Origin of the sequence: Mycobacterium sp. (assembly GCF_002863225.1) — a bacterium.
Taxonomy (GTDB): Bacteria; Actinomycetota; Actinomycetes; order Mycobacteriales; family Mycobacteriaceae; genus Mycobacterium.
Window position 1 is genome coordinate 1 of the sequence record NZ_PKEK01000039.1, and the last position, 114,102, is coordinate 114,102.

The 114,102-nt window shown below is 63.7% G+C and carries 109 protein-coding genes and 8 pseudogenes (1 of these 117 only partly in view); 59 read left to right on the forward strand and 58 right to left on the reverse strand.

From position 1 onward, the window contains the following. Window positions 1–735 precede the first annotated feature (735 nt). Window positions 736–1,098: an STAS domain-containing protein gene (locus tag CYU59_RS09045; protein WP_292988393.1), complete on the forward strand. Its 363-nt coding sequence runs from the start codon at window positions 736–738 to the stop codon at window positions 1,096–1,098. Window positions 1,099–1,134: 36 nt separating this feature from the next. After that, window positions 1,135–1,452 carry a hypothetical protein gene (locus CYU59_RS09050; protein WP_292988395.1) on the forward strand — a complete coding sequence of 106 codons (318 nt, stop codon included), beginning with the start codon at window positions 1,135–1,137 and terminating at the stop codon, window positions 1,450–1,452. A 690-nt stretch (window positions 1,453–2,142) separates the two neighbouring features. Here CYU59_RS09050 and CYU59_RS09055 read toward each other — a convergent pair. Beyond that, window positions 2,143–2,382: an MMPL family transporter gene (locus tag CYU59_RS09055; protein ID WP_292988397.1), complete on the reverse strand. Its 240-nt coding sequence runs from the start codon at window positions 2,380–2,382 to the stop codon at window positions 2,143–2,145. A gap of 470 nt (window positions 2,383–2,852) precedes the next feature. On the opposite strand from CYU59_RS09055, the pseudogene CYU59_RS09060 reads away from it, so the two are divergent. Beyond that, a pseudogene (locus tag CYU59_RS09060) lies at window positions 2,853–3,269 on the forward strand (PPOX class F420-dependent oxidoreductase). A gap of 133 nt (window positions 3,270–3,402) precedes the next feature. On the opposite strand, the gene CYU59_RS09065 reads toward CYU59_RS09060, so the two are convergent. Further along, entirely contained in the window at window positions 3,403–3,531 is a 129-nt protein-coding gene (locus CYU59_RS09065; protein ID WP_292988399.1) for a hypothetical protein, read from the reverse strand. A gap of 566 nt (window positions 3,532–4,097) precedes the next feature. Here CYU59_RS09065 and CYU59_RS09070 point away from each other — a divergent pair. From CYU59_RS09070 to CYU59_RS09080, 3 genes are read left to right on the forward strand one after another with little or no spacing between them, the layout of a single operon-like run. Further along, window positions 4,098–4,877 carry a hypothetical protein gene (locus CYU59_RS09070; RefSeq protein WP_292988401.1) on the forward strand — a complete coding sequence of 260 codons (780 nt, stop codon included), beginning with the start codon at window positions 4,098–4,100 and terminating at the stop codon, window positions 4,875–4,877. 36 nt (window positions 4,878–4,913) lie between these two features. Further along, window positions 4,914–5,702 carry a hypothetical protein gene (locus CYU59_RS09075; RefSeq protein ID WP_292988403.1) on the forward strand — a complete coding sequence of 263 codons (789 nt, stop codon included), beginning with the start codon at window positions 4,914–4,916 and terminating at the stop codon, window positions 5,700–5,702. Window positions 5,703–5,748: 46 nt separating this feature from the next. Next, window positions 5,749–7,482, forward strand: a complete 1,734-nt coding sequence (locus CYU59_RS09080; protein WP_292988405.1) for a PQQ-binding-like beta-propeller repeat protein — start codon at window positions 5,749–5,751, stop codon at window positions 7,480–7,482. 256 nt (window positions 7,483–7,738) lie between these two features. Here the strand turns inward: CYU59_RS09080 and CYU59_RS09085 are convergent, their stop codons facing one another. Together CYU59_RS09085 and CYU59_RS09090 are read right to left on the reverse strand one after the other, a co-directional pair. After that, the gene (locus CYU59_RS09085; RefSeq protein ID WP_292989082.1) at window positions 7,739–7,942 is read right to left on the reverse strand and encodes a hypothetical protein; all 204 of its coding nucleotides are present in this window, start codon (window positions 7,940–7,942) and stop codon (window positions 7,739–7,741) included. A gap of 149 nt (window positions 7,943–8,091) precedes the next feature. Next, window positions 8,092–8,391: pseudogene (locus CYU59_RS09090) on the reverse strand (MerR family transcriptional regulator); the annotation flags it as partial. Here CYU59_RS09090 and CYU59_RS09095 point away from each other — a divergent pair. From CYU59_RS09095 to CYU59_RS09105, 3 genes and pseudogenes are all read left to right on the forward strand, one after another. Further along, entirely contained in the window at window positions 8,360–8,536 is a 177-nt protein-coding gene (locus CYU59_RS09095) for a hypothetical protein (RefSeq protein WP_292988407.1), read from the forward strand. The pseudogene CYU59_RS09090 and the gene CYU59_RS09095 sit on opposite strands and share 32 nt — an antisense overlap. Continuing rightward, on the forward strand, window positions 8,524–8,760 hold the full coding sequence (locus tag CYU59_RS09100; protein ID WP_292988409.1) for a hypothetical protein: 237 nt from the start codon (window positions 8,524–8,526) through the stop codon (window positions 8,758–8,760). Before CYU59_RS09095 ends, CYU59_RS09100 begins: the two co-directional genes overlap by 13 nt. Window positions 8,761–8,815: 55 nt before the next feature. Next, window positions 8,816–9,016 (forward strand): annotated as a pseudogene (locus tag CYU59_RS09105) (CocE/NonD family hydrolase C-terminal non-catalytic domain-containing protein); the annotation flags it as partial. Between the two features lie 861 nt (window positions 9,017–9,877). On the opposite strand, the gene CYU59_RS09110 reads toward CYU59_RS09105, so the two are convergent. Then, a complete protein-coding gene (locus CYU59_RS09110) occupies window positions 9,878–10,600 on the reverse strand; it encodes a PAS and ANTAR domain-containing protein (RefSeq protein WP_292988411.1) in 723 nt (240 codons plus the stop codon). Between the two features lie 326 nt (window positions 10,601–10,926). Beyond that, window positions 10,927–11,531, reverse strand: a pseudogene (locus tag CYU59_RS09115) (hypothetical protein); the annotation flags it as partial. Window positions 11,532–11,737: 206 nt separating this feature from the next. Here CYU59_RS09115 and CYU59_RS09120 point away from each other — a divergent pair. From CYU59_RS09120 to CYU59_RS09130, 3 genes and pseudogenes are all read left to right on the forward strand, one after another. After that, on the forward strand, window positions 11,738–11,983 hold the full coding sequence (locus CYU59_RS09120; RefSeq protein WP_292988413.1) for a hypothetical protein: 246 nt from the start codon (window positions 11,738–11,740) through the stop codon (window positions 11,981–11,983). Window positions 11,984–12,630: 647 nt separating this feature from the next. Further along, window positions 12,631–12,720, forward strand: a pseudogene (locus CYU59_RS09125) (ATP-binding protein); the annotation flags it as partial. Window positions 12,721–13,177: 457 nt separating this feature from the next. Then, window positions 13,178–16,078 carry a PGRS repeat-containing protein gene (locus CYU59_RS09130; protein WP_292988415.1) on the forward strand — a complete coding sequence of 967 codons (2,901 nt, stop codon included), beginning with the start codon at window positions 13,178–13,180 and terminating at the stop codon, window positions 16,076–16,078. A gap of 865 nt (window positions 16,079–16,943) precedes the next feature. On the opposite strand, the gene CYU59_RS09135 is transcribed toward CYU59_RS09130, so the two are convergent. Then, window positions 16,944–19,880: an MMPL family transporter gene (locus tag CYU59_RS09135; RefSeq protein WP_292988417.1), complete on the reverse strand. Its 2,937-nt coding sequence runs from the start codon at window positions 19,878–19,880 to the stop codon at window positions 16,944–16,946. 378 nt (window positions 19,881–20,258) lie between these two features. Next, window positions 20,259–21,539, reverse strand: a complete 1,281-nt coding sequence (locus CYU59_RS09140; RefSeq protein WP_292988419.1) for a cytochrome P450 — start codon at window positions 21,537–21,539, stop codon at window positions 20,259–20,261. 248 nt (window positions 21,540–21,787) lie between these two features. On the opposite strand from CYU59_RS09140, the gene CYU59_RS09145 reads away from it, so the two are divergent. Further along, entirely contained in the window at window positions 21,788–22,387 is a 600-nt protein-coding gene (locus tag CYU59_RS09145; RefSeq protein ID WP_292988421.1) for a TetR/AcrR family transcriptional regulator, read from the forward strand. 218 nt (window positions 22,388–22,605) lie between these two features. Here CYU59_RS09145 and CYU59_RS09150 read toward each other — a convergent pair whose 3' ends face one another. After that, entirely contained in the window at window positions 22,606–23,190 is a 585-nt protein-coding gene (locus CYU59_RS09150; protein WP_292989021.1) for a TetR family transcriptional regulator, read from the reverse strand. 107 nt (window positions 23,191–23,297) lie between these two features. Here CYU59_RS09150 and CYU59_RS09155 point away from each other — a divergent pair, with 107 nt between their 5' ends. The 5 genes from CYU59_RS09155 (at window position 23,298) to CYU59_RS09175 (ending at window position 27,850) form a co-directional block, all read left to right on the forward strand. Further along, window positions 23,298–24,128, forward strand: a complete 831-nt coding sequence (locus tag CYU59_RS09155; RefSeq protein ID WP_292988423.1) for a mycofactocin-coupled SDR family oxidoreductase — start codon at window positions 23,298–23,300, stop codon at window positions 24,126–24,128. A gap of 7 nt (window positions 24,129–24,135) precedes the next feature. Next, on the forward strand, window positions 24,136–24,954 hold the full coding sequence (locus CYU59_RS09160) for a mycofactocin-coupled SDR family oxidoreductase (RefSeq protein WP_292988425.1): 819 nt from the start codon (window positions 24,136–24,138) through the stop codon (window positions 24,952–24,954). Between the two features lie 9 nt (window positions 24,955–24,963). After that, complete coding sequence (locus CYU59_RS09165) at window positions 24,964–25,770, forward strand: carboxymuconolactone decarboxylase family protein (protein ID WP_292988427.1); 807 nt, start codon at window positions 24,964–24,966, stop codon at window positions 25,768–25,770. Window positions 25,771–25,793: 23 nt separating this feature from the next. Further along, window positions 25,794–27,257 (forward strand): aldehyde dehydrogenase family protein, encoded by a 1,464-nt coding sequence (locus tag CYU59_RS09170; RefSeq protein WP_292988429.1) that lies wholly within the window; start codon window positions 25,794–25,796, stop codon window positions 27,255–27,257. A gap of 68 nt (window positions 27,258–27,325) precedes the next feature. Beyond that, window positions 27,326–27,850 carry an NAD(P)-binding domain-containing protein gene (locus CYU59_RS09175; protein ID WP_292988431.1) on the forward strand — a complete coding sequence of 175 codons (525 nt, stop codon included), beginning with the start codon at window positions 27,326–27,328 and terminating at the stop codon, window positions 27,848–27,850. A gap of 72 nt (window positions 27,851–27,922) precedes the next feature. Here the strand turns inward: CYU59_RS09175 and CYU59_RS09180 are convergent, their stop codons facing one another. The 3 genes from CYU59_RS09180 to CYU59_RS09190 all read right to left on the reverse strand — a co-directional run bounded on the left by CYU59_RS09180 (window position 27,923) and on the right by CYU59_RS09190 (window position 29,714). Further along, window positions 27,923–28,285: a hypothetical protein gene (locus tag CYU59_RS09180; RefSeq protein ID WP_292988433.1), complete on the reverse strand. Its 363-nt coding sequence runs from the start codon at window positions 28,283–28,285 to the stop codon at window positions 27,923–27,925. Between the two features lie 201 nt (window positions 28,286–28,486). Next, window positions 28,487–28,612, reverse strand: coding sequence for a hypothetical protein (locus CYU59_RS09185; protein WP_292988435.1), 126 nt, complete (start codon window positions 28,610–28,612; stop codon window positions 28,487–28,489). Window positions 28,613–28,754: 142 nt separating this feature from the next. Further along, complete coding sequence (locus CYU59_RS09190; protein ID WP_292988437.1) at window positions 28,755–29,714, reverse strand: helix-turn-helix transcriptional regulator; 960 nt, start codon at window positions 29,712–29,714, stop codon at window positions 28,755–28,757. 150 nt (window positions 29,715–29,864) lie between these two features. On the opposite strand from CYU59_RS09190, the gene CYU59_RS09195 reads away from it, so the two are divergent. Continuing rightward, window positions 29,865–30,701: an oxidoreductase gene (locus CYU59_RS09195; protein ID WP_292988439.1), complete on the forward strand. Its 837-nt coding sequence runs from the start codon at window positions 29,865–29,867 to the stop codon at window positions 30,699–30,701. Between the two features lie 410 nt (window positions 30,702–31,111). On the opposite strand, the gene CYU59_RS09200 is transcribed toward CYU59_RS09195, so the two are convergent. The 4 genes from CYU59_RS09200 to CYU59_RS09215 form a co-directional block, all read right to left on the reverse strand. Then, window positions 31,112–31,948, reverse strand: a complete 837-nt coding sequence (locus CYU59_RS09200; RefSeq protein WP_292988441.1) for a universal stress protein — start codon at window positions 31,946–31,948, stop codon at window positions 31,112–31,114. Window positions 31,949–31,983: 35 nt separating this feature from the next. Then, the gene (locus CYU59_RS09205) at window positions 31,984–32,871 is read right to left on the reverse strand and encodes a universal stress protein (RefSeq protein ID WP_292988443.1); all 888 of its coding nucleotides are present in this window, start codon (window positions 32,869–32,871) and stop codon (window positions 31,984–31,986) included. A gap of 72 nt (window positions 32,872–32,943) precedes the next feature. Beyond that, entirely contained in the window at window positions 32,944–33,819 is an 876-nt protein-coding gene (locus tag CYU59_RS09210; RefSeq protein ID WP_292988445.1) for a universal stress protein, read from the reverse strand. A gap of 218 nt (window positions 33,820–34,037) precedes the next feature. Next, complete coding sequence (locus CYU59_RS09215; RefSeq protein ID WP_292988447.1) at window positions 34,038–35,750, reverse strand: GAF domain-containing protein; 1,713 nt, start codon at window positions 35,748–35,750, stop codon at window positions 34,038–34,040. A 297-nt stretch (window positions 35,751–36,047) separates the two neighbouring features. Here CYU59_RS09215 and CYU59_RS09220 point away from each other — a divergent pair, with 297 nt between their 5' ends. Continuing rightward, window positions 36,048–36,845 carry a universal stress protein gene (locus CYU59_RS09220; RefSeq protein WP_292988449.1) on the forward strand — a complete coding sequence of 266 codons (798 nt, stop codon included), beginning with the start codon at window positions 36,048–36,050 and terminating at the stop codon, window positions 36,843–36,845. Here CYU59_RS09220 and CYU59_RS09225 read toward each other — a convergent pair. After that, the gene (locus CYU59_RS09225) at window positions 36,842–37,771 is read right to left on the reverse strand and encodes a universal stress protein (protein WP_292988451.1); all 930 of its coding nucleotides are present in this window, start codon (window positions 37,769–37,771) and stop codon (window positions 36,842–36,844) included. The genes CYU59_RS09220 and CYU59_RS09225 overlap by 4 nt on opposite strands. Before the next feature lie 34 nt (window positions 37,772–37,805). Next, the gene (locus CYU59_RS09230; protein WP_292988453.1) at window positions 37,806–39,278 is read right to left on the reverse strand and encodes a bifunctional aminoglycoside phosphotransferase/ATP-binding protein; all 1,473 of its coding nucleotides are present in this window, start codon (window positions 39,276–39,278) and stop codon (window positions 37,806–37,808) included. A gap of 191 nt (window positions 39,279–39,469) precedes the next feature. On the opposite strand from CYU59_RS09230, the gene CYU59_RS09235 reads away from it, so the two are divergent. Both CYU59_RS09235 and CYU59_RS09240 read left to right on the forward strand, forming a co-directional pair. Continuing rightward, window positions 39,470–40,453 carry an NAD(P)H nitroreductase gene (locus tag CYU59_RS09235; RefSeq protein WP_292988455.1) on the forward strand — a complete coding sequence of 328 codons (984 nt, stop codon included), beginning with the start codon at window positions 39,470–39,472 and terminating at the stop codon, window positions 40,451–40,453. Between the two features lie 111 nt (window positions 40,454–40,564). Next, complete coding sequence (locus tag CYU59_RS09240; RefSeq protein WP_292988457.1) at window positions 40,565–40,996, forward strand: pyridoxamine 5'-phosphate oxidase family protein; 432 nt, start codon at window positions 40,565–40,567, stop codon at window positions 40,994–40,996. Between the two features lie 36 nt (window positions 40,997–41,032). Here the strand turns inward: CYU59_RS09240 and CYU59_RS09245 are convergent, their stop codons facing one another. Continuing rightward, window positions 41,033–41,896, reverse strand: a complete 864-nt coding sequence (locus tag CYU59_RS09245; RefSeq protein WP_292988459.1) for a universal stress protein — start codon at window positions 41,894–41,896, stop codon at window positions 41,033–41,035. 36 nt (window positions 41,897–41,932) lie between these two features. Further along, window positions 41,933–42,280: a ferredoxin gene (gene fdxA / locus CYU59_RS09250; protein ID WP_292988461.1), complete on the reverse strand. Its 348-nt coding sequence runs from the start codon at window positions 42,278–42,280 to the stop codon at window positions 41,933–41,935. Window positions 42,281–42,704: 424 nt separating this feature from the next. Here fdxA and CYU59_RS09255 point away from each other — a divergent pair, with 424 nt between their 5' ends. The 4 genes from CYU59_RS09255 to CYU59_RS09270 all read left to right on the forward strand — a co-directional run bounded on the left by CYU59_RS09255 (window position 42,705) and on the right by CYU59_RS09270 (window position 47,125). Beyond that, the gene (locus tag CYU59_RS09255; RefSeq protein WP_292989023.1) at window positions 42,705–43,553 is read left to right on the forward strand and encodes a universal stress protein; all 849 of its coding nucleotides are present in this window, start codon (window positions 42,705–42,707) and stop codon (window positions 43,551–43,553) included. A gap of 72 nt (window positions 43,554–43,625) precedes the next feature. After that, window positions 43,626–44,273 carry a response regulator transcription factor gene (locus tag CYU59_RS09260; RefSeq protein ID WP_292989024.1) on the forward strand — a complete coding sequence of 216 codons (648 nt, stop codon included), beginning with the start codon at window positions 43,626–43,628 and terminating at the stop codon, window positions 44,271–44,273. 36 nt (window positions 44,274–44,309) lie between these two features. Further along, complete coding sequence (locus CYU59_RS09265; protein ID WP_292988463.1) at window positions 44,310–46,028, forward strand: GAF domain-containing sensor histidine kinase; 1,719 nt, start codon at window positions 44,310–44,312, stop codon at window positions 46,026–46,028. Window positions 46,029–46,129: 101 nt separating this feature from the next. After that, a complete protein-coding gene (locus CYU59_RS09270; RefSeq protein WP_292988465.1) occupies window positions 46,130–47,125 on the forward strand; it encodes an NAD(P)H nitroreductase in 996 nt (331 codons plus the stop codon). On the opposite strand, the gene CYU59_RS09275 is transcribed toward CYU59_RS09270, so the two are convergent. The 3 genes from CYU59_RS09275 to CYU59_RS09285 are packed head-to-tail and all read right to left on the reverse strand — an operon-like array spanning window position 47,108 to window position 49,536. Further along, complete coding sequence (locus tag CYU59_RS09275; protein ID WP_292988467.1) at window positions 47,108–47,665, reverse strand: GNAT family N-acetyltransferase; 558 nt, start codon at window positions 47,663–47,665, stop codon at window positions 47,108–47,110. The two genes, CYU59_RS09270 and CYU59_RS09275, sit on opposite strands and share 18 nt — an antisense overlap. A gap of 15 nt (window positions 47,666–47,680) precedes the next feature. Beyond that, entirely contained in the window at window positions 47,681–48,535 is an 855-nt protein-coding gene (locus CYU59_RS09280) for a universal stress protein (RefSeq protein ID WP_292988469.1), read from the reverse strand. Further along, the gene (locus tag CYU59_RS09285) at window positions 48,532–49,536 is read right to left on the reverse strand and encodes an NAD(P)H nitroreductase (RefSeq protein ID WP_292988471.1); all 1,005 of its coding nucleotides are present in this window, start codon (window positions 49,534–49,536) and stop codon (window positions 48,532–48,534) included. Before CYU59_RS09285 ends, CYU59_RS09280 begins: the two co-directional genes overlap by 4 nt. A gap of 207 nt (window positions 49,537–49,743) precedes the next feature. Between CYU59_RS09285 and CYU59_RS09290 the strand changes: the two genes are divergently transcribed. Beyond that, window positions 49,744–50,214, forward strand: coding sequence for a hypothetical protein (locus CYU59_RS09290; protein WP_292988473.1), 471 nt, complete (start codon window positions 49,744–49,746; stop codon window positions 50,212–50,214). 111 nt (window positions 50,215–50,325) lie between these two features. After that, window positions 50,326–50,943 carry a hypothetical protein gene (locus CYU59_RS09295; RefSeq protein WP_292988475.1) on the forward strand — a complete coding sequence of 206 codons (618 nt, stop codon included), beginning with the start codon at window positions 50,326–50,328 and terminating at the stop codon, window positions 50,941–50,943. Here the strand turns inward: CYU59_RS09295 and CYU59_RS09300 are convergent. Beyond that, window positions 50,918–51,850: pseudogene (locus tag CYU59_RS09300) on the reverse strand (universal stress protein). The gene CYU59_RS09295 and the pseudogene CYU59_RS09300 overlap by 26 nt on opposite strands. Before the next feature lie 26 nt (window positions 51,851–51,876). Continuing rightward, complete coding sequence (locus CYU59_RS09305; protein WP_292988477.1) at window positions 51,877–52,473, reverse strand: hypothetical protein; 597 nt, start codon at window positions 52,471–52,473, stop codon at window positions 51,877–51,879. A 122-nt stretch (window positions 52,474–52,595) separates the two neighbouring features. On the opposite strand from CYU59_RS09305, the gene CYU59_RS09310 reads away from it, so the two are divergent. Together CYU59_RS09310 and CYU59_RS09315 are read left to right on the forward strand one after the other, a co-directional pair. Next, complete coding sequence (locus tag CYU59_RS09310; protein WP_292988479.1) at window positions 52,596–53,519, forward strand: universal stress protein; 924 nt, start codon at window positions 52,596–52,598, stop codon at window positions 53,517–53,519. Next, window positions 53,516–55,954 (forward strand): phosphoketolase family protein, encoded by a 2,439-nt coding sequence (locus tag CYU59_RS09315; RefSeq protein WP_292988481.1) that lies wholly within the window; start codon window positions 53,516–53,518, stop codon window positions 55,952–55,954. The genes CYU59_RS09310 and CYU59_RS09315 overlap by 4 nt, the downstream gene beginning before the upstream one ends. A 241-nt stretch (window positions 55,955–56,195) precedes the next feature. Here the strand turns inward: CYU59_RS09315 and CYU59_RS09320 are convergent, their stop codons facing one another. Continuing rightward, window positions 56,196–58,574, reverse strand: a complete 2,379-nt coding sequence (locus CYU59_RS09320) for a 3'-5' exonuclease (RefSeq protein WP_292988483.1) — start codon at window positions 58,572–58,574, stop codon at window positions 56,196–56,198. Between the two features lie 102 nt (window positions 58,575–58,676). Continuing rightward, window positions 58,677–58,823 (reverse strand): annotated as a pseudogene (locus tag CYU59_RS28990) (DUF4236 domain-containing protein); the annotation flags it as partial. A 269-nt stretch (window positions 58,824–59,092) separates the two neighbouring features. Here CYU59_RS28990 and CYU59_RS09325 point away from each other — a divergent pair. Beyond that, window positions 59,093–59,347: a hypothetical protein gene (locus CYU59_RS09325; protein ID WP_292988485.1), complete on the forward strand. Its 255-nt coding sequence runs from the start codon at window positions 59,093–59,095 to the stop codon at window positions 59,345–59,347. Next, entirely contained in the window at window positions 59,334–59,708 is a 375-nt protein-coding gene (locus CYU59_RS09330) for an MMPL family transporter (protein ID WP_292988487.1), read from the forward strand. The genes CYU59_RS09325 and CYU59_RS09330 overlap by 14 nt, the downstream gene beginning before the upstream one ends. 81 nt (window positions 59,709–59,789) lie before the next feature. On the opposite strand, the gene CYU59_RS09335 is transcribed toward CYU59_RS09330, so the two are convergent. The 3 genes from CYU59_RS09335 to CYU59_RS09345 form a co-directional block, all read right to left on the reverse strand. Continuing rightward, entirely contained in the window at window positions 59,790–60,158 is a 369-nt protein-coding gene (locus tag CYU59_RS09335) for a hypothetical protein (RefSeq protein ID WP_292988489.1), read from the reverse strand. A gap of 94 nt (window positions 60,159–60,252) precedes the next feature. Beyond that, complete coding sequence (locus tag CYU59_RS09340; protein ID WP_292988490.1) at window positions 60,253–61,092, reverse strand: SDR family NAD(P)-dependent oxidoreductase; 840 nt, start codon at window positions 61,090–61,092, stop codon at window positions 60,253–60,255. Continuing rightward, window positions 61,089–61,430: a nuclear transport factor 2 family protein gene (locus CYU59_RS09345; RefSeq protein WP_292988491.1), complete on the reverse strand. Its 342-nt coding sequence runs from the start codon at window positions 61,428–61,430 to the stop codon at window positions 61,089–61,091. Before CYU59_RS09345 ends, CYU59_RS09340 begins: the two co-directional genes overlap by 4 nt. Window positions 61,431–61,568: 138 nt before the next feature. Between CYU59_RS09345 and CYU59_RS09350 the strand changes: the two are divergent. Continuing rightward, window positions 61,569–62,396, forward strand: a pseudogene (locus CYU59_RS09350) (MerR family transcriptional regulator). A 130-nt stretch (window positions 62,397–62,526) separates the two neighbouring features. Here CYU59_RS09350 and CYU59_RS09355 read toward each other — a convergent pair. Continuing rightward, complete coding sequence (locus CYU59_RS09355) at window positions 62,527–63,441, reverse strand: LLM class F420-dependent oxidoreductase (protein ID WP_292988493.1); 915 nt, start codon at window positions 63,439–63,441, stop codon at window positions 62,527–62,529. Between the two features lie 400 nt (window positions 63,442–63,841). Between CYU59_RS09355 and CYU59_RS09360 the strand changes: the two genes are divergently transcribed. From CYU59_RS09360 to CYU59_RS09385, 6 genes are all read left to right on the forward strand, one after another. Continuing rightward, on the forward strand, window positions 63,842–64,498 hold the full coding sequence (locus tag CYU59_RS09360; RefSeq protein ID WP_292988495.1) for an HAD family hydrolase: 657 nt from the start codon (window positions 63,842–63,844) through the stop codon (window positions 64,496–64,498). Between the two features lie 111 nt (window positions 64,499–64,609). Next, a complete protein-coding gene (locus CYU59_RS09365; RefSeq protein ID WP_292988497.1) occupies window positions 64,610–65,146 on the forward strand; it encodes an Rrf2 family transcriptional regulator in 537 nt (178 codons plus the stop codon). A gap of 258 nt (window positions 65,147–65,404) precedes the next feature. Next, window positions 65,405–66,808 carry an MmgE/PrpD family protein gene (locus CYU59_RS09370; RefSeq protein WP_292988499.1) on the forward strand — a complete coding sequence of 468 codons (1,404 nt, stop codon included), beginning with the start codon at window positions 65,405–65,407 and terminating at the stop codon, window positions 66,806–66,808. Between the two features lie 47 nt (window positions 66,809–66,855). Beyond that, window positions 66,856–67,848, forward strand: a complete 993-nt coding sequence (locus CYU59_RS09375; protein WP_292988501.1) for a nitronate monooxygenase — start codon at window positions 66,856–66,858, stop codon at window positions 67,846–67,848. Between the two features lie 2 nt (window positions 67,849–67,850). Further along, window positions 67,851–68,243 carry a tautomerase family protein gene (locus tag CYU59_RS09380; RefSeq protein WP_292988503.1) on the forward strand — a complete coding sequence of 131 codons (393 nt, stop codon included), beginning with the start codon at window positions 67,851–67,853 and terminating at the stop codon, window positions 68,241–68,243. 208 nt (window positions 68,244–68,451) lie between these two features. Continuing rightward, the gene (locus tag CYU59_RS09385) at window positions 68,452–69,117 is read left to right on the forward strand and encodes an NIPSNAP family protein (protein ID WP_292988505.1); all 666 of its coding nucleotides are present in this window, start codon (window positions 68,452–68,454) and stop codon (window positions 69,115–69,117) included. Between the two features lie 663 nt (window positions 69,118–69,780). Here CYU59_RS09385 and CYU59_RS09390 read toward each other — a convergent pair. Further along, complete coding sequence (locus CYU59_RS09390) at window positions 69,781–70,272, reverse strand: hypothetical protein (protein ID WP_292988507.1); 492 nt, start codon at window positions 70,270–70,272, stop codon at window positions 69,781–69,783. Window positions 70,273–70,424: 152 nt separating this feature from the next. Here CYU59_RS09390 and CYU59_RS09395 point away from each other — a divergent pair, with 152 nt between their 5' ends. Continuing rightward, window positions 70,425–70,913, forward strand: a complete 489-nt coding sequence (locus tag CYU59_RS09395) for an esterase (RefSeq protein ID WP_292988509.1) — start codon at window positions 70,425–70,427, stop codon at window positions 70,911–70,913. 118 nt (window positions 70,914–71,031) lie between these two features. After that, window positions 71,032–71,991, forward strand: a complete 960-nt coding sequence (locus tag CYU59_RS09400; RefSeq protein ID WP_292988511.1) for a MerR family transcriptional regulator — start codon at window positions 71,032–71,034, stop codon at window positions 71,989–71,991. 10 nt (window positions 71,992–72,001) lie between these two features. On the opposite strand, the gene CYU59_RS09405 is transcribed toward CYU59_RS09400, so the two are convergent. Both CYU59_RS09405 and CYU59_RS09410 read right to left on the reverse strand, forming a co-directional pair. Beyond that, complete coding sequence (locus CYU59_RS09405) at window positions 72,002–72,331, reverse strand: Lsr2 family protein (RefSeq protein WP_292988513.1); 330 nt, start codon at window positions 72,329–72,331, stop codon at window positions 72,002–72,004. 91 nt (window positions 72,332–72,422) lie between these two features. Further along, window positions 72,423–72,644: a hypothetical protein gene (locus CYU59_RS09410; RefSeq protein ID WP_292988515.1), complete on the reverse strand. Its 222-nt coding sequence runs from the start codon at window positions 72,642–72,644 to the stop codon at window positions 72,423–72,425. Between CYU59_RS09410 and CYU59_RS09415 the strand changes: the two genes are divergently transcribed. Beyond that, window positions 72,631–72,933 carry a hypothetical protein gene (locus CYU59_RS09415; protein WP_292988517.1) on the forward strand — a complete coding sequence of 101 codons (303 nt, stop codon included), beginning with the start codon at window positions 72,631–72,633 and terminating at the stop codon, window positions 72,931–72,933. The two genes, CYU59_RS09410 and CYU59_RS09415, sit on opposite strands and share 14 nt — an antisense overlap. A gap of 769 nt (window positions 72,934–73,702) precedes the next feature. Here CYU59_RS09415 and CYU59_RS09420 read toward each other — a convergent pair. Continuing rightward, window positions 73,703–74,518, reverse strand: coding sequence for a helix-turn-helix transcriptional regulator (locus CYU59_RS09420; protein WP_292988519.1), 816 nt, complete (start codon window positions 74,516–74,518; stop codon window positions 73,703–73,705). Between the two features lie 183 nt (window positions 74,519–74,701). On the opposite strand from CYU59_RS09420, the gene CYU59_RS09425 reads away from it, so the two are divergent. Then, a complete protein-coding gene (locus tag CYU59_RS09425; protein ID WP_292988521.1) occupies window positions 74,702–75,670 on the forward strand; it encodes an aldo/keto reductase in 969 nt (322 codons plus the stop codon). A gap of 97 nt (window positions 75,671–75,767) precedes the next feature. Continuing rightward, complete coding sequence (locus CYU59_RS09430) at window positions 75,768–76,535, forward strand: SDR family NAD(P)-dependent oxidoreductase (protein ID WP_292988523.1); 768 nt, start codon at window positions 75,768–75,770, stop codon at window positions 76,533–76,535. 12 nt (window positions 76,536–76,547) lie between these two features. Here CYU59_RS09430 and CYU59_RS09435 read toward each other — a convergent pair whose 3' ends face one another. After that, window positions 76,548–77,357 (reverse strand): LLM class F420-dependent oxidoreductase, encoded by an 810-nt coding sequence (locus CYU59_RS09435; protein ID WP_292988525.1) that lies wholly within the window; start codon window positions 77,355–77,357, stop codon window positions 76,548–76,550. A gap of 158 nt (window positions 77,358–77,515) precedes the next feature. Between CYU59_RS09435 and CYU59_RS09440 the strand changes: the two genes are divergently transcribed. Both CYU59_RS09440 and CYU59_RS09445 read left to right on the forward strand, forming a co-directional pair. Then, window positions 77,516–78,289 (forward strand): alpha/beta fold hydrolase, encoded by a 774-nt coding sequence (locus CYU59_RS09440; RefSeq protein ID WP_292988527.1) that lies wholly within the window; start codon window positions 77,516–77,518, stop codon window positions 78,287–78,289. A gap of 102 nt (window positions 78,290–78,391) precedes the next feature. Then, a complete protein-coding gene (locus CYU59_RS09445; RefSeq protein WP_292988529.1) occupies window positions 78,392–79,564 on the forward strand; it encodes a metallophosphoesterase in 1,173 nt (390 codons plus the stop codon). 90 nt (window positions 79,565–79,654) lie between these two features. On the opposite strand, the gene CYU59_RS09450 is transcribed toward CYU59_RS09445, so the two are convergent. The 3 genes from CYU59_RS09450 to CYU59_RS09460 all read right to left on the reverse strand — a co-directional run bounded on the left by CYU59_RS09450 (window position 79,655) and on the right by CYU59_RS09460 (window position 81,883). Next, on the reverse strand, window positions 79,655–80,095 hold the full coding sequence (locus CYU59_RS09450) for a pyridoxamine 5'-phosphate oxidase family protein (RefSeq protein ID WP_292988531.1): 441 nt from the start codon (window positions 80,093–80,095) through the stop codon (window positions 79,655–79,657). Between the two features lie 103 nt (window positions 80,096–80,198). Continuing rightward, window positions 80,199–81,083 carry an alpha/beta hydrolase gene (locus CYU59_RS09455; protein ID WP_292988533.1) on the reverse strand — a complete coding sequence of 295 codons (885 nt, stop codon included), beginning with the start codon at window positions 81,081–81,083 and terminating at the stop codon, window positions 80,199–80,201. 227 nt (window positions 81,084–81,310) lie between these two features. Beyond that, window positions 81,311–81,883: a TetR/AcrR family transcriptional regulator gene (locus CYU59_RS09460; RefSeq protein ID WP_292988535.1), complete on the reverse strand. Its 573-nt coding sequence runs from the start codon at window positions 81,881–81,883 to the stop codon at window positions 81,311–81,313. Window positions 81,884–82,025: 142 nt separating this feature from the next. On the opposite strand from CYU59_RS09460, the gene CYU59_RS09465 reads away from it, so the two are divergent. After that, window positions 82,026–83,726, forward strand: coding sequence for an NAD(P)/FAD-dependent oxidoreductase (locus tag CYU59_RS09465; RefSeq protein WP_292988537.1), 1,701 nt, complete (start codon window positions 82,026–82,028; stop codon window positions 83,724–83,726). Window positions 83,727–83,804: 78 nt separating this feature from the next. On the opposite strand, the gene CYU59_RS09470 is transcribed toward CYU59_RS09465, so the two are convergent. The 3 genes from CYU59_RS09470 to CYU59_RS09480 all read right to left on the reverse strand — a co-directional run bounded on the left by CYU59_RS09470 (window position 83,805) and on the right by CYU59_RS09480 (window position 89,757). Further along, window positions 83,805–85,499 (reverse strand): GMC family oxidoreductase N-terminal domain-containing protein, encoded by a 1,695-nt coding sequence (locus CYU59_RS09470; protein ID WP_292988539.1) that lies wholly within the window; start codon window positions 85,497–85,499, stop codon window positions 83,805–83,807. Window positions 85,500–85,584: 85 nt separating this feature from the next. Next, entirely contained in the window at window positions 85,585–87,714 is a 2,130-nt protein-coding gene (locus CYU59_RS09475) for a DNA gyrase subunit A (RefSeq protein WP_292988541.1), read from the reverse strand. 9 nt (window positions 87,715–87,723) lie between these two features. Further along, complete coding sequence (locus CYU59_RS09480) at window positions 87,724–89,757, reverse strand: toprim domain-containing protein (RefSeq protein WP_292988543.1); 2,034 nt, start codon at window positions 89,755–89,757, stop codon at window positions 87,724–87,726. A 408-nt stretch (window positions 89,758–90,165) separates the two neighbouring features. On the opposite strand from CYU59_RS09480, the gene CYU59_RS09485 reads away from it, so the two are divergent. Next, on the forward strand, window positions 90,166–90,588 hold the full coding sequence (locus CYU59_RS09485; RefSeq protein ID WP_292988545.1) for a thioesterase family protein: 423 nt from the start codon (window positions 90,166–90,168) through the stop codon (window positions 90,586–90,588). A 41-nt stretch (window positions 90,589–90,629) separates the two neighbouring features. On the opposite strand, the gene CYU59_RS09490 is transcribed toward CYU59_RS09485, so the two are convergent. Then, entirely contained in the window at window positions 90,630–92,039 is a 1,410-nt protein-coding gene (locus CYU59_RS09490; RefSeq protein ID WP_292988547.1) for an amidase, read from the reverse strand. A gap of 124 nt (window positions 92,040–92,163) precedes the next feature. Here CYU59_RS09490 and CYU59_RS09495 point away from each other — a divergent pair, with 124 nt between their 5' ends. Then, the gene (locus tag CYU59_RS09495; protein ID WP_292988549.1) at window positions 92,164–93,435 is read left to right on the forward strand and encodes an MFS transporter; all 1,272 of its coding nucleotides are present in this window, start codon (window positions 92,164–92,166) and stop codon (window positions 93,433–93,435) included. Between the two features lie 69 nt (window positions 93,436–93,504). On the opposite strand, the gene CYU59_RS09500 is transcribed toward CYU59_RS09495, so the two are convergent. From CYU59_RS09500 to CYU59_RS09510, 3 genes are read right to left on the reverse strand one after another with little or no spacing between them, the layout of a single operon-like run. Then, the gene (locus tag CYU59_RS09500; RefSeq protein WP_292988551.1) at window positions 93,505–94,785 is read right to left on the reverse strand and encodes a lipase family protein; all 1,281 of its coding nucleotides are present in this window, start codon (window positions 94,783–94,785) and stop codon (window positions 93,505–93,507) included. A 39-nt stretch (window positions 94,786–94,824) separates the two neighbouring features. Further along, entirely contained in the window at window positions 94,825–95,697 is an 873-nt protein-coding gene (locus CYU59_RS09505; protein ID WP_292988553.1) for a L,D-transpeptidase, read from the reverse strand. A gap of 54 nt (window positions 95,698–95,751) precedes the next feature. Next, entirely contained in the window at window positions 95,752–96,732 is a 981-nt protein-coding gene (locus CYU59_RS09510; RefSeq protein WP_292989026.1) for a glycoside hydrolase family 6 protein, read from the reverse strand. Window positions 96,733–96,917: 185 nt separating this feature from the next. Here CYU59_RS09510 and CYU59_RS09515 point away from each other — a divergent pair, with 185 nt between their 5' ends. Both CYU59_RS09515 and CYU59_RS09520 read left to right on the forward strand, forming a co-directional pair. After that, complete coding sequence (locus CYU59_RS09515) at window positions 96,918–97,892, forward strand: alpha/beta hydrolase (protein ID WP_292988555.1); 975 nt, start codon at window positions 96,918–96,920, stop codon at window positions 97,890–97,892. 98 nt (window positions 97,893–97,990) lie between these two features. Continuing rightward, window positions 97,991–98,140, forward strand: a complete 150-nt coding sequence (locus tag CYU59_RS09520; protein WP_292988557.1) for a hypothetical protein — start codon at window positions 97,991–97,993, stop codon at window positions 98,138–98,140. 27 nt (window positions 98,141–98,167) lie between these two features. On the opposite strand, the gene CYU59_RS09525 is transcribed toward CYU59_RS09520, so the two are convergent. From CYU59_RS09525 to CYU59_RS09550, 6 genes are all read right to left on the reverse strand, one after another. Continuing rightward, the gene (locus CYU59_RS09525; protein WP_292988559.1) at window positions 98,168–99,274 is read right to left on the reverse strand and encodes a PDR/VanB family oxidoreductase; all 1,107 of its coding nucleotides are present in this window, start codon (window positions 99,272–99,274) and stop codon (window positions 98,168–98,170) included. Further along, window positions 99,274–100,173 (reverse strand): metal-dependent hydrolase, encoded by a 900-nt coding sequence (locus CYU59_RS09530; RefSeq protein WP_292988561.1) that lies wholly within the window; start codon window positions 100,171–100,173, stop codon window positions 99,274–99,276. The genes CYU59_RS09525 and CYU59_RS09530 overlap by 1 nt, the downstream gene beginning before the upstream one ends. A 230-nt stretch (window positions 100,174–100,403) precedes the next feature. Next, window positions 100,404–101,222 (reverse strand): lysophospholipid acyltransferase family protein, encoded by an 819-nt coding sequence (locus CYU59_RS09535; RefSeq protein ID WP_292988563.1) that lies wholly within the window; start codon window positions 101,220–101,222, stop codon window positions 100,404–100,406. Further along, window positions 101,219–101,860, reverse strand: coding sequence for an NAD(P)H-dependent oxidoreductase (locus tag CYU59_RS09540; protein WP_292988565.1), 642 nt, complete (start codon window positions 101,858–101,860; stop codon window positions 101,219–101,221). The genes CYU59_RS09535 and CYU59_RS09540 overlap by 4 nt, the downstream gene beginning before the upstream one ends. A 127-nt stretch (window positions 101,861–101,987) precedes the next feature. After that, window positions 101,988–102,443, reverse strand: coding sequence for an OsmC family peroxiredoxin (locus CYU59_RS09545; protein WP_292988566.1), 456 nt, complete (start codon window positions 102,441–102,443; stop codon window positions 101,988–101,990). Window positions 102,444–102,478: 35 nt separating this feature from the next. Continuing rightward, a complete protein-coding gene (locus CYU59_RS09550; RefSeq protein WP_292988567.1) occupies window positions 102,479–103,333 on the reverse strand; it encodes an enoyl-CoA hydratase/isomerase family protein in 855 nt (284 codons plus the stop codon). Between the two features lie 431 nt (window positions 103,334–103,764). Here CYU59_RS09550 and CYU59_RS09555 point away from each other — a divergent pair, with 431 nt between their 5' ends. After that, window positions 103,765–104,214 (forward strand): helix-turn-helix domain-containing protein, encoded by a 450-nt coding sequence (locus tag CYU59_RS09555; protein WP_292988568.1) that lies wholly within the window; start codon window positions 103,765–103,767, stop codon window positions 104,212–104,214. Between the two features lie 55 nt (window positions 104,215–104,269). Here the strand turns inward: CYU59_RS09555 and add are convergent, their stop codons facing one another. Continuing rightward, window positions 104,270–105,301, reverse strand: a complete 1,032-nt coding sequence (add, locus tag CYU59_RS09560; protein ID WP_292988569.1) for an adenosine deaminase — start codon at window positions 105,299–105,301, stop codon at window positions 104,270–104,272. A gap of 23 nt (window positions 105,302–105,324) precedes the next feature. Continuing rightward, window positions 105,325–106,182 carry a methyltransferase domain-containing protein gene (locus tag CYU59_RS09565; protein ID WP_292988571.1) on the reverse strand — a complete coding sequence of 286 codons (858 nt, stop codon included), beginning with the start codon at window positions 106,180–106,182 and terminating at the stop codon, window positions 105,325–105,327. A 90-nt stretch (window positions 106,183–106,272) separates the two neighbouring features. Here CYU59_RS09565 and CYU59_RS09570 point away from each other — a divergent pair, with 90 nt between their 5' ends. The 3 genes from CYU59_RS09570 to CYU59_RS09580 are packed head-to-tail and all read left to right on the forward strand — an operon-like array spanning window position 106,273 to window position 108,218. Then, window positions 106,273–107,091, forward strand: a complete 819-nt coding sequence (locus tag CYU59_RS09570) for a class I SAM-dependent methyltransferase (protein ID WP_292988573.1) — start codon at window positions 106,273–106,275, stop codon at window positions 107,089–107,091. Further along, window positions 107,088–108,068 carry a phytanoyl-CoA dioxygenase family protein gene (locus CYU59_RS09575; protein ID WP_292988575.1) on the forward strand — a complete coding sequence of 327 codons (981 nt, stop codon included), beginning with the start codon at window positions 107,088–107,090 and terminating at the stop codon, window positions 108,066–108,068. The genes CYU59_RS09570 and CYU59_RS09575 overlap by 4 nt, the downstream gene beginning before the upstream one ends. A 3-nt stretch (window positions 108,069–108,071) precedes the next feature. Beyond that, the gene (locus tag CYU59_RS09580; protein ID WP_292988577.1) at window positions 108,072–108,218 is read left to right on the forward strand and encodes a DUF2256 domain-containing protein; all 147 of its coding nucleotides are present in this window, start codon (window positions 108,072–108,074) and stop codon (window positions 108,216–108,218) included. A 21-nt stretch (window positions 108,219–108,239) separates the two neighbouring features. On the opposite strand, the gene CYU59_RS09585 is transcribed toward CYU59_RS09580, so the two are convergent. Further along, complete coding sequence (locus CYU59_RS09585) at window positions 108,240–108,731, reverse strand: MarR family winged helix-turn-helix transcriptional regulator (RefSeq protein ID WP_292988579.1); 492 nt, start codon at window positions 108,729–108,731, stop codon at window positions 108,240–108,242. Window positions 108,732–108,769: 38 nt separating this feature from the next. Here CYU59_RS09585 and CYU59_RS09590 point away from each other — a divergent pair, with 38 nt between their 5' ends. The 3 genes from CYU59_RS09590 to CYU59_RS09600 all read left to right on the forward strand — a co-directional run bounded on the left by CYU59_RS09590 (window position 108,770) and on the right by CYU59_RS09600 (window position 110,582). Next, window positions 108,770–109,294 carry a phenolic acid decarboxylase gene (locus tag CYU59_RS09590; protein ID WP_292988581.1) on the forward strand — a complete coding sequence of 175 codons (525 nt, stop codon included), beginning with the start codon at window positions 108,770–108,772 and terminating at the stop codon, window positions 109,292–109,294. Window positions 109,295–109,356: 62 nt separating this feature from the next. Then, window positions 109,357–110,103 carry an alpha/beta hydrolase gene (locus CYU59_RS09595; RefSeq protein ID WP_292989028.1) on the forward strand — a complete coding sequence of 249 codons (747 nt, stop codon included), beginning with the start codon at window positions 109,357–109,359 and terminating at the stop codon, window positions 110,101–110,103. 32 nt (window positions 110,104–110,135) lie between these two features. After that, window positions 110,136–110,582: a DUF3237 family protein gene (locus tag CYU59_RS09600; protein WP_292988583.1), complete on the forward strand. Its 447-nt coding sequence runs from the start codon at window positions 110,136–110,138 to the stop codon at window positions 110,580–110,582. Window positions 110,583–110,619: 37 nt separating this feature from the next. Here CYU59_RS09600 and CYU59_RS09605 read toward each other — a convergent pair whose 3' ends face one another. From CYU59_RS09605 to CYU59_RS09615, 3 genes are all read right to left on the reverse strand, one after another. After that, window positions 110,620–111,531: a fumarylacetoacetate hydrolase family protein gene (locus CYU59_RS09605; protein ID WP_292988585.1), complete on the reverse strand. Its 912-nt coding sequence runs from the start codon at window positions 111,529–111,531 to the stop codon at window positions 110,620–110,622. 56 nt (window positions 111,532–111,587) lie between these two features. After that, on the reverse strand, window positions 111,588–113,051 hold the full coding sequence (locus tag CYU59_RS09610) for an amidase (RefSeq protein WP_292988587.1): 1,464 nt from the start codon (window positions 113,049–113,051) through the stop codon (window positions 111,588–111,590). Between the two features lie 77 nt (window positions 113,052–113,128). Then, entirely contained in the window at window positions 113,129–113,779 is a 651-nt protein-coding gene (locus CYU59_RS09615; RefSeq protein ID WP_292988589.1) for a TetR/AcrR family transcriptional regulator, read from the reverse strand. Window positions 113,780–113,954: 175 nt separating this feature from the next. Here CYU59_RS09615 and CYU59_RS09620 point away from each other — a divergent pair, with 175 nt between their 5' ends. Then, window positions 113,955–114,102: the start of an MmpS family transport accessory protein gene (locus tag CYU59_RS09620; RefSeq protein ID WP_292989030.1), read on the forward strand. The gene runs 278 nt beyond the window's last position; 148 of the gene's 426 nt are visible here — the first part of the coding sequence; the start codon lies at window positions 113,955–113,957; its stop codon lies beyond the right edge, outside the window.

Genomic DNA, 114,102 nt, shown 5'->3' on the forward strand with positions numbered 1-114,102 from the left:
GACTCTTACCGCATCAAAGACCGCGATCTCGGGCGAGTCCCGGGATCGGCCACCGAAGAATGAACACCAAGGGGGTCAATTTTCAACCGTCGAAAGGGGGTCAATTTTCGGCCGTCGTTGACAGTGGCCGCCGACAGCGGTATGTAAAGCGCTTTGGATGCGTTAGTCATCGAAGCCCCTCGTTCGTCAGACACCCTTCGAAAGAGTGCGCGTCCGGGATGTAACAAGTTTGAACAGCACCAATAGCAGCACGGCGCCTAGCAGTGCGCCAAGGAACGAATGCTTGGCGGCCCGGGCGCGTGACCTACCGACGGTTGACGGCAACCTCGAATACCGCGCTGGCGCGATCCCAAACCTAAATGTTGAGAGTCGGTCGGACGCCACACCTTCAAGGTTGTGTGGATGCGCGGGCGCGTTGAACGTAGGACTGCAAGACCGTGAGTCCGCGGTAAGCGAAGCTTTAATGGCGCCGCCCCAGGCCGCGAAGACGGTTAAGGGGTCGTTGGTATCTCAGGCACGCCTGATTGGGCTAAAAGCTGTGCACGGTGTTTGACCGGCGGGGACCGGGGAATTAGGAGTTGCGGGATCGTCGATTCATGAAGGTGGCCGAGGTGTTGTGAGCGAGCGAATCCAGAAACAGGCGCTGCCGACGTTGAGGCCGCCGAGTAGCCGTCCGGTAGGCGTGCTCCGCCCACCACCGCCCGATCGCAGCAGTCCAGAAGGAGCGGTGTTCACATGCGCAATGCACTCCCGCCGACCGGCGGCGACTTCGCCGTAGTACGGCGACAGGACAACGACGTGATCGTGCTGTCGGTCAGCGGCGCTGTCGATGGGGTCACCGCTCCGTCGCTCGCCACCCATCTCGACATAGCCATGACCGATCAGCCCCGGCTACTCGTCGTCGACTTGGAGGCGGTGGAGTTCATGTCGACCTCCGGCATCAACCTATTGGTCGAGCTGCAAAGGCTGGTCGCACCCACGGGTACGACACTGCGCATCGCCGCCGACGGCCCGGCCACCAGCAGACCGATGCGACTACTGAGCATCGATCGTCTGATCGATCTTTACGCCAGCACCGACGAGGCGTTGGCTGGCTGATCAGTTGTGTAACTAAAACGTGAAAGGATAGATGGGATGAGCGGTAGTCACGACAATGTCGCCGGTGACAAAGCGGCTAGGGCGCGAGCCGCACTCGAAGCAGCCGAGGCGGCCCAGAAAGCTGCCGGTGCGTTGGAGACAGCAACGGCGGCACAGCGTCCCGCGGCCGATCACCTCGATAGGTCTGCAGATTCTCAGATCAAAGCAGCCAGGATCTACGACGACAGCGCCGAGCAACGACCCGATCGCCGGCAGGAGTTCCAGGAATGCGCCAGACGTTATCGCCGGTTCGCGCACAACAACCGCGAGGTGGCTGAACACATCCGCGAGATCGCTGACGAGTCAACGCGATAACCGTAGGAGACTTCCTGGAGGCGATGCTCAGGGCGAGAAGCCTCACGCGGGGGTAGCAGTGGCGCGCAGCGCCGACATCGCGCAATGCATTGGGGAGGGCGCATCGGGAAAAGGCTAAGTGAAGCAGCATCTTCGACGAGAATGGGCCCGGTCGGCCCCGTCTGCGCCACGTCCCCTCGCGGAACTCGTGAAGACATGGAAAGTGAGCACAAAGCTGCGTGATCGGCGCGGCTGCAGTGTCCTCGCGTTTCACTCTAGCGCTTTGACGCCTTGAGCGCGCCAGCTTGGTCAACGGTGTCGGAGTCCATCAGGTACGCACACCACTTCGCCTGCGACATCGCACAACGGTTCACCCAAACGCTGGCAGTTTTCGAGATCTTGCTAGACGCGCTGCACGTGACCCCGCGAGTGGAAGCCGATGGCGCACAACATCCGTCGGATTAAGGCGCCCTTGTCCACAGCGCAACCAACACGCCCCGGTGACATAAAGCTGCACTCCGCCCAGAGCGTCACCGTGACGAATCAGTCGGCGGATTCAACGCCCTACCGTCAATGGTCAACGCCGAGCGACCTGACAGAGCGACAGGAGCGAGGCCGAGAAAAATGGACACAAGGTGAGACAACACGCAGGGGAGCAGGTTAGAGCGCCGCGAGTGGACAAAAAGTTTGAGAACCTACATTAGGAGGAGGCTAGTTGCCGGTCTTGAGGCCGGCTCCGATCTCTTTTTTGAGCCGGGCGATCAGCAGGAGGTTGTAGTCGGCGCCGACGGCCAGCAACAGGATGGCCGATAACGCGAGCACGACATAGTACAGCGGGACGCCGAGGACGTGTTGCCAGATCAGGACCGATATTCCGAACGAGGTGCCCAGCGACAGAGTGACGGTGCCGATGATCACCAGCGCGGCGATCAGGCTGCCGGTGATGAACATCGATGGCGTCGTCGGGCAAGGCGGCATTGAAGTGCGCGGACTGACCCCTTCTCCTATCCGCGGGGCGTCGACGCGTCCGCGCACTCGGAGCTGTTTTGGGCCGCCCGCGGGGGCCGCCTGGCGGCCAGCGATCGCAGCCAACCCGGCGACGCGAGTTGCCGGGCAGTAAAAACCACGTCGCGATAATGGTGGCCGACGTGGGTGCGGAAGTTGCCACTTGTTCGACATCTCGGCTTTGCTTTTCCGACAACGAAGCATCTACACAGTGGGGCCCGGTCAACCCCACCGTGTAGCTGTCCGTCCATATCGGCGCACTTGCGCTTTGCTGATTCGGACTCTCTCGCCGGATTAGCGGTGCGTGCGAGGTGCCATTGGCCGAGAATTCGAAGAGTGTGGGCAGTGCTTCGGATTACGCCGCGGCAGCGACGGCGTTGCTCACCATCGCAACCGGCGAGAAGGAGAACACAACGATGTCATCGTAAAAACTTGCGGACGCCGAACGGGCGATGCTGGCCAAGCCCAACCCCTCAGTTATCAGCACGATCCGCAGTGACGGACAGCCAGTTTCCGCCGCGACGTGGTATCTGCTGCGAGAGGACCGCATCCTGGTGAACATGGACACCGGCCGAAAGCGGTTGGGACACATGCGTAAAGATCCGCGAGTATCACTGACTGTGCTCGACGGAGCCGACTGGTACACCCACATCACCCTCATCGGCCGAGTTATCGAGATCTATGACGACGACGGCATGGCCGACATCGATGCGGTGTCCCAGCACTACCGGGGACAGCCCTACCCCCGCCGAGACCGGGCACGCGTCAGCGCTCTCATTGCGATCGATCGCGTACACGGCTGGGGTGCCTATAAGAACAACGATCAGGCGTGAGTCGGGCGGCGATCAGGCCTTGCTGCATTGACGATGAAGGGAAAACTCTTCGCAAATACCGTCGTTGATTCCCGCTTAAGGTCGAAACCGATCCCTACGGTTCCCCACAAGCTTGTCAGAGTCGGACGCAGATTCATTGGGCAGCGTCTTCGGAGTCCTCATCCTCCGTGCCGGCGTCCCCGAGTGCTTCGGCTCCGGGGGTCGCGGGAGCCAGCACATCCTCGGATTTGTCGAGTCCATCTGGTGGTTCGGGCGAAGTCATGCGTGGCCTCCTGGCGCTACTGGGCATCTCGGATGCGGCTGCTCGACGTCGAAAACCGCCTGGGCAGCAACGCATACCTAGTACCCCACACAAGTGCCAGGGAACCCATCCCGGGCCGGCGCACAACGGTACGCGCGGCGGATGTGCGCAAGGCATCCCGCTTGCGTAGCAAAGACAGGTCCGTGCAGGCTGCTGCCGACTGACTACCGACAAGATCCTTGTTCGGCCAGACTCGGGGGTACATCGGGGCGCGTTCCCTAATGGGCTGAATCTCAGGAGTGGGGTCTGAATTCAATGGACGAACAAGTCGTTGATCCCGCCGTCGACGGTCAAGCATGGGCCCAGCGACAAGAAGCTGCATTCCCGGCATGGGTGGCACAGTACGGCGGCGGTGATCCAGGGCGGTGGGACTTTGGGATCGAATCATTGGATCTGTTGTGCTACAGAATTTTTCAGTTATTTCCGACCAGGCAGGCAATCGACGACCCGAATAACGGCGTTTTCACGCAACCGGCGAGTTGGTATCTCGGTGAGATCGTGCGCCGTAGCGACCCCAAAAAGTATCGGTGGTCGCTCCGGACGTGGGGCTCGGAGCGGGTCACTACGTAGTCGAACCGACGGCCAAGACCCAAGCTTGGGCAGCAACTGATCCACAGGGGCATCTCGGCGGCGTTGCAGATCACGGGGATCCGGTGCTGCTGCGCTCCTATTTCGTCGACTACGTGGCACCGTTGTGGACCAAACCGTGGCCGGCAGATACCCACGCCAACGAGACCGGCAGTTGGTTGTGGGATGAGGCTACGCAGCGTTGGTATTCGCAGCGCGATCGATGGCGGTACAGCATCGCGGGTTTTGTCGCGGCGCTGGGCGCCCATTTGCCGGAGACGGCGATGGATTATTCGACAGCTTCGCTGGAGTCGGTCGAAGCTTTTGTGGTGCACGATGCAACGGCGCAGGGCCTCGATCAACGCAGTGCCGTGGTGGCGTATTTGGGCGAATGCCTACTGCGCGCCGGCGGCGGTCGATGGATATGGGACATCCATCCCGATCACCTCACTAATGGTCTGCCGATCGTTAAGCGAGACTGGACCAGTGCATCGCCGTCCCACCTGATCGAGTACGCAAAGGTCCTCCGCGACGGCCAGACCTTCAGCCGGGTCCACCGCGCCTGGCTGACCTCTGCAGGAGAGCAGCAGGAGCACAACAGAACCCCGGCACTGCGCCGGGAACCGACGCCCGGGCTGGATCCGATCGACACCGCAACACCTTTCGCCGACCAGTGGCGCAGCGATGCACAGATGCGCTTTCCCGACTGGGTAGACCGTTACGGCGCCGGGCGCGTGTAGGACTTCTCCGCCGACTCGCTGAACCATCTCGGTCAGGTGCTCCTGACCCAGTGCCCACCGGGCGTCGAACTGCTCAATGCCCAGCTCGACGCGGAATTCGTCGACGGCGTCGTCTACTACTTCGGTGAGACTTTGCACCGGGCCAAGGCGTCACACTGGTCGTTTTCCGCTGAGGTTTCCGCCGCCACCGGGCATCAGCTGGCGGGGTTGTCGATTTCGACCAACCACTCCCTCGATGGCTTTCCGCTGGCCGTGTATCTGGTGCAAGACATCAACGGCGTCGTGAAGCCGATGAGTTGGCGCGACCCGCCCCCTGCGAGCAAACCTGACCGACTCCGCCGCAGTTATGACAGCTGGGTCATCGCGGCCATGCGCACTCGCGTCGAAAACCCCCGAAAGCGTCGCGAGCAAACCAAACGCAAGTCCGGGCGCAAGAAATCGGATGGAGAAGTATTAGCGCGGTGGCTGGCCACGCGCAACGACGAATTCGACTCTTGGGCAGACCGTTTCGGGAACAGCGCGAAATGGGACTTCAGCGTCGGCAGCCTAGACATGCTGGAGGCGTTGATCCGGCAGCAGGCACCGGGACCAGAAGATCTTTTGGAAGACAAAAGCCGCGCCGATTTTCTCGACGGAGCCGCCTGGTATTTGGGCGAGACCGTGCGTCGACTCGACCCCGATCACGCCGAGTGGGCTTACGACCGGGACTACCATCCCGACCCCTATCTGTGGTCGGGCACTCCCACCGACATATTCGGCAAACTCGCCGACGTGTACCTGACAGGGTCTGGCGCGCTGCGAAAGTGGGCACGTACCTCGACCTAACCGGTGTCTTCGATCGGATGGGTCGAACACGCTACGGTGTTGCGCCATGACGACTCGAAGTCAAAGGTGGGTTGGTTCGGCGGTCGCGTTCGGGATGTCGTCGTCGTTGGCGGCCGCGGCGTTGGCAGGGCGGGCGCTAGGGCGCAGCACGTCGTCGGCGGCCTCTGATCTGCAGGCGGACACTACGGCGTTGCTGTGCACGACAATGACCGCGGCTTTCGTGGTGGTGCTGGGTTGCGTCCTGGCGCTGCGGTCCCGGACCGAACCGCCCACCGAGGACATGGACGAGGTGCAACGCGCCCTTGCCGAGCGGCGACCGGCCGCCGGCATCGGTGGACTACTGTCGCTCGCCTCGACGATCGCGCTCGTCATCGTCGCCTGGCGGAGCGGCTTGACAGACCAGCTAGACACCGTCGAAAACCACGCGTTCCCGAACCCTCGGGTTTACGGAGCTGACGGCGCCTGGCTGCTGGCCCTCCTCGCCGCTGTGGCGGCTACGGCTGCACTGCTAAGAAGGGCTGCCCAACGCGGCCGTGTGAGATTGCACTACCTCGGTGCTGTGATCGCCGCTGTGCTGGCAGTGTGCGTCGCGGTGACCGTCGTGGCCCGTTCAAACGATTCGCGCAATGTCGAATCCACGACCGCCTCCGCGGTACCGGTGCCAGCGTTACCCGCCAAGGTGGGCGAGCACCGATTCTCGCTCAGCGTGGACGATCTCGGATCAGCGAGCGTGACGGTGAGCCAGGTCGCCGCCGCGGGAGCGGGATTCGTGGTGCTGGAGTCGCGCGGTCTGCGCGCCTACGACGCCGCCGGGCGCAGCCGGTGGACTTATCTGCGCCGAGATCGCCGCAACATCCGCGCTGCGGAAATGCGAGTTTACGACGAGGGACACACCGTCGTGGTTCGCTTCCGGGACACTGACCACCCGCCTGGCTTTTACGCCGACAAGGTGCTTGCTTTCGACACGATGACCGGCGAGCGGCTCTGGGAAAGCGCCGACTTCGACGGCGCGTTTCTGCTGAGCGGGGACGTGCGCAACCCCATCGACGGAGACTTCATGATGCGCATGGGCGGGGATGGGCGCGTCACGCGCATAGACACCCGCACCGGTCGGCCTGCGTGGACGGTGTCGCTGCCCGGCGGTCAGAGCTGTTCTGGCGCTGGGACGAAAGTCGCCGACGCGATCGTGTATGCCACGGAATGCCGCACCGGCCGCGAGGTGACGTTGCGGGTAGCGTCCATCGATCCCGGCACCGGTCGCACTACCGTCGATACGGAGGTCGAGCGGTTCACCACCACTTGGGCCGGCACGCTGCCCCTCAAGGTGCTCGCGGCCGACGCGAAAGACGTTGGGTTACAAGATGTCCGCCTTGAGTCTGAGCGCAACGGCCTGTGGCGGATCGTGCGGCGTCCCTCCGGACCGTCCTTATGGAGTGGGCGTCCGGCCCGATTCGTGGGAGAACCGGGCACTCGACTGCTGACACGGGAGCGCGAGCTGGCCTACGCCTTGCGCACCGAGCCGGATCTCGACGAGCGATGCCGGATTCCAGCCTCCGGGGCCCTCGAGGACACCGTGTCGTGGCTGCCCAGCGAAGTGATCGTGCCCCGGGACGGATCAACGCTGAGCCTGTTCGACCCGAACAACTGTGCGCTGCGCCGAACACTCGAGGCTGGCGGCGACCGATACGCGCAAGTCGTTCCGGCTCCCGGCGTGCTGTTGACGGTCAAGCGCCACGGTTCGAACCTGATTGTGGACGGATACGCAGGACCGACAACATAGCCCGTCCCGCTGCTCAGCTCGAAACGAGCTGATAACTCCTCGATCTCACGTGGCATGTTGACTCCATAAACCTTTAGCGCACCTGATCGATGGTGACCAGGAAGGCGAGGGTATGGGGATGTCCGTCGAGATCGGTGACATGGGTGCGGATCGCTTGGCGCAAAGACTTGTCCAGGATCCAGGAGGGTGCCCGAGCCTAGCGGTGGGCTGACTCCGATTCGTGTGCCATCCGGCGCATGTTTGTCAATAGTGGTTCTTAGAGCAGGGTTCCGATGATGAGGTGCTCGATCGCAGTCGCGCGGTCAGTGCCGTTCGTGATGGGTTCGACCTCACTGGGCGCGAAGCGGGACAGTGCGTCAGCGTATTGGTCGAGCAGCGCGTCTGGCGCCGGAAAAGCGAGCCGGTCGAGACGGTCGAGGGCCGCGGCCAGCACGCCGCGGTGCGGGCTGTCGGACGCCAATTCCCAGTGGTGCCTGCTAAGGAGCGCATCGACTCTCTCGCGCGAAGCGGAGCTGGTTCTTCTGCGGCAGTAGGGGATAGAAGCCATTGCGCGGTTCCGAGAGCCTGATGCAGCGGGACGGTCTCGTTGGCGACCACCTCAAGCACTCGGTGGACCGCATCCAGCGGCAGGTCTGCGACGTCGATCAGCGCACGAATGAGAGCGATGCGACGCAGGTGGGACTCGTCGTAGTTCGACCAGGTGCTGCTCTGGCGCTCACCGGCGTGTAGAAGGCCGAGCCGCAGGTAGTACTTGATCGTCGTCGCGGGAACGCCGCTACGAGTCGAAAGCTCGGCCAATCGCATGACCCATCTCGACATATCAGCTATTGAGCTATCCAATATTGGAGAGTGGAAATAGCCAATCGAGGAGCGTCCGATGTCTGACATTACGAGGATTCTGGCCGGCATCCTGTTGCTCTCGCTGATGACGGTCGAGACAGGCGGCGTCTATCTCGTGAGACTGGTGCAGGGGGCGGCCCCGGCAACACCCTTCAACTCGGTATCGCTCGCGCAGGACATGCCCACGCTGCGGTACCGCTCGTGTTGTCGTTGACGGCGCTGCCATACGCCGACGCCGCGCACCTGGCCGGCCTGTGGGGCTGGTTAGCCCGGATCGGGTTGCCGGTGGCGGCGCTACTAATGCCAGCGGGTTTCTTCTTTTCCTCGATGGGCAAAGGCCGCACGTCACCCAACGTGCTCATCGCGCTGGTTTACACCGGAGCGATCGTCATGGCCGCTGGCCTCGCAGCACTCGGTTTCGGTCTACTGGTCGCGTAATCGGACGGCAACGTGCTCTCTGATCAGATGAGCCAGCTTCGACCGGGTCGAGTACCTCACCCCCGACGAGGTGGTGGATGTCGAGATTGATTTGTTGCCAATCGGTCTGGTGTTCCATCCCGGTGAGCAGCTTCGGCTGATTGTGAGCGCGCACAATTTGTTCGGCCCGTGGATGCCCGCCCTGCGTGAGTGCGAGCCGCAGAACACCGGCACGCACGTCATTTGCCCGGGCGGGTGCCGCGCGTCGTATCTGTAGCTACCAATTCGTGACGGCTCGATGACTTTTTCAGGAGAGAAGGTGCCGGCGTGACGCCCGAGAAGCGACTCGCGCTGGTGGAAACCGACTACGCACTCAACGCCGCCGGCGACCACGCGGCGGGCAAGAGAATTACTTACCGACGACTGCTTCATCACCATCCCGCCATACATGCCGTTCGCCGGGGTCTACCGAGGCAAGAACACTTTTCGTGAATTACTCCTGTCGGAAACGACTACGCCGTCGAATCGTCGAGTTCACCCTCGCCGACCACGACAGGCCGCCGGTCAAGTCCTCGAGTTGAACAGAATTCGCGGAAAACATTGCGCGATCCGCCCGTTTTACTTCGATCCCGCCCCGATGATCGCTGCCGCAGATAGGCGCAAGCCGACGGGCAGCCAATCATGATCAGACGGGGATGCGCCCATGATCCGTCCCTGACCAAGTCTGGACCTAAACGACTCGGTGACCGCGCAGCTTGACGTATGAAGGAGTCGGGTCCGGGTTCGGTGCCGTCCGCTGGGTATGGCTCACTGCAGCGAGATCGCGATGGCACTGATGTGGGGCGTCGTTGAGTGTCGAAGTTGTTGCGCTGCAGTGGCGTTACAGCGACATCCCCTTTACCGTCCGGTGGCGGCCGCTGTTGCCACGCTGCCAGGTGACGATCGATACGCCTACCAGTCGCATGCATACGCCAGATTGCGTCCGCGGCCCCCGGGGTTGGAGCGGATTTAAGGCAACCGTGAGGCAGATCGTCGAACAGACTCCACCCAATTATTGAGGACTTCCGTCCGAAGCAACGCACGCAAGGCAATTCCGGCGACTGTCCGCTGGTTTGCTAGTTGATGCGGCCGGTCCCTGTCATCCTTTTGTTGGTGGGATGAGGCTCAACAGGTAGTGATCGATGGCAGCACGCGGCACCGGGCGGGCATTCAGGAGGCTGGGTAATTCGGCGACGAGTCTGTCGGCGACGGTGGACAGTTTGATGTTGAGCTCTTGGGATCGCCACACCAGGATTGCGAAAGCAGCATCCGCGCTGAGTTGGTAGATGGCCATCAGCATGCCCTTGGCCTGGTCAATCACCTCGCGGTGAGACACGATGACCTCTAGCTCGTCACTGATCGACTGCTGGAGTTCGGCGTAGACGCTGTCGGTGATGTCGACGTAAAACCCGCGCGTGGCCACGATGGCGCCATCGGCGTCGGTGACGGCGTCACCGACTACGACCACGTTGCGTGTCTCCCCGGTGGTCGTGCGGATTCTGTGCCGACTGCTGAACGGAGCGGCCGACTGCTGCAGGAGACCTTTGACGCGGGCCAGGTCCTCGGGATGCTTGTGACTCAAGACGATTTCGGTGGTGGGTTCGACTGCTCCGGGCTCATAGCCGTGCATCCGTGCGACGGTGTCCGACCACGTCCACTCCCCGCTGTCGTATCGGTATTGAAATCTGCCAACTCTGTGCGGTTCACCGCCCAGGAGTGCCTTATCGATGGCGCGCACCGCCTGGCCGTCAGTGGCGGGGTGATCGTCAACGTTCGGTAGGTGCCGTGTGGTCTGATCACACTGGAGTCTGCTGTCAGCCATTGTTCTGACTTCCCGCTGTGTCGAGTACTACCCGGATAAGGACGCGGCGTGCGGGCGGACCAGGTCGGCAGACAAACCGCGGACGTAGTGTCCGCCCATAGCCTAGATTCCCCGGAAAGCGAAGGTGCATCGAACATCATTCACAATGTCGCAATGTTCCCCGCATTTTCTTCTCAGACTGACGGCAAGAAATAACAATCAGGCTTGAGTGCAGCGCGATGCTCTTCGATGTCACGCCAGGGCCACTCGCGCAGAAGTTATCGCGGTGTCGAATTCCACTGTGCAAGACGGCGACCGCCGCTGAAGTTTGCCCCAAGAGCTTCGACGACGGAGTCGCCGTAACCGGTCAAGCCTCCCGCGGGTTGGGCGATGATCGTGGACGTTGTGATCGCCCATGATGGCATCGAATTCCAGTGATTCGATCAACGGGCGGGCCAGTTTTCGAGGGGGCGGGGGTGATCAGGCCGACTCACCAACCGGCGATCGACGGAGTCAACAGTGGCAGGGCAATGATGGCTCGTTTGCGCAGGCCGGCGATCTGGGCGTAGGTCTGCATGGCCTGGCCGTACTCCAGCACATCCGGTCCGTCTACATCCCAGGTGCGCGATGCCGGAACCCTGGCGTCGGCGGCTTCGGTGAGGTAGTGCAGCACGTCGTTGATCGCGATGGGTTGGATCTTGTTGCGCACCCACCTCGGTGCCGTCATCACCGGTAGTTGATCGCAGAGGTGGAGGATCATCTCGAAGCAGGCCTATACCGCCCCGATGACGATGCCGGCCTGCAGCACCACGGTCTGAATACCGGAGCCAATGAGGATTTCGCCGACAGCGCGGCGTGAGGCCAGATGTGGGGATAGGTGGCCGTCGGGGTGCAAACCCGATAGGTACACAATGCGCTGGACACCGGCGCGCCGGGCCGCGGCAACCACATTCGCGACGAGGTCTGCCGCGACTCCGCGACGCTGCTTGCCAAAGAACTACTCACACCCAAGGCGGTAATAGAGAGCCTCCTCAACGGGCCAATGTCGGACAAGCTGTACGAAATGATCCAGGACGAGATCAAGGCCACAATCGACACCAGTCGGGGATCGCGCGGCCGCTGGTTGCGCTCGCGATCGGCGGCCGCAAATATCAGCAAATGAAGCACCGGATCGCCCAGACGGTGATCGAGAAGATGCCCGAACAGGCGCACCATGTCGAGGAATACGCCACTAAGGCGCTCGACCTCGACAACCTCGCCGCCGAACGGATGAAGTTGCTGAGCGCCGAGGAATACGGAGAACTCATGCGTCCCGTGTTTCGCGACGACGAAAAAACAGTGTTCGCAGTCGGAGCGATCCTCGGTTTCATCGTCGGCGAGCTACAAGCCACACTTCTCTTGTGAGACAACGGCTTCGACGGCGCCCATGAAGCAACATTGCCGCGCAGATATTCGGTCATTCAGAACCGTCGGGTAGGCTTGAGCGTGCTGAAGGCGTTACGTCGCAGCGTAAGCGAGCGCCGTTCTAGCTGGCTGCTCGGCGATGACGTCCGTCTCGCCGCCGCGGGTAGTCGTGATCGGTAGCGACGCGCTTCTCTTCCTCATGACGTTCGCCGTCACAAGTGCTCGCATCGAATCATTTGTTTGTGCAACAGCATCCCTCAGTACGGCATTTCAAAAGACAATGAAACACGAAGCAGCACAACAAGTTTAACTAGACCTAGGCGTTCACTTCGTATATCGGTAGGTATCAGTGATCTACGACGCCGCTTCGCCCCAACGTGTTGCGGTGACGAATTGCTAGGCCACTATGCGGCGCCCCGTTCCCAGCCAAGAGTGACGTGACGCGGGGGCGAGTGAGGTCCGCAAAAAGTGGACACGAATGTTCGAAGTGAGACAAATTGTATCGGTGCAGTTCAGACCGATGCGAGTGGACAGCGGATTTGGGAACCCACAGGAGGCGTGTGAGCAGCGAGCAGCGGCGTCGAGCAGAGCGGCGGCGAGTTGTTGTGCGCTAAGAGATTGCCCTGCAACCACCGCGGCAAGCGATGACCAGCAGCCTGCCGTTCGGGCGTTGGGGTGAGACGCTCTCCGATAACGTCGTCGCCGCGGCGATGATCGACGGCCTCGTACATCCCGCTCGAGGAAGCTGGTGCGTCGCGGTCATTGCAGGAGCGCGGGTAGTTCGGCGGCCCAAAGCGGCGCTGGCCAAGCCTGCGCGGCGCCGGCGCACCGGCTGAAGGCCGGGGCTCCTGTTGTTTATTCGCCGTCAATGACTCGGAAGGACCTGATTCGTACGGCTCCGGATAAGTGCTTCATCCTTTCAATCCGTTTGTCGGGCAACCGTTATCAGGCAACATCGGGCGCCTTCGAGATTCACGGATCAGTAATCCGTTGGTAAGCGCTCTGACCGATGCACTGGCCTCGCTCCCGACGCCGGCGACGGAGAACTTAGCAGACTTTGAGGTTCATTTCGCCCCGCCGTAAACACTCACGGGCTAGCTTGACGAAATCGGAGATGGATAGCCTCGATGGGGAGGTTCAAAGATGGCTGGTCAGCGCAACTGTCGGAACCGCACGAGCCCGTCGAATCGGACCGTGAAGCGCTGGCGTCGTGTGATCGGCTGGGGTAGCTGTGCGGGCGCTGCTCTTTCTTTCGCCATTGGTCCGCTCGCCTGCATTCCCGCGGTTCATGCTGACGGCCTAGATGTCATCGTCGACCCGATCGTCAACGCCGCCTTCGATAACGCCGTGCCAGGTGCGGACATTTTGGCAAGTCTCGACTTCGCTGAGAGCGTGGATCTCGGTGGCCTTGGCGGTAGCGCGTTCGACCAATGGTTTGCGCTGCCAACGGATTCGGTCGCCGATATTGATACGGCCAGCGACCTGGTAGCCAGCGTGGGTGCCGCTTGGGATGCCGGAGCCGGGGCTGGCAACGCGACGGAGGGCGTCGCAGCATCGTCGGATTTTGTCGCATGGTCCGACGCGCTCTTCTTGCAGGCCATTCACACCAGTCAGCAGAACTGGATCAACAGCCCGCTGGGCGAATCTATCAACAACTGGATTAATCAAGCTTTTGGGATGTACCTGATCGGGAACGGCGCCGACGGCATCGATGGTGGCACTCTTGCCGAGGCGACCGGTGGTGACGGTGGAGTGTTGTTCGGCGACGGCGGTAGCGGCGCAACCGACGCGCTGGGTCAGGGGGGTGCAGGCGGGGATGCGGGACTTTTCGGTAACGGCGGCGATGGCGGCATCGGGATTAATGGCGGCACCGGCGGCGACGGCGGTGCCGCCGGATTATTCGGTAATGGCGGAGCAGGAGGTGCCGGCGGCGACGGCGCCAACGCGACACTTGCCGGCGGTAATGGCGCAGCGGGAGGTGCCGGTGGCGCGGGCGGGGCCGGTGGCGTGGTGGCCGGCGATGGCGGCCGCGGGGGCAATGGCGGTGCTGGTGGTGACGGTGGTGCGGTTAGCGGTGGCACCATCAACTCGGGTGACATTGGTGGGGAAGGCGGAGCGGGGGGCGCCGGCGGCACGGCTGCTGGACTCTTCGGTGATGCCGGTGACGGCGGGGACGGTGGCGCTGGTGGTAACGGTGGTGCCGTTAGCGGCGGCAGCACCCTTTACTTCGGAAACATCGGGGGAGACGGCGGCCAGGGGGGCGATGGAGGCGTGGGCAACGGCATCGGCACTGGCGGCAGCGGCGGCCTCGGCGGTCGCGGTGGTGACGCCGGCGCGGTCACCGACAGCACCCTCTACTCAGGCGACCGCGGTGGCGCGGGCGGGGCCGGAGGCGCCGGCAGCCTTACCGCGTTGATCGGCGCCGGCGGCGACGGGGGTAACGGTGGCGCCGGCGGCGCCGCAGGCGCGGTCATCAACAGTGTTGTCGGCTCGGGCGACACCGGCGGGGCCGGGGGTGACGGCGGTGCCGGCGGTTCGGGCGGGGCGATCGGCGACGGCGGCAGCGGCGGACAGGGCGGCGCCGGTGGGGCCGCCGGGGCCGTCACCGACGGCTCACGCATCCTTTACATCGGCGACGTCGGGGGCGACGGCGGGACCGGTGGCAACGGGGCGATCGGCGGCTTCGCCGGTGACGGCGGCAGCGCAGGCGACGGCGGGGCAGGCGGTGTCGGCGGTGCGGTCACCGGCAGCACCGTGGCTGCTGGTGACGAAGGCGGTAACGGCGGTCGCGGCGGGGTCGGCGGGGCAGCAACATATATCGGTGCCGCGGCCACCGGAGGTAACGGCGGGGCCGGCGGTGACAGCGGTGCAGTGTCCGACAGCACCCTGACCACCGGCAGTAACGGCGGTGACGGCGGTGCCGGCGGCGAGGGTGGCAACAACGCCAACGGCCCTGCAGGTGATGGCGGTGACGGCGGTGCCGGCGGCACCAGCGGGACGGTGATCAACAGCTTCATCGGCGCAGGCGATAACGGAGGAGCGGGCGGAGCGGGCGGTAACGTCGGGATTTCCGCCAGTGGCGGCGCAGTAGGCGGGGCGGGCGGCGACGGCGGCAGCGCGGGCAACGTCGTCGCCAGCACGGTCGGCATCGGCGACAACGGCGGAACCGGTGGAGCAGGCGGCGATGGAAGGGCGGCCGGGTATTTCGGCGACGGTGGTGCCGGGGGCGCCGGGGGCAATGGCGGCGACGCCGGGGCCGTGAGCCAATCGAGCACCGTCTCTGTAGGCAATCACGGTGGAGCCGGTGGAGCCGGCGGAGCCGGCCGCGAGGGCGGGGCGATCGCCGGCGCTGGCGGTGCTGGCGGTGCCGGCGGGGCCGGCGGTGACAGCGGTGCAGTGTCCGACAGCACCCTGACCACCGGCAGTAACGGCGGTGACGGCGGTGCCGGGGGCAATGGCGGCAGCGCGTATGTCTTCGGCGTTAGCGGTGCCGGCGGCGGCGGCGGGTCCGGGGGCTCTAGTGGAAGCATCGCCGACAGTATCGTTGGCACGGGCAATGCCGGCGGTGCCGGCGGTGCCGGCGGTGATGGCGGCGATGGCATCGAGGGCTACCAAGGCGGAGCCGGCGGCGCTGGCGGTGTCGGCGGATCAGCTGGGGCCGTCAACGACAGCACACTGATGACCGGCAACGTCGGCGGTGCCGGCGGCGACGGCGGTGCCGGTGGTGATGTCAACTTCGGAAACGGCGGTCCGGGTGGTGCCGGCGGCGCCGGCGGGATGGCTGGAACTGTGACCAGCAGCGACGTCACCGACGGCAACAACGGCGGAAACGGTGGTTACGGTGGCGACGGCGGACAGAGCTTCACCTTCGGAAACGGCGGCGCAGGCGGCACCGGCGGCGCAGGCGGCAACGCCGGAACGCCACACAGCAGCACTCTCACCACCGGTGGATACGGCGGTGACGGCGGAAACGGCGGAAACGGTTCCCCTCCCGGGGTGATCGGCGGTGCCGCCGGCCCCGGCGGCCCCGGCGGCACCGGCGGAACCGGCCCGCTCGCCGACGGCGCCACCGGTCAAACCGGTCAGCCCGGCTAGCGTGAGGGCGGCATTCAAGCCCAGCAACGTCGACCGCGACGCCGGCCTCGTGCGGCGACGTCATCGCGGCTGCGCTGACCCAGTCGGCTTGGCTCGCTCACCAAATGCGTACTTCTGATCTGTGGCGGCTTTTGTCCCTCTAACCTCCCGACACGGACCGCATTTGGCAGTGGGCGTGAGACCGATACGGGTCGAGGCACTACATCTGATGGCTTTACGCGACCAGCGTTTTCGTGTCATTGCCGATCTACTCGACGCTGGTGTCACTGCCGATAGTCGCCTTCGAGAAGTCCGACAGTTACTGCGGGGCAACGGCTCACCGTCGCCGCAACTGCTGTGTCGGCGTGCATCATGATCCTCCCGAGTCGTCGGTGGGCCCAACCGGTAGCAGTGGGGGGTGGACCAGGACGTCAATCCACTGACATCGCTGGAACAGAGCTTCGGCCTGGCCGACATCCCGCCCCGAGCATCGCGGCGATCTGTCGTGCTATTGGTGACGCGTCGGATCCTTCATCTTGGTGAACAGCAACAGCGCCACTGTGATGAAACGTCGGTGCGGCCTAGCAGCGATCGAGATGAGTGATCAACGCTGCTGCGCCACCGGCATCACGACGTCTGAAAAGTGGACACGAACGTGAGACAAAGCGTTGTGGACACGCAGTGCGACAGCGTCCATCGCTGCAGTTCAGGGCATCGCCAGTGGACACGGAAAAAGAGAACCTACAGTAGGTAGGAGGAGGAGAGCGCCACCACAACGCATTTCGCCGTGGTCAGCAACGTGATGGCTGGCACCCTGGGAAACGCCTCTGCCGCATGTCGCAGTGAGGCGTTGCAGACAGCCCGGCATGCCGCGTGACGCATCTAGCTAGACCTTTTCCACGACTCCCGCATCCGTATCTGACTCGACGTCGCGGTGGATCAGCTCACGCACAGCGGGCCGCGATCCGTAGGGCCGCAGCATTGTGCTGGCCGGGCGCGGGCGCACGTGCTGCGGCCACCAGAACCAGCGGCCCAGCAGGGTCGCCAGTGACGGCGTCATGAACGACCGCACGGTCAGGGTGTCGAACAGCAGACCCAGCGCGATGGTCGTACCCACTTGGGCCATCACCTTCAGTGGGCTGAATGCGAACGTGGCCATGGTGGCGGCGAAGACCAGTCCGGCGTTGGTCACTACCGAGCCCGATCCGGCCACGGCGCGGATGGTTCCGGTCTTCAGCCCGGCGCGGATCTCTTCTTTGAACCGCGATATCAGCAACAGGTTGTAGTCCGAGCCGACCGCCAACAGCAGGATGACCGCCATCGGCAGCACCATCCAGTGCAGCTTGAGCCCGAGGATGTACTGCCACAGCAGCACTGACAGCCCGAACGATGCGCCCAGCGACAGCAACACGGTGCCGACGATGACCACAGCCGCTACGACACTTCGGGTGATGATCAGCATGATCACGAAAATGAGTGTGGCTGCGGCAATCCCGGCGATCATCAGGTCGATGTTGGAGCCGTCGTGCATGTCCTTGTACGTCGCGGCGGTGCCGCTGAGGTAGACCTTGGCGCCCTCCCACGGGGTGCCCTTAATGGCTTCGTGGACGGCCTTCTTGATCGGGTCGATGTGGGCGATGCCCTCCGGGGTGGCCGGGTCACCCTCGTGAGAGACGATCAATCGAACGGAGTGGCCGTCGGGGGAGATGAATTGCTTGAGACCGCGGGCAAAGTCCGGGCTCTTGAACGCTTCCGGCGGCAGATAGAACGTGTCGTCGTTCTTGGCCTTGTCGAACGCGTCGCCCTGGGCGGTGGCGTTGTCGGACTGCGCTTTTGCCTGCTCGTTGAGACCATTTGTGATCGAGTAGTTCGACATGGTCGTGTCGAGGTTGCGCTGCTGGCTTGCGATTTGGGGCGGGATCAGGGCCACCATCTTCGGCATCAGCTGATCCAACTTGTCCGAGGCCGCGCTGAGATCGCCGGTTACTTCGGCCGCCTGGTCGATGCCGTCGAGCGCGTTGAAGATCGACCGCAGCGACCAGCAGACTGGGATGTCGTAGCAGTGCTTCTCCCAGTAGAAGAAGCTGCGGATCGGCCGGAAGAAGTCGTCGAGGTTACTGATGTCGTCACGCAACGACTCAATGATCTTGGCGGTTTCCCTGGTGAGCGCGGCAGTCTCGTGCGTGACGCTGGCGGTTTCTTGTTGCACCGCCATCTGCTGCTGCAGATTGGCGATAGCGATGCGCGTCTGCGCCACCTGCTTGAGTAGGTTGTTCGCCTGCTCCTCCTGGTAATGCTGGGTCTGAATCCGACCCGCGGCCTGCGAGCCCATCTGGAAACCCAAGGTGCTGTGATCCAGCGGTGTACCCAGCGGCCTGGTGATGGTCTGCACCCGGCCGATACCCGGGATGTGGAAGACGGCTTTAGCCACCTTGTCCAGCACCAGGAAGTCGGCGGGGTTACGAAGGTCGTGATCCGTTGTGATCATCAACAACTCGGGGTTCAGGCGGGCCTGGTCGAGGTGCCGGTCGGCGGCAGCGTAGCCGATGTTGGCCGGGGTGTCCGGCGGCAGAAAGTGCCGGGTGTCATAGTCGGTCTCGTAGCCGGGCAGCGCGAGCAGACCGACGAGCGCGACCGCGATCGTGGCCGCCAAAATCGGTGCGGGCCAACGCACTATCGCGGTCCCGATGCGACGCCAGCCCCGGGTCTGCGGCTTGCGCTTGGGGTCCAGCAGCTTGAAGAAGCTGGCCACCGTCAGCACCGCCGGGCCCAACGTCAGCGCCGCGAATACCGCGACCAGCATGCCGACCGCGCAGGGCACGCCCAGCGACTCGAAATACGGCAGGCGGCAGAAACTCAGGCAGTACATCGCACCGGCAATGGTCAGACCCGATCCCAACACGACGTGCGCCGTGCTGTGGAACATGATGTAGAACGCTTCTTCGCGGGTCTCGCCCGTAGTCCGGGCCTCGTGGTAGCGGCCGACGATGAAGATCGCGTAGTCGGTTCCGGCGGCGATCGCCAGCAGCACCAACATGTTGTCGGCGAAAGTCGACAGACCCATGATGTTGTAGTTGCCCAGGGTCGCAACGACACCGCGGGCCGCGGCTAATTCGATGAACACCATGGCCAGCATGATCAATACGGTGCTGACCGATCGGTAGACGAACAGCAGCATCACCAGGATGACCAGGATCGTGATCACGGTGACCTTCGCGATCCCTTTTTCACCGGCCTCTGTCTGGTCCGCGAGCAGCGGGCCCGCACCCGTGACATAGGCCTTGATGCCCGGTGGCGCGGGCACCGAGTCCACGATCTTGCGGACGGCCTCGCTGGATTCCGAGGCCAGACCGCTGCCCATGTTGCCGGCGAGGTAGACCTGAACGTAGGCGGCCTTTTGGTCGTGGCTCTGTGAGCCCGCGGCGGTCAAGGAGTCGCTCCAGAAATCCTGGATGTGCTGAACGTGCTTGGTGTCTTTCTCCAGGCGCCGGACGATCTCGTCGTAGTACTTGTGCGCGTCAGCCCCGAGCGGCTTGTCGCCTTCCAGGAGAACCATCGCCGAGTTGTCGGTGTCGAACTCGTCGAACGCTTTTCCCACCTGCATCTGCGACTGGAACGAGACCGCGTCATGCGGACTCTGCGACACCGAGTGGCTCTTGGAGACGACCTCCAGCTGCGGCGAGATCGTGTTGGTGACGAAGACGACGCCTAGCCACACCAAGACGATGGGCAGCGCGAGCCGGTGGATCATCCGCGGCAGGAACGGCGGGATCAGCGGTTGATCGACCGGGGGTGGCGGCTCAGCCTCGACTGTCCCCCTCATGCGCATTCAGCCAGGCAACGCAGCACTCTGTTCACCGTTTCGTCAGGGATCGAATAGCTCAGACACGTAGTTCGGTCACCAATCGATCGGCGGTGATCGACGACGAACCAGCAAAAGCCCGGCTCAATCCGGTCACTGCTCGACACGGGCGTACGGTGCGCCAAGCCGAAGCTGCTCAGCGCCGGGCCTAGCCTTTAGCTGGTCTAAATTGACGTTAGCCAGCCTAATCTATTGCGTCAAGCATGTCGCCGCGGAGTCTCGATCGAAAGCGAACAGAGCTGAGACAGCGCTGTCCAGTGCGGCCGTTTGGCCGCCCACATCCAATTCGCGCACGTCGGTCCGCCCTTTGCGGTGGTCGCGTCGGTCATCATCTGCCTGTCAAGCAGCGCGGGTGAATTCGATGTGCAGCGCGGTGAGCCCGCGGAGCAGGAACGTCGGCTCGTAGCTGTAGCGGCGTTGATCGGGGGGTCCGTGCTGAGTCTCGCTGATGTGGAACTCGGTTGCCCGGTCGAGCAGGCGGTTGATGGTGACGCGTCCTTCCACGCGCGCCAGTGGTGCGCCCGCGCAGGTGTGGATACCGCGGCCGAACGCGATGTGTTCGCGCACGTTCTTGCGGTCGAGGTGAAATTCGTTGGGGCGGTCGAACTTGCGGGGATCGCGGTTCGCGGCACCCAGGCACAGCATCAGCACGGTGCCGGCCTTGATGGGAACACCGCCAAGTGTCGTGGATTTCCGGGCGAGCCGGAAGTCGACTTTGGTGGGGCTTTCGAACCGCAGGGATTCCTCGATGAACGCGCCGATCAGGGACCGGTCGGCGCGCAGCCGGTCTTGGAGTTCGGGTTGATCGCCGAGCGCCCGGACCGCGGAGCTGAGTAGCTTGACCACGGTCTCCTGTCCAGCGCCGAACAAAAACGTCGCAGGACGGACGACTTCGAGCAACGGGGGTGTCGAGCCATCGGGGTAGGTCGCAGACGCCAGTCCGGTGAGTACGTCATCGCGCGGGTTGTCGCGGCGATCGGCGATGTAGCCGCTGAACAGATCGTCGAGATAGCGCAGCGGGTTGCTGCCCACCGGTGTCGAGTCCAGGGCGCCCACATGGTAGTCGCGGCCGCCCGCCCCGAGGTTGCGGCGCAGCTTCGGGCGGTCCTCGTCGGGCACGCCGAGCAGGTCCGCAATAGCAAGCGTCGCATAGGGTTTGGCGAACTCACTGAGAAATTCGCACCGACCGTTGTCGATGAACTCGTCGAACTGCTCGTCGGTCAACCTCCAGATGTACTCCTCGTTCTCCTTGAGCCGGCGTGGCGTCAAGAGCTGACCGAGAAGAGCCCGCGCCATGGTGTGCTGCGGCGGGTCCATCACGACCATATGCTCGAAAATGGGGAACTCGTGCCGATGCGCCTCGATCAGGTCGCTGATGTCGTCGCCCTGTGGCGTGAACGGCAACGGCGGGAAGGGGCCGCCGATCGCGTTCACCGCGGAGAACGAATCGACATCCTTGAATGCCGCGTGGACCTCGTCGTACCCGGTGACGGCCACGACACCGTAGTGCGGCTCACGCGCGACAGGGCCGTGGCTGCTGCGCAGCTGTTCCCAGTACGCATAGGGGTTCTGGGCGATGTCGCTGTTCGTGAAGTAGTCGATATCAGCCAATTCGGTCACGGGATCGACCTCTCAAAACGGTGCACGGTGACATGTCGACCCAGCCGGAAACTGGGGCGGCCGCCAACGCCGGATGCACGATCGGGGCAATGTGCAAGTCCCCACCGCCTACGTTGCGGGTCTGCACACACTGTCTGTTCGCCGACCACGACTCTCCTTCGAAACTGATCGATCGATCAAATGATACAGTGCTGCATGCTTACCACTCACCGTAGAAACGGGTCAAGCACGCCGGGCTGGTCCGGTCGGTGACGGCGGCGCGGAAGGCCCGAGCCGATGACGGTGGGACACGACGCCGGCTGATCGAGGCGACCGCCCAGATCATGTACGAAGAGGGCTACGCGGCGGCCACGTCGCGCCATGTCGCGGCCAGGGTCGGAGTCAAACAAGCGCTGGTCTACTACTACTTTCCGACGACCGACGATCTGTTTCTCGAGGTACTCAAAGCGGGCGCGGAAGCCGCGCTCGAGCAGATGCGCGCGGCGCTGATCGCCGACGACCCCATCCGTGTGCTCTGGCAGATCAACAATGACGTCCGCGGAACTGTGCTCAACACTGAATTCATGGCATTGGCCAATCACCGCAAGGTGATTGGGGCCGAACTCAAGGCGTACGCCGAACGGGTGCGCGATATAGAGACGGCCGCGACAACGATGGTCATGCGGGCCAGCGGTGTCGATCTGGAGGCCTATCCGCCGGTCGCCATCGCCATGCTCATCGCTCAGATCGCCCGCAGTCTGGGCAACGAATCCGCGATCGGGGTCACCCAGGGGCACCGCGAGCTTCAAGACCTCATCGAGCGCCATCTCGTCATGCTTGCAGCGCCGGGCTCGACCGTCAGCAGATAAGCGTCCGCGGAGCCCGGGCCCGCTTCGGGCCCGGCGGTAAGCAAGCGCGTCGATGAAAGCGCCCCTTCCCGGATCACCTATCGACAGGCGCGGTGACTCGTGCCAAGTCCTGATCGTACGATCAACTAACCGGCCTCACGATGACGGTGGACGCGGGAACCACGCTCAAGTAGCGCCGCACCGATCCACGTGTGAAACATGTTGCGCGACAACCAAAACTAGTTGGACGGCGGGTTGGTGAGCCGGTAGACGGCTCGTTCGATGCCGGGCAGGATGTCGGTGACCTCGATGTCACCGTGGGTGAATTGGCTGAGAAATCCGAAGATCACACCGGTCAGGATCAGTTCGAGGTCTTGCGCGAAGCCCGGATCGGCCGATGAGAGAATGCTTTTGATGACCGGGACCACGGCGTCGACGCCGTGCTGGATGAGGCCCTGGCCGCCGGGTCCCGATCGGGCTTGAAAGTAGGACCGCAGCATATTGGGGTGTCGTTCCCAGGGTTCGAAGAGGGCGCGCTGCACGTGCATCAGGTCGGCGTAGAGCGAATCACCCGGTAGTTCATCGGCCAGAGCGGTTAGCCCCGCGTAGCGATTGGCGTCCATCCACCACAGCAGGGCGGCGACGATCAGCTCATCACGGGTTGCGTAGCGCTTGTAGATCGTCGCCATGGACACTCGCGCACGCCGGGCGACCTCGCGCAGCTGCACGGCCTCATATCCCTCGGTGTCGAGGATGTCGACCACGATTTCCAGGATCGGATCGCGTGGCACGGCGGGTGGCCCGCCGTTGGCCGCCTGTTGCAGTTCAACCTCTGTCGCACGCACGGTAACCATGTTACTGTGCCGTCAGAGTAACCGGGTTACTCGGCGCGAATACGCCGGGATCCGAAGGTAGGGATGGGAGTTGCAACGTGGGTTCAGTGGACGGCAAAGTCGCCTTCATCACCGGAGTTGCACGCGGTCAGGGCCGCAGCCATGCGCTGCGCCTGGCGCGTGAAGGCGCCAACATCATCGGCATCGACATCTGCGCAGACATCGCCGCCAACGGCTACCCGATGGCATCGCGCGCCGAGCTCGAGGAGACGGTCGAGTTGGTGGAGCGGGCCGGTGGCAAAATCATCGCCACCGTCGCCGATGTGCGGGCCTTCGACGAGGTCCAGGCCGCCGTGGACGCGGGGGTGCAGCAGTTCGGGCGCCTGGACATCGTGTTGTCCAACGCCGGGATCGCACCGCTGGCGTTCCGGCAGTTGAGCATCGAAGAAGAGCTGGCGCAGTGGCGGGCGGTGACCGCGGTCAACCTCGACGGGGCTTATCACACGGCGTGGGCGACCATCCCGCATCTGTTGGCAGGCAACCGTGGCGGGTCCATCGTGTTCACCAGCTCGACAGCGGGGATCAAGGGCTTCGGCGGGCTGCAGGGCGGTGGCCTGGGCTATGCGGCATCGAAAACCGGGATCGTGGGTTTGATGCGGGCGCTGGCCAATGTGCTTGCGCCGATGAGTATTCGGGTCAACACAGTTCACCCGACAGCGGTCAACACGATGATGGCCAACAACCCCGACATGGTCGACTTTCTGGAGAAGAACCCCGGCGCGGGCCCGCACATGCAGAACCCGATGCCGGTGGCCCAGCTCGAGCCCGAAGACATCAGCGCGGCCATCGCCTACCTGGTTTCCGATGACGCCAAGTACGTCACCGGTGTGACGTTCCCGGTCGATGCCGGGTTCTGCAACAAGGTCTGACGCCTCGATGACACACAGCACACCGCCGGGCCGGGTCGCGGGCAAACGGGTCCTGGTCACCGGCGCCGCCCGCGGCATGGGCCGCAGTCACGCGGTCCGCCTCGCTGAAGAGGGCGCCGACCTGATCCTGATCGACATCTGTTCCACACCTGAGGGTTTGGACTACCCACTGGCTACCGAAGACGACCTGCAGGAGACCGCTGACCTCGTCGGCGAACACGGCAGGCGCGCGATTACACAGGTCGTTGATGTCCGCGACGAGGAGTCGATGGCGTGGGCGGTCAACGACGCGGTCACCGAGCTCGGCGGTCTGGACGGGGCAGTCGCCAACGCCGGGGTCCTCACCGTCGGGACATGGGACACCACCACCGCCGCCCAATGGCGCCTGGTCCTTGACATCAACTTGATCGGAGCGTGGAACACCTGCGCGGCGGCGTTGCCGCACCTGATCCGCAACGGCGGAGGCAGTCTGGTCAACATCAGCTCCTCAGCCGGGATCAAGGGAACCCCGCTCCACCTGCCCTACACCGCCTCGAAACACGGCATCGTCGGGATGACACGGGCGCTGGCCAATGAGGTTGCCGGGCAGAACATTCGGGTCAACTCCGTGCATCCCACCGGGGTCGCCACCGGCATGGCCCCGCCGGCGATGCACCAGCTGATCGCCGAACGCGCCGACCTGATCCCGATCTTCCTCAACGCGCTGCCCGCGCCGCTGATCGAGGCAGGTGATGTCAGCAACGCCGTGCTGTACCTGATCTCTGATGAAGCCCGCTATGTCACGGGTCTGGAAATGAAAGTCGACGCCGGTGTCACGATCCGATAGGGGCCAGCGATGAGCGTCAACGAGCGACACGCACGGGGAACACGCACATTCAGTGAGGTGATGACCACCGCGGCGCCTGATGACGCCAGCCCGTTCAGCTCTGGATTGCTCGACTTCGTCTTCGCCGAGGTGTGGACGCGGCCGGCGCTGAGCCGTCGGGATCGCCGCTTTGTCACCCTGGCCTGTGTCGCGGCCGCCGACGCCGTCGCACCCCTGGAGCAGCACGTCTACGCCGCACTCAACAGCGGTGATATCACCATCACCGAAATGCGGGAAACAGTCCTGCATTTCGCGGTCTATGCGGGCTGGCCGAAAGCCTCCCTGTTCAACATGGTGGTCGACGCTCAATGGGCGACCATCACCGCCGAGCGCGGCCTACCCGCTGATGAGCCCGAGCCGTTGCTGCCCCTGGCATCGGACAGCGACCCCGAACAGCGCCTGCTCGGCGGCGAGGAATCGTTTCGTGACATCAATTGCGTGCCCTACACACCGCCCCGCGACAACCCCTACACCGGTGGGGGAATCTTGAACTTCGTGTTCGGGGAGATGTGGCTGCGTCCCGGGCTGGGCACCAAGGAGCGCCGCCTGATCACGGTGGCCTGTGTCGCATTCCAGGACACCGAAATCCCGATCCTGTCCCACGTCTACGCGGCGCTCAAAAGCGGTGATCTGTCTTTTGAGGAGATGGACGAAGTGGCACTGCAGTTCGCCGCCTACTACGGATGCGCCAAGGCCGACTACCTCAACACCGTGATCGCCGAGCAAAAGCAGCGCGTGACCGCCGAGGCCCGCACCGACTCCACCGTCGCCGGTTAAGCACCCCACCAAGGACATTCACGATGACGACGAGCCCATCAACGCCGCTGCGATCGGGCGCGTTACTTATCGGCGGAGAACACATCAGCGTGTCCTCCGGCGGAACCCACCAGCACATCTACCCCGGCAATGGGCGGTGCAACGCGAGCATCCCGATGGCCGGCGATCGCGAAATCGACGCCGCCGTCGACAGCGCCTGGGACGCCCACCGCCAGTGGACGTACTACCACGTCGACCGCCGCCGCGATCTATTGATGAATCTCGCTGACGCGGTGCGCGATCACTTCGCTGAGCTCACCGAACTCAACGTGCACGACTTCGGTACGCCGATCTCGATGGCCGGCCACTCAGTGCTGACCGAACAATTCCTGCGCTACTACGCCGGTTACGCCGACAAAGCCCACGGCAGCAACACACCAGTCAGCGGCGCTTTCGACGTCAACATCGTCGAGCGCGAACCCTACGGCGTCGTGGCAGTCATCGCGCCCTGGAACGGGCCGCTGGTAGTCATCGGCGCCGCCGTCGCTCCGGCCCTGGCCGCCGGCAACGCCGTCATCCTCAAACCCTCCGAACTGGCCGCGTTGGGGCCTCTACGGTTCGGCGAACTCTGCCTGGAAGCAGGGCTGCCGCCCGGGCTGGTGAATGTGCTGCCCGCGGGCCCCGAAGGCGGGCAAGCGTTAGTCAGACACCCACGGATCGGAAAGATCCACTTCACCGGCGGGCGGTCGACCGCGCAGAAAGTGCTGCAGGCCGCGGCCATCAATCTCACACCGGTCGTCGCGGAGCTCGGTGGCAAGTCGGCCTTCCTCGTCTTCGACGACGCCGACCTCGATATATCCGCCACCATTGCCGCCTACCAGGGGCCGATCGTGCAGGCCGGCCAAAGCTGCGCCTGTGCGTCCAGGATTCTTGTGCACGCCTCGGTCTATGACGCGTTCATGGACAAATTCGTCGCCGCCGTACGCGCCGCCAAGATCGGTGACCCGCTGCAGCCTGACGTCATGTTCGGACCCGTCGTCAGCCAAGACGCCGCCGACCGCATCCTGCGCGTCATTGACGCCACGCTCAGCGAACACGCGGGCGAACTGATCACCGGCGGAAAGCGTCTCGGCGGTGAGCTCGTCGATGGTTTCTACATCGAACCCACCATCTTCGGCAACGTCGACAACCGCTCAGCGCTGGCCCAAAACGAAACCTTCGGACCCGTCACCGCCGTCATGCCCTTCACAGACGAGGCCGAGGCCATCAACCTCGCCAACGACACCCGCTACGGACTCAACGCCTTCATCCAGACCACCAACCTGCAGCGCGCCCACCGCGTCGCCCGCAGTCTGCAGGCCGGCTCGATATGGGTCAACAGACACAGCGACATCGAGCCGCAAGGACCCTACGGCGGCTACAAGCAGAGCGGGTTTGGCCGCACCGGCGGCATCGAAGGACTCCACGAATTTCTGCAAACCAAAAACATCCGCATCGGCATGAACTGAAATCCAGTCTTCCAACACAATTCGCGGCCGCGCTCACGGCGGGCATTGAGCCACACGAGGTATCGATCGTGCGGGTTGGCTTCGTTGATCTCGGCAGCCAAGGCGCGCCCATGGCTCGCCGCATCGTCGACGCAGGCTTCCCGCTGACCGTGTGGGCCCGCAGAGCAGAAACAACCGCCGCGTTCGCCGACACCGCCGCCGACATTGCGGAAACCCCAGGAGCTCTCGCCTCCGTTAGCGACCTCGTGTGTATCTGCGTCGTCGATGATGCCGGCGTCGGGCAAGTAGTCCACGGATACCACGGTGTTCTCGCGGGCATGCAGCCAAGCACGACCCTGGCTATCCACAGCACCGTCAATCCGGCCCTCTGCCGCGAACTAGCCGCACGCGCGGAACAACGGGGCATCACGGTCATCGACGCACGCGTCAGCAGCGGAGGACCCGCTGCGGCCGAAGGTAAACTTCTTGTGATGACTGGCGGCGACGAACAGGTGATCACCCAATGCACGCCCGCATTCGAAACATTCGCCGACACCATCGACGCGACCCGTACGCTGCCCTGCGTCCAGCTGGTGTGTTCGGCCCATTCGTAGAGCAGGTGCCATTGGACAAGCGCGACGCGGTCGACGAGCCGGGCGGCGACGATTTCGATGACGAGCAGCACATCATTTACCGTCTGGCCACCCGAGTGCGTCGAAGACCGCGACGGGGTTGAGGTAGTCGCGCCAGTGCACAATCTCACGGTTACGCAGGGTGATCACTGATACGAATCTGTTGGTGTAGAGGCGATTCCCATCGACCGTGCGGCCTTCTGCCGCGTATTCGAGTATCGCGACCACTTTTTCGATGTCTCGGTACACGGCGAGGTCAAAGCAGCGTTCTAGACGGATCGAGGTCCCATACGGGCGATACAGTTCGGCGAGCGCTTGCCGGCCCTCGACACGTGACGGGTATCCCGGCACGGTGATCACATACTCGGTCATGACGTCTTCGGCCATCAGATCGAAGAAGTGTCCGGCATCGACCAACCCGTGTAACCCCTGCTCGATTATCCGAAAAAAAGGATCCAGAGCGCCAAAATCCTGCGGGTTTGCTATAGGGCTCTTCATCGTTGCGCCGTCCTCGGTTTCGTTGCGGTGTAGTGGCTTTCACTAATGGCTTGGTTGGCGCGGATGGGCAGGACGGACAACAGCAGCCGCATCGGTTGGTCGCGGTCGTTCAGTGTCGCGCTAACGCAGTCTCCGGAGCCAGGTCGCCAGACCGACTCCCACGGCATGCGGATCCTCCAGCGGTGTCCAGTGCAACCCCCCGGCAAAGACGGTGACGGCGACGAGATGGGCGGGCACTGCGTTCACGGTCTCAGCATGGCCAGCAACCAGGACGACCGCAATGACCTATTGCTGTCAATTCCGGACATCGGCCGGCAGGGCACGCGTCGAGTCATCATTTTTACGGTGGCCTCGGGTGCAGCTAGCTCGGAAGTGGATTAGCCACGGGCTACGTAGTTCGCTCGTCGAGGCGATCCACCGGGTCCTGGAACGCCACGGATGGGCGGATCTTGGTCGAGCTTAATGAGGCGCGATCCTCCGGTGCGTCTCTATTTACGGACCACTCGTCCGGCGTTTGGGTGGCATCCCAGCTCAGCAGTAGACGCAGCTTTTCATCGGCGGCGGATCCTCGCGGCGCGGTGTACACCGTCAGCGTCTGCCCATCGGCATCCGGGACACAAAAATTCTGGTACTGCAGATCCAGCACCCCTACAGCTTCGTGGAAGATGCGCTTGTCGCCGGAAGTGTGTTTCGCCAGACCGTAATCCGCCCACCATTTCGCGAAGTCCGAGGAGGCCACCGTGAGCTCCCCGACTAGGCGTTCCAGTTCTGGATCTTGAAATCGAGGGTCATGGGCGCCGCGCAGGGCAGCTACGGTCGTGCGAGCGACCTGGTCCCAGTCGGGGTAACGCACGCGTGCAACGGGGTCGAGAAAAAGCCATCGGGCGATGTTCCGTTCCTTCCCCGGCATTTCGTCGAAGTCCGCCAGAAGGACCTTGCAAGCGCGGTTGATGGCAAGCACATCCATACGTCTGCTTTGAATCATCGCCGGCATCGGGTCCAAGCGGTCGACGAGATCGGCGAGTCCCCCTCGCACGATCAAGCGTTCGGCAGGCCGGCGTCGAGCTTTTTTGGTCGTGACGTCGACGAGAGCGCGCAGGTGCGCCCGCTCTAGAGCGTCGAGGCGCAGGGCGTTCTCGATCGCAACGAGTACCTGGTCAGAGACACGGCCGATGCGCCCTTGTTCGAGCCTGGCGTAATAGTCCACGCTGACTCCCGCCAGAGCGGCCACCTCTTCGCGACGAAGCCCACTGCGGCGGCGTGGAGTCGGTGAAGCCGGGAGTCCTGCATCAGCCGGGCTGAGTCGCGCGCGCCGCGAAGTCAGAAAATCGCGAAGATTCGCCTCCATACCGCGATTGTCCATGATGGCTTTCCGCGCCAGTAGCGCATGAGTAGTACCGGCAGTGCTAGGTACCGAAGTACGCGCTATCGCGCCTGCCCGGCACGCAGCAGGTGCTCCGATAGACAGACCGCACCGAGACAAACACAGGAGATGTAGATGAGCAAAGTCTGGTTGATCACCGGAGCAAATCGGGGCTTCGGCCTCGAAATCGCCAAAGCCGCACTGAGTGTTGGCGATACGGTTGTGGCTACAGCGCGCCACCCAGAGCAGGTCGCCGACGCGCTACCTGATGCTCAGGGCGGTTTGCTGGTTTCCCAGCTCGACGTCACCGACCAACGTTCCATCGACCGCACGGTCAGTGAGGCTGTCGACCGCTGCGGACGCGTCGACGTACTGGTGAACAATGCGGGCTACGGTCAGCTCGGCATGTTCGAGGAACTCTCTGAAGAACAGGTAGAACGTCAATTTGCCACCAACGTCTTCGGGGTCTTCAACGTCACCCGTGCTGTGCTACCACACCTGCGTGCACGGCGGTCCGGTCACATCATCACCATCTCCTCGATTGCAGGAATCGTTGGGGGTGCCGGATCCACCATTTATGGAGCTACCAAATCGGCAGTCGCCGGCTGGTCTGAGGGCCTCGCCGAGGAGGTAGCGCCGTTCGGCATCAAGGTCACCGTCGTCCACCCCGGCATGTTCCGCACCGACTTCTTGGACCCGACCTCGGTCGGCCACGGCGAGCGCAAAATCGACGACTACAACCAGGTCTCCGAGGAACAACGGCGGTGGCTTGACAGCATGAATCACGCCCAACTGGGTGATCCCGCCAAGTTCGGTCCCGCCATTGTCCACATCGCCAATTTGTCAGATCCGCCCGCGCGCTGGGGCGCCGGCAGCGACGCGATCGAGGCGTTCCAAACCCGTGCTGACCAGTTGCTCAGCAACAGTGAACAATTCGAAGCGTTGACTCGATCCACCGACGTCACAAGTTGATTCAGGACCAGGTCTGCCCGAGTTCGGGAGCCCCGACGGGGTTGTTCCTCAACCATTGTCGGCGCCGACCCGTCTCGGGCGTCACGCCGTAGGTCCAGTTGTGGCCAACTCGATCTCGCGCTCTCCAATGACTACGACTGCGTCGAGTTCGTTGATCTCGGGTTCTGTCAGAATGATATTCGCCTCGCCCGCATTCTGTTCCAGATAGGCGGCGCGGTCAGTTCCCGGGATCGGCACTGCTGTAGGTGATTTAGCGATTGTGAGGCCGCGCTTGTACCGCTCAACGGTATCGGCCTGCTTACAAGTCTCACTCAGAGTGCCGACGACGTCGGCGAGATGGTTTCGGGCAATCTCGTAGATCAGACGCGGGGTGCAGTTCCTGCCGCCCTGTTAGTCGGTGCGCCTCGAAATCAACGGACTGCCAGTAACGAGAAGTCACTTCCGCTAAGTGCGACGGCGCCACATGCGTTGACAATTTGGCCAACCTCGCTGGTCTTATGTGCGCTGATAATGGCCAACTGAGTCTCCTCCGCTTGATGGTGCAGATACCTGAGGAAGGTACTGAACGCGGTGAGGGTTTCGAGCTCGACGCCGGGGTATTGAGGTGCTCGCGATGCGACGTAGCCTTCCAGGACCTTTTCCATCCGCTCGTCGTGGTCACGAAGAACGTTGTCTTTCTGGAGTAGATCGAACTCGGTGCGGTAAGCCGTCAGCAGCATTAGCGGAGCCCCTCGCCGGTCAGCCTCGGCGAAGCCCCAGTCCAGCACCGCTTCATCGTTCGCTGAACCGTCGATGAGAGCGATGATCGATCTGTTGTCCGGGAAGTCATTTCGAACGACCGCTACCGGGCAGCTCGCACGCTCCATCAATGTCATTGCGGTCGAGCCGAATCCGCTGCTGTAGGTGTTTCCCGGTTCAGCATTTCCGATGCACAGCAGTTGTGCGGATTGCGCCGCATCGATCAGCGCGGGCAACGCGAGGCCCTCGACGACGTCGACCTCGATCTTGACCGATGGACTCAGGGCTTCGACAGCGGCTTGGGTGGCATGAATCGCCTGCTCGGCCGCGTCTGAAAACTCATGACAAGCCTGGCGATTTGGACCGATTCCCACCTCCGGACAGTAGAGGAGTCGCAGGAGCGTGTCGGTGCCGGCCACTTCACCGACGGCCCAGCGCGCCGCCCGTATCGCACCGTGTGATCCGTCGATCCCCACCACTACCGGTCTTGTCGAGAAAGATTCGGACATCGTAACTCCTGAGGTTCTTGAGGGTCGGTGACGCGTCAACGCGATGGACGGGCCACGATGACCGGTACTTCGGCGGACTGTACGACGGCGTTGCTCACCGACCCCAACACCCGCGCCAGTACATTTCGGCCGCGAGTCCCGACCACAATGAGCTGTGTTGAGTGCGATGCGTCGAGAAGCGCTCGGGCCGGCCGATCGCCGACCAACCGTTGAGCCACTGTGACATCGGGATAGCGTTCCTGCCAGCCCGCCAACGCCTCCGCCAAGGCACGCCGCTCTTCTGCCTCGACCTCAGCCCAATCGATACCGGGCAATTCGACTAATTCGCGATCGGTCCACGCGTGCAGCGCGATGAGTGCCGCTCCGCGCAGGGAGGCCTCCTCGAACGCGATTTTGATAGCCAGCTCTGAGCTCGGAGAGCAGTCGATACCCACCAGGACGGACTTCTGCGTGGGCTGAGATGACGCTGCCTGTTGGTCACGTACTACCGCGACCGGACAGTACGCATGCCGAACAAGGCCAGAGCTGACGGAGCCGAGCAGTCCGCGGGCCATGGCCCCCCGCCCGTCGGTGCCAACTACCACCATGGCCGCGCGGCGCGACATGTCGACCAGTGTGGGAACCGTAGCCGCGAAAAGCAATTCGCCGTTGATCTGTATCCGCGCACCGTCGGCGGCGGTGTCGTAGGCCATCTTGAAGGCGCTCGCGAGCATGTCGCGGCCCTCGGTCTGCTGCCAGCCCTTCAATCGTTCTAAAAGTGGAGCTTGGGCCCAGGTCGGTGCTGCGGGATTCTCCACATGCGTCAACGTCAGAGGCACGCCACGCATAACCGCCTCATGCGCTGCCCAGATCACGGCAGCATCTGAAGCGACCGACCCGTCGACGCCCACAATGATCCCGTAATCCGTTTTGTGCGAGCTCATCTCACGTCCTTTCGTAAGTTTGTTGCGCGATTGAGACGACGAGCCGTACAGCGATGCCGCCGCGCGAACAGGTCATTCGTGTCGGGCGACAATCACCGGTGTCTGGGATGCGTGCGCGACCGCGGTGCTGACGGAGCCGAGTGCCATGCCGGCAAATCCGCCTCGACCGTGACTACCGACAACGACGAGTTGTGCGTTGTCAGCAAGTTCGAGCAGATGGGTGGTCGGTCGGTCGTCCACCACGACCTGCTGGACTCGCACGCCGGGATAGTGGCGCTGATGTTTGGATAGGCGCTCGGTCAGCATTTCGCCGACATCGGCGAGGCCTGCCGTATATTTCGTATTACGAAGCTGCGCGAGATCTGCGTCGTTTGCGGCATGCATCACTACGAGATTCGCGCCGCGCATGGACGCTTCCTGGAATGCGATGGCGGTCGCCAACTCGGATGCCGCCGATCCGTCGGTGCCCAGGAGCACCGGCTCGGTGGTCGCTGTCGAACTTGAGGAGGCATCTTGGTGAATGACCGCTACGGGACAGCGGGCGTGGTGGATAAGCGCGGTGCTGACCGATCCCAGCAGTAGGCGGCTCACGGTGCCGAGTCCGCGGGCTCCGGTGACGACCAAGTCCGCGTCCTTCGACATGTCGAGCAGTTTCGATGCAGGCTGGGAGAAGTAGGACTGGCAATCTAATTCAAGTGACGCGTGGTCTTTCGCCGCGTCATGAACATCCGTGACGGCGTCTTCGAGGATGCCCTGAGCATCTGCTTCGTAGAGTTCACGCAGCTCTGATCCGAACCAGAACGGGTGCGGCATCGAGATCACATGCACCAGCGTGAGACGCGCGTTGCGCATGACCGCCTCGCGCGCTGCCCAGCGAACCGCGACGTTCGAATATCCTGATCCGTCTACACCGACAACGATGCCGAGATGCCCTCCTGAGCCGGTCATTTGAACGTCCCTTCCTGCTCGTGTCCGCGCGTGCCGGGCAGTTGTCGAGGCCACTTCTGAGACTTCGACACTAAGAGCCGACGCTGGTCACCGGCAGGAGGCCTTGGTCCCTAATGGCAGGACCCATTGGGCCTTTCGCGTCAGCAGCCATAAGCGCGAGTCGGCTCGGCACCACAATCGGGTCTCCGGGTCAGAGCGTCCTGCGCGCCGATCGCTCGCTAGAGATCAGTGATCGGTGCGGTCCAGCGCACCGTCGTGCCACCGGTGGACGGTGATGTAATTCGGCAGACTCCGCCGACCCGTTCCGCCCGTCGCCGCATATTCGTGAGTCCACTCTGCCGCTGGTTGTCCGCGGGGATTCCGCAACCGTCGTCTACCACGGTGATGCTGAGCTCGTCAGCGACTGTCGCCTCGACAGTCAAATGAGTTGCGCCGGAATGCCTGACGGCGTTGCTGACGGCTTCTACAACAACGGCCTCGGCTTCTTGCGCTAAGGCAGGCTCGATGGCGGTCAGTGGACCGGATATGCGCAAAGCGGTGACTATGTCTCGGTTTTCGGTGAGGTGAGCGACCGCGTCTTGAAGTCGTCGCTGCAAACTAGGGTCGCCCGCAGGATTTGATTGCAGCTGAAAAATCGTGGCGCGGATTTCTTCGATGGTGGTCTGAAGCTCGTCTATGGTGCGGTTGAGCCGGGCAACCAGATCTGGATTACGTGCGCGGGCAATGGTGCCCTGCACGTCTAACCCGATGGCGAACAGTCGCTGTATGACGTAGTCATGGAGGTCGTGTGCGATGCGTTCGCGATCCGCCAGGATTGACAACTCTCGGGCACTTTCACTATTGGTGGCGAGAGCCAGAGCGAGGGCAGCCTGGCTGGCGAAGTCGCCCACCAGATCGAGGTAGCTGCCGTCAAAGGGAGCTTGGTCCCTCCCGCGAGCGACGGCGATGACCCCTTTCACCGTTCGCTCGTAGCGCAGCGGCATCACTATCGCGGAGCGTTGGCCGGCATCGGTAAAAGCTTGGATGGGATAACGGAAAGACTCGGTGATCAGGGGTGCCCCGGATCGAAACACCTGGCCGGTCGTCGAACGGTCGACGGGGACCTCTTGGCCGACGACTTCGTCGGCGTGCGTACCGACGGCGGCAGATACGACCAGCCGGTCGATCTCGTCTGCGGGTTGCTCGGCGCTCGAGGGGGTAAGCACGATCGCCTGTTCGGCATCAGCCAAGTCTCGGACCTGTTCGGCAATCAATTGCAGTGGGCGATGCATTGAACCGGTGCCCAGAAGCAACTCCGTGATGATCCCACGGCTGGCGGCCAGCCAGTCGGCTCGCCGCTTGCTGTGCTCGAAAAGTTGTGCGTTGTCGATCGCCATCGCCGCCGCAGACGCGAACAGCTGTACGGCGGTCTCGTCAGCTTCGGTAAAGCTCCAATCCGGACGGTCATCGATCAAATAAAGGCCGCCGGACAGGTTGCCTCGAATCTTGATTGGCACGCCCAAGAGAGCGCCCATTTGCGGGGAGCGCTCTGGAGAGCCGCTTGACGGCGGGTCCGAACGGACATTGTTCAGACGGACTGGTGTTTCACGGTTGAAAACGGCGCCAAGGACGCCCTTGCCCGTCGACGCGGCGCCGATGCTCGCGGCTAAGCCGGGGTCGGTAATCGAATGCGTGAACGAAGTCAGCTTGCCCGCCGAATCGCGCATTGCCAGCGCACCGTAGCGGCAACCGGTCATCGCGATACCCGCAGCAATGACGCGACCCAACGTCGACTCGAGGTCGTGCTCGGATCCGGCCTCGACGATGCCGCGGAGCAGTCGCTGCGTCTGGTCGTGATCCGCGAGGAGTGCCTCGATGCCTGGGGAATCTCGCGCGGCCGGGGCATGCTTGCCGCAGCCGGCGCGCGACGTATGAAACTCGCCATCAACCACCGGTGCGAAACCTCCGCGGCCCCCGTCGCTGCTCTGGATGTTACGCCTCGAATGGATTGGCGCAGCGATTTATTCTGCGGCCGGACCGACACCATCGCGTGGTGGCACCGCGCTGGCCGCACCGGCTCAGTCTCGACTTCTGCCCCTCAAACTGGGTGCCCTTGTGCCCTAAGCACCCAGCCGGCATCGGCGTAGAACAACGGGTGAAAGCGGATGGGTATCTGGTGACGAGGTTGTCTGTCTTCGCCGCTACGACGTACGACAGTCTGCGATGTGTAGGAAATCCAGGGAGACAGCATGACTGCAGTTCGCGACGCGAAACCGGTAGTCGTCGGAATCGACGGATCGAAGGCAGCTCTTCGGGCGGCGGTGTGGGGAGCCGTCGAAGCGCTCGAACACGATGTGGCCCTCAAGCTGCTCTGCGTCATCGATTGCGCCAGGGCCGTCACCGAGAGGGTCGTCGGTGCGCAGCACCTCGTGGCCGACGCAGCGTTGCGGGATGCGTACCAGGCGGTGGAAGCATTGCAGCGGCCTATCAAGGTGGAACTGGAGACCATCTGTGGCGATCCCGGCGCTGTCCTGACCGAGCAGTCGCGGGCCGCGGCGCTGTTGTGCGTAGGCGCTCCGAAGGCACATCCGCGCGGGCCGTTCGATTCGTTGGCGGGCCATATGGCTGAATTCGCTTGCTGCACCGTCGCTATCGTCCCGGAGACGGAAGCGGCTATAGGGCAGCGAGGTGGTCGGGTCGTCACTGTACTGGATCCGTCGTCGATCGACTACGACGTCCTCCAGTTGGCTATGGAGGAGGCGGAGCTGCGTCGGCTCGCGTTGTATGTGCTGATGACAACGGCGGCGACTGCTGCGGCGGACGAGTTGCTGATCAGCTGGTCGCAGTGCTATCCGCATATCGATCTGCATGTGCAGCACGCCGAACAGCTACCGCAGTATGTTGAAGAGCACGAAAGGTCAGTCAAGTCGGTCGTTCTCGGTGCCGGTCAACACTCTGACGTCATGAGGCTGGTGGAGCTGATCAAGTCGAGGGCCGCTGTGTACAACGACTTTTCGGTGATAGTTGTTCGCAGCGAGCATCTTTAGCATCGTTGGCCCATGCGCGGAGTGGCACGGGTGTGGATCTCGTCGTTCGCCGAATGCGCAATGATGACCGGAATCTGTACCGCTTGCAGCACGGCGTTGCTCACCGAACCCAGCAGCGCCCGCGACACGGCACCACGCCCGTGACTGCCGATCACAGCGAGTTGAGCGGATTTCGACCGCTCGACAATGGCGTGCGCCGGTCGATCACACACGACTTCACGGCGCACATTCACGTCGGGGTAGCGCTCCTGCCAGCCGGCTAAACGTTCTGCCAGGCAGTGTTGTTCTTCGGCCTTGAAGCTTGACCAGTCCAATGCGGGCATTTCTTGCATGATGAGGTCGGACCAGGCGTGTATCGCGATCAACGGCGCGTTGCGCCGAGATGCTTCATCGAAGGCGATCGCAGTCGCTAGCTCGGAAGCTGGAGACCCGTCCACCCCTAGTAAGACGGGTGATGCTGAGTCGGATGTTGGCGCCGCGGCGTCTTTGACGACAGCGATTGGGCAGTGCGCATGGCGCACCAGATTCGTACTGACCGAGCCAAGTACGTTGCGGGCCAATGCTCCTCGCCCGCGGTCGCCCACCACCACGAATTCGGCACTCCTGGACAGATCTATGAGGGTTGGCGCGGTGCGGGCACAGACCAATTCAGAGTCAACGGGAATCGGGCGACCGCCCTGCATGCTGTCGACGGCAATTTTCAACGCATCGTCGAGGATTCGGCGTCCGGCATCTTCTTGCCACATCGCGACTTCCTCAACATGGGGCGATTCAGGCCAGGAACCGGCAATGAGATTGATCGTATGCACGAGAGTCAGTGGAATATGACGGAGTACCGCTTCGCGTGCTGCCCACGAAGCAGCCGCCTCTGAGGCCGGCGATCCGTCGACTCCGACGACGATGCCACTGCGGATCGAATCTGACACGTTTCGCTCCTTTGTGTCGCTTTGATGGCAGGGGTTAACAGGTGTCGTACCAGAGCTTTTCAGCGGTGTCCGCACAGTCCGTCAGGGCTTGTGCAGTGTCGATGAGGTGCGCGGTGTCCCAGCGGTCGTCGCGCAGAGCCATTTCTCTCGCGATTAGCGGGGTTACTTCGGACGTGCCTCTCCCGCTTCGGCTGGTGACGCGTTCGACGGCAGTGTCGACGGATGTCCAGCAGGCAATCTCGAGAAACGCCGACTTTGTGCCGGAGGCCAGCTGTTCGGCTCGAAGCCGCTGGCGTGGATTTCTCCAGGTTCCGTCGAGGATCACGGACTGGCCACGCGCCAGTAATATCTTTGCGCGCTCGAGTGTTTCGCGATAAACCGCGTCGATCTTCTCGGGTTCGTAGAGGCCGGAATCGAGCACGCCGGGCGGTCCGTCGATCGCACCGTCCCGCCGTAGTTCGCGTCGAACGTCGTCGGTGGAGATCACCTCGGCGTCGACCCGATCGGCGAGTGCTCGCGAAAGTGTCGTTTTGCCGGTTCCCGGTGCACCCCCGACGAGGACGAGACGGATCGTGGCTGAGCGCAGATGATCGAGCGCCAGCGAGAGATGGCGTGGTGCATGGGCCGTCGCCTGGGCATCGCCCTGGGCGTAGCGCATGCAATCCACCTTGGCCCGCACGATCGCGCGATAAGCGATGTAGAAGTGTCGCAGCGACATCGGCGCATGATCGTTTGCCGAGTAGCTGTAGGCGTCGAGGAAATATCCAGCCAAGTCCGGGCGCCCCAGAAATTCCACATCCATAGCCAGGAATGCTGCGTCGTCCAGACCATCGACGTACCGGAGGCGCTCATCGAACTCGAGGCAGTCCAGGAGGACTGGACCGGTCTCCATGCAGAATATGTCGTCGGCGATCAGGTCGCCATGTCCGTCGACGATGCGGCCATCGACGATGCGCTCCGCAAACAATGCCGAGCGACCACCGATATATTTGCTTGCCGCCCTATCGATGGTGTCGAGGATGTCTGCCTGCGTCAGCGGCTCGCCGATGTGATGCAGTTCCGCCAAATTCTCACGCCAGCGGGCATGGATCGCCTCAGACGTCGCTTGGGCATCCACCGCCGCTGACCGGTGGGCGCGATAGTGAAAGCTCGCCAACACTTCTGCGATTTTCGTGAGTTCATCCTGTGCGAGATTTCCCGTTCTCAGCATTGTGGCGAGGCGGCGCGAATCGGGGTAGCGCCGCATAACGATCACAGGCTCGGCGGCATCACCGAAAGGGGCGCTGAAGTGTGCGACGCCCAAATACGCCGCAGGGGCGAGACGGCTGTTGAGGAGCACCTCGCGGGCGCAGACTTGCTCGCGGCGTTCGGTAGTACTGAAATCCAGAAAATCGGTCGCGACGTGTTTCTTGGCTTTGTACGCCTTGTCGTCGACCAGCACGACAAGTCCGGTGTGCGTCTCGCGGACTTCAGCGCGAGGAGTCTTCGTTCTCACGGCCAATTCCATGGCTTGATCCTGTTCCGCCGTCGGGAGTTGTCGTAGCGCCGGAGGCCATCGCCACCGGGGTTGAAGGTCATTGCCTTGAAGGGCCGAAAGTCCCGTGAATGGGCGACGATATCGGCGCGGGACCAACGGCCCTAGGTGCTCTGCGACAGGCGCATTAGCGTCGGTGATGAAACTCGAGCCAAGGACCTGTCATGCAGCAGACGGCGCCGGATGTGGGGGTAATCAAGAACGCGGTGAAGTTGGCGAGCCGCGCGCCGTCGATACATAACAGCCAGCCCTGGCATTGGGTCCACGACGCGGGTTCGCTTGAGCTGTTCGTAGATCGGTCACGGCTCGTGTACGTTGCGGACAGCTCCGGACGAGAGGCGATCCTGAGCTGCGGTGCCGCACTCGATCACCTTCGGGTCGCGATGGCCGCGTTCGGCTGGCGGACGAAGGTCTGCCGATTTCCCAACCCCGGCAACCGTGCTCATCTCGCAACAGTCAACTTCGATGCCATCGAGTTCGTCGACGAAATCCAATACAAGCGGGCCGAGGCGATCCTGGAACGGCGCACCGACCGGCTTCCCCTGTGGCCGCCTAGCTTTTGGACAGTATTCGAGCCTGAGCTGCGCAGAACCATCTGCGACAGCAGCGCGGTCGAATTAGACGTGTTGTCGAACGAAGTCCGGCCGCAGCTTGCTTCGACATCATTCTCGGCGAGGATCCTGCGTAGTCAAGAACCGGGATACCAAGCCGAAATACGTTGGTGGACTGCCCCATATGTCCTATCAGAAGGAGTACCTCCAGAAGTCATCCCGTCATCGTCCGAATCGCTCCGCCTCGACATCGCACGAGACTTTCCCGCTGGCGTCGACTCGGACCGGCGCCGTGGACTCGGAATGGACGCGTCGATCATTCTGGTGCTGTCCACGCGAGAAGACAGTCGAGCAGACGTGCTGCAGTGCGGTGAGGCGCTGTCTAGTGTGCTGTTGGAATGCACTGTCGCTGGTCTGGCGACCTGTACGCTGACCCACCTCATCGAGTTATCCGAAAGCCGGGACATAATCAGAAGTCTCATCGGTCGAGGACGCCAACCGCAAGTGCTGATTCGCGTCGGCGCAGCACCTCCGGTGGAGAACTTGCCGGCGGCGACACCTCGACTGCCACTCGATGAGATACTCGAGTGTCGCTGATTGACCCACCGGGTCCGAGTTGACGCACGCAGGCATCACGAGCCCAAGGTTTCCATACTTGACGACCTTTGGCGCTTTTGCCGTATGCGGCGGAATCTTAACGTTGTCGACATGACGACCGCTGAATCCGTTGCCGTTCTGTCGGCGAGTGAAAGCTGGGATCTCCTCGCGAGCGCGGCATTAGGGCGTCTGGTCACCAGCGTCGCAGGCCGGCCCGAAATTTTTCCCGTGAACTTCGTCGTTCAAAGGCGCACAATACTTTTCCGTACCGCGGAGGGTACTAAATTGGTGAGCGCCGCGGTCAACAACCAAGTTCTTTTCGAAGCGGACGACCATGACGTCAGCCAAGGATGGAGTGTCGTCGTCAGGGGCACAGCCCGGATGCTGCGAACTCGCGAGGAGCTGGAGCAGGCCGAACGCACACAACTTTTGTCGTGGACTGCGACGTTGAAGCAGCATTACGTACGGGTGTTGCCGGTCTCTATCACCGGTCGACGCTTTCGATTCGGCCCTGAACCCGATTGCGACTCCTCGTTCGCGTGATGTTCAGTCGCATCACCGATGTCCGACTTTCCGAGCTCATCGAACGATAATCGTTGGCGCATACGCGGATTGGGCTATCGCAGAACTCACTGAGCCCAACAACATCCCGGCAAACCCACCGCGACCACGGCTGCCGACTACGACGAGTTGTGCATGTTGAGACTCCTCTATCAGCCAGCGGGCTGGCTTGTCGCACTCGAGACGTCGTCGGACTTTAACGTCGGGATATTCTTGTTGGTAACCCGCCAGGCGTTCGGCCAAGACTTCGGCGCCTCGAGTTTCGTAATCGCGCCAGTTCATGCCGAGGATCGGGAACACAGCAATGTCGCTCCAAGCGTGCAAGGCAACGAGATCCGTTCCGCGGCGCGACGCCTCTTCGAACGCCAACGCGATAGCTCGGTCGGATGCCGGTGATCCATCGACGCCGACCAACACCTCGCCCGCTCGGTTCGTGTCACCGTGAACGATCGCGACCGGACAGTGCGCATGGTGAATGGCACCATCGCTGACGGAGCCCAGCAGTAGCCGGCCCAGGGACGTCATTCCGCGGCTGCCCAGCACGACCATCTGGGCGTCAGTCGTGGCAACGATGATCATGGGAATCACTGGTGAGCAGACGACTTCGGTGCGTAGATCGAGCGCCGTGGTCGCTTCCACGGACGACAGCGCCGTCTTACGGGCGTTCTCAACGATGTGATGGGCGTCGGCTTGCCGTACACGCGTGATCTTCGATTGCTCGGGAAGCGAAGCCCATTCCGGGGCCGGCTCGACGATATGCAGCAAGCTGAGCGGTACACCGCGCATCACCGCTTCGCGTGTTGCGAAGCCGATGGCCGCGTCCGAGTGGGCAGACCCGTCGATGCCGACCAATATTCCAAATTTTGTTGCAGACATCGACATTTGCCGATCCTCCGTTCCAGATGCTGGACAAGCCGCTTACGGACCGGCTTTCCGTGGCAGTGAAGCGACCAGCGGGGTGTCCGTTTTGATTGGCCCAAGCGCCGAGGCGCCACCAGGCGATCCCAGCGAGTGGTCACGGTGCGGCAGAGTCGTGAAGAAGAATGCCGCGTTGTCGACGAGATACTGCCGCTGGTCCTCGGGGAGGTCTGTTTCGTAGAAAATCGCGTCCATGCGGCAAATCGACTTGCAGGCACCGCAATCCACACACTCGACCGGATTGATGTAGAGCGAACGAGCCCCCTCGTAGATGCAATCGACCGGGCAATCCTGCACGCAGGACTTGTCCATGACGTCGACGCAGGCACTGCCGATCACATAGGTCATGCTGCGAGCCTATTCACGGCCACAGGTTCAAAGCTGCCGCCCAAAGGCCACTTTCGGCGGGACTATCGGCCCTCCGTCGTGGTTGTCGCTCGAGGAAGGCTTCCAGCACTACGGCTGGTGGCGTAATGCTCTGACGGCCGGTCTCAGCGCGATGGACGATGGCGACTATGCGATGCACCAAGGTGGCCACTTCCTTCGGCGAGCGGCGGCAGGTTACTCGGCTGCAGTCGTACCTGATCGCGGTATCGGTGTGCGATCTTTTGCGTCACCCATGGCCTCACGCACGAAGGGGGGCAGCAAAGCTGAGCCAGAAGGCATACCAAACAGGGACTTTCGGCACCTGCCTGCGCTGAGCTTGGCCGATAACCTTCTCGGAGGAGTTTGGCCCTGTCCGCGACGACCTAGTGATAGAGCTGGAGATCCGATGTGCAGCAGCCAGCCGGGGCTTGCGGTGGTGGTGGGAGTGGACAACTCTGCCGCGGCCCGGCGCGCGGCCGTGTGGGCTGTCGACGAAGCCGTCAGTCGCGACATCCCGTTGAAGCTGGTGCACATCCTCGAGCCTGAGAGCAGCGATCTCGCGGGCCTCGTCGCCAAGCGCAGTAGGGGCGAGATCGCGATTCGCCAAGCTGTCAGCGCCATCGAGACCACCGGCAAACCAGTGAAGCTTGAAAGCGAAATCCTCTCGGGTGGAACAGCTGGCATGCTGATTCGTCTCTCGCGTCGAGCCGTAATGTTGTGCGTCGGTGCTGTCGGATCAGACCCGGACCACCATGGGTTGATCGGTTCCACCGCCGTGGCCATTGCCGGATCGGCGCACTGCCCGCTCGCCGTCGTTCATGGAGCGGCGCCGCTGGCGTCGGCTGCGGCCAATTTGATTATGGTGGCTACGGACGATTCGCCGGACGACGGTGTTCTGCTGCATACCGCCGTCCGGGAGGCCGCACTTCGCGCCGGACCGCTTCGAGTCATCACGTGCTGGAGACCTCCGCACTCGGATGTCGAGACCACGAAAGAAGGCGATCGCCAGATACGGGCGCAGCTCGAGCGCCGGCTAGCCCGTTGGCGGCATGCACATTCCGGGATTTCGGTCGAAACCGTCCCCGTGCATGGCGACCTCGCCGACTACGTCAGGACCCACGCGGCTGAGCTGCAGATGCTGATCGTGAGCGCGCGCGGTCCCGGCCACGTTCGAGACGTCGTCGGACCTGTGTGCAACGCAGCCCTCGCGCGTGCCGCCTGCACGGTGTTAATCGTCGATCGTCTGCACCTGTGAAGCGAGAGCGAGCATGATTGGTACCGATCGAAACACTGATGGCGGCTACGAGCTGAAGGAGGGTCCGCTGTGGTGGTGAAGGTTTTTCTTGTCGATGATCACGAGGTCGTCCGTCGTGGGATCGTCGATTTGCTCAGTGCCGATCCGGAGTTAGACGTCGTTGGTGAGGCCGGTTCTGTCGCGGAGGCGATGACGCGGATAGCAGCTACCCGCCCAGATGTCGCCGTCCTGGACGTTCGGCTACCGGACGGCAGCGGCATTGAATTGTGCCGGGATCTGCTGTCTGACATCGAGGATCTGCGTTGCCTGATGCTGACGTCGTTCACCTCCGACGAGGCGATGCTGGATGCCATCCTGGCCGGCGCAAGCGGCTACGTCGTCAAAGATATCAGGGGCATGGAACTGGCGCAGGCAATCAAGGACGTCGGCGCGGGTAAGTCACTGCTGGACAACCGAGCCGCGGCAGCGTTGATGGCGAAACTTCGTGGTGCCGCTAAGCGCAACGACCCACTGGATGGCCTGACCGACCAGGAGCGCACTTTACTGAGCTTGCTCAGCGAGGGTTTGACCAACAAGCAGATCGCCGCCCGCATGTTTCTCGCTGAGAAGACGGTCAAAAACTACGTCTCGCGTTTGCTCGCCAAGCTGGGAATGGAGCGCCGCACGCAAGCGGCGGTGTTCGCGTCAAGACTCGGGACCACCGACCGGCCTCCACGATGACGACCCAGGAGACCACCTCGATGTCGCCGCGGTGGCATGACCGAAGCAACTGACCGAGCGGGTGCGCCCCACCCGCGGCGAGATACGTTGTCGCAGCTACGATTGCGCGAATTGCTCGCTGAAGTACAAGAACGTATCGCACAGGTCGTCGATGGCCGAGATCGCCTCGACGGCTTGATCGAGGCGATGCTAGTGGTTACGTCGGATCTGGATTTAGACACCACATTGCGAACGATCGTGCACACCGCCATCAACTTGGTCGACGCCCGTTACGGCGCGCTCGGCGTCCGGGGATCCGGCGCCGAGTTGGCGGCATTCATTCACGAGGGTATCGATGATGAGACCCGTGAGCGTATCGGGCATTTACCGGAGGGGCGCGGTGTTCTCGGAGTCTTGATAGACGAACCCCGACCGATCCGATTAGACGACATCGGGCACCACCCGGCCTCGGTGGGATTTCCGCCCAATCACCCGCCGATGCGTACTTTCCTGGGCGTGCCCGTCCGCATTCGCGAGGAGGTGTTCGGCAATCTTTATCTGACTGAGAAGGCGAACGGTCACCCGTTCAGTGAGGACGACGAGGTAGTGGTCGAGGCGCTTGCCGCCGCCGCCGGAATAGCCATTCAGAACGCCCGTCTCTACGAACAGTCGATGGCGCGGCAGGCGTGGATCGAGTCGACTCGTGATATTGCCACCGAGCTGCTGGCCGGCACCGACCCGGCGACCGTCTTCCGGCTGGTCGCAGACGAGGCCCTCAAACTGTCTGGGGCTGAGCTGAGTCTGGTTGCGGTGCCGATCAAACCGGACGCAGAGTCGCTCCCCGCAGACGATCTGCTTGTGACGGATCTGGCCGGGCGTGTGCCCGATTTCGTCCAGTCACCGACGGTGGCGATTCACGGGACGCCGGTCGGTGATGCCTATCTGGACCGAATTCCGCGTCGGTTGGACCAGCTGAAGCTATTGATCGGTGAAGTGGATGTCGAAACCGGGCCTGCGTTGATTCTGCCCTTGCGCACCGCTGACAGCGTCGCCGGCGTGCTCATCACGGCGCGGCCTGCGGGTGCTGCGCCGTTCAGCCCTGACCAAGAAGAAATGCTGGCCGCGTTCGCCGACCAGTCGGCGCTTGCATGGCAACTCGCAACCTCGCAACGCGCGGCCCGAGAGCTCGACGTCGTCGCAGACCGTGACCGCATCGCTCGAGACCTACACGACCATGTCATCCAGCGACTATTCGCCATTGGTCTGGCGCTGCAGGCGACGATCCCGCGGGCGCGGACACCGGATGTCGAGCAACGACTGACGGGCTACGTCGATGACCTCCAAGCGGTCATCGAGGAGATTCGGACAACGATCTTCGACCTGCACGGGCCGGCGATCGGAATGGCGCGGCTGCGTCAGCGCCTCGATGAGACGATCGCCCAACTTTCAAATGAAACCTTGGAGATCACAACGCAATTCATCGGGCCGCTGTCGGTGGTCGGTGCCGACTTGGCGGGTCACGCTGAAGCCGTTGTGCGCGAGGCGGTGAGCAGCGCTGCTCGCCACGCACACGCCAGCCAGCTTCACGTTACGGTCAAGGTCGACGACGCCCTGTCCATCGAGGTCGCGGACGACGGCCGCGGGATGTCGGAACGCACGAAACGCAGCGGCTTGATGGATATGCGTTACCGCGCTCAAAAAGCCAACGGCTCTTTGACTATTGACACTCCGGAAGCCGGGGGCACGGTGCTGCGCTGGTCGGCACCGCTGTTCTAGACCGGGAACGTCACTCGGATCAGAGCCCTTCGACTCTATGCCCGGCCGGTGATTCGGACCATGCTCGGTGTCAGTATCCCGTACAGAAATCGGTAGCCCGTATGATCTCTCACCTTCCGGATCACGCAACTGTCCGCACCGTCTTATCCCTTGCGACCCGAGCTCCGTCGGTCCACAACACACAACCGTGGCACTGGCGAGTGGGCTCGGACAGCCTGCACCTCTACGCAAATCGCCGCCTGCATCTACAGAATACCGATCCCGACGGGCGCGACCTGATTGTCAGCTGCGGAATATCGTTGCACCACTGCCTGATCGCGCTGGCTGCACTTGGATGGCAAGGGAAAGTACATCGCCGCCCGAACGTCAATGATTCTGAACACCTTGCGGCGATCGAGGTTCGACGGCAAGCGCCCAGTGAAGTAGACGTGACCTTGGCTGCGGCGATCCCGCGTCGTCGCACCGATCGGCGCCCCTACAGCCCCTGGAATGTCCCTGGCAGCTACGTCACCCAGATGGGCGCGCGCGCCGCCCGGGCGGGGGTGATGCTGCGACAGGTCGAATCGTTGCCGGGCTTGCAGGAGATCGTCGCGCAAGCGGCTCGGCGACACGCCTCTGACGTCGACTATTTGGCCGAATTGACGACCTGGAGTGGACGCTACGCCTCGGTGGCTGGAGTGCCGGCCCGCAATACCCCTCCTGTCGGTCTGGGCGCCCGGGTATCGCGACGAGCATTTGCAGGTCCGGCGCTCGCGAAACCACCTGACGCAGAATCAATTAAGGACAACGCTATCGTGCTAGCGCTCGGCACCCGGCACGACGGCCTGGTGCAGTGGCTTCGGGCAGGGGAAGCCACCAGTCTGGTGTTACTGAGCGCAACGGCGCTCGGCCTGGCGACCTGCCCGATCACCGAACCCTTGGAGATCGCCGAGACACGCAACTTGGTGCGTAACGAGGTATTCGGCGACGGTGGCTACCCGCAGATGTTGTTGCGGGTCGGCTGGGCACCGGTCGATGCCGACTCGCTGCCTGCGACGCCACGCCGCCCACTCGGAGACGTCGTGAGATACATCGATGGATCAGTCTTCGTCCAATAATTTCGCAACATCCGACAGATCGACGTCCATGTGTACGACACCGTTGACGGTGCGTACCCGGCGCGCCTCCATACCTGCATCGCGGAGCACCCTGAACAGCAGGTGGTTGCAGGTCAGGACATCTGCGACCAGGTGCTGAATTCCATTGGCCTGCGCTATTTGAGCGAGCCGCCGAAGCATGAGCGTTCCCACGCCGCGCCGCTGGTCGCCGTGCGAGACGACGACAGCGACTTCCGCCGTCGCAGGTTTACCGCACATCGCGTAATTGGCGACGCCGATCAGCGTGCCGGACTCGAAAGCACCGAGCGCGAAGTCATCGCCGCGACCATTCGTCAGCTGGCCGGCCAGAGCTCTCAATCGCACCGGCTGCATCGTGAAGAAGCGCAGGTAACGTTCTCGCTGATTCAGAGCGTCGTGCAGTGCGAGGACGGCTTCAGCATCGGCCGGTTTCAGGTGCCGAATCACAACCCAGGCACCATCGGCAAGTTTTGCGGCGAAAGCCCGCTCCGAAATATTCTTCTTGGCTTCAGTTCCCCACATGATGGCTCGCTGGAGTCAGCAGGATGACGGACGGACGATGAGGACCGAGCATTCAGCGTTCCCAAGAACCGGATGACGGTGCGGACCGACGAGCCGGGCGATCTGGTTGACGTCGCTATCGCCCAGCACGGTGAGCTGAATGCGTCTGTCGCTCACGGCAAGGAAGTCGGCAATGTCGCAGTGAGTTCGGGCTGTGTGCAACTCGATGTTGGGATAGCGGTTGACCCACAACTGCATTCGACGGGCCATTTCCTCGGCGGTCATCTCGGCGAGGTCGCGTCGCCAGACGCCCAGCGCCAACAACGGCGCATGACGGAGCTGTGCCTCCAGCATGGCTTGCTCGACGACAACATCGTTGCCAGTGCAGTCCATAACGGCGACGGCGATCAGGGATTTACCTTTCGTGTGCCGGGTGCTCTGGCTGCGGATGATCGCGACCGAGCAGGGCGCAGCTTGGGCGACCTCCGCCGCGGTGGAACCAACGACTAGCTTCGCGACACGTCCGATCCCTGTCGAGCCCACGCAGAGCATCGCGGAGTTGCAAGATTCCTCGACGAGCCCAGTTACGGGATCACCGTGCAGGATTGCCGTTTCGACTTTGGCGTTTTTCCCAACGGCGGCCACTGCAGCGGCGGCAATCCTGAGCGCGGTCTCGCCGTACTCCTGCTCCATCCGTTCGTTGCCGACCGAGGCGAAGGGGGCGGGCTCCGCCTGCCTGGGGATGACGTACACCAGTCGCAACGGAACTTCGCGGTCGACGGCTTCATCGACGGCCCACTCTGCGGCTTGAATGGCGGCCTGGGATCCGTCGATTCCGACGACAACAGGCGGCCGATGACCCCTCGGACTGCCAAGCACCGACGATTTCATTGCTGCACCCTGAGAACTTCGGACAGCTTCCGTCGTGGCGTGGCTGGGGGAGTCTTCTCGGTCGCCGGTACGACACCCACGCGGACCAGGATTTGGGGAAGCGCGTCATGGTTCATGTACGACTGGATCAGCTCACGCGCAACGGCCACCTCGGTCACGTGCGTAATCGGGCAGGTCGCTAGGCCCGCCATCGTGCATTCGAGGAGGACAGACGACAAGACCTCTCCGGAAGCCAGCGCGTCTGCAGGCTCGTAGTTATCAGTCGATATCAAGAGGATTTTGGCATGGTCCTCGGGAATCTCCAGGCGCCGCTCAGGTCTCCGGTGGGTAGGGAACACGCGACCGATGCCGACGCGATCACCCTCGGTTGCCGAGACAAGCGCACTGTAGGGAATACCCTCAGAATTTTCGAATGGTGCTGTCCACCAACATAGCTCGTCGTGATACACCGTGTTGTAAAGCCGCAGCGATTCGGCGAGCTCGGCGGCCTTGATGAGCTGTGGCCGGATCCGCTCCGGCAGCACCTCGAGGTGGACGGTTCCGCTGTTGACGCAGCTGACTGCGATCGGTTCGAACGCATCCCACTCGGTCACCGCGCTGAAAGGCAACCGGTCGGTACGACGCTTCCAAACTGCCTGAGCCCGAAGCTTATCGCGGTCGCTCACGTAAGCGAGGGGGCTGAATGTGAACGTCGCCAAGTGGTTGGAATTGGCAGGATTCGGAAACCTCTCGACGTGCGAGAGCCATCCGACGCCGGCCATCGCGACCCGAAGGTGACCCAGGGTTGCTCCGCATCCGATCAGAGCTTGTCGTGCGGAATGATCGGTCGCCATGACTCGGCTCGGGTCGAGAAATAACTGGACTTCTCCGCGGCAGAGCACCCATTGCCAAGGCTGGCTGTTGTGCAGTGACGGAGCCCGGCACGCCGCACCGATCGCATTCTCGATGACTTCGTCAGTTGCCGTGATCTCGGCCATCTTCGAACCTTCGCCGTTGCGCATGACGTCAATGCTGCGTCGTCGTCGCCAACGCGGAAAGGGTCATTAGTCCTTGATGGAGCGCTCGACGGTCCGGCAATTACCGACCAATGTCTTTGACAGCGGGGACTTTCCACTCTGTGACCGTTTACCCGCGGGGTGGTCGGATGCTAACCGGGGACCGACGAGTCTCCGACCAACATGGTTGCAACAGCATACGGAGGCACTGCAATGAGTTATTCTTCCCAACCACTTCAGCACCGCACCCGGATGTTTGCCCGGGTGATCGGCCCGTACCTGATCGCGGTCGCGGCCGCGGCTGCGCTGCGGCCCACAGAGATGAAGAGCATGCTTGCGCTCTTCGAGGACAATCCGCTCTGGTCCTGGGTGACCGGCGCCTTCATTTTGTTGCTCGGCCTGGTGACCATCGCCCTTCATTCGTACTGGCATGGCGTGGCGGCGGTCGTGGTGTCGGTCGTGGGTTGGATGGTCGCCGTCAAAGGCCTGATGCTGGTGACCTTTCCCCACAGCTACTTCGGAGTTGCCGACTCGGCGATCGATGCGGTGGCATGGTGGCAAACCGGGGCTGCGGTGTACGTGTTCGTCGGCATCTACCTGACCTACGTCGGGTGGATCCCGCAACGGGTTCGGCCGTCATCACAGGTGGCGGTGTCAACCTCCGATATCCGGCGCGCCGCCTGACCGTGTCAGGGCCCCGAGCGACGAGCCCCGTTACGGGCGTTCGTCGCTCGGGCAGATCCAGTTCGTGGGGCGAATCCAATAGTTCATGACACGAAGCCAGTGGAGACTACGATGGTCAATTTTCCTGTTGCACCGCACAACGAATATGTTGCACCGCGCAACGAGTACGTTTGGCAGCCAACCAGCCGGCCCATTCCTCCTGCAGCTCAGAGCTTTTGGCCGACGGCTGTCGAGTCCCGGCGGACGGGTAAATGGTTCGCTGCCGCTGCGGCCTTGGCACTGCTGGTGGCCTCTACGACAGCCGTGTTGCTTCTCACTGGCCGCGTGGACGAGGTCAAAGCGATCCATACGCCAATTGCTGATAATTCTGCGTTGCAACGCTGGTGGGCAGGGGCGCAGAACGATTTCACTGATCTGCACAACGCATCCGACGAGGTGGACCAGGTATTCCAGCAGTTTCGTCCGGGCCTGCTTGTGGCTGCATGTCACCATCTGCACGACGCCGCGGCAGTCGGGCTGCGGGGCGACCTGCCCAGCCCTGATGCACACGTCACCGCTGAATTGCAGGCGGCGACAGAGGACTTTCACTCGGCTGCGCATCTTTGCCTGGCAAAGTTCGCCGGCTCGAAGATCAACTACGACGGCGAATTCTTCTCGTCGATCGCTGAGGCGAACAGGCACATGCAGGCGGCTCAGAATTTGATCAACAGGCGGTTGACTGACGTGTAGTCCCGGCCGCGTCGGGTGCACCGCTTCGACCGGCGGGCCGTGCCACGATCACTGGCACGGGGGCCGAGTGCACCAGCGCCATGCTCACCGAGCCCAGCAGCGTTCCGGCGAGTGCTCCGCGGCCATGGCTGCCCACGACGACGAGCTGAGCCGTCTGCGACTCCCGCATGAGATGAAAGGTCGGCTGATCCGGCTCGATCACGCGCCTTACTGCGACGTCGGGGAATTACTCCTGCCACCCCGCTAGTCGCTCGGCGAGGACGCGCTTCGCCGCCGGCTTTAAAGCCGGCCAATCCACGGCGGGGAAATCGGTCACCTCGACATCGCTCCATACGTGCAGCGCGGTGAGACCAACACCGCGCCGTGAGGCTTCGTCGAAAGCGATACCTGTCGCCAGATCCGACACGGCGGAACCGTCGATGCCTACCAGGACAGGTGCGCGGGCTAGATCTGCCATCGGCGGATCCTCGTCGTGAATCACCGCGACGGGGCAGTGCGCTTGACGGACCACACTGGAACTCACTGAGCCTAGAAGTCCGCGCGCCACGGGCCCGTGTCCTCGGGAACCGACAACGAGTGTCTGCGCTTTTCCGGACAGTTCAACCAGGGTGGGAATCACCGGCGAGAACAGCACGTCCATGTTGAGGTCGATGTCTCGGCCTCCCGCTGCACGCGCGATGTCGGCGCCGTCGTCCAGTGCTCGCTGTCCGTGCTCTAACAACCACCGCAAGAACGTCGGCGACGAATGGTAGGGCACTGTCGCCCCTACCGGCTGGACGATGTGAACCAGCATGAGAGGGACGTTGCGCATCGCAGCTTCACGCGCCGCCCAATCGACCGCGTACCGAGACGCAGCCGACCCGTCGGTGCCGACCACGATGCCGGGTTGGCCTTTGGCAGAGAACATCTGATCCTCCTAGGCAGAGCTGCTGATCAGTAGGACTGATTTGTGCGCCCGTCCTCATCATCGACAAGACACTGAATGTCGCGATCCCACTGTTGATCCCGCAGATGTGCCGCATATCCTCTTAAGGCACTTCCGGTTAGCACGATGATCAGAAACAAGATCCACCAGGAGACAGCAGCAACGAGTACTGCGTTAGCACCCGCTAGCGACGGCGATGTCGGCGCATCAACATGATTTCCGCTCGGGTCAATCCAAATTGGCACCGAGGCACCAGCTTTGAGCGGACTGTCCCAGACCATGGAGTCGGTGTGCTTGACACCGTTGGCGTGCCACCGCACAACGACGTCGAACGACTCCTGGTCGCCAGAGGGGCTCGGCGTGCTGTCCTCGATCACCGTGGCAGTGACCGCGTGCCGGGTTATGGCCTCTTCTTGATACCGGCGCGACTCGACATCATGAGCCAGCGTGCCGATTACTCCCGCGAACGCGGCCGCGACAACCACCAGAACGACCGCCAACGGCATGACCGCCGCATCAAGGCGGTCGCTTGCGCGCATGAGCGGATTTCGGCTGAACACACGCAGCACCGGCCACGCGGCCGGCCGGATCAAGAAGCTGTCCACGGTGATCCCACCTCTGACGAATTGCGATGTTGCCGAACAGCTTGCGCGGTACGCCGCCACGAGCCGTAGGGTCCAACGTCCACGGCGCAGAGGTCCTCTGCCTCCTGCTTGACAGTTTGACGATGGATAGCGTCGTCGCCGTCCCCCTGGCGCAGGAGCAGAGCATGACCACCGCAACGTCACCCAGACCCGTTGTCGTCGCAATCGACGGATCAAGCGCCGCGATCGGCGCCGCAGTGTGGGCGGCCAAGGACGCCCTGCATCACGACGTCCCGCTCCGGATGGTTCACGTCGTTCACATCGAGCAGCCTTCCGATTCTGCAAGCGGATATTCCATCGATGACGAATACGCGGAAACGTCTCTGCGCGAAGCATGTTCGGCGGTCGCGAAGACCGGGATCGGCGTACAGATCGAGACCACCGTGTTGCACGGCGGGATCGAATCACTTCTCATCGAGGAGTCCAGAGGCGCAACCCTGATCTGTCTGGGGTCCACCGGTATCGGTCGCATATGCGCCAAGGTGCTCGGATCGACTGCAGCGACCGTCGCGGAACGCGCCTGTTGCCCGGTCGCGATCATCCGGTGCGCCCATGACGAGGAAACGACGGAATCCGGCTTCATCGCTGTCATCGTCGACGATTTGACTGGTGATGGGGAGGCCATGCTGTGGGCTATGGAGGAAGCTCGCGTGCGACACGCCCCGGTGCTCGCGCTGGGCAGTTGGCCGTGGCCGCTTTTCGACATCGATTACGAACGGTTCGGTCAACGACTCGATCATTGGTTGCGGCGGTATCCGGACGTGACGGTGGAGATCGCAACGACGCGCATGAGCGCAATGCGGTACCTCGAGAGCTACGTCGGTGCTCTCCAACTCGTCGTCATCAGCGACGAAGACCCCCGCCAGGTCATGGATCTGGTGGGCCCACGCACGGTGTCGATGCTCAAGCACGCCAACTGCTCCGTGCTCGTAGCCCGACCCACGGCACCGACGACCGCAGCTCGCCGCTATCAACGCGAGCCCGAGACGGAGACAGTTCCCTCATGACCGAGGTGCGGAGTGACAGCAGAACAAAGCCGACATCGGGACCGCTGTCCGACGATCAACTGCGGCTCGTCGACGGTTACTGGCGGGCGGCGAACTACCTGTCCGTGGGCCAGATCTACCTGCTGGACAACCCGTTGCTGAGGCAGCCGCTCACGCCCGAACACGTCAAGCCGCGTCTACTGGGGCACTGGGGTACTACGCCGGGCCTGAACCTGCTTTATGCGCATTTCAACCGCATCATCCGCCTGCGCGATGTCAACGTCATCTTCATCACGGGACCGGGGCACGGCGGACCCGGATTGGTCGCCAACTCCTATCTCGAGGGTACCTACAGCGAGGTGTACACCGGTATCGAGCAAGACGCGGACGGGATGCGAAAGTTGTTCCGCCAGTTCTCATTTCCTGGCGGAATCCCTAGCCACGTCGCTGCTCAGACCCCTGGATCCATCCACGAAGGCGGTGAACTCGGTTACTCGCTGGTGCACGCCTACGGCGCGGCGTTCGACAACCCTGATTTGGTGGTCGCCTGTGTCATCGGTGACGGCGAAGCCGAAACCGGGCCGCTGGCCGCCAGCTGGCACTCCAACAAATTCCTTGACCCGATCACCGACGGGGCGGTGCTGCCAGTCCTGCACCTTAATGGCTACAAGATCGCCAATCCGACTGTGCTTGCACGCATTCCGCACACCGAACTGGAGTCGCTGCTGCGCGGCTGCGGCTATCGCCCGATCACAGTTGCCGGTGACGATCCGGCCGAGGTACACCAGCAGCTGGCAGCTGCACTCGATGACGCTTTCGACGACATCGAAGCGATCCAGCAGGCCGCGCGCAGCGCTACGGCGACGGAACGTCCGGTATGGCCGATGATCGTCCTGCGGACTCCGAAAGGTTGGACCGGACCAAAGACGGTCGACGGCAAACAGGTGGAGGGTACCTGGCGAGCACACCAGGTGCCCCTTGCCGGAACACGGGACAATCCCGCCCACCGCGCGCAGCTCGAGACCTGGATGCGCAGCTATGAGCCCGAGCAACTTTTTGACGCCGATGGCGGACTTCGGCCCGAGCTTCGCGCCCTGGCGCCGGAGGGTGATCGTCGGATGAGCGCCAACCCGCACGCCAACGGCGGCTTGCTGTTGCATGACCTGGACCTACCTGACTTTCGTGACTATGCCGTCGCGGTCGAACATCCGGGCAGCGGATCCCACGAGGCGACAAGGGTTCTCGGCAGTTTCTTGCGCGATGTGATCGCTCGAAACCGCGACCGATTCCGATTAATGGGACCCGACGAGACCGCATCCAATCGCCTGGACGCGGTATATCAGTCGACTGACAAGGTATGGCTGTCGCACACGCTGCCTGTCGATGAACACCTTTCGGCCTCCGGCCGAGTAATGGAGGTGCTCTCCGAGCACCTATGCCAAGGCTGGTTGGAGGGATATGTACTGACCGGGCGGCACGGGTTGTTTAACTGCTACGAGGCGTTCGTGCACATCGTCGACTCGATGTTCAACCAGCACGCGAAATGGTTGTCGACAAGTCGGGAGTTGCCCTGGCGCCGTCCGATCGCGTCGCTGAATTATCTCCTCAGCTCACACGTGTGGCGCCAAGACCACAACGGCGCATCTCATCAAGACCCCGGTTTCATCGACCTGGTAGCGAACAAACGCGCCGAGGTCGTGCGCGTCTACTTGCCGCCCGACGCCAACACCTTGTTGTCGGTGACAGATCACTGTCTGCGTAGCCGCGACTACGTCAACGTCATTGTTGCCGGCAAGCAACCTGCGCTCGACTATCTCGATATGGACGCCGCGATCGCACACTGCACACGGGGGCTGGGCATCTGGGAGTGGGCGAGTACCGGGACCGGCGAGCCCGATGTGGTGCTCGCTTGCGCGGGGGACATCCCGACCCTCGAGACGCTGGCGGCCGCCGACATCCTGCGACGGGAGCTGCCCGAGCTTCAGGTTCGGGTGGTCAACGTCGTCGACCTGATGCGTCTGCAGCCGGACTCCGAACACCCGCATGGGTTGCCGGACAGGGAATTCGACGCAATATTCACCATTGATAAACCAGTCATCTTCGCCTATCACGGCTACCCGTGGCTCATTCACCGCTTGACGTACAGTCGCACCAATCACGCTGGCATGCACGTGCGGGGATTCAAGGAGCGTGGCACCACCACGACGCCGTTCGACATGGTGATGCTCAACGATCTGGACCGGTTTCATCTGGTCATGGATGTCATCGACCGGGTCGATGGCGTGGCGGCCCGCGCCGCCGTGCTGCGCCAGCAGATGGCCGATGCACGGCTGGCCGCGCGACGCTACACCCGAGAGCACGGTGAAGATGACCCCCTTGTCGCGCGCTGGAGGTGGGGACCAGAGGGAGCAGAACGGCCGAAGTGGTTGACCGGAAGGCGGTCAGACCACCAATGAGAACGATCTGCGCAACGGAAACCTTCTATCAGAAGCGAGTGGCGAGGTGATCCACACCGCCGAACCGCACGGCGGTAGCCCTGTTGCAGACCGCCAATCTAAAGACCCGGAATCGCGTTAATGCCAGGATCGAAAAGCCTATTTGAGTCGCTCAAAGTGGCCTTGCGAACGAGTGGCTTGAGGCCTGACGGATTCGGGATTATCGGCGACCACCACCGGCGAGAGCGCCGCGTACTCGAGATCACTCCCACCAGGGCTCTGGCTCTGGATCGTGATCGAGCTCTTCCCGTCGCCATGAGGGTCGCCAGTAGGCGTCGGCCTCGTCGGCTCGTTGCTGCCGTAACGCGGCGTAGCGGTCGATATCGCGCTGACGCTCGTATGCTTTCAACTCCGCCTCGCGGACGGCTTCGTCGAGTCGTGTTGATCCCTCTTCGGCACTCAGAATCGGGATGCCGAGCTTGCGCGCTGTCGTGTGTCGGGAGTCGGTGGCGTTCGGTGTGTCACTGACCATCCATTTCACTGTCTTGGTGATGTTGACGGCTAGTTTGGCACCGTAGGATTCGGCGTGCTTGCGCAGTTCGATCACCTCGCTGCGGTCACCTTCGACGGCGATGCGGAGTCCCCGGAGGTAGCGGGCTTCAGCGGGTGGCACCGGCTCGGCGCATGCTTGGATGACATCGTTGATGCGCTCGGCCAGATCGGACAAACCCAGGGCGTCGGCCAACAAATACATTTCGCGGCGCTCGACCGGCGCCAATGCGGTCCAATCGGCGTCTTTAGTGTCGGGATATGCTGCTTCCCAAGCCTTTTGGTGGAGTCCGCGTAGCTGTGGGCCCGTGAGCCTCGTCAGGCGTGCCTGTCGGGTGAGGGCGTCGGCTTCTTCGTAAGTGAGTCGTCCGTCGTGCACAGCCTCTGCCAGAAGGGCCATGTACTTCTTGACCTGCACGGCGTCACCGGTGCGAGGCTTCGGCGATTGCGGGAACGAGTCAAGCAGCTCCGCGACTGAGCATCGCGTGAGCGGGACGGGCCGGCAGCTTAGGGGGCATTCTTGGACGGTCATTGCTTCGTCCGTCGTTGGGCCATGCGTTAAGTAGAGCGGCCGCGGTGCGTTGCGCAGCAGCCAGAGCAGCACCTCGCGCACCGCGCGAGCATCGCCGAGAGCGGTATGTCGGTGATCCGACCATCCCCCAGTTGCGGTCTTGTACATCGCCGTGAGACTGAATGCGCGGCCCTCGAGTTGTCGGCGCGAACTCTGAAGAGTGCACACGTCAACCAATGTGGGCAGCGGGGTATTAGTGCGGCGGGCCGCCGACGCGAGGAATCGATCCTCGAAATCGCAGTTGTGGGCGACGAGGATCGTCCCTGCCATGAATGCCAGGGCCTCGTCCAGAACTTGTTTTGTCGTCGGTGAACTGACCAGATCGGCGTCGTCGATGCCGTGAATAGCGCGCGCAGCGGCATCGGATCCGGGATTGTTTACTAGAGTTGCGAACTCGTCGATGGTCGTGCCATCGGCCGTGAACTTAACAAGCCCGATTTCTACGATTCGATCGGTGAGAGCATCCAGGCCCGTGGTCTCAAGATCGATGGCGGTGAAGGTTGCAGCACTCGCCGGATACGGTGTCGTCCTGCGGGTGAGGTTCGCGCGAACGAGGCCTGCGCCGAGTGTCGCTGGTGGCGGTCGCCTCTTTGTCGCGCCGACAATCCTGGAGGGTTCCCGTGCCGGAACGGACGGCGGGGCGATTACCTGCCGATGTTTCGTTGCAGGAGGTGCTGGTGGTGGTGCCGTCGGCGTGGCCGCGATTGTCGGTGCGGGCGCGCTCGTCACTGCCTGAGACACCTGTGCGGTTGCGTCCTGGCGTGACACCTGTAGTTGCCATAGCAATCCCTGGTCACTGGCGAAATCAAGGGTGCCGTAACGCATTATCGGCAGCACGCGATTGTTGTTGAATCGGCGGTCCGGGCCGCCTTTCACGTTGACGTACTGCCATGTTTGGTCGACCTGCACCGCGTCACTAGGTGTGGCGCCCTCCTCGATGAACCGCGTGTCGCCGGCACGCACGTTCACCTGCGTGTAAGTCAGATCGCTGAAGTGATTACCTTCCCGCACCAAGAGGCGGTCTGGCAGAAAGTACAAAGCACCCTTCCCTGCCGTGACCGCCGGGACAGCGATGTTGGTCGACAACTCCTTCGGGCCGGAAGTGGTCGCGGAAGCCATGACGCGGTTGAGCAGCCGGCTTGCACCGGAGTTCGTCTTGAACTGATATGTGGTTGCGATGTTGCCCGACTGAATTACGCGCCACATCTTTTGCGACCCGGTTAGCCACGCCCAGGTGCGCACAAGCGAGTCGAACCAGACGAAGTGCTCATTCTCCACGTCGTAGAACAGGATTACCGTCTTGCGGGCGCGGTCGTTGAGCACCAGCCACACGCATACCGGCGCCAGCACAGCCCACACGATGAAGCCAAAGGGCATCGTCAGCAGGCCAAGAAGGACCGCAGCACCGGTTGCCCACCACCCCCACGCGGTACGCGCGGCTGCGGCATTGAGCTGTTCTACGACGTCACCACCGCCTGTGGGCACCAGTTCCAAGGCGGTCGCGCCCGTGACGTCCTCCATGATTACGCCACTGGGACGGAAGGCAACTGGTGATGTATGCGGCTGTATCAGGCGTCGACTAGCCGGTTTGCTGTGGCCGTTCAAAGTGGCGCGGTAGTACACGCCGCCGCGACCCATATGCACGTAATTGCCCCGCGGCCCAGTGCCTACCCGAAAACCGGGAACCCCGACGCTAACTCCCAGGCCTGACTTGCTCAGATTGAACCGGAACGGCCCAGCGCGCAAACTCTTGCGGATATAAAAGCCCACCGCATCCCCCTACAAAAGGACTCCGGTCAGGATCGTGCCACAGTGAGGTGACGTGAGATGGGGATTCGATCGCAGAAAGAGCGATGGTCTGCCCGTCATGCCCCATCTCTCATCCAGCCAGCGCCCGCGATGCGAGATTCCAGCCGTCGAATTTGCATCTCGCGATGGCGCAGACAGGACACCGTGATGTAGGTGTCACTGTGAGAAATCACCGATCCGCGTTGCCCGCGGTCTGCAGGCCGGCTCGATCAGGGCCGGCGGCATTTCTGATGAAATACTCCGCCGGCGTTACCGCTCCACCCCACATTCATGGACACGATTACTACGCTGTGGTCGTCTCCGGCAGCTTCCGGCACTACCTCCACGACCCTGACGAGTACGAAGTGCTCACCCCGGGAAGCACATGGTTTCAAAAGGGCAACGCCGTTCACAGCGACACCTGCGTAGGCGATGAGGACTGCATCCTCAGCATCTTCTGGCCCCGAGGCTTCGACGTCACGTTCATCGAGAATGCGACGCCGTGACGGCGCCGAACTCAATACCGGTCTGATCCGACCGGCCACAATGTCCGGTCGGCTGGTGACCACCGCAGGCATCGTATTCGCGGTCGCGGTGACGGCCATGGTGTCCTGCGGTCTCACCTCGGTCGGCATGTTCGGTTCGATCGCCGGCATCGGCCTTCGTCTCGACACGTTGATCGTGCGGTCCTTGATCAACCCCGCCCTGGCGCGACTACTCGGGCCGTTCTTCGGGTTGCCGCGCATCGTCCTCAGCGCCCCGCGCGAATCGGCATCGGCGCACTGGCCCCCGAGCAACACCATGGAGAGGATCTGTACCGAAAAGTGTTGTGAACGAGTAGCTTACCGGCGACCCCATATTCGGTAGCGCTCCGCTGGTTGCAACGCCTGCAACAACGAAGGGGGGTGCCGGACGCAACCGAGTGCCTCGAAAGATCCCGCGACGGGGCTATGCCTGTCCCAAACTCGGCCGGTAATCAGCGACCTCGGTCTCGGCAGCAAGCAATGCGCCCAGCTCCCCATCCTGCTGAGCAACAAATACACCCATAACCTGTCGGCATACCTCCGGCACGCTCACCCCACGGAGATCCGCAATACGCTTCAGCCCGACCAGCATTGTCGTCGACACGTGAAACTGCACGGCGAACTGACCGCACGAACCATCTTCAGGCGGCAACCCTGGACCCACCACTACCGGTTCATCCACCCCGTACTCGCTCACTTCAGAACGCCGAGCTGGTACAACAACCCCGCCGCCAGCGCCGTCACCAACGCCGTCGGCCGAGTCCCGGAACTCCTGATGACTGAACAAACCCATTCCGCTCACGTTAGACCGCGCAGTCGTACTGCATGGCAGCAGCAACAATGTCTTGGCTTAACCGCTTGAATGTGGCTCTGGCTCCGCGGGCCGATCAGGTTGGGAAATCAGCGCTGCGAGAGAGCATTTCGTTGGTTTGGATATCTGCCAGATTCTTTTGCAGCGTATCGATCACGGCATCGTATCCGCTGTTACCCAGGACGAGCCGACGGGGAGGCGGGTCCTGGGCCATCGCTGCGATAACCGCACGGGCACCGCGGCGTGGATCGCCGGGTTGCACACCGTCCATCGCGACGAAGGTGGCACGGACCTCTTCGAGCATCTCGTGGTAGCCCGGGATCGGCTCGTCGACGGGTTCGTCGGCGAATCCGGTGTAGGCGTTGGTGCGGAACGCCCCCGGTTCGACTGCCAGCACGGAGATGCCGTGTGGAGCGACCTCGTCGCGCAGCGTCTCGGTAACGGCTTCGATGGCGAACTTCGTCGCGCTGTAGTAGCCGAATCCAGGCGCTGATACCAGCCCGGCCACCGAGGACACGTTGACGATCCACCCGTTCCCGCGGGCCCGCATCGCCGGCAACGCGCCACGTGTCACGGACAGCACGGCGAAGAAGTTGAGCTCGAACATTGCCCGCAACGCGGATTCGTCCATCCCCTCGATCGATCCGTACCTACCGCGGCCGGCGTTATTGACCAGCACGTCGATGCCGCCGAACTGCTCCTCGGCGGCACGTACGGCACGCTGCACCTGAGCTGCATCGGTGAGTTCCAGTGGCACGACGAGAACGCGGTCGCCATACTGCTCGGCCCAGGTCGCCAGCTCGTGCGGGCGCCGGGAGGTGAGCGTCACGCGGTCACCGGTCTCCAGTGCCGCCTCGGCGAACGCCATGCCAAAGCCGCCGGGGCTGCCTCCGGTGATGAACCAACGCCGCGTCACGGTTCGATCACCACCCGGCTGATCACAGTGCCGGCGAGGGTGAAGCGGTAGTACAGGTCGGCGACCCCGCCGGGGAAATTGCCCTCCAGATGCTGCCCGACGTCGACGCCCGAATCGGTCGTCGTCGCACCGACGAATTCGGTGGTGAAGGTGTACTCGGCGCCTGCGGTTGCCACCCAGCCGCCGATCTCGTCATAACGCTTGTAGTCGTGGCCTTCGTCGGTCACCACGGCGTCGTGGGTGAGTGTGGCCAGCACTCGATCCACGTCATGGGCATCGAGCGCGGTCATGAACGTCTGCACGGCTTCTGGGAGTGTCTCCCATTCTGGTGTGGTCATGGCCCCACGATGGAGGTTGCCGTAAGGGGAAGGTCAAGCGTCGTTTGCGGGCATACCGCGATCCTGAAGCCTTCCCCTAGGGGAAGGCTTCAGGATGCCCTCGTTCGATGTAGGTGAGGCAACCCAGAGGAGGACACCATGGGCGCACAGGTCTCGATCGGTGACTTCGCGGTGATGACCGGTCTGAGCCGCAAGGCGCTACGCCACTAGCACGACATTGGCGTTCTCGAACCAGCCCACGTCGATCCGAACACCGGCTACCGCGTCTACGACACCAGCCAGGTCGATCACGCCCACATCATCCGCCGGTTCCGATCGCTGGACATGTCCATTCCCGACATCAAGGCGCTACTGAGCACCGACGACGCCGGGGCGCGCACCGACATCATCACCACCCATCTCGAACAGATGGAAGCTCAGCTGCAGCAGACCCGTGACACGGTAGGTGCGCTGCGCGAATTGCTCGCCCCCGTGCGCACTCCCGCCGAGGTCACCGTGCGCCACGAACCGGCGTTGGCCGTGTGGTCGGTCAGCGCCACCATAGAAACCTCCGGAATCAACGAGTGGTTCGAGGTGTCGCTGCGGCGACTACACCAAGCCGTCAGCACGGCCGCAGGCGCACCGACCGCGGTGGTGCCGGGCGGGCTTTACGACCGGGCGCTATTTCTCGAACAGCGAGGCCGCGCAACCATGTTCGTCGAAGCACCCCCATCGGCAGAGCCGCCCGAGGGCGTCCACGCCGAGGTCTTTCCCAGGGCCGAATTCGCGGTGCTCCGCCACCCGGGCGGTCATGACGGCATCGACCGCAGTTACGCCACCCTGGGCGTCTACGTCAACGAACATCTGATCAGCAGCCAGGGACCCATTCGGGAGCATTACCACGGCGGCACGCCCACAAATCCGGCCCGGTTCACCGCCACCGAGATCTGCTGGCCGATCTTCGGTACCACCGCGTCGCACGGATGACGGCAGTCCAGGCCCGGCCGTTTCTCGGAACGGGTTGTGACGCGGACTCATTCGCTCTGATTTAGAGGCTAGATCGATGCTGGGCGCTCAGCCCGCCGCAGCATCGAGGACACCTTTGATTGTCAGTCGGTCAGTCCAGCACCTGTTTGAGCGCTTTACCGACAGCCGCGATCGAGCCCGGTGTGTAGCTGGGCATGTTGAAGATGACCCCGCCGACACCGGCGTCGAGGACCTTGGTCTTGATCTGATCGGCAATGGCCTCGGGGCTGCCGACCGCGGCACGGGACTGGAACTCTGGGGGCAGCGAGTCGATGGTGACGTTGGGGTCAGGGAGCACGCTGATCAGCGTGCTGGTTTCCAGCGTCGCCGGATCACGTCCTGCCTCTTCGCAACGTTCCCGAACGACCTTCACCTTGCCGGCCAGCTGATCGAGCGGCGCGATGAGGTTGAGGTGGTCGAAGTGCTTGACCGCCAACGGGATCGTCTTTTTCTCCCCACTGCCGCCGATCATCAGCGGAATGTGGTCACGCAACCGCGGATTGGCGAACGCGTCCTTGGTCTTGTAGTACACACCGTCGACAGTGACGCGCTCACCTTTGATCATCGGCAGGATGATCTCGAGCGCTTCGTTGAGCTTGTTGAACCGGTCGGTGAACGTACCGAATTCGAAGCCCAGGGACTCGTGTTCGAGCTCGAACCAACCCGCGCCGATGCCCAGAATCGCGCGGCCCTGACTGATCACGTCGAGGGTGGTGATCTCCTTGGCCAGGAGGGTCGGGTTCCGGTAGGTGTTGCCGGTGACCAGCGTGCCGAGCTGCACCGATTCGGTGGCCGACGCAAGCGCACCGAGCGAGGTGTAGGCCTCCAGCATCGGCTCGGTCGGTTCGCCAAGGCCCGGCAGCTGATAAAAGTGATCCATCACGAATACGGAGTCGAAGCCGGCCGCCTCCGCCTCCTGCGCCTGCGCAATGACTGTCGGGAAAAGCTCCTTCACACCGGTGCCGTACGAGAAGTTTGGAATCTGATATCCGAGTTTGATCGTCACCAATCCGACCCTAGTTGCGATTAAACGGAACCATAACCCCGTTTCGCTGATGGCGAACGAGGCGCTGCCCAGAGGTCGTCGACACCGTGCTCGCCGGCAGCAACATGCGCGTGTCGAGGATGCCAGCTGTCCGGGGCGTCAAACCGCGCCGTGCTGTGCGGCGCGCAAATCGCGAGCGGCCGTCGGCGCATCGAAGATCCGGTGACCACCAGCCAATTCGTCTGCGCCAGTGCGATTCTCCAGCAACATGTGTTGTTTTTGCTGTCGCCACTGTTCGTACCGCCGGTTGGTTGGAGTATTTCTGGGTATGCCCGTGGGTCTGAGTTGCTCGTAATGGCGAGTGGCGTTCGCAACTGCCGGGAAAACGGAGATACAGATGTCTGATGAGGGTTCGCCGGCGGTGTTGTTCGACCTCGACGGCACGTTGGTTGATACGAATTTCCATCACGCGGTCGCGTGGCAGCGCGCATTCGCCGATGTGGGCGCTCATGTGTCGTGTTGGCGCATCATCGAACTGTTGGGGCGCTCCGGCGATGAACTGGTCGTGGAGTCGATCGGTGAGGAACTTGCCGAACGTAGCGGCGATGCCGCGAAGGACGGCCACGACAGGTATTTCGGCGAATATGAACCTGCACTGCAGACGACCTCTGGTGCCCGCGATCTGCTCCAGGCCATCACCGATCATGGGTGGCAGACGGTGTTGGCGACCTCGGCGGGGGAGACGACACTGAAGCTGTTGCGCCGGGTTCTGGACGCCGATAACCTTGTCGGCCATGTCACTTCGAGCGCCGATGCCGACCGCGGCAAACCTCATCCCGATATTGTCAGCACAGCGCTTGAGCGCGCCGAGATTGGTGCCGAGGACGCTATTTTCGTCGGTGACGCCGTGTGGGACATGCAAGCGGGCAAACGCGCCGGAGTGCCGACGGTAGGTCTGCTCAGTGGCGGAGCAAGCCGCAAGGCGCTAGTGGACGCGGGTGCTGTCGCAATCTACGACGACCCACGCGACATCCTGGCCAATTTCAGCGACTTCATCAATCTGCGTACGAAGACCTAACCCCTCACCGCCGTCCGAAAAACCGGCGGGTTCTGTTGCGGCTCAGGCACATGGCGCAGCAGCCGAATGCGCACTCCCTTTTCATGGACAGCGGGCATCTATGATCAGGTGATGAGCTTGCCTCCAAGTACCGAGTGGGCGCTGCACTGTTGCTGGTTATTGGCGCAAAGTGACGGCACCCCGGTAGCGCGACGTCGCCTCGCAGAATTTTTCGATTTGCCCGAACCCTATCTCGCCAAGGTGCTCAAGTCGCTTGTCAATGCCCACGTTCTGCAATCGGTACCCGGTAACGCCGGCGGGTACCGACTCGCGCGGCCCGCGTCGAAGATTCGGGTGCTCGACGTGGTCGAGGCGCTCAGCGGTACCGAGCGGACGTTCCGCTGCGCGGAGATTCGTCAGCGAGGCCCGGTGGGTTTGTCGCGGGAGCAATGTCGCACTCCGTGCCGAATTGCGGCGGTGATGGACGACGCCGAAAACGCCTATCGGGACTCATTAGCGAAGACCACCCTCGGCGATCTTGTCGCTGATACCTCCAAGCCGTCGGCGGACCGAGTGATTCGCTGGTTGGGTCCGCATGCGCGCGCCGCATTACAACCGCCGCCTGCCAGCCGCGCCAAAGGCCGGGGCCGCAGCGACGCCGACCGATAGCTGACCGTCACGGATAGTCCGTGCGGAGCACTGCCACCGATTCAATATAGATGTATCGTATCTACGTTAACGTGTACAGTGGATGTCTATAAAGAACTGACACACCGCGAACATTGTCAGGAGCGCCGAGCAGGAGGGCTCAGTCATGAACCCACGACATCAGAGATCGCTTGACGGAGTTTTCGAACAGCGCGGGATAGCCGGCGGCGACGCCTTGCAGGCTTCTCGGGTCGAGAAGGCGGGGGAGTCGTTGTGGGGGTGAGTCATTCGACGGTCGACGCGGTAGCACGGTTCGTGGTGTCCGCTGAGTCGGACGACCTGAGTCCCTCGGCGCGCGCCGCACTCAAGCGCAACGTGCTCGACAGCCTGGCATGCGCCATCGGTGCCCTCGACGGTGAACTCATCGGCGGCGTGCGTTCCCACACCGAACAATTCAGCAGTGCGCCCACCGCGACGCTGGTCGGTGGCGGCCGCGTGTCGGTCGACCAGGCGGCGTTCTTCAATACGGTCCTGGTCCGCTATCCAGACCTTCTCGACACCTATCTGACGGCCGGTGGCCTGTGCCATCCCGCCGACAATTTCGGGACCGTGCTCGCAGTCGCCGAACACGTGCGCGCCCATGGCTCAGACTTCCTGCTCGGGCTGGCGCTCGCGTATGAGATCCAATGCCGCTTCAGCGCTCAGGTCCCATTGATGGCTCGCGGGCTGAATCATGCTCTGCAACTTGCTATGTCATCGAGCGCGGGCTCTGCGCGGCTGCTGGGTCTCGACGCGCACGCGACTGCCAACGCCATAGCCGCAACGACGGTGGACAACGTGTCCTTGGCCGCAGTGCACGCCGAACCGGTGTCGAATTGGAAGGGAATCTCACCGGCGGTCACCGGCATGCGGGCGGTCTACGTAACGATGTTGGCCTCCCGCGGCATCACCGGACCGCACGCCGTTTTCGAAGGCCCCTACGGGCTAGACGGACTGCTGGAGCAGCACGTCGACTTCATGGTGACCGATCGCCGGCTCGACAGCGTCGAGCGGACTTACCTGAAGCAGTACTGCTCACTCATTCACGGCCAAGCGGTCATCGACGCCGTGTTGGCCGTGTGCTCGGAATACCAGTTAGGAGCGGACGACGTCGACACCATTACGGTCGATGTCTTCCAGGGGGCGTTCGACTTCGCCGGCGGCGGCTTGTACGGCCCGAAAGACAACGCTCACACCAAGGAGCAGGCTGACTACAACCTGAAGTACCTCAGCGCGGTCGCCGTCGTGGACGGCTCGGTCGGACCCGCTCAGCTCGAGACCGAACGCGTCCGCCGCCCCGACGTTCAGCAGATGATGCAGCGGGTCACCGTGCGCGCAGCCGACGATCTGACCGCCGCCTACCCGCAGCGCACCGCGGTTCGCATTCACCTCAGCACCCGCGACGGCCGCAGCTTCGACCGGGAGCAGGACGACTTCGAGGGCTCACCAACCCGCCCGCTGAGTTGGGACCGTGTGGTCGAGAAATTCCATTGGCTGGCTGAGCCTTTCAGCGACCACGCGTTGCGCGACGACATCATCGCCGCGGTCGACACCCTCGATCAGATCACGGTCAGAGAACTGACCAGTCTGTTAGGCAAGGTCAGTCAAACGCCGCTGCGGGAACGCACCCGACACCGTTTGTGACGAGACTGCTTAGCTGACGTCAGTGAGAGTCGAGGAGGTTAGACGTCATGACACTGTCCACCCGATTCACCGCGCGTTTCGGTGTCAGGCACCCGATTGCGTTGGCGCCCATGGCCATGGTGGCCGACTGGGAGCTGGCCCGGGCAGTCGGCGACGCCGGTGGCCTCGGAATCCTGGGCGCGGGATATGCAACGCAACCCTGGCTTGACGACCAGCTCGAGAAAGGGCCGATCGACGGGCTCGGAGTCGGCTTCATCACCTGGGCGCTGGCGGAACATCCGGAATGCCTGGAGAAGGTCGTCGAGCGGCGACCCGCAGCGATCATGCTGTCCTTTGGTGACGCGGGTACCTTCGCGCCGGCGATACGCAACGCCGGCATCCCGCTGATCTGCCAGATCCAAACGATCGAGCAAGCTGGCCAAGCCATCGACATCGGCGCCGACGTCATCGTCGCCCAAGGTGGGGAAGCCGGCGGGCACGGGGCAGCGCACCGATCCAGCTTTACCCTGATCCCTGAGATGGCTGACCGGCTCGACCGGTACGCCCCCGACACGCTGCTGCTTGCCGCGGGCGGCGTCGCTGATGGCCGCTCGCTGGCGGCCGCGCTCGCCCTCGGCGCGGACGGAGCCATAGTCGGGACGCGATTCTGGGCTGCGGTGGAGTCGCCGATCCCCTCGGCCGCAAAGAAACACGCCCTGGCGGCCTCCGGCGACGACACCGTCCGCCAGCGCGCGCTCGATATCGTTCGTCAGCTCGAATGGCCTGCGCCGTACACCATCCGGACTTTACGCAACAGTTTCACCGAGCGGTGGCATGGCTACGAAGACGAGTTGCGTGCCGACGTCGACGTGCAACGTGCCCGCTTCCTCAACGCCCGGCAGGACGAAGACTACGACTTCGCCGACGTGGTCGTCGGAGAAGCGATCGGTCAAATCAACCAGGTGCAGCCAGTGGCGGCGATCATCGATGAGATGGTCACCACCGCGAGCCGAATCCTCAATCGGCGCGCAGCAGAGCTCGAAACCGACAAAGGACAATAACGGTGCCCCTGATATACGTCGACCTCATCGAAGGTCGCACACCCGCGGCCATCCGGACCGTGCTCGATGCGGTACACGACGCGGTCGTCGAGGCATTCGGTGTACCGCCCCGCGACCGTTATCAGGTGGTGCGCACCCATCCGGAACACGAAATCGTGGCATTGGACACTGGTTTGGATATCGATCGGTCTGACGCACTCGTTATCGTGCACGTCGTGAGTAGGAGGCGTACTGCGGCTATGAAGCAGCAGTTCTACCGACTGCTCGCCGACAACCTGGCCACCCGGTGTGCACTCGATCCGACCGACTTGATCGTGTCAATCTCTGAAAACGGCGACGAGGATTGGTCATTCGGACACGGACGCGCTCAGTTCTTGACCGGCGAGCTGAGCTGACGGCTGCGTACCAACCGGTGGGTCTGCGCTGCAGACGCGCGGTACGCCGAGATCGCTTGGTGCTCAACCCGACTGCGGTCGCTCACGCTATCGCGCAACCCGCTGGGGTCAGTATCGACGAAGAAGTCATGCGCTCGACGGCGTAGAAATAGGTGTCACCTTGCCGCCACGGGTGACGAGACGCCGTCGATGGAGAGGAATCGAGATCGTGTCCAAACCAGCAGTAATCAGCGGGGATGACGTCAGCCCCGCTGAGAAGGCGCTCCGCTACGAACTGACCACCCTGGCTTACCGACTGCCCGACGCCGCGTCGGCGAAAACCGGCATCGAGCCGTGGCTGACTTCGCCGGACGCCCGTGGTCGACTGCTCGGCAAGTGGGAAGCCGAACACGGCATTCTTGGGCGCGTCTACGTTCTGCGCGAATTCGAAGACGACGCTGAGTTGGCTGCCGAGCGGATGCGCGCGACGCACAGTTCCAGGCCGTTCGGCGCCGGCAGCCACCTGACCGACCTGACGATGCAGGGCTTCGCACCGTTTCCTTTCATGCCGCGAGTCACTACCGGGGAGTTCGGCTCCGTTTACGAAATCCGGGACTATCACCTCATTCCCGGTGGTCTTCCCGCAACCATCGATGGCTGGCGAGTCAAACTTCCAGGCCGTCACCTCGTCGACCCGATTTCCGTCGTCATGTACGCGCTCGACGGGCCGGCGCGCATTGTCCACATCTGGCCGTTCTCAGGACTCGATGACCGGGTAACCGTCCGGCAGCGCCTCGTCGACGCAGGCAAGTGGCCGCCGCCCGGCGGCCCCGAGCACATATTGGAAGCCACCTCCACCATGGCTTGGCCGCTGCCCGGCTCTCCCCTGCACTAGAGGTAGATGCTGATCCGAAGATTGTGCGCACCAGCGGCCGCGCTGCGGGGCCGGCTGTCAGCGCCAATCCAATGATCAAGCCCTGGATCAATACGCAGCAAGTGATCGCGTCGAATTGACCGAACGTCGCACGATTCGTCGCGCAAATGGCCAGCGCACTGGCGCCGCTCGGACCAGGCGTACCGCTGGCACCGGAACCCTAGGCGCTATCAGTTCGACACCACTGGTCAGGCGGTCGGCGAAGCGGCTGCGATCCGCGGTCCCGGTTGTCACAGCGGGGGACTGCCGCCGCACGCACGTCTAGCATGCCCCGCGATGCGGCCGAGGTCATCGTGCCCGGAGGTCTACTCCGCGAAGAAATGTCTGATCTGTCGGGACGACGCGTCGAATCCAGTCCCGTGGACAGACTATGCACCGAGAAGCGAAGGAACACTTCGCCGTCGCGGCGTTCGTGATCAATAGTCCCACCATGGTTTCGACGATTCCGGTGGCGTAGGTGCGCAGCCGGGCACGGCGCTGTGATGCGCGACGGGTGGTCGAGGGTGTGAATAGGCGTGGGTTGGTGAAGTGGGCGAAGCCGATTCCTGCCAGCGTCAGCCCGGCGAGACGTGACGCGTCTGCACGGTGTGCGTCCATGGTTGCTCCTGGTCGAGCCGCGAGTGGTTAGAGGCCGGTGGTTGTCGAGGATCGGTCGCGTTGTCGGCGCAGTGCGGTCATCGCCGGCTTGAAGCCGGCCACGATAGCCAGCGCGCCCCAGACGCGCCGCCGCTTCAACACCGAGTGACACGATCCGACGTAGTCAGTGCCGACATCGTGTTGCGCTGCTGTGGCGGACGGGTGCGGTCTTCCGCGGTCGGCGGCGGTTGCAGGCCCGTAGTCGGCCATCAATCCGCAGCCACAACTGATGTGACGGCCCGGGCGGTCGTAGGCATCGAGATGCGCCGGGGAACACAGCAGCGCCACGCCCGCGGCGAACGCCGCGATGGCGAGCAGGCCACCTGTGAGCCGATCACCAAGCGCGCCAGCCGAACTCATCACCACCCCCATCTCGTTGGGCGCGAACTGGAACGCTGCACTACCGCCTCGCCGGGTACGAGGCGGGTTGACGACGAGCCGGCGACCCATCTCGGACGAGTACACCACAATTGTGTACATTGATCAATGTAAACAATCAGACGCGTTAGTTGAAGCGAAACGGGTTCCGAGTCGAACCGTCCTCCTGGACGTTCAAGCTCGCCGGCCGGCGGTTCGCCGCACACATTGACGCTCAGCGGTCCCCGGAAGATCAGTTCATTGGAGATTCGTAGATGAGGATGCACTCGAGCAATCTGGTGTGTGGGATCGCGGTCACCATCGCTGTGGCGGTGTGTGGATGTTCGCGCGCGACCACACCCGCTGATACCAAGCCCGCCACGAACGCGACCACAAGCCTCATCGTCAGTCTCGGTCGCACCTTTCTCGTCCAAGGCGCCATTTTGGCCAAATACCGCGATTCCGGTGGTCCAAGCGGTTGGCTGGGTGAGCCGACGTCCAGTGAGAAGCCAGGGCCAAAGGGGGGTCGCTTCAACGAATTTCAGAGCGGAGCCATCTACTGGACTCAGCACACCGGTGCGCACACCGTATCGGGACAGATCCTGTGGGCGTGGACCGCCGATGGCGGCCCCGACGGACAGCTGGGTTATCCCGCCAGCGACGAACAGACCGTGCCCGGCGGAACCACATCCTCGTTCGAATATGGCACCGTCGACTGCCTGAATGGTCACACTTCGATTCACGTTGGGCCGGCGTCGCCCTAAGCCGCACAAACGGTTTGGGCTGCGGCGGTCTGTGCGGAACTCAGCCCTAACTGTTGTCGAGTCACGGCCGTCACGCGGGAGTCCGCCGGTGCGGCGAGCCTGGAAGTTAAAGTGTGGGATGGCTTCGGATAAATCGCGGCGCAACAAGGCTGTGGCCGCGGTGGTGAGCAACGTGCGGCGCGCATCCAAACCGGTCCGTCGGCACAGCCGCGACGTCATTGACACCGCGGTGGCGCAACTGTTCGAAGCTATGGCTGCCCCGTCCGTCGATGCGGACGGAAGCGGCGGTGAATACCGGATGGAGGAATTGGCGCGCCTGGCCGGCACGACGACCCGCAACATTCGTCTATACCGTGACCGGGGTCTGCTGGACGCTCCACCCAGGGTCGGGCGGCTGGCCATTTACAACGACAGTCATTTGAGTCGGCTTCGACTGATCAGTGGTCTTTTGCGGCGCGGCTACACCATCGCGAACGTGCGCGAGCTGCTCAGCGCCTATAAGGACGGCAAAAGCCTGGCGGACCTTCTGGGTTTGCCCGAGCCCGCGTCGGCTACCGCCGCGTGGGCACCCGACCATCCGCACAGCATGCCTCTGACAGTGGCCCAGGACTTGATCGCCGATCCGCCGGCCTTCGAACGACTCACTGCACTGGGCATCATCCAGGTCGACGGGTCCACCGCCACGCTGATGCGCCCTCAACTGATCGAAACGTTCAACGAAATCCGCACTCACGGAGTTACTTTGGACACCCTTCTCGACATCCACGAACAAACGCTGCCCCACATCCAGAGCATCAGCGACGTGTTGGTGCACGCCGGTGTGGAGTACGCCGCGAATGTGCTTGCTCCCGAACAGCTCCCGTCTAGTGACTCCGAATTTGCCGAACTGGTAGCAGCATTGGTTGCCTTTGCCCCTCTGGCGGTCTCGTCGATCACCGGTACCCTGGCCACTTCGATGCAGGGAGTAGCCCAGAAGCTCGTGGCAAGCATGCTGGCGGACTTCGTTCAGCGGTCGCCGCATCACCCAGGCGAACCGCACCTGCCGGCGGCGCCCGACGCACCTTCCCCGCGCCGGTGAGCCGTAACGATCATTGGCACACGCGGTCCCTGTCGTAGGCTTCGATGATCGCCGGTGGGATTTTGCCTCGGGCCGGCACGGCATGATGGTTCGCTTTGGCCCACAGTCGGACCCGATGCATGTCATGGCGAGTTCGACCGGGACGGCGTTTCATTACTTTCTTGTTGGGCACTTCGACGATGCGGCTCTTGGCAATCCAGGGAGCCATTTTCACACGAAGGTCTCTGTCGTCGACGAGATCAATCTCGTATTGCCTGCCGTCCAAAGCGAAGCGCGTTGTGGTGGCCCCTGGTTCGCCGCTGAGGTCGTCGATCAGCTCGACGGCTACTTTCTTGGCCATGTAAGCCTCCCCGGGACGACGGGTAGTAGCAGTGCGGTGCTGCATCGCACGCGCTCACCGGTCATCGACCTTCTCGGCCCCGCTTCAGCGCTCACAGGCTCTCCAGCCCTGCGCTGTCGACGAACCTCAACTGCCCGCTGTCACAGAGCACTGCCCAGCGCCGCGCGCTGATGACCACATCGCCGACAACGACGTCGACGTAAGGCAGCACGCCGAAATCGTCGACGATTTCCCCGGTTTGCGTGGAGTCGGCGCGTAGGCGGACCCGGCAACCGACCGTGAACGCAGGATCGCCGGTGGTGTCGTCATTCATCGTTGCCGGACTCACGTCGGGGTGGGCGCCGGCCGCCACCACGGGGGAGGCGATCGACAAGCCTGCCCAGGCGAAGGACAGTGCCGTCCAATGGGTCGACGATCTCAGTGAGCCGCTGCAGGGTTGGGACGATCTTGGCGACGGCTTCGATTTCGACACCGAGCCGCTCAGCATTGGTGTCTATACCCGCCGCGCTCTTGCTCAGTTCTGCCAGGTTGTCGGCAATGAATTGAGCCGAACGGCGAAGCGCAGCAACGTCATCGAGGGCTGCGTTCAGCCTCAGCGGTAGCCGCGCGACAGCGAGCAGCCCAGAAGTCGGAGCCGCGGTCATTCGGTAGGCACCCAGCCCGAGTGCCGAAGCTCGATCGATGAGGTCATCGACCAGAGGAGTGATGACGCTGAACGGCCTGCTCATCGGGCCCAACGCTCGCACCGCGCCATCACGGGTGCCCGAATCCAACGACGCCGGGGCAGAGGGCGTGCTGCCTTTCAACACCGCGTCGCCAAACGGATCTCGGCAAACCGGTCGGAAGTGGTGACGGCGGAGGCTCGAGCCTGACGGCCACGGCACAGGTCTTTCCGAACGCCCTGTCGGGCACGAGAAGTTGGCGAGAACGAGGAGTTCGATAAGCGGTGGACCGAGTTGTCCAAGTAGCGCCGGCCTACCTTCAGTGCGCCGGCGAACACCGGTGCCAGGCCCAGCGGCCAGACCCCCGCTTCGCGGGAAGGCGCCGCTACCGCCGTGTCGGTCGCTGGCATGACCACCCCCTGAAATAGCCGTGGATAAACTTCCTGACACCACGAATCCGACCAATGTCATTGTAGTCAATATTCAATGTTGCCATTTGTCAATGGCACTAATGAGGCGGTTTTGGTCTGCGATGCTGTCGAGCGTCGACGGGAAAATCGGTGAGCGGCCGATCCCGGGCTAACCCGGCCGAGATGGTTCACTCGGTGACGAAGTCAGACGTTCGGTGCCCGGCCGACCGCCTTTGGCATCTTGTACTCGCGATCGTGAGCGGCAGGTCGCGGCGAGCGCATCGCCATGGGCGATGACGTCATTCGTCCTCGGCCGACGAGCAAAGCACCGCCAGCGCCTCGGCGCTCGGTGAGCCGGGTTCGGCGTGATACACGACCAATTCCTGGCCAGGACTGGACCGCACATCGAAGGTCTGCATTGTCAAGGTCATTTCTCCCACGACGGGATGCCGAAAAGTCTTCTTCTGCAGCGATTTTCGTCGCGCGTCATTGCGGCCCCACAACCTTGCGAAAGCGGGACTGGCCTCGAGCAATTCGTCGCGGACAGTACAGAGCCGCACGTCATCAGGTGCCAACCCGAAACCGTGTCGGAAGCTGGCCACCGCGTCCTCTGCGACAACTGACCAGTTGCGGTAGAAGGTCTGGGCGTCGGGCTCGGTGAAGATGACGTGCATCAGGTTCTTGGAGTGCGTCCACTTCAAGAACATGGCATCGGCGATCTTGTTGCTGGCGAGCACGTCGAAGGCCCTGTTGTAGACGAACGCGGGATTGAGCGGCCACATGTCGAGCAGGTCGAGCAACGCCGGGTCAACGCGTGTGCTGACGCTGCCGCGTTCCTGAGGGCTCAGCCCTGCCAGCCGGAACAAATGCTCACGGGCGCCATCCCCAAGCTGCAGGATGGCGGCCAAGGCGTCGACGACCTGAGGCGAGGGGCGCCGTTCGCGTCCCTGCTCGAGCCGCGTGTAGTAGTCAGCACTCATCCCGGCGAGCAGCGCCACTTCTTCGCGCCGGAGTCCAGCGACCCGGCGAAAACCGTCGCTGGGAAGTCCCACATCGACCGGCGACACTTCGGCGCGGCGTGCTCGCAAGTACTCTCCGAGGCCATCGCTGCCCATGATCGGCAGTGTAGGTGTCCCGGCTAACGGCGGCTGCTCACGATCGCCGAAGTCCCGGCGCAAACCGCCCACCGCGACCCGTCAGCAACGCTGCCTAGGTGTACTGCACCCATTGTGCTTGCTCGGCAACTGAATAGTCTCCAAATGCTTGACGACATGACCTTCGGAAAGGACTGATCGATCATGAGGCGGACCGCACTGGGTGGTCTTGACGTGTCAGCTCAGGGACTGGGCTGCATGGGTATGAGCGAGTACTACGGCGCGTCCGACTGGGACACGAGCATCGCGACCATCCGGCACGCCATCGACGTCGGAGTGACTCTGTTCGACACCGCCGACCAGTACGGCTCCGGTCACAACGAAGTGCTGGTCGGCCGAGCGATCGTAGGTCAGCGCGACGATGTCCAGATCGCGACGAAGTTCGGCATCGACCGCAGCGGTGGGGACGAGAACCGGGTCCACAGAGGCGATCCGCCGTACGTGAAGCGGTCCTGCGATGCATCCCTTCTGCGGTTGGGCGTCGACCACATCGACCTCTACTACCTGCATCGCCCCCCGGACAATGCCGAGATCGAGGACACCGTGGGGGCGATGGCCGAATTGGTGGATGCAGGCAAAGTCCGATACCTAGGGCTCAGCGAGGTCGGCACCGATGTGTTGCGCCGCGCCCACAACGTGCATCCCATTGCTGCGGTGCAGAGCGAATATTCCTTGTGGACAAGAGAAGTCGAAGACGTCACCCCGGTGATGGCCGAGCTCGGCATCGGCCTAGTGCCTTACGCCCCGTTGGGCCGGGGGTTTCTAACCGGGTCGGTGAAAGCCGAAAATCTGGACCCTGGTGACTTCCGCGCTCGCAATCCACGGTTCACCGGTGACGCCAGCCAGCAGAACCAAGTCATCGCCGACACCGTCCGCGCCACCGCCGAGCGTCTCGGTGTGCTGCCGGCACAGGTGGCGTTGGCCTGGGTGTACGCCCAGGCCGACCGGCTCGGCGTTCCGGTGGTGCCGATCCCCGGAACACGCCACGCCAGCCGGCTCGACGAGAACATTGCTTCACTGGACGTCGAGCTGGACGCCGCGACTCTGGCGCAACTACAACCCCTCAGCGATCAAGTGCAGGGCGGACGGTACGCCGATCACGGCGTGCGTTGACTACACCGTCCGCGACGACACATTGGCGTGAGGATCATTCGGGCTGCGGGAGGCGTTCCAGTCAGTGAGCAAAAACGCTGACGCGGGGAGGAAAACCATGGATATCAGCGGGAACACAATCTTCATTCCGGGGTCGACCAGCGGCATCGGGCTTGCATTGGCGCTTGCGTTGCAGGACAAGGGCAACACCGTCATCGTGGGCGGGCGACGCACCGCGTTGCTCGACCACATAGCCGCTCAGCATCCCGGTATCGACACCGTCCAGATCGATACCACTGATCCGGCCAGCATCTCCGCCGCTGCCGCGTCAGTGTTGGCCAAGCATCCCGACCTCAACGTCGTTATCGCCATGGCGGGGGTTATGCGGGTGGAGGACTGGCATCATCCTGACGGCTTCCTCGAGTCGGCCGAAGCGGTGATCACCACCAACCTCCTGGGGCCGATTCGCTTGATCGCGGCATTCATCGACCACCTCCAAAAGCAACCGGCGGCCACCATCATCACTGTGTCGTCCGGACTGGCGTTCACGCCGCTGAAGATCACTCCTAGCTACAACGCCTCTAAGGCCGCCATCCACCTGCTCACGGAGTCACTGCGTCTGCAGCTCGCCGACACCGCCGTAACGCTGAAGGAACTGGTACCCCCATCGGTGGCCACGGATTTGCTTCCCGGACAACGGGAAAGCTCCTTCGCGATGCCTTTGGAGGAGTTCATCGCCGAGGTCGTCCAGATCTTGGAGAGCGACTCAGACGGCAAGGAGATCCAGGTTGAGCGGGTCAAGTTCCTGCGCTACGCCGAGGTGCGTGGTGACTACGACGACGTTGTGCGCACCCTCAACGAGGCTGACCCTAACGTCGGTTCTTGACGCGTCGTGGCCTCAACCGTTGTCCCGCCAGGCTACGACCTCTTTGAGATGCGCGAGGTCGTAACCGTTGTCGGAGGTGAGCTCGGTCTGGAACAGCGTGACGCCTGTCTCGCGGAAGGCATCGGCATCCGGGCCGTTCGTCCAGAGTGTCGAACGTTCGATGTCGGCACCGTTGCGGCCGTAGGTCGCCGCCAACTCGTCGACCCGGTCACTGGACCGGCGGAACGCGTCGAGATCCTGGAACGCATGCCAGATGTCGGCGTGCTTGGCAACGGCGGGCAACGAGCGCTTGGGCCCCGTGCCACCGATCAGGATCGGGAGCTTGCGCACGGGCGGCGGGATCAGTGCGGCAAGCCGGTTCTCGATGCGGATCAGGCTCTCGTCGAACAGGTCGAAGCGTGAGCCAAAGGTGCCGAAGTCGTAACCGTATGTGGTGTAGTCCTTTTCGTACCAGCCGGCGCCGAGGCCGAGGATGAGGCGGCCGCCGCTGATGTGGTCGACGGTGCGCGCCATGTCGGCGAGCAGGTCGGGGTTGCGATAACCGACGCCGGTGACGAGCAACCCGATTTCAGCGTGTGAGGTGATCTCGCCCCACGACGCGAGCGCTGTCCAGCCCTCGAAGTTGGCGACGTCTGGCTGCTCGTCTTTCAAAACGGGTTTGCCATCGACGATGCCCTTCATAGCCGGGCGGTGGAAATGGTCGTAACCGAAGATGACGTCGACACCGAGATCGTCGGCGGCCAGTACGGCGTCGCGCCACGTGCGGTAGTCGGGTGTGCCTCCTGGCTGGATCTGAACGGCGACGCGGACGGGACGAGTCATGCATGCTCCTGAGTCAGGTGAGGGCGACGCTTGAGCCAAGTTCATCGGGTACGGGTTTATTCCGGGTCGGCGAATCGATGTCATGAGAGGGCACGAGAAACTGGTGGCCGATGCCACGACGCGCAGCACGCCCGTTTAGCACGGGGTATCCCCTGGGGATGCACTCAGTTCGCATCGGATCAGGCACACCGCTCCTACTCGTCCACGGCATCTCCAACCTGCACAACTGGGACCTCGTCGTCCCTGACCTGGCCCGCGAGCGCACGGTGATCGCCATCGACCTCCCCGGCTTCGGCCAGAGCCCACCACTGGCCGGTGAGGTCTCCGTCGCCACCCTTACCGATGCCGTCGAGAATTTCATCGACGAGCAGGATCTCGGCGGCGTCGACGTGGTCGGTAGTTCGATGGGCGCTCGCATCGTGCTCGACTTGGCCCGCCGCGGTCATTCCGGTGACGTAGTCGCGCTCGATCCGGGGGGATTCTGGTCCGACCGGCAGGTCAAAATCTTCGGCGCCACCGTGGGCCCGTCGATCGCCTTGGTCAAGCGCATTCAACCGCTCCTGCCCGCCCTGACCAAGAGCGCCGTCGGGCGGACCGCGCTGCTGCTGCAGTTCTCCGCCAAACCGTGGCGGCTACCCGCGGATCTGGTGCTGGGAGAACTGCGCAACTTCAACAGCTCTCCGAGCCTGGATGCCGCGGTGCACGCGCTGGTGCACGGCCCCAAACAGCAAGGCGCACCGGCAGGTTCGCTGCAGGGGCGGGTCACGATCGGCTGGGGTCGCAACGACCGGGTGACCCTGCCGAGCGAAGCCGACACCGCGATGCAAGCCTTTCCCGACGCCACCCTGCATTGGTTCGCCGACTGTGGCCACTTCCCCCACTGGGACCAACCCGAGGAGACGGTGCAGCTGATCCTGGAAGCCACCGGTTAATTCGCGATTCTGTCTGAGCTCGTGACACCCATGGCTCGAGCGGACTGCGGTTGGTCCGTACGTCGACGCCGGGCGGCGCGGTGCCAGGTAGCGTCGTTGTCAATGGCTGATCAGACCCTGCGGACACGAGCTGTCAGACACTTGCGAGCGCGGCGGCTGCTCGTGGTGTCCGCGATCGTGGCGCTGCTGTTCGGGGTGCCGTGGTGGACGCTGCTGTTCGCGGGGAATCGTTGGCCCACAGCCGTACTCGTGAACGGGACGCTGGCGTTCGTCGCCGCAGTGGTCGCGCTGCTGATGACGATGGTGTGGGGGCACGGGCGCAGGCACCGGGACGGGACGGCCATAGCGGGCGACGTCTTGCTGGGTGCGGTCTGGGTGCTTTTCGTCTGGTCGGTGTTGTCTCTGGTGCTTCGGCTGGCTCTGCTGGTGTCCGGTGTCGAGGACCCGGAAAGATCGCGAATCGTCGCAGCCGCGGTCGTCGTCGTGGTGGCTGTGCTACTCGTGTGGGGCCATTTCGAAGCGATGCGGGTGCCGCGCGTCAGGCACGTCGACGTGACGATTCCGCGGCTCGGCCCGGGGCTGGACGGACTGCGGGTGGCGATCATCACCGATACGCACTATGGCCCGCTCGACCGCGCCGGCTGGTCCGCGGCGATGGTTGAACGGGTCAACGAACTCGACGCCGACGTGGTGTGCCACCTCGGTGATATCGCCGACGGCACAGCCGATGTGCGGGAGGCGCAGGCCGCACCGCTCGCCCGTGTGCGCGCGGCGCATGCCCGGCTGTACGTCACCGGCAACCACGAGTACTTCAGTGAGGCCGAGGGCTGGCTGAATTTCATGCAGGGCATCGGCTGGGAGACGCTGCGCAACCGGCACCTCGTAATCAACCGTGGCGACGACGCGCTCGTGATTGCCGGCGTCGACGACATCACCGCGCAGGGATCGGGCCTCGAGGGGCACGGCGCCGACGTCGGCACGGCGCTCGCGGGGGCAGACCCGACGCTGCCGGTGTTGCTCCTCGCTCACCAGCCCAAGCTCGTCAGGCATGCGGCCGCGGCGGGTGTCGATCTGCAACTCTCGGGACACACGCACGGCGGGCAGATCTGGCCGTTCAATTTCCTCGTCCGGCTCGACCAGCCCGTGGTGCACGGGTTGAGCCGGCATGGTGAGCGCACACAGCTCTATACGAGCAGGGGCAGCGGCTTCTGGGGACCGCCCTTCCGGGTATTCGCGCCCAGCGAGCTCACCCTGCTGACGTTGCGCAGCGTCTAGCCGCTGCGCAACGAATAGCGGCGAAAAGCATTGCGCTGCAGGCACAACAGGTCGGGTTCCAGCGAATACCTCCCAGGACGATCGGCGGAGCTAAGCCTGGTCTGGCCTTGAAGGTGCGTAGTCCCAGGAGATTGTTCTGACGGGTGTCATGCGGATGTAGGTGGAGCCCGGTCTGGGTGCGGTGGGCCATTCGGGCTCGGGCACGCCCCGTTTCCGGGCGCCTTCCCTCGCAAGCTGAAGTGTTTCGCTTGGTTCGCGAACGATGCGGGCGTGACCTTGGAGCAGCACCCCCCGGATGTCTTCCATGCTGGAGCCGTCTTCGAGCATCACGCTCACGTTCGGATTGCTTTCGACGTTGGCAACTTTGCGTGTCCCATCGCGTACACCCATGATGATGTCGCGGCCGAGGCGAAAGTATCCAAGGGGTACGGTGTGCGGGAATCCGTCTGTGTCGATGGTGCTGAACATGGCCCAGGATGGGCGGCTATCGAGATACGCCTCAATTTCTTCGTCACTGAATTTTCGTGGCATGAGACGAGGTTAACAAGACCGAAATCGGCGCTGGGCGTTACGGTTCGACGACAAAAACTCAGGCCCTCCCGGCGCGCGCCCGTCACAGCCGAGTCCTACGTAATTAGGGGTGTGCTGCTTGCTGGGATTGCATGAAATCCACCACGGCTGCTGCGACGTGATCCGGATGTTCTTCGTGAACAAGGAGTTTCGCGTTAGCGATGACGGACAGTTGCGCAGTCGGGCCGAACTGTTCGGTCATGTCGCGAGCCAGATGGACAGGGAAGAACGGGTCATCAGCACCCCAGATCAAACGAACCGGCGCAGATATTCGGGCGTGTGTGGTCTGGAAGTCGTCCACGATGCGCCAGTCAAAGCCCAGCAGATAGCGGCGAAAACCCTCGCGACGTGTTCGGTGCTGAAGTATCGGGTCTGTGACGCAACGAAAGAAGTCGTCGTCGAGGCGGTCGCGGTCTGAGAACACCTGACCGAACATCGCACGCGACCTCAGGGCTCGACGCGACCGAAAGACAGGCCTCATGAGCTCAGTCGAGCCGGGAATGCGGGCCAACGCTGAATACTGCGGTATCAGTGGCGGCCGGTGTCCCGGTATTTCGGTGTTGAGGAGAATCAGCCGCTCCACGCGTTCAGGGTCAATCAGGGCCAGCAGCCGCGCGAGCGTCGCGCCGCTGTCATGACCCACCACCGTGTACGACTGAACGCCGATCGCGTCGACGAACTGGCGGACGGTGTGTGCCTGGGCTTGGAAGTGAAAATTGTAATTTCTGTGCCACTCCGTGTCACCGGAGCCCGGTGTGTCGAGGGCGTAGCAGGTGAAATGGCGTTGTAGATGGGGCACGAGATGCCGGTACGTCAGGCTCGAAAACGGAAAGCCGTGCAGCAACAACAAAACCGGTCCCCCACCGAACTTTCGGTAAGCGATTCGCGCGCGGCCGACCTCGGCGAATTGCAGCGGCTGGGCCAGAAAGTCTGCTGTATTGGTATTCATCGGCGGAGACCTGTCCTTCAAGTTGCGCAGTTTCGCGGGGCGCGATCACAGGTCGGTGTCAACGACTCGTTTCACATCCGCACATCCGAAAATGCCGACAACCAGCTGCCATTCCCACCCTCGGCACTGCCAAGCACTGCCACTAGCGAGTCGAACCCCCCGCCGCGGCTCGACCCATTAACTTGCGCGGCCATCAGTCCCAGCACGGGATACAGCCCCGTCGAGCGTTATTGCGCCAAGTGCTCAGTGTGATGGCGCAGAAGCAGACGGAGCTGGCGGTGGACGTCGTCGAGGGGAGCAAGGGACTTCTCGGCCTGCGCCATGACCACGGCGCCCTCGACAGCCGCCAGGACGGTGTTGGCCAAAGCATGCGCGGTGCTTTTGGGGAACCCGTGATCGCGCAGGGACCTGCTGATCGCATCCCGCCACCGGATGAAGGTTTCGCCGGCGATGTCGGCGATCTCGGGTTCGGACGATCGGGCGAGGCCGGCGGCGGCAATGGGGCAGCCCGCAGCGAAATCGCTTTCTGCGACTACTTTCTTCCATCCGGCGATGAAGGCGTCCAACGATTTCTGCGGAGTGGGTTGCTGCAGAGCGGTCGCGATCTGCTGATCGAGGAAGTTGCCCGCCACACGTGTTGCTTCCTGCACCAGTTCGGTTTTGCCGTTGGGAAAGTTGAGGTAGATCGACCGGCGCGCGACGTGACTGCGTTCAAGGATCGCGGTGATCCCGGTTCCGGCGACGCCGTGCCGACGCATGAGGTCAATAGTGCTGAGGACCAACTTGTCTCGGACTTTCACACCCAGATCCTCCGCACTCGGCCAATCCCGGCGCAGCGTCGGGCAGTTGCAAGTATACCGATCGATATACTACGTTTGCGGCCAGCCAGTAGATCGATCGGTATAGCGACTCGTGATGGGCCGCCGGGGAGGAGCCTGATAGATGAGCAAGCAATGGGACGCGATCGTGATCGGGTCTGGACTCGGTGGCCTGTCGACGGCCGCGTACCTGGCGGCCGCGGGTCGCAAGACCTTGCTGCTGGAGCGCTACACGACCCTCGGCGGCTCATCGCACGTCTTCGGCCGGCGCGGTCAGTGGGAGTTCGACTGCGGTGTGCACTACGTCAGCCACTGCGGACCCGACGGCATCGTCACCGCGATGATGCGCGGTATCGGGATCGACGACCGGATCACCTGGCTGCCGATGGATCAAAGCGGCTTCGACCGCATCATCGCTCCCGGTTTCGAACTGGCCACCCCGGTGGGCTGGGACGCCTACGAGGCCAATTTGATCGACGCTTTCCCCGGCGAGCGCAAGTCGGTGCGCCGTTTTCACGGGTTGATGCGCCGGATCGGGGAGGCCCACGACCGCAACGACATGGTCACCGCCGGTGGGATGGCCCGCTGGGCAGCTCGGGCGGGTCGGGCAGCGGCGTTCATGGGATTGCCCTACGGCGCGACGCTGGCCGCACTCGGGATTCCTCCGCGCATGGCCTACGCGTTGTCGGTGCAGTCCGGTGCGGTGGCGTGTAGTCCCACTGTGCTGCCGACCGCGGCGATGGCGGCGTTCTTCCAGGACTACGTCGGCACCGGGTCCTACTACCCCAAGGGCGGGGGACAGATCCTGGCTGCCGGGTTCGCCGCGGTGATCACCGCCCATGGTGGGGAGATCCGCACCCACAGCGAGGTCTCCAAAATCCTGCTCGGCAACGGTCGTGTCCAGGGTGTCCGGTTGGCCGACGGCGAAGTGCTCTCCTCGGCGACGGTGGTATCCGATGCCGACATCATCAAGACTTACACCGATCTGGTTGGCTTGGAACAGCTTCCGCGGCTGTTCCGGCGTCGCGTCGCCGGGTGGAAGATGTCGCAGCCGTTGATCAACGGATTCTTCGGAGTGGAGATCGACCTCGCGGACCGACCCAACAGCAACTACTTCGCGATCCCGGACTGGGGGCCGGCGGAGTCGTACCGGAGCATGGCGGCATTCGGTCGAGACACCCTCAACGGCAACGGGTTCGGCGACGGATCTGACTGGGCGCGCGACACGGCGCACAGCCAACCGATGTTCGTCCAGTCCTCCTCACGGCGGGACCCGGGCAATCACCGCGCCGCACCACAAGGGCACGCCACCATCGAGGTGCAAACTGTCACACCGTGGGACCCACGGTTGTGGGGGTTCGACGGGTACAACGTCGCCAATGGCGACTACAGCCAGGACTCCGGCTACCAGGAGGTCAAGAAGATCATCATCGACGGAATGCTCGATCGGATGGAACAGGCATTCCCGGGATCATCGCCGAGGGTGAAACTGACCGAACTCGGAACACCGGCGACACAAACGAGATTCGTCAACAACACCGCCGGCGCACCCTTCGGGCTCCAACTGCGACTTTCCCAGACCGGCCCGATGCGCCCCAGGGACACCACTCCAATCCCAGGCCTGTACACCGTCGGCACCAGCACCGCTTGGGGACCCGGCACGGTGGGCTCCATGCTCAGCGGTGTCAACGCCGCGGGCAGCATCCTTGGACGCGATCTCGTGCCCTTCATCCGCAGCGGCGGCCAACTCGCCGACTCCTCAGCCCTGCCCACCTGGGAGGACGACTTCGACCCCTTCACCACAACCCGGGCGCTACACCACTGAACCGCTACGGTCGCAGCTGCTTATTCGAACTCGCGCGCCGGCGCCCCTAGAACTCCTGCGTCTCTTGATGTCTCGATGTCAGTCGACGGACCCTACGATCGCCCGGGCTGCACGCTCTGCGATGAGCATGACTGGCGCGTTGGTGTTGCCGGAGATGATGGTGGGCATGGCCGATGCATCGACTACTCGCAGGCCGGCGACGCGGTACACGCGGCAGTCGGTGTCGAGGACAGTGCCGGCTGACTGCGGCAGCCCGCGGGCGTCAAAGGCCCCCATGGTGCAGGTGCCGACCGGGTGGAAGATGGTGGTCCCTAGCTCGCCGGCTGCTGTCTGCAGCTCGTCGTCACTCGTCAGTTCCGGGCCGGGAAGCAACTCCTGCGGATCGTAGCGAGCCAGAGCCGGCGCTGCCATGATCTGCCGGGTCATCCGAAGGCCCTTCACGGCGATCTCGCGGTCGGCGTCGGTCGACAGGTAATTGCAGAGAATCTTCGGGTTGGTCAGTGGATCTGCGTTGGCCATGCGCACATGACCACGAGAGGTGGGTCGCAGATTGCAGACCGAGGGTGTGATCGCTCCGAACGGGTGCAAGGGTTCGCCGAACTTCGGCAGAGACAAGGGCTGCACATGCCATTCCAAATCAGCACTTGCCAGCGCGGGGTCGCTCTTGGCGAAAGCCCCGAGGGTGGACGGCGGCATGGTCATGGGCCCGGATCGCGACAGCAGGTACTGAAGTCCCATGCCCACACGACTGATCCAATTCCGGTACAGCGTGTTGACGGTCGGGGCGCCCCGGACCCGGTAGATCGTTCGAATCTGTAAGTGATCCTGGAGATTTTCGCCCACTCCTGGCAGGTCGACGACGACCGGAACGTCATGCGCGGCAAGCAGATCAGCCGGTCCTAGACCCGAGACCTGCATCAAATGCGGCGAGCCAACGGCTCCGGCGCTCAAGATCACCTCGCGGCGGGCTCGAACCTCGAAAATGCGACCGTCTTTGAGCAATCGCAGACCGGTGGCGCGTTGCTGCGCCGTGGTCCAGGCACCGCGACGCTGATCGTCGTGGACCTGACCGTCCATCAGGAGCCGCAAGGCCTTTGTCTGTGTGTAGACGGTGAGATTGGGTCGGTGGGCGACGGGATGCAGAAAGGCATCGGCCATCGACCAGCGACGGCCACGCCGCTGGTTGACGTGAAAGTACGCACTGCCGGCGTTGACGCCCCGGTTGAACTCATCGATCGGGGCGATGCCCAGTTGGGCCGCTGCGGATTGCCAGGCGTCCAGGATCTTCCAGCTCACGCGAGGGCGCTCGACGCGGATCTCACCGCCGACACCGTGCCATTCGTCGGCGCCGCCGAAATAGTCTTCTAACTCTTTGTAGATGGCCAGCGTCTCACCCGGGCTGTCCGAGCCACCCCACCGCCATCGCTCGTCACCGGTGGCTTGCGCCCACAGGTCGTAGTCGCTGGCCTGTCCGCGCATGTGGATCATCGCGTTGATCGACGAGCTGCCGCCGATCACCCGGCCTCGCGCGTAGTGAATACTGCGGCCGGCCAGGCCGGGATCGGCCTCGGTCGCAAAGCACCAATCGGTGCGGGGGTTGGCGATCGTGTACAGATAGCCCACCGGCACCTTGATCCAAAACCAATTGTCTTTGCCGCCGGCCTCAATCAGGAGCACACGGCGATCGGGGTTGGCGCTGAGCCGATTGGCGAGCAGACAGCCGGCACTGCCTGCGCCCACGATGACGAAGTCGAATTCGGCGACCGGGCTCATTCCGGTGTCAGCCCTCTAGGCGTCAAATCCGTGTCCTTGTGTGCGATGACCTCGTGCAGTTGCGGTAAGCGAACCCGCCGGCCGTCTACGTCGCAGGCGTGACGTCGCTGCCGGATCCCTTGACCGACGCCTTGGCGCGCTTCTCGGCCCGCACAGCCTTCTTGCCCCGCACGAACCCGGTCGCCGAGACCGCGGCTGCCAGTAGCGCATCTTCACCGTTGACGAAGGGATGGAAGCCGACTCCGGCGCCGCCGCGGCCCTTCACCGGGATATCGGCGACTTCGGTTACTTTCCAACCCTTTTCGGAGATCGACAAGATGGCTTCGCCGTTCTCACAGCTAAGTGGCAATGCGGCGATCACCTCGTCACCGTCGGCCGCCAGCTTCACGCCTGCGACCCCGTTCCCCGCCGCACCTTGGGGATTCACCGCGGCAGGGTCGATGCGCAGCACCTTCCCGCGCCGCGTGACCAGCGCCAGGTGGTGGCCGTCGGCCAGGACCCCTGAACGCACGAGCCCGGTGATGTCCGGTGCCACCGGGATGTCGCGGATCTTGTAGGGAAGGCCGCTGCCGTTGGTGAACTTGACTCGTCCGTCGGTCCACACCGCCCAGCCCAGACCGGAGGTCAGCAGATCGCCGTGGCTGTCGGAGAACACCCCGCGGTCGTCGAGTCGCCACGCGGCGTTGACCTTCCGCTCGCGCGGCCCGTCTTCGTCGACGCCGGACGACACCGGTGTGGCCTCGAGATCCAGCACGGTGCGGCGGTCGAATTCCGCTCCCTTGAACAGCTTTGCCGTCTCCACCAGTTCCTGATCGATCACCACTCGACGCGCGTCGGGGTTCGACACCAGCTCGGTCAGCTCGAGGAATTCTGCGTCCAGCTTCTCCGCCTCGGCCTGTAACTCGATGACGTCGAGCTTGGTCAACCGTCGCAGCTGCAACCCGAGAACGTAGTCGGCTTGTTCGGTGTCGATCGAGAACCGATCCTGCAGCCCCTGGCGGGCGTCGTCGACGGTGTCGGAGCCACGAATCACCGCCACCGCGGCGTCGATGTCGAGGTGGATGGTCATCAGGCCGGCCACCAGATGGCGCCGCGCAGTGACCTTCTCCAGTCGATATTCGCTGCGGCGCAGCACCACCGAGTCGCGTAGGTGCAGGAAAGCGCCGATCAGCTCGCGCACCGTCCACCATCGCGGCACCCGGTCTTCGTCGAGAGCAACCAGGCTGGCGGCGAACGTCGATTCCAGCGGAGTGAGGGCCAGCAGTTGGTCGCGGATCTGCTCGGCGCTGTGCCCGCGTTTGGCGGTGACCACGATGCGCAGTCCGTTGCGGCGGTCGGTCAGATCGGACATGTCGGCCACGCCGGACATTTCGCCCGATTCGACCAGGGCCCGGATCCGTTCTTGCACAGTGTTACTCGCCACGCCGGGCGGCAGCTCGGTGACGATGACGTTCTTCCCGTCCACCGACACCGTGCCCCGGACCGTGAGTTGTCCCCGGCCGGTCGTGATGTACTCCCGCAACCCGGCCGTGCCGACCACGCTGGCGCCGCAACCCCAGTCGGGGCCGGGGATCAGCTTCATCAACCTGTCGTCGGTCATGTTCGGGGTCTTCAGCAGGGCGCGACAGGCCGCCATGATCTCGCGCGGATTGTGCGCGGGAACCTTGGTGGCCCAGCCTTCGGCGATGCCGACGGCGCCGTTGCAGAGCAGTACCGGCCATTGCGCGGGCAACATCGTCGGCTCGATCCACTCGCCGTCGAACGTCGAGACCATCGGGACGGCATGGTCGTTGAGTTCAGCGGTCAGCGCCGCGCCGGGTGCCGACAACCGCATCTCGGTGTAGCGGTCGGCGGCGGGAATGTCGCCCTGGATGCGCGGGAAAGCGCCTTGTCCGTCAATGACTTTCACGCGCTGAAAATCCGCCGCCATCAGGGCCGCCGCCCCGTACATCGATGCGCCGCCGTGCGGGTGCAGGTTGCCGGTGACCGCCGAGCAGACCTTCGAGGACTTCTGCGGCTTGTTTCCGGGCAGCAGCCGGGAGTCGTGCATCTGGTACAGCAGGCGACGCTGCCCCGGCTTGAGTCCGTCGAAGGCGGACGGGATGGCACGATCGCTGACGCTGTAGAGCGCGAAGGTGAGCTGGTAGTGGTTCCAGTAATCGTCGGCGCTCTGGTCGAGCACCAAGTCGGGGTTCTGTTCGATGATGGCGGTCACGTCGTACTCCTAGTCGAGGTCGAGAGCGGCGGTGTCGACGCGGGAGGCGACATCGGCCATCCACGTGCGCCTGCCCTCCGGCGGCCCACCGAACAGGGTGTGGTGCAGCTTCGGGTCGCCGTCGTCCAGATGTACTCGAATGACGGTGCGGCGCTGGGGATCCAGCACGGTGTTCCAGAAGTCGTCGGCGTCCATCTCGCCGAGACCCTTGTTGCGCTGCACCTCGACCTTGCGCTTGGAGGTGGCCTTCATCTGGGCCACGGCGGCATCGCGTTCGGATTCGTCCTGGCAGTAGATCCGCTGCTGGCCGTCCTTGACCACGAACAGCGGCGGCAGGGTCACGTAGACCATCCCGGCTTTGACGAGCGGCCGGTAGAAGTCCAGGAACATCGAGATGAGGCTCGAGTTGATGTTGCCACCGTCGGGGTCAGCGTCGGAGGCGAACAGGATCCGGTCGTACCGGCACGACTCCGGGTCGCAGTTGTCGCGCACCCCGCAGCCCAGGATGCGTTCGATCGAGTCGAACTCGTCCTTGACTCGCGCCTTGCTCACGGTGAACCCGTAAACGTTGGGCGGCTTGCCTTTCAGCGGGAAGGCGGCCTGGAAGGTGGCGTCGCGCGCCGCCTTGATGGTGCCCAATGCCGAATCGCCCTCGCACAGGAACAATTCAGCGCCCGACCCGCGTCCAGATTCCCGGCTGGGCAGCAACTTCGGCGGCAACGACAGGTTCGTCCCGAGACCCTTGGCCTTCGACGCGGCCCGGGACCGGGCCTTGGCACCTTCGGCGCTGCGCCGCGCACGGGCCGACTCCAAGGCCAGCCTCGTCCACAGCGAGACCGCGTCTGCATTGCCGGGATTGGCCGCCCAGATGGTCACGCTGCGCGCCACGTCCGGGGCCATCGCCACGTTCAGTGAGCGCGACGACACCGCGGTCTTGGCTTGAGAGTCCCAGGACACGTCGGGTGCTCGGGTGTCCACGGCGAGCGCGGTCACTGCCGCGAAATCCTGCGCCTCCGGGCCGTCTTCGCCCTTGGCCAGGCCGAGATCGCGGATACGGGAAGCACGATCGGCCAGCGCTTCGGACAAACCTTTCACCGCAGCGGTCAGATGCGATCCGCCGCCCGGAGTGCGAACGGTATTGCAGAATGCGGCGACGGTGGCCGGTTCGGCGGGGCCCGCCGTCAGGGACCAGCGGAACGGGGTCGGGCCGCGGCCGGTCGTGTAGTCGCCGCGGCCCTCCACCACCGCGCGCACACCGGGCACGGGCGTGCCGGCGGCGACGCACATGAGGTCCAGCAGGGTCTCGCTGCCCCACGGTCCGTTGAACGGTTCGAGCAGTTCGGGCCGGACGGTGTCGCCGGGCCAGTCTTCGTCGACGACGGTCAGGTGCACACCCGGGGACATCCGCGCCGCGGCATGGGCTCGCAGCAGCACCTCGTTGATGTCGACGGTCGAATCCGGCACCACGGTCGCGTCGAACAGGATGCGCACCGTGGTGCCGTGGGCATCGGGTTTGCGATTGCCGGAGCCGCGCAACTTCTGGGTGTCAGCGCGGGTGAAGGGGGCGTCCGGGTCGAAGTCCTTGCCCTCGAACTCTCCTGGGTAGCCGCCGCCGAAGCTCTGCAGGTAGGTCTTGCCGCCCCGCCGTACCGTCACGTCAGTTCGGGCAGAGATGAAAACCGCTGCGGCGGCGCCGATTCCGTTCAGACCGGCACCCGTGCTGGTCGCGTCGACGTGCGCGGAGAACTTGCCGCCGGCGCGTGCGGTGCCCAGCGTCTTGACGATGCCGTTCTTCCCGTTCACCGGATCGGAGTCGATGGGCAGGCCACGGCCGTCGTCGGCGACGCTGACCGAGCCGTCGGCGTGCAGAGTGATGGTCACGGTCGAGCCGCCGTGGCTCGGATCGGCGACCTCTTCGATGGCGTTGTCGACGATCTCGCGTAGCGCGGTGTTGAGCACGTCCAGACCGAGGTTCACCGCCGGCCGCAGGCGTGTGTGCTGGACATCGTCGAGTTCGGTGATGTCGGCGGCGGTGTAACTCACTGCGCGTCGCTCTCCTTTGGGGCCAAGTAGGGGCGGACCGACCGCACGGACTCCCACCGGCGATTTACTCTGCGAATAGTGGGGTTTCGGAGAAATGGTAGACGCTTGGCCCGACATCTCTAAGTAGCCGCGACGGTGACTTTTCCCACGGCTAAATCTGGCGGCCTCCAGTGTTGCTGGGCGGATTCGACGTGCGCCGGCTGCCGGTCCCGGAGCTGCGTCATCGTGGCCGACAGTTAGTCCGGAGGCGCGTTGAATCTGTTGCTGGCCGACGGCGCCCACGTCGACAAGCTGGCCATGGCATTCTGTGTTCGCTCCAAGTTGACTTGCCACTCGCTGAGGTGCTGCGCGGCGGCAGGCCAGCTGATACAACCGCACCGCGATACGCCGACAGAAGTGGACACCGCTATGGACGACGCCCCGACGCTTGCGCAGTTTCCTGCGCATTCCTACGACAAGTTGCGCTACGCCGACACCGATCGACAAGGACACGTCAACAACTCGGTGTTCTCGACGGCGTTGGAAACCGGTCGGGTCGAACTGCTCCACGCGCCCGATACGGGCATCCTCGAAGAGGGCAAATCCTTTGTCATCGCCCATCTCGAGCTGGACTTCCGTGGCGAGTTGACCTGGCCCGGTCAGGTTGCGATCGGGACAAAGGTCGATTCAGTCGGCCGAAGCTCGATCACCCTGGCGCAGGCCCTTTTTCAGCGAGACCAGTGTGTGGCACTGGCCCGCACGGTCATCGTGCAAGTCGACGACGACACCCACCGCGCGACGCCCCTGAGCGCGACCGCTGCTAAGCGGCTCGCGGATCTCCAATCGAAATGACAACAGCGTCACCGCAACAGTATTCGCTGTTGCGGTGTGCTTTAGATGTCGGGGTGCAGGTCGCGCACACTGCTGACTGACTCCAGCAGCGACGCCAGGTGCAATACGGTCGACTCGGCGTGCCACTGCGCCGCCAACTGGATCCCGATCGGCAGACCGTCGCTGCTGGTACCGAAACGCATTGTCAGAGCAGGTAATCCGGTGATATTGAACGGCACGGTGTAGGCCATCACGTGAGCACTGGCATCGACGGTCTGACCGTCGACGACGAACTCGGTGGTTCCATGCGGCGGCGCTGGGAACGGGGTGACGGGCAGCAACAGGGCGTCGTAGTCAGCGAAGTACGCGGCCAGTCCATCGCGGAGACGCTCGTAACCCTGTTCAGCGTCGACATATGCCTCGATGGAGGTGTCCGGCGTGGCCAGCAGGCCCTTGGAAATCTTGAACATCTGGTCCGCGTGCCCGGCGGTGACAGTCGCGAACTCGGGTTTTACCTCCATGACCAGCTGCCGGAAGAACACGTCGAGTGGGTTGTCACGTTCGAAGGCGGGGATGTTCACGGGTTCTACGATCGCGCCGAGTTCGGTGAGCGCTTCAGCTGCCGCGCGAACGGTGGCGGCCACCTCGGGCTCGATGGGCCCGAGACCCGAGTCGACGAGCCAGCCGACCCGGAGTGGTTGCGCCGGAGCAGGACCGACACCACGGTCGTACGTCGGCTTGGTGACCGAAAAGCCGTCGAGACCGTCCGGCCCAGCCAGGAGCGGGTACGTCAACGCGAGGTCGCGGATCGTGCGTGCCATCGGACCCACGTGCCAGTCCCGTCGCGGTGCCCGCGGCCAGACTCCGGTCATGGGAATACGGCCGTGGGTGGGCTTGAGGGACACGATGCCGGTATGTGCCGCGGGCCCGCGGACCGAGATGGCGAGGTCGGTACCGAGACCGAAAGGACTGAGACCCGCTGCGATGACGGCAGATTCGCCACCGCTTGAACCTCCGGGTGTGCGATCGAGATTCCAGGGATTGTTCGATCTCCCGGTCAGAAGATTGTCGCTTTCTGTCGAGTAGGAGAACTCGGGAAGGTTTGTCTTGGCGATGAGAATGCCGCCGGCACGTCTGATCCGCGCCACACTGGTCGCATCGGCAACGGGGCTGCGTCCCTTGAAGATTGGTGAGCCCCGCTGAGTCATGACGTCTGCGGTGTCAATCGAGTCCTTCACAGTGAACGGGACGCCGTGGAGGGGTCCGATCGCGGCTCCTGCTGCGAGGGCTTCGTCCGCGGAGGCCGCGGCGTCGAGTGCGCCGTCGGCCCACGTGACGATGGCGTTGAGTTTCGGGTTGATCGCGTCGATTCGGTCGAGATGGGCCTGCACGACCTCCACGGAGGTGACTTCGCGGTTGCGGATCAACTCGGCCAGTTTCGTCGCGTCCGAGTAGGTGAGGTCGGCGTCCATTGTCCTATTCTCTCGAAGAGGGCCGGCTCTGCAGGGGTGATGCGCGATCAGGTGCCACGGTGATCAGTAATCACCACGATCGAGATACTTCAGCGCGGCACGCATCGCCGCGTACGGTTCGCGGGTGGGGACGAGCGTCGACAGCATTCCGGCCCGAAAACTCCAGCTAGCTCCGGCGACATTGCGGCAAGCGCTACCGATCGCGCTGACCGCCGGACTGGGCTACGGGTTCGACTCCTACGCCGTAAACATCTACGGCCTGGTACTGCCCGAGATCAAGAAGACGCTGCACATCGATGAGGCCCATGCCGGATACATCGGTTCGATCTTCCTGCTCGGCTACACCATCGGCACCGTCGGCTTCGGCGTGGCCGCCGACCGATGGGGACGGAAGAACACGCTCGGGGCGTCGATCCTGCTCTACGGGATCACGACGTCGCTGGCCGGGCTCACCACCAACCCGGCCGCATTCACCGGTCTGCGTTTCCTGACCGGCGTCGGCGGTGCCGGCGAACTCGCCGTCGGTGCGCCGTATACGGCGGAGGTATGGCCGGCGAAGACCCGTGCCATCGGTGTCGGCGGCGTCATCTTCTCGCTGTTCTCACTCGGCTACGTGCTCGCCGCTGGTGTCGCGCTGATATTGGTGCCACGCTTCGGCTGGCAGTCGGCTTTCCTGGTCGCGATAGTGCCGGCCGTGCTGTTGTTCGTCGTCCGGCGAGGTATCAGCGAGTCGCACCGTTACGTTGCGGTGCGGGCCAGCACTGAGACCCGGCCGCGGCTGTGGCACTTGCCCGGTGTGCGCCGACGGTTGGTAGCAGGCTGGCTCATCTACACCGCCAACGCCGTCGGTTACTGGGGCATGACGGTGTTCCTGACTACGACCATCGTCAGGCGATTTCACGCCACACCAATCGATGCGATCCGCTACGCACTGGTGTTCTTTCTGCTGCAAGCGGTGTTCGCCTTTCTCGGCACCGCACTGGCCGACTGGATAGGTCGACGCCCCTCGGCAATCGTCGCCGCGTTACTCGAGATCGTCTCGACGGTTTTTGCGGCCACCTCTGACTCGCTTGCTCATTACCAAATCTCTGGCGCCGTCGCGATAGCCACGCTCGGTTGGCTCTGGGGTGTCGGCGACACCTACATCTCCGAACTATTCCCAACAGTGCTGCGCGGCACCGGCTTCGGAATCGCTGTCGGTGGTGGACGCGTCGCGTCCATCGCGGCGCCGAGCGTCGTCGGCTGGGCCATCATGCATTACGGCCTGCAGGTGCCCTACCTGGCGCTGGGCGGCCTGTGGGTCCTGACAATCGTCGGATACCTGCTCGGACCGGAGACCAAAGGCAAAGAACTCGAAGCCCTCACCGACGAGGCGCTGCTCGCCGACCCGGACTAGGGCCAGTCCACTTGAGACTTGTTCCCCAGCAACAGAATTGGGATCGCGGAACTCGCGAATCAGCGTCGATCAACGCCGTCGTCGGGGTAGGAGCCGAGACGCGACGGCATGCGATGCGGCCGCGGCGAGTGCGGGCAGCCCCGCATAGGTGCGCGGATCAAGCAGCGCCGGCCTGGTGTGACGACTGGTGGGCCGGTCGTTCTTGGCGAGCCGCTGGGCAAGCCACCACAGGCTCATCGGAACCGCGAACGGATACAACAGCAGGTGCTCGGCCAGCGGATCGCGGTGGTAGCTCACTGCGGCTCCACCCTCGGTGTAGGTCTCGACGAGGGCATCCACATCGGCGACGTCGACGATCTTGTCGTGTACGCCCTGGATCAGGAGCACGGGCATGCTCGGCGTTTCCTGCCCGAGACGGGTCACCTCGAAGACATGCCGCAGTTCGGGCAGCGCGAACAATTCCTCGAAGCTCACGTCGACGTAGTCGGCGATGTCGAAATTACGGAAGCGCCGGATCGCCCCTCCGGTCGACATCCCCTCGATCTCCTGCAGCAGGGCCTTGCCATCCTCGGTCGCGTGTTCGTCGACGACCTTCCTCGCCTCGGGGAATATGTGCACCAGCGACGCGATCATCAAGGCCGCGAGACCCGCCCAGGGCGACGCATTCAGCCGTCGCGCAACGCTTTCGGGATCCACCACCGGCGAACCCATCACGGCCCCCACGATCGTCAGCTCGGGCGCGTACTTTGCGGCGGCTTCAGCGGCCCATCCGCTGGCCAGGCCGCCACCGCTATATCCCCACACCGCCATCGACGTGTCGGGCGACAGGCCCAACTCGGGGTAGCTGACCGCAGCCCGTAAACCGTCGAGAACGCGAAAGCCGGCTTCGTAGGGCGCGCCCCACAGGCCTTTGAGGCCTTCGTGATCCGGGATGCTGACAGCCCACCCCTGAGACAGGGCTGCGTTGACGAAAAGGAACTCGGCCTGCACCGACGCCCCGACCAACTGGGCGCCCAGTCGCAGGGCATAGGACGGAAAACACCGCGCCGCAACCGCGTCGATCGCGCACTGGTAGGACAACAACGGACAGGTTGCGGGGTCCGCCCCGCGTGGAACCACCACGGTGGTCACTGCTGCCTCGGGGTGGCCGTGCGAGTCGGTACTGCGGAACATCAGTTGCCACGCCGCGCCCTGCCGAAAACGGCCGAAGAACGACACCTGCACCCGTCGTGACCGCAAAACAGTCCCGGGAGCGACGTCGTCGAGTTCGGTAGGGCTGTTATAGAACGGGTCGCGATCAGGCGTGGGAATGCCCGCGGGCTTGCGGTTCGAGGGCTTCTTGTCCGTCATGTTGTCCCCCAAAGCTATCGCCCCCAGTCGCGACAGCGGCTAGAACTGCCAGTCGTTGGAGCCGTCGTGCCGGGAGTAGGTGCCGCCGCCGGAGTTGGTGACCACGATGGGATCGCCGGCGTTGAAGTTGTCGAAGAACCATCTCGCATTGGCGGGGCTGATGTTGATACAGCCGTGGCTGACGTCGCGCTTGCCTTGGTCGTCGACGGACCAGGGCGCACTGTGCACGTAATCGCCGCTGTCGTCGAACCGGACGGCGAGCTCGACCGTGGTCTTGTAGCCGTAGGTCGAGCTGACCGGAACCCCGTACGTCGAGGAGTCCATCACGACTGACGGCTTCTTCTCTTGGACGTAGTACGTGCCGTTGGGAGTCTGATGCCCACCGGCCGCCATGCCCATCGACATCGGAATCGTCTTCTCCACAACACCATTGCGGGTGATGACCAATTGATGGGTGGGGTCGTCAGCCGTAGCGATCAGGGTGTCGCCGGTCTGGAAGCTGGACACCGCGCCACCGGCATCGACGGTCACCCCGGTGTGTGCCGGCCAGAACGCCAGCGGGCGCCAGCGCAACTGTGTGGGCGACATCCAGTAGAACCTGCCTTCCACCGGTGGATCCGAGGAGACGTGGACGCTGTTTTCGGCTGCACCGGCGTTATCGACGGGTCCGGGGAAGTTGACGATGATCGGCTGCGCCACACCGACGGTCGAGCCGTTGGCAGGGAAGAGCCTTACCGGGGAAGCCGGGGCCGGCTCCGGAGCAGGGTCCGCGACAGCCCCGGGATCGCCGGGAGGCGGATCCGCCAACGCGGGGCCGGTTCCCGGCATCAGCGCCGAAGCTGACAGCAGTATCGACGCCAATCCTGCGGTCTTCACAGCGGTGAGGAGGCTTCCCCTCGTCCAGCCGGACATGTCATCCCCTCCGGTTACTACGTGCGAACAGGTCGCCCTACGACGACGGTGGTCTCAGTGACCCGCGTGAACCAGGTCGACGACGTACTGGTTCACAAAGGTCCCGGCCGGCGGGCCCCCGTTGCAGGATCCGTCGGACTCGCCGGGGCGCTTGATCCATAGGAACGCGTCGACGTGTCCGTTGCCGGTCGCGGTCGTGGGTACTGCGCCCAGCGCCCGGCCGCTGGGGTTGCACCAGTCGAGCTTGGACGTCGGTGCCGGTCCGGCGCCGTTGCGCGACGTGTCGATCACGTAGTGCGCGCCGTTGAGGTGCCCCGAAATCGCGTCGCCGTAACCGATTTCGTCGCCGGTGGTGTAGAAGTTCGCAACGTTGAGGCTGAACCCGCGCGCGTGGCCGACACCGGCCTTGTTGAGTCGGTCGGCCATGTCCTCGGGGCTGTGCCAGAGGATGTGGCCGGCGTCGACGTAGACGGCCGTGCCCGGATTGCGCGACAGTGTGTCGACCGCGTACCGGATCAAGTCGTAGCGCTCTTGGCGCTGGTCACCGGACAGGCAGTCGGCCATGGCAAGCGCATCGGGTTCGACGATGACCCCTGCCCGTGACGCGCCGATCTGGCCGGCAATGCCGTCGATCCATCCGCGGTAGGCGTCGCCGGAGCCCATGCCGCCCGCGGCGTAGCTGCCGCAGTCGCGGTGTGGAATGCCGTAGATCGAGAACACCGGGAGTGCCCCTGCGCCCGCCGCGTCGGCGGTGTACTTCGCCACGGTCGACGCCGACGAACCCGGAACGATCCAGTAGGCCTGCGGCGTGTTGGCGACCGCGGTCAACTCCGGGCTCGGGGGATTGGCCTTCTGCGCAGCGCGCATGGCCGCCGAGGTGGGGTTGACATAGAAAGGCATGCCAGCCAGCGGGTTGGCATCGTCGACCAGGCGCACCGCCGGGGCGGGGCCGACCTGTGCGGGAATCGCGAACAGAAATGCGCCGACTATCAGCGGGAGGATGGTGGCGACAAATCGGGCGGCAGCTGAGAACATCACCCTGCGAAATTAGCGTTCCCGGCCGTCGAACGCGACTTGCCCCCGGTTTGCATGAGGAGGATCCGTCCGACCTCGTCGCGGGTGAGTCGCACCCTTGCTGGTAGAAGCGCTGCCATGCTGACGGGCAAGTGCGGTTGTCCCACAGGGCCGTCGCGGGCCGGCCCATACTACGATCGCAATTCATGACGGAAGGAGCACCCGGAGCGGCGTCCGACGAAGCACAGGCCGGCGAGGTACCACCGCTCGACGTCGAGGGCTCCGGAATCCTTCCCCCTGTCGCTGACCGGGTGCGCCGAGCTTTTTGGTGGCTCGAGCGCGTGGCTCCCGTTCTCGGGTCGCGGTGGGCGGTCGAATTATGGTGTACCCCACCGGTTCTCGAGTCGGCCCTGCGCATGCCGCCCGGTGTGTCCGCGGGCAGGCCGACAGAGGCGTACTGGGATGGCCACCGGGTCGCCGGTGAGGAATGGGGCGAAGGGCCGCCGATCTACCTGGTACATGGTTGGGGCGGCCAGCGCCCGCACTTGGCCGTGTTCGTCAAACCCCTGGTAGAGGCGGGGTACCGGGTCATCGCGTTCGATCTGCCCAGCCACAACGACTCCGACCCGGGTGAGCTCGCCCCCGGGCGTACCACGGCCACCGAGTGCGCTGACGCGATCGCGGCGATGATCGAGGCTCATGGGCCCGCCTACGCGGTGGTAGCTCACTCACTCGGCGCGAATGCGACCGCTCTGGCGGCGGCCCAGGGTGCACCGGTAGGGCGCCTGGTCTTTCTGGCGCCGATGGGCGACTTCCCCCTCTACCTGGACTTGTTCGCCGCACGTCATGGCTTCGGCCGTCGGATCCTCAAGGGTCTGCACCGTCGGCTGGAGAAACGAATCAACATGCCGCTGGAAGAGACGAACATGACGCGGATCGGTCGACGAGCCAACTACCCGCCGCTGCTCCTCATCCACGACCCCGACGACCCGGACAGCCCGTATGCCGCCAGCCAGCGACTGGCCGCGGCATGGCAGGGCGCACGCCTGGTGACGACGCGGGGACTCGGCCGACTCGCTCATTACCGAATCTTGCGTCACCGCCCGGCTATTCGCGCCGGGCTGGAGTTCATCGGCCATCACGCCGCTGACCCGAGCGCCACCGAGCAACCCGCCACGTAGCAGCCGTCCTGGTTCGGCGCAGCGCGTTCGGGGCACACCACCTCCGACATACCTTCCGGCGGGGACGAGCCCGGCGGGACAACGGGGAGGACACGCACATGACGATGCCCAGTGACGCCGCGGACGCGGTCGAGTCGCACGGAACCAACGAAGGTCCTCGTGACCACACGGACGTCGACACCGAACACGACGCCTACGTCGACGACGAGAACGTGCCTCATCCCGGTGACGCCAACGAGGCCAGCTGAACTCGACCACCAGCGGCCCGCGATGCTCTAGAGGTCGAGGGTCAGTCGTCCACCGGACGCCGCTCTGGATATGCAGACCAGCATCATGCCGCTGTCGCGTTCCGGAATGGTCAGGAGAGTGTCGCGGTGTTCGACGTCGCCGTCGAGCACCCGGGTGCGACATGTTCCGCAGAAGCCCTGCTGACATGAATACAGGGGCGTCACCCCTGCCCGCCGCAGCGCCGAGAGCAGGGTTTCTTCGGCGCCGACCCGCAGCGTCGCCCCCGACGAGGCAACGGTGACGTCGAATTCGGTGCCGTCGAGCACCGGGGGCGCGGCGAACCGCTCGAAGTGCAGTTCGACCTCGTCGCGTCCGGCCAGGCCGGTCCTGATGGCGGTCAGCATCGACTGCGGCCCGCAGGCGTACACGGCCGTCCCGTCCGGGCAGTCGCCCAAGAGGTCCTCAGCGGTGGGAACGCCGCAGCGGTCGTCGGTGCGAATTTCAATCCGGCCGCCGAAACGGTCGAGTTCGTCGACGAACGGCAGGCTTTCGCGGCTGCGGCCGGCGTACACCATCGACCACTCGATGCCCAGACGCGCCGCCACGGTCAGCATCGGCAGGATCGGCGTGATGCCGATGCCGCCAGCGATGAACCGCAACCGCCGGGACGGCGAGCCGTAGCCCGGCACAGTCAGCGGAAACGCGTTGCGCGGACCGCTGGTCGTGACCGTCGTGCCGATCTTCAGGGCGTCGTGCACCTCGATGGAGCCACCGCCGCCGTCGGGGATCCGCCGGACCGCGATCCGGTAGGCGTCGGTGACTTCGGGGTCGCCGCACAGCGAGTACTGGCGCACGAGTCCGCTCGGCAGATGGATGTCCAGATGCGAACCCGCGCGCCACGGCGCCAGTCGGCCGGCGCCGGGAGCGGCGAGAGTCAGGGCCACCACGTGTTGGTCGTGGGCGACCACCTGCCGGTCCACCACCGTCAGTGTCACTGTGCGGTCGAATTCGCGCGGCGCCGCCATATTCCGGATGTTTCCCGTCATCGCCCACACTCCGGAGACGGCCGCGTCGATGAAACCGATGAAGACGTCGTGGCGCAGCCGTCCGGAGGTGCTCGACGGCAGCCGCCGGTAGCGGTCGCGAAGCGACATCAAATGTGCGCCGCGCGAGCGGCAGGGGACCGGGCCAGGTAGGCGACCGCCTGCGCTGTCGATCCCATCTGCTCGGGGGTGAATCCGGGCCTGAAGTACGCCAGTGTGTTGGAGCCGAAAAGCTTGCGGTACTTGGGAAGTAGACCCAGTTTGGAATCCCGGGCGCGCAGGCGCTGCGTTTTCCACCACCCGATGTCGACGGTCGGATCGGCCCTCATCAGAAACGAGGCGCCGCGCTGGAAGAACGCATAGATGCCGATCATCGCCATCACCATCGCGCCGATGCGATCGACATAGCTGTCGTGGAAGTAGACCGCGACATCGTGGGCGACGCTGCGGTGCTCGACCTCCTCGCTGCCGTGCCAGCGGAATACGTCGGCCATCGTCGGATCGGCGCCGTAGTCGTCCCAGCTGCAGTTCAGCGCGAAGTCACCCATCACCGCGGTGTAGTGCTCGAGCGCGGCGATGAACCACAGCCGGTCACACAGGTGGTTCATCCGGCGCTTGGGGTCCTCAGACGTCGAGGGGGCCAGCACCTTGGTGAAGATGTACTCCATCTGATCCAGCATCGGCGTGGGATCGACGCCCCGTTCCTCCATGAACTCGTGCAGCAGTCGCTCGTGGACCTCGGCGTGCGCGCCCTCCTGGCCGATGAAGCCCCGCATGTCCTCGGCCAGCTTCGGGTCCTTCACCAACGGGAGCGCCTCGTTGTACGTGGCGACGAACCACCGCTCGGCCGCGGGCAGGATCAGGTTGAGCAGGCCGATCACGTTCGAGGCGACGGGGTGGCCGGGAATCCAATGCAGCGGCACATCGGTGATGTCGAAGTGCACCTTGCGGGCCTGCAGCTGAACCGGACCTGGATCGACCTCGTCGGCCGAACGGCTCGATCGTGTCATCGCCGACCTCCCTGCTTGGGACTTCTCACCAGGGCGCGCCACCACCACCTTCAAATCCAACGGCCACACTTCTCGACCTGGACTATGTAGCGAAGGCTAACAGGCTTTCGCGACAGGTAGAAGCGCTGCCGACGCAGCCAGGCGGTTGTTGTCGCGGGAACTGTTGTGGCCCAACGCCATCACGTCATGGACATCGAATGTCAACGCTCGACGGCGGTGAGAAGATCCGGCTAGGTCCGTGGTCGGAGTATGCGTTTCAGCAACGATGCTTCGGGGTCGCGGCTCTGCTCTGTCTGCAGGAACTCGATTCCGCCTTCGACTGATCGACGAACGCGTTCCCGTAGACGACGAACGACGCGGTCGTCGTCGTGGCGCCCGACCAGCTCGGCAGTGGAAATGGGCGAACCGAACCAGTAGTACTGACGCGTCGGTCGCGGAATCGGCGTCGGCCCGACCCCACGCACCACCGGCCACAGATCGGGGCTCCCCGTGATCTTTTCGAAGGCGAACCGGATCGGCGCGAGCGCCGGGTTTTCGGCATCGATGACGATGTCGAGCGACTCTTCGGCACCGACCGAGGCGAAGGGGACGATCGGGTAGTCGTGCTTGATAGCCAAGCGGGCGAACCCGAGTCGGTTCTTCCAGATCAATTGGTACTGCTCACCTTTGAGCTTTGACACCTCGCGCCCACCGCCGGGGAAGACGAGGATGTTGGCCCCCTCGACCATCAACGCTTCGGTAATCGCGCGGGTGCCGTCCACCACGCCTACGGCGAGCAGGAACTCACGCCAGAGCGGGAGCTTGAAGTGCGCGTGGTCGCCGAGGAGCCGCATCGTCACGCCCCGTTCCCACAATTCCGCAAGGATCAGGGGAAGGTCGAGGAGACCCATGAGTGTGTGGTTGCCGACGAACAACGCCCCGTCGGCGGTCACGTCGTCCAGGCCGTACACCTTCGGCTGTATCAGCCGTCGCAGCGGAGCCAGGGCCGCCAACGCCCGCGCGATCACCTCGCCCGACGGTGGATCGGATACCGATACCGCTGCGCTCACATCAGCGATTCCGTCGACAGTGCGGATCCGTGCTGTGTGGCGGTCGTCAGAACCTCGCGCCGCAAGAGTTCCCGCTCCTGCGGCGTCCACCGCGTGGTCGGTTCCAGTACCAGGGAATCGACTCGGTACCCGAGCAGGGTGAATACGTACTCCAGGTAGGGCAATTGGAAGTCACGGAGTTCGGGATGCCTACCGTCGTAGGCGCTGCTTCGGGTCAGGATGAGGTGCACGGGTCGATTCGCGCCGAGGGTGCCGACGTGCCGGCCCTCGGCGTCGACGGTGAACGTCAGCAGTGGTTGGACGATGACGTCGATCCAGTTCTTCAGCGGCGCCGGTATCGACCAGTTCCACATCGGCGAGGACACCACGATGCGATCGCAGCCTTGGACGCGGTCGATCTCGGCGCCGACCCGGTCCCATACGTGTTGCTGCTCAGGCGATAACGACTCTCCCAGCAGCGGCGCGAATTTCGCCAGAGCGGCATCCCGCTGGAATGTCAGCACATCATCGGACCAAAGGTCGACGTGGTCCACCGCGCCGATGGCCGTACCGCCGGCCGCCTCCAGGAAGGCACGCGCGGCGGCAGAAGACAACGAATGCTCGCCCTTCGGTGACGCCTCGATCCAGAGTGTCCGCATCAGTTGACCGTCTGCCGGTCCGATTCCACCGCACCCACCGTGAAGCACATGGCCCGGAACCTAACATACCTAAAGGTATGGATTGCGGTGCAGGGATCGATTTCGAGCGCTCAAGCCGACGAGGCGGCTACGCAGATGGTGCGATGCGGGTCGCGGCCAGGGTGATGGGCACCCGCAGAATCTTGGAGATCGCGCACAGTCGCCGTGCGTCGTCGGCGATTTGTTGAAACTGCGCCTCGGTGGCGCCGGGTAGTTCGGCGTGGACGATCAAGTGGATGCCATCCACGGAGTAGCCGTGCCCGTCGGAGCCCTGGCTGTCGGTTCCCATGGTGAGCTGAGCGGTAGTTGTGATCGACTCCACCGCCAACTCGTTCTTACGAGCGATGTTGGCCAACGCGTGGTTGTAGCAGCCGGCGTGACCGGTCGCCAGCAATTCTTCGGGGATGGCTCCTGGTGCCCCTTCGAACCGGCTGGCGAAGGTGTAAGGCGCCCCCTGGATAGTTTTGCTGGTGTCGGTGGACAAGGTGCCGGTTCCGTCGAAGAACGACCCATTCCATTGTGAAGTGCCGGCGACGGTGGTCATCGTGCTCCTTGTCGAGGGTTTGAAGGGCATGGCGCTCAAGAGGGGAGGGCGTCGACCACGTCGGCGATGTTCCGGCCGAGGCGGTACTCGATCTCCGACTTCTGTTGCAGCCCTTGGTCGAACAGGGCATTGGTCAGGTTCTGAAATCCGGGCCGGACGGCGGCCGCCCAGAACGCGTCGGAGTGCAGCGGGAACTCCGTGTCGGGCAAGCGGGTGTATTTGTTGACGAATTGCTTGATCTCCCCGATCGCGCGGTGGTCCCAGCGTGAGACGCGCCGGGCGTAATCGTCGACGAAGGCGGTGAAGTCGGCGTCGGCGATGGCACGGTTGACATAGCCGTAGAGTTCGGCAGTCTGACCGTCGAAATCGCCTCCACCCAGCAAGATTTCGAAAGCTCGACCTCGACCGACCAGCGCTGGGAGGCGCCCGGCGGCACCACCGCCGGGAACGGCGCCGAAGCCTATCTCCATCTGGCCGAGAAGCGCCTTTTCGCGGCTGGCGAATCGGATGTCGGTTGCGAGCGCGAATTCGCTGCCCGCACCGCGGGCGATGCCACGTATAGCACTGATCGTCACTGCGGCGAGCTTGCTGATCCGGACGGTGATGTCGACCCATGCGGCGTACCCGGTTGGGCTCGGAAGTGCCTCTGAGGCAGCGTGATCGGCCGCGAGATCGTAGTGGGCCAGAAAGAATTCCGGGTCCGCGCTGTCGAAGAGGACGACGTTGACGAAGTCGTTGGACTCCAATTCGGTGAGCAGGTCCTTGAGGTCTCGGATCAGTTCGGTGCCGATGACGTTGACCGGGGGATTATCGAAGGTCACTCGCCAGAACGTGGGTGACTCCGCAGTCAACCGGAGGTGGGTCGGTGTGAACTCGTCGCTGAAGGGCATACCGCGACCGTAGACCTCATACTTTGAAAATACAAGCCTGATGAGTGCATCAGCATTGGCCGGGGCAGCTCCTCCGTCGCTCGGTCAGATGCATTCCAAGATCCAATCTCGTTGGTGCGCAAATCAACCGGACCTACCACCTAAGATCGCTGTCGCAGACGTAACGGCAGGTTCAGGTAGGAATTGACGCACGCGGTTTCAAATACAAGGACCATCCGGTATCCGAGGCGTCACCCGTCAGGCCTACCAGCTGTACGCGGAGTGGCGCGCGGTTAACGACTAGTGCCTATTCGAGGAACCAGGCCAGCAAAGGTTTTTCGACTCAGTTGTAGCCGCTTTGCCGACCACACCCCGCCTCATCTGGCTGAGCGTCAACGGTCCGCTACCCACCTGACTTGATTGAGCCAAGCTAGGTAGGTACCTTCGACGAGGTGGCAACGAAGAAAGTCGACGATTGGCAGTGTTCGGTCGCACGAAGCATCACCGTGCTGGGCGAGCGCTGGACGATCCTGATTCTGCGCGAGGCCTTACTCGGCACCACTCGCTTTGTCGATTTCGAACGTAACCTCGGACTGCCCTCGGACCGGCTCGCCGATCGCCTGGCGACACTTGTCGAGTACGGCGTGATGACAAAGGAGTCTTACCAACAACCTGGCCAGCGCCGCCGTCCCTCCTATCATTTGACGTCCGCCGGTCGCGACCTGCACGTGTTGATCGGCGCGCTACAGCAGTGGGGCGATCAGTATCTGCCCCGCCCCGAAGGACCCACCATGGTGCGTAAGGCCAAACGGACGGAACGCCCCGTCCACGTGGCGTTCATCGACGACCTCGGCTACGAGGTCCCCGCCGACGACGTCGCGACCATTCCCACCGGAAAGTAGACAGCCAAATCGAATTGGCTATAGGCTTCTCCTCGATCGAGTAACAGGAGGGTTCTCACGCCTGCTGTTCGCGGCCCGGAATGTGCTCGTCGCGATACGCCTCGAGGCGGTCCGTCCAGACATGCACAACACCGGGGTCGGCGAAGCTCGCGGTAAAGCTGTTGTGGGCCAACGAGAGCACGTCATTGACATCCAGCGCCAACGCCTCGGTGGCGGCCAAGTAATTGGCGTTGACGTAGCCGCCGAAGAAGGGTGGGTCGTCGGAGTTGATCGTCACCCGCACGCCCGCATGCAGTAGTCGCCGCAAAGGATGCGAACTCAGGTCGCGCACCACCCCGAGGGCCAGATTCGACAGTGGGCACATGGTGAGCGCGATGCCGGTGTCGGCAAGCCGCCGGATCAGAGCGGTGCCTCCGGCGGCCGCGACGCCGTGGTCGATCCGATCGGGTTGGCAGAGGTCCAGTGCTTCGGTGACGTAGGAGGCCGGCGTCCCCTCGCCCGCATGCACGGTGGTCCGATAGCCGCGGGCGCGCGCCCGGTCGAAGTAGCGCGCGAATTTGCCGGGCGGATGGCCTGATTCGGCCGATCCGAGGCCCACCCCGAGGATGCGCTCGGCCCAGGGTTCCAAGAGATCGAGTAGCTCCAGCCCTTCTGCCTCGGGACGTTGGCGCTGAGCTGTGCAGATCACCTGACCGTCGATGCCCCACTGACTTCGGGCGTCGTCGACTGCCTGGAACACACCCTCGAGTTGATCGGAGATCGGGACGCCGAGGTCGAGGAAAGTCTGTGCGCCATAGAACATTTCGGTGCGCAGGACGTTCTCGTGGGCAGCGCGTTCTAGATACGCCAAGGTGAGGTCGTAGAAATCCTGCTGACGGCGCAACACCTCGCCCACCCGGAACAACACCGCGAGGAAATCTTCCAGGCTGCTGAAACGATAGGCGGCCCGAATCTCCTCGACCGATCGCCACGGCAGGTCGACCCCGTTCGCCCGGGCCGCGCGCAGCATCATCTCCGGCTCGAGCGTCCCCTCCAGGTGAACGTGCAGTTCCGCTTTGGGCATGCCGGCGAGGAACTCGGCACTCACGTTCACTGCGGGAGGAGCGGGTGTCACGGAACGCGGGCGATGGTGATGTCCAAGGGGTGCGGCACCAGACCGGGTCGGCCGGGCAGCGAGATGTCGCGCAGATAGTCGAGCAACTGCTCGCGTGCTGCGGGCCCCAGCGCCGATGTGCGCGCGCCGACCAGGAAGTCGAGCACCGCTTCCCCACGCCCGAGGGGATCCGCCAGGGCGTCGCGCAGGTCAAGACACCCGACAAGCGTCTCCGCCTGGATCTGAAGGCCGCGCATGTCGAGCTCGGCGCGGACGTCGTCGGCGAACCACGGCCGCCGCGTCCTCCAGGGGCAGAGCAACTCGGTGAGTACGCACAGCGGCTGCAGCGGTGCGGTGGCGGCCAGCAGCAGTCCACCGGGCCGAACCATGCTCAGGCCTTGGTCAAGCGCAGCTGACAGGTCATCGACGTAGTACAGCGAATGGACGAAGTGGACCAGATCGGCTGGAGGGCCGACGGTGTGATCGGCGAAATACTCCATGACGACGGTGTGGGTGAGTTCCGGGGCGCCGAGCGCGGTCAGCCGGCCGGTGAACCGCACCGCCGACGGACCATGCGGCTCGACCCCCGTGTAGTGCACCCGGCGGCCATCCGCGGCGAGCGCCGCAGCGAGCGGAGCGTCGATGCTGCCGTCCCCGACGCCGACTCCCACGATCCGCACCGGATCGCAGTCGGCCAGTAGCGGCGGCAGCTCTCTGACGAGCCAATCCTGCAAAAGCGGGCGCTGGTCGCTGGCCGCCTCCCACTGCGCGTGCGTGTCTGCGTATCGCTCGTCCGACAAAGCGGGCAACGCCGGCCGGTCGCGCACCTGCTCCCTGAGTAGGTCCAATGGGATGGGTTGGCTGCGCACGGTCACGCGCGCGTGTTCCCTGCATCGGGCCAGGGCAAACCGTGGCGGGCGGCTCTGCAGGCGACGGCCGCCCGGGACCCGTGGTTATGGTGAGGGATGACCCCACCTGACACTGCGCGCCGCAGCCTGGACCATTGGAGCGAGGCCGGACGGGCCGAGATGGAGTCCTTCTACGCGCTCGCCACAGAGGACTACCGTCAGCTCGCCGCTTCCCGCGACTGGGGCGACGACCTGAGCAAGCACGCGGTCGACGATCGACTGCGGTTGCTCGACGTCGCCTGTGGGAGTGGAAAATTCCCGACGGCGCTGCTCGCTGCCGGTCTGCCGGCGCAGCCAGTCGTCGAGGTGGACCTGCTCGACCCGTCCGCATTCAGCATCGCTGAGGCACGCGCGACACTCGCCCCGCCGTTCGTCGCCGCCGCAGAGCACGAGGTGTTCCTGCAGGACTTCTCCGGTGCCGGATATGACGTGGCCTGGGCCATGCATGCGCTGTATGCGTTGCCGCCCGGTGAACTCGCCGCCGGCGTGGCCCGGATGGTGGCGGCACTGCGCCCCGGAGGTTTCGGGGTGGTCGCGCAGGCATCGTCCAGTTCGCACTATCTGGCCTTCTATGACGCTTACCGCGCGGCGTTCGCCCCCGACGCCACGCCCTACACCGATGCCGAAGGTGTAGCTTCGGCACTCCGTGCAGCAGGGGCGCCGATTGAGGTGCAGGTAATTCATTACCGCACCGGGTCAGGCGATCGGGCGGTCGTCGAAGGGTTCCTCCAGCGCTGCGCGTTCGACGATGCCGTGTCGCTGGACGAGATGGAGCGTCGAGAGCCGCTAGCCGCTTATCTAGCTGGATGCCGAGAACCCAACGGCGACTACGAGTTCCGGCATGAGGCGCACCTGATCACCTGGGAGCAGCCATGATTCGTAACCCGTATCTATCGGAGTCGACGGCGGCGGGCGCTGCCTCTGACGTCGCCGTCGAGTGGGACCGCGGCAACGATCAGTGGTGGGACTGGTACATGTCGCTCGCAGATGGCCCCACTCCCGACGGCCCGCTGATCGATCCGCCTGTGCACGATCCCGGCCCGCTGCCTTCCGACGACGAGGTCGCAGCTGAGCTGGCCGAGCCGTATCCGGTCACGGCGGCGCAGGTCGAGCGTTTTCGCGCGGAGTCGTTCATCAAGTTGCCCGGTGTGCTGACACCAGGCGCGGTGGAACGGATCCGGGTTCGGATGCGCACGATGCTCGATGCCGCGGTCGACCCCTCGGTGGGCTTCCAGAGTCTGGAAATGATGTGGCTGCAGGACGATCTGATGTACGCCGCAGTCGTCTCGCCGCGCATCGGCTCCATTTGTGCGGCGCTCCTTGGGACCCACCAGGTGCGGCTCTATCACGACAACGCGCTGTCTAAGGAACCAGGTGCTGGGCGCACGCCGTGGCATTACGACGCCCATCATTTTCCGCTCGATTCACCGGATGTGCTGACGGCGTGGATCCCCTTGCAACCCACCCCGCGCGAGATGGGGCCGCTCGCGTTCGCGCGCGGCGCGGACGTCGGGTCTTTGGTTGCCGACATCGAATTCGACAAGCACGGAACGTCGTATGACCGGGGTGTGTCGGACGCGTTCCGCAGCCACGGCGTGCGGGTGGAGGACGGACCGTTCGCCGCGGGCGAGGTCAGCTTCCACGCCGCGAGCTGCTTCCACACGGCCGGGGCCAATCGCACGAGCGTCGCACGAATGGCGTTGGCCACCACGTACTTTGCCGACGGAGTGCGGGTGGTGCCCAGCCCGACCATGGTGAGCGGCGACTGGCGCAAGTTCATTCCCGGCGCCGAGCCCGGCCAGGTGGTGAACAGTCCGCACAATCCTCTGCTGCCCCTACCGGTACGAGCCTGACCCGTGGCACGGAACGAAGACGTCAAGATCTGCGCGGCCTGCGGGCGCCCGTTCGCCAACCGCAAGAAATGGCGACGACGGGGCCAATGGGATCAGGTGATCTACTGCTCGCAGCGTTGCCAGAAATCGGCGAAGAGGATCAGCCCGTGAGGGCGCGCGCGGCGGGCGGTGTCAATCTTGATTGTGGGCGGCGACCGGATCGGTGCCTGATGGTGCGAGACCGAGCGCCGATTGAAGGGCGATCAGGGCAGGTATGGCCGCAGTGATCGCAGCGCGATGAGAAGCGGTGAGTTGGCCCAGCGCTTCGGACAGCAGGCGCTCGCTGGCGGTGTCGTATCGCTGCAGGAGTCGCGCTGCATGGCGGGTGACGGTGACGTGAACGACCCGCGCGTCGTCGTCGCTGCGGTTCAACGCGAGTAAGCGGTCTCGTTTCATTGTCTGGATCACGTTGCTGACCGTCGGTCGCGCCAACCCGAGCCGATCCGCGATCGCCCGCGGAGTGATCTCGGGATCGCTCGCCACGGTCCGCAGAATCTCGATGTGTGCGTCAGGTAGGTCGGGCAGCCCCGCGGTTGCTCGAGTCGCCCTCAACACCACCCGGCGCAGTGGGCCCAGGATGCGAGAAAGCTCCGCAGCGGTGCTCGGACGGGACAGGTCAGCCAAAGGTTCCTCACAAAACTATTTTGTTCTAAACTCATCTTATGCCTGACAACCACAATGTGCACCCATCCGACGACGGTGACGCCCGCGGTCTGGTCGGACAGCACTTCATCTACACCTACGCCAACGGGTGGCAATACGAGATGTACGTCAAGAATCTCACCACCATCGACTACCGCATCCATTCCGGGCACGTCGGCGGTCGTTGGGTACGCAACCAAACTGTCGATCTCGTCGCGCTGGCCGCTGGTGTGTACAAGATCTCGTGGACCGAGCCCACCGGCACCAGCGTCGTCGTCGACGTGTTGCCCGCTCTGCGCCGGTTGCACGGAACGATCTTCTTCCCCGAATGGATCCGCGCCGACGGGCACAAGACGGTGCTCTATCAAAACGACCATCTCGACGAGATGCGCGCCTACCGCGACACCGGTCCTACCTACCCGATATACGTGGTGCCCGAGTTCGCGACCATCACTTTCATCGAAAATGTTGGTGCCGACGACGAATCGATCATCAACGTTGCGCCTGACGCGCTGCCCGCCGGGTTTGCCGACCGCCGGAACTGACCGTCAGTGCCACGGCAACCCATGATCTGCTGCGAGGACCGTTGACCGCCGAAGCTCCACTGTTGCTACTGCACGGAGTCACCATGTCGGCGGCAGCCTGGACCACAGTGGCGCCGCTGCTCGAAGACCGCTTCGACCTCATCGTGCCCACTCTCGCGGGGCACCGCGGCGGCGAGCCGACGGTGGTGCCGGCTTCGATCAGCATCCTGACGGACTCCGTAGAGCGACTGCTCGATAGCCGCGACCTGGACACCGTGCATGTCGCCGGTAATTCGATGGGTGGGTGGATCGCCATCGAGCTCGCTCGCCGAGGCCGCGCGGCCTCGGTGTGCGCCCTGTCGCCGGCTGGTCTATGGGCTACCGGAGACCCTAAAGATCGCAGCCGAAACATCCTGCGCTGCATGAGAACACTGGCCGTCGCGACCCGTCGCCTCACGCCGCCGCTGCTCCGCTTTGCCGCGGTACGGCGTCTCGTGATGTTCGCGATCGCGGTGCATGCAGAGCGTCTGACATTTGAGCAGGCCGTGGTCGCCTTCGAGGACTTGGTCGGCTGCTCGGCCGCTGAGGACCTGTTGAACACTGCGGAATACCTGGCGCCGCTGGAATCGCTTCCCTGCCCGATCACCATCGCCTGGTCAGGCAACGACCGCATCTTCCCGCCCGGCTCCTATCTGCAGACCGCACGCGAAAGGCTGCCTCACGCGCGGGTCATCGTGCTGCCCGGCGTCGGCCACGTTCCGATGATCGACGCCCCCGAACTCTGCGCCGACACGATCATCGGGTCCATCGGAGGGGAGCCGATGCCGTGACACCCGCCGCCGAACCTGTTGCGAATAGCCCGATGCTGCAGCATGTTTTGCGGCTGCGGGTCACCGTGGCAGAAGGGATCGAGATCGGGCCGACCCCGCTGGGTCATCGACGCGTCGTTCCCATCACCGGAGGCCGTGTCGAGGGACCGTTGATGACCGGACGGGTGTTACCGGGTGGCAACGATGTCCAGTACGTCCGCAGCCCGACGGAAACGTCGGTGCTGGCCACCTACGTTCTGGAATCAGACGAAGGTGAAACAGTGCTGGTGAGGAATGCAGGAATCCGTTGTGGCACAGCAGAAGACATCGGACGGCTGCTACGCGATCAACCGGTGGACCCCACCCGCATCTACTTCCGTAGTACGCCGACCTTCGAAACCGCGGCACCCCGGTTGAGCCGGTTGAACAACCACGTCTTCGTCGGCACCGGCACCCGCACCCCCGGACTGGTCTGCTTCGACTTCTTCGAAGTCCAGTGACCCGCCGCTGTCAACCGAGACGTTGACGGCCCGGCAATCATCGCGGGAGGATGTGATGCTCGATGGCGCCGATGCCGTCAATCGTCAACGTGACGGTGTCGCCGGGCTGTAACCAATTTCCGGTCTCCATGCCGCTGCCACCGGGAAGGGTTCCCGTGCCGAACAATTCACCGGGCAGCAGGCGTTCGCTGCGAGACGCGTGCGCAAGCACGTCTCCCACGCTGTGCGTCATCCCGGCACTGGACACGGTGGACACCGTCGTGCCGTTGATGGCCACCGTCCCCCGCAGATTGTCCAGGCGCGGCAATACCTCGTCCGCGGTGACGGCCACCTCGGAGAGCGAACTGGCGAAGTGTTTGGCCTTCTGCGGGCCGAAACCAGTTGCCATCTCCGCTCTTTGCACATCGCGTGCACTGAAGTCGTTGAGGACGACGAATGCTCCGATGGCGTCGAGCGCTTCGGCCGGCGTGGCATTGAACAACGGCTGTGCCAACACGAAGCCGAGCTCGAGTTCGTAGTCCAGTGCGTCGCTGTAGGACGGCACCTCGATCGGGGTGCCGGACGGCACGAAGGTCAACGCGTTCGACATGTAGTACACCGGCTGGGAATGCCAGAGCCGACCGGGCTTGAGCATGGGGAACGTACGTCGTGTGACAGCCTCGACGGCTCGGATCAACCGATACTGGCCCGGGTGGAAACGGCGAACCAAACCGCGCGCGGCGTCCACGGCATGCCGCTCGTAGAGCATGAAATCGCGAAACGACGCCGGCTGAAACGGCAGTAGCGACTCGCTGAGCGTCAAAGATTGCTCAGCTCTTGCCAATTCCCAGCCGGCGTCGAACACCTGTCCGCCGACCGCAGACCGATCGGGGTGGGGCTCCCACGCTCCGGTTCCCTGCAATGCCTGCAGTTCGAGACCGCTGTCGGTTCGCACCCGACGCAACTTCATCTAGACCTCGGCAACCATGCGTCGTTGGGACAAGGACAGGACACGCAGATCGCAGATCATAGGTCCGGTCGGCGGTCCGCCCACGGCTGCAGTTGCTCGAGCTGCGAGGCGAGTCGGATGAGTTGTCCCTCCGCGCCGAGCTTTCCGACGAACTGGATGCCGATCGGCAAACCGTCCGGTGTCCAGTGCAGCGGAACACTGACGGCGGGCCGGCCGGTGATGTTCGCCAGTTGCGTGTACGGCACCCATCTCAGGTTCTCCTCGACGATCTGATCCACGATGGGCGTCAGCCGCAGCAGTCCCGCGCCGCGGGCGGCGAGTAGGAGTTGCTGCCCCCGGCGCAGGATCGGTGGGAGGTCGAACGCTCCGATCCGCGGAGGCGGGGTTGCTGTCGTCGGGGTCAGCAGGAGGTCGTAGGAGTCGTGGAAGTGGGCCAGCCGCCGCACGTGGGTGTGGCGACGCTCGATCGAGCTGTAGAGATCGACCGGCTTCGTGGCGCGGCCGAGCGCTGCGAGAAGACGGGTGTCGATCTCGAATCCCGAATCGTCGCAACCGCTTCGGGCCTTGGCTTCAGCGACACTCGCGGCGCAGGCGACGAACCAGGTGGTCAGGAAATCCTTGGCCAGGGCCGCATCGTCGAAGGGAGCCTGCGGCATTTCGGTGACGTCGTGCCCGGCACGGACCAGTAACTCGACTGTATTCGCCACGGCAGCAACGGCTTCCGGATGTGGATTGGGATTGATCGCACTCGCGGTGCACGCGCCGATACGAAGGCGACCGGGATCCTGTCCAACCTCGTCGACGTAGCTACCGGGCGGTTGGGCCGCCAGGTAGGGCGAGGCCGCTGTCGGGCCGGCGAGTACGTCGAGCATCGCGGCGCTGTCGCGCACCGAACGCGAGATGACACCGTCGGTGGCGCTGCCCCCGAGATACTCGCCGAACGCGGGTCCGGCCGGGATCAACCCGCGTGACGCTTTTAGGCCGAACAGGCCACACGCCGAGGCCGGTATGCGTATCGAGCCGCCACCGTCACTGGCCCCGGCGCACGGGACAATCCCCGCGGCTACCGCGGCGGCCGACCCACCCGACGACCCACCCGGCGTGTGATCGGTGTTCCACGGGTTTCGTGCCGGCCCGAAGAGTTCCGGCTCGGTGACCCCCTTCAGGCCGAACTCCGGGGTGTTGGTCTTGCCGAAGATCGCCAAACCGGCATCGAGCCAGCGCTGGACCACGGCCGAATTCTCTTGTGCCACAACACCGGCAAGGGATCGCGACCCACCGCTGGTCGGGTAGCCGGCAAGGTCCTGATGCAGATCCTTGATCAGGAAGGGCACACCGGAGAAGGCAGCGTCGGCGTCAGCCGTCTGGGACGGTTCGACATCCATCACGACAGCGTTGATGCGCGGATTGACCTGCTCTGCCCGGGTCCGCGCCGCTGTGAGCAGATCGGCCGGTGTGACGTCTCCGGATCGAACGCGCTGCGCCAGGCCTACCGCGTCGTAAGCCGTGTAGTCATCCACACCGGCACCCTATCCGCGATGACGAAGCCGAAACGCCGGCACGTCTGGGGTGCAACAGGCAGCACTCGTCACCGCACTCAACCGGCGGGCTGCCAGCCCCGCATTGCGTCGTCCATCCGGTCATCGTCGAGAGCGCTGACCGCCAGTTGCTTCGTGCTCTCGTGCTGGCGCATGCCGTCGAGCAGCAGTGCCACATACCGACGCCACAACTGCGGCTCCACGTGACCGGCCCACTCACTGACTGTTCCGGCCAGCAGACCGAGGATCGGCATGTCGGTGTGGGCGATGTCCGGTCGTAGATGCCCGTCGTCGCGCGCCCGGTTCACCAGCGTCGACAACAGCGGGGTGAGCCGCTCCCGAGCGCATTCGACCCGGTTGCCACCGGCCTTGCTGTACACCATCTCGCGTAAACCCCGGTCGGTGGCGGTCAGCTCGCACAGTTGCTCGACGAAAGACACGAAGCCCTCCCACGAGTCCGGCAGTTGCAGGGCGGCTTCGGCGAGGCCGGCCACCTGGTCGATGCTGTCTTCGAAGATTGCCTCCACCAGCTCTTCCTTGGTGGCGAAGCGCCGATAGACCGTTCCCACACCGACATTCGCATAGTGGGCGACGTCATTGAGGGTCGCCTCCAGACCCTTGACCGCGAACAGCTCACGCGCCGCCTCGAGCACACGGTGCCGGTTTCGCTCCGCGTCCTTACGCAGGGCGCGGCAGGGCTGTTCGCTCACCCGGCCCAGCTTAGTGACCTGCGTTACGCACGTCCAGAAGCGGATTGACTCTATCCACTTAAAGACTTAGATTGGCTAGCGAGATCGCCCGCCGACGGTTGATCTGCCGCATCCATCGTCGAGAGGTCACGTCGTGGATTCACCTACAAAACACGCTCAGCCGGCCGCTATGCAGCTGGTCGCGGTGGTCAAGCGGGTGTGGTTGCCGGCCCTGGTGGTGGTCGCTGTCGCCGTCGGACTGGTCAGCGTGGCGCACCTGCGGTCGGTGTTCGGTTCGGACGGGGCGGTGGTGACGCCGGTGGGTTCGGATACCGCCGAGAAAT

Bases quoted from the DNA above. Each gene is read 5' to 3' on its own strand.
- CYU59_RS09045 (WP_292988393.1), top strand. From the start codon at position 736: ATGCGCAATGCACTCCCGCCGACCGGCGGCGACTTCGCCGTAGTACGG.
- CYU59_RS09050 (WP_292988395.1), top strand. From the start codon at position 1,135: ATGAGCGGTAGTCACGACAATGTCGCCGGTGACAAAGCGGCTAGGGCG.
- CYU59_RS09055 (WP_292988397.1), bottom strand. From the start codon at position 2,382: ATGTTCATCACCGGCAGCCTGATCGCCGCGCTGGTGATCATCGGCACC.
- CYU59_RS09065 (WP_292988399.1), bottom strand. From the start codon at position 3,531: ATGACTTCGCCCGAACCACCAGATGGACTCGACAAATCCGAGGATGTG.
- CYU59_RS09080 (WP_292988405.1), top strand. From the start codon at position 5,749: ATGACGACTCGAAGTCAAAGGTGGGTTGGTTCGGCGGTCGCGTTCGGG.
- CYU59_RS09095 (WP_292988407.1), top strand. From the start codon at position 8,360: ATGTCTGACATTACGAGGATTCTGGCCGGCATCCTGTTGCTCTCGCTG.
- CYU59_RS09110 (WP_292988411.1), bottom strand. From the start codon at position 10,600: ATGGCTGACAGCAGACTCCAGTGTGATCAGACCACACGGCACCTACCG.
- CYU59_RS09120 (WP_292988413.1), top strand. From the start codon at position 11,738: ATGAAGCACCGGATCGCCCAGACGGTGATCGAGAAGATGCCCGAACAG.
- CYU59_RS09135 (WP_292988417.1), bottom strand. From the start codon at position 19,880: ATGAGGGGGACAGTCGAGGCTGAGCCGCCACCCCCGGTCGATCAACCG.
- CYU59_RS09160 (WP_292988425.1), top strand. From the start codon at position 24,136: ATGACACACAGCACACCGCCGGGCCGGGTCGCGGGCAAACGGGTCCTG.
- CYU59_RS09165 (WP_292988427.1), top strand. From the start codon at position 24,964: ATGAGCGTCAACGAGCGACACGCACGGGGAACACGCACATTCAGTGAG.
- CYU59_RS09170 (WP_292988429.1), top strand. From the start codon at position 25,794: ATGACGACGAGCCCATCAACGCCGCTGCGATCGGGCGCGTTACTTATC.
- CYU59_RS09190 (WP_292988437.1), bottom strand. From the start codon at position 29,714: ATGGAGGCGAATCTTCGCGATTTTCTGACTTCGCGGCGCGCGCGACTC.
- CYU59_RS09195 (WP_292988439.1), top strand. From the start codon at position 29,865: ATGAGCAAAGTCTGGTTGATCACCGGAGCAAATCGGGGCTTCGGCCTC.
- CYU59_RS09200 (WP_292988441.1), bottom strand. From the start codon at position 31,948: ATGTCCGAATCTTTCTCGACAAGACCGGTAGTGGTGGGGATCGACGGA.
- CYU59_RS09205 (WP_292988443.1), bottom strand. From the start codon at position 32,871: ATGAGCTCGCACAAAACGGATTACGGGATCATTGTGGGCGTCGACGGG.
- CYU59_RS09210 (WP_292988445.1), bottom strand. From the start codon at position 33,819: ATGACCGGCTCAGGAGGGCATCTCGGCATCGTTGTCGGTGTAGACGGA.
- CYU59_RS09220 (WP_292988449.1), top strand. From the start codon at position 36,048: ATGACTGCAGTTCGCGACGCGAAACCGGTAGTCGTCGGAATCGACGGA.
- CYU59_RS09230 (WP_292988453.1), bottom strand. From the start codon at position 39,278: ATGGAATTGGCCGTGAGAACGAAGACTCCTCGCGCTGAAGTCCGCGAG.
- CYU59_RS09235 (WP_292988455.1), top strand. From the start codon at position 39,470: ATGCAGCAGACGGCGCCGGATGTGGGGGTAATCAAGAACGCGGTGAAG.
- CYU59_RS09240 (WP_292988457.1), top strand. From the start codon at position 40,565: ATGACGACCGCTGAATCCGTTGCCGTTCTGTCGGCGAGTGAAAGCTGG.
- CYU59_RS09245 (WP_292988459.1), bottom strand. From the start codon at position 41,896: ATGTCGATGTCTGCAACAAAATTTGGAATATTGGTCGGCATCGACGGG.
- fdxA (WP_292988461.1), bottom strand. From the start codon at position 42,280: ATGACCTATGTGATCGGCAGTGCCTGCGTCGACGTCATGGACAAGTCC.
- CYU59_RS09255 (WP_292989023.1), top strand. From the start codon at position 42,705: ATGTGCAGCAGCCAGCCGGGGCTTGCGGTGGTGGTGGGAGTGGACAAC.
- CYU59_RS09265 (WP_292988463.1), top strand. From the start codon at position 44,310: ATGACCGAAGCAACTGACCGAGCGGGTGCGCCCCACCCGCGGCGAGAT.
- CYU59_RS09270 (WP_292988465.1), top strand. From the start codon at position 46,130: ATGATCTCTCACCTTCCGGATCACGCAACTGTCCGCACCGTCTTATCC.
- CYU59_RS09275 (WP_292988467.1), bottom strand. From the start codon at position 47,665: ATGTGGGGAACTGAAGCCAAGAAGAATATTTCGGAGCGGGCTTTCGCC.
- CYU59_RS09280 (WP_292988469.1), bottom strand. From the start codon at position 48,535: ATGAAATCGTCGGTGCTTGGCAGTCCGAGGGGTCATCGGCCGCCTGTT.
- CYU59_RS09285 (WP_292988471.1), bottom strand. From the start codon at position 49,536: ATGCGCAACGGCGAAGGTTCGAAGATGGCCGAGATCACGGCAACTGAC.
- CYU59_RS09290 (WP_292988473.1), top strand. From the start codon at position 49,744: ATGAGTTATTCTTCCCAACCACTTCAGCACCGCACCCGGATGTTTGCC.
- CYU59_RS09295 (WP_292988475.1), top strand. From the start codon at position 50,326: ATGGTCAATTTTCCTGTTGCACCGCACAACGAATATGTTGCACCGCGC.
- CYU59_RS09310 (WP_292988479.1), top strand. From the start codon at position 52,596: ATGGATAGCGTCGTCGCCGTCCCCCTGGCGCAGGAGCAGAGCATGACC.
- CYU59_RS09315 (WP_292988481.1), top strand. From the start codon at position 53,516: ATGACCGAGGTGCGGAGTGACAGCAGAACAAAGCCGACATCGGGACCG.
- CYU59_RS09320 (WP_292988483.1), bottom strand. From the start codon at position 58,574: ATGGAGGACGTCACGGGCGCGACCGCCTTGGAACTGGTGCCCACAGGC.
- CYU59_RS09325 (WP_292988485.1), top strand. From the start codon at position 59,093: ATGAAATACTCCGCCGGCGTTACCGCTCCACCCCACATTCATGGACAC.
- CYU59_RS09330 (WP_292988487.1), top strand. From the start codon at position 59,334: ATGCGACGCCGTGACGGCGCCGAACTCAATACCGGTCTGATCCGACCG.
- CYU59_RS09335 (WP_292988489.1), bottom strand. From the start codon at position 60,158: ATGGGTTTGTTCAGTCATCAGGAGTTCCGGGACTCGGCCGACGGCGTT.
- CYU59_RS09345 (WP_292988491.1), bottom strand. From the start codon at position 61,430: ATGACCACACCAGAATGGGAGACACTCCCAGAAGCCGTGCAGACGTTC.
- CYU59_RS09365 (WP_292988497.1), top strand. From the start codon at position 64,610: ATGAGCTTGCCTCCAAGTACCGAGTGGGCGCTGCACTGTTGCTGGTTA.
- CYU59_RS09375 (WP_292988501.1), top strand. From the start codon at position 66,856: ATGACACTGTCCACCCGATTCACCGCGCGTTTCGGTGTCAGGCACCCG.
- CYU59_RS09390 (WP_292988507.1), bottom strand. From the start codon at position 70,272: ATGTACACAATTGTGGTGTACTCGTCCGAGATGGGTCGCCGGCTCGTC.
- CYU59_RS09395 (WP_292988509.1), top strand. From the start codon at position 70,425: ATGAGGATGCACTCGAGCAATCTGGTGTGTGGGATCGCGGTCACCATC.
- CYU59_RS09400 (WP_292988511.1), top strand. From the start codon at position 71,032: ATGGCTTCGGATAAATCGCGGCGCAACAAGGCTGTGGCCGCGGTGGTG.
- CYU59_RS09405 (WP_292988513.1), bottom strand. From the start codon at position 72,331: ATGGCCAAGAAAGTAGCCGTCGAGCTGATCGACGACCTCAGCGGCGAA.
- CYU59_RS09410 (WP_292988515.1), bottom strand. From the start codon at position 72,644: ATGAATGACGACACCACCGGCGATCCTGCGTTCACGGTCGGTTGCCGG.
- CYU59_RS09420 (WP_292988519.1), bottom strand. From the start codon at position 74,518: ATGGGCAGCGATGGCCTCGGAGAGTACTTGCGAGCACGCCGCGCCGAA.
- CYU59_RS09425 (WP_292988521.1), top strand. From the start codon at position 74,702: ATGAGGCGGACCGCACTGGGTGGTCTTGACGTGTCAGCTCAGGGACTG.
- CYU59_RS09430 (WP_292988523.1), top strand. From the start codon at position 75,768: ATGGATATCAGCGGGAACACAATCTTCATTCCGGGGTCGACCAGCGGC.
- CYU59_RS09435 (WP_292988525.1), bottom strand. From the start codon at position 77,357: ATGACTCGTCCCGTCCGCGTCGCCGTTCAGATCCAGCCAGGAGGCACA.
- CYU59_RS09440 (WP_292988527.1), top strand. From the start codon at position 77,516: ATGCACTCAGTTCGCATCGGATCAGGCACACCGCTCCTACTCGTCCAC.
- CYU59_RS09445 (WP_292988529.1), top strand. From the start codon at position 78,392: ATGGCTGATCAGACCCTGCGGACACGAGCTGTCAGACACTTGCGAGCG.
- CYU59_RS09450 (WP_292988531.1), bottom strand. From the start codon at position 80,095: ATGCCACGAAAATTCAGTGACGAAGAAATTGAGGCGTATCTCGATAGC.
- CYU59_RS09455 (WP_292988533.1), bottom strand. From the start codon at position 81,083: ATGAATACCAATACAGCAGACTTTCTGGCCCAGCCGCTGCAATTCGCC.
- CYU59_RS09465 (WP_292988537.1), top strand. From the start codon at position 82,026: ATGAGCAAGCAATGGGACGCGATCGTGATCGGGTCTGGACTCGGTGGC.
- CYU59_RS09470 (WP_292988539.1), bottom strand. From the start codon at position 85,499: ATGAGCCCGGTCGCCGAATTCGACTTCGTCATCGTGGGCGCAGGCAGT.
- CYU59_RS09485 (WP_292988545.1), top strand. From the start codon at position 90,166: ATGGACGACGCCCCGACGCTTGCGCAGTTTCCTGCGCATTCCTACGAC.
- CYU59_RS09490 (WP_292988547.1), bottom strand. From the start codon at position 92,039: ATGGACGCCGACCTCACCTACTCGGACGCGACGAAACTGGCCGAGTTG.
- CYU59_RS09500 (WP_292988551.1), bottom strand. From the start codon at position 94,785: ATGACGGACAAGAAGCCCTCGAACCGCAAGCCCGCGGGCATTCCCACG.
- CYU59_RS09505 (WP_292988553.1), bottom strand. From the start codon at position 95,697: ATGTCCGGCTGGACGAGGGGAAGCCTCCTCACCGCTGTGAAGACCGCA.
- CYU59_RS09510 (WP_292989026.1), bottom strand. From the start codon at position 96,732: ATGTTCTCAGCTGCCGCCCGATTTGTCGCCACCATCCTCCCGCTGATA.
- CYU59_RS09515 (WP_292988555.1), top strand. From the start codon at position 96,918: ATGACGGAAGGAGCACCCGGAGCGGCGTCCGACGAAGCACAGGCCGGC.
- CYU59_RS09520 (WP_292988557.1), top strand. From the start codon at position 97,991: ATGACGATGCCCAGTGACGCCGCGGACGCGGTCGAGTCGCACGGAACC.
- CYU59_RS09525 (WP_292988559.1), bottom strand. From the start codon at position 99,274: ATGTCGCTTCGCGACCGCTACCGGCGGCTGCCGTCGAGCACCTCCGGA.
- CYU59_RS09530 (WP_292988561.1), bottom strand. From the start codon at position 100,173: ATGACACGATCGAGCCGTTCGGCCGACGAGGTCGATCCAGGTCCGGTT.
- CYU59_RS09540 (WP_292988565.1), bottom strand. From the start codon at position 101,860: ATGCGGACACTCTGGATCGAGGCGTCACCGAAGGGCGAGCATTCGTTG.
- CYU59_RS09545 (WP_292988566.1), bottom strand. From the start codon at position 102,443: ATGACCACCGTCGCCGGCACTTCACAATGGAATGGGTCGTTCTTCGAC.
- CYU59_RS09550 (WP_292988567.1), bottom strand. From the start codon at position 103,333: ATGCCCTTCAGCGACGAGTTCACACCGACCCACCTCCGGTTGACTGCG.
- CYU59_RS09570 (WP_292988573.1), top strand. From the start codon at position 106,273: ATGACCCCACCTGACACTGCGCGCCGCAGCCTGGACCATTGGAGCGAG.
- CYU59_RS09575 (WP_292988575.1), top strand. From the start codon at position 107,088: ATGATTCGTAACCCGTATCTATCGGAGTCGACGGCGGCGGGCGCTGCC.
- CYU59_RS09590 (WP_292988581.1), top strand. From the start codon at position 108,770: ATGCCTGACAACCACAATGTGCACCCATCCGACGACGGTGACGCCCGC.
- CYU59_RS09600 (WP_292988583.1), top strand. From the start codon at position 110,136: ATGCTGCAGCATGTTTTGCGGCTGCGGGTCACCGTGGCAGAAGGGATC.
- CYU59_RS09605 (WP_292988585.1), bottom strand. From the start codon at position 111,531: ATGAAGTTGCGTCGGGTGCGAACCGACAGCGGTCTCGAACTGCAGGCA.